Origin of the sequence: Acinetobacter sp. PW68 (genome assembly GCF_020982655.1) — a bacterium.
GTDB classification, from domain to species: Bacteria; Pseudomonadota; Gammaproteobacteria; order Pseudomonadales; family Moraxellaceae; genus Acinetobacter; species Acinetobacter towneri_A.
In genome coordinates this window covers 288,357-403,699 of record NZ_JAHZSX010000001.1, presented here as the reverse complement: position 1 = coordinate 403,699, position 115,343 = coordinate 288,357, and the positions used below count along the sequence as shown (strand labels likewise).

100 protein-coding genes, 4 tRNA genes and 4 pseudogenes (2 of these 108 cut by a window edge) are annotated in these 115,343 nt (G+C 42.1%); 53 read left to right on the top strand and 55 right to left on the bottom strand.

Going from position 1 to position 115,343, the window contains the following annotated elements:
• Positions 1-1,192 carry the 5' portion of a hypothetical protein gene (locus K1T76_RS01825; RefSeq protein WP_230243954.1) on the bottom strand. 77 nt of this gene lie to the left of the window's left edge, so only the first 1,192 of its 1,269 coding nucleotides appear in the window; it begins with the start codon at positions 1,190-1,192; its stop codon lies beyond the left edge, outside the window.
• Positions 1,193-1,312: 120 nt separating this feature from the next.
• Between K1T76_RS01825 and K1T76_RS01820 the strand changes: the two genes are divergently transcribed.
• On the top strand, positions 1,313-2,086 hold the full coding sequence (locus K1T76_RS01820; RefSeq protein WP_230243953.1) for a class I SAM-dependent methyltransferase: 774 nt from the start codon (positions 1,313-1,315) through the stop codon (positions 2,084-2,086).
• A 19-nt stretch (positions 2,087-2,105) separates the two neighbouring features.
• Positions 2,106-2,660, top strand: coding sequence for a hypothetical protein (locus K1T76_RS01815; RefSeq protein ID WP_230243952.1), 555 nt, complete (start codon positions 2,106-2,108; stop codon positions 2,658-2,660).
• Between the two features lie 7 nt (positions 2,661-2,667).
• Here K1T76_RS01815 and K1T76_RS01810 read toward each other — a convergent pair whose 3' ends face one another.
• Both K1T76_RS01810 and K1T76_RS01805 read right to left on the bottom strand, forming a co-directional pair.
• A complete protein-coding gene (locus K1T76_RS01810; protein WP_230243951.1) occupies positions 2,668-3,870 on the bottom strand; it encodes a TIGR03862 family flavoprotein in 1,203 nt (400 codons plus the stop codon).
• Between the two features lie 6 nt (positions 3,871-3,876).
• Positions 3,877-4,563 (bottom strand): tRNA (guanine-N(7)-)-methyltransferase, encoded by a 687-nt coding sequence (locus tag K1T76_RS01805; protein WP_230243950.1) that lies wholly within the window; start codon positions 4,561-4,563, stop codon positions 3,877-3,879.
• Positions 4,564-4,654: 91 nt separating this feature from the next.
• Between K1T76_RS01805 and K1T76_RS01800 the strand changes: the two genes are divergently transcribed.
• A complete protein-coding gene (locus K1T76_RS01800; protein WP_070154419.1) occupies positions 4,655-4,828 on the top strand; it encodes a DNA gyrase inhibitor YacG in 174 nt (57 codons plus the stop codon).
• A gap of 395 nt (positions 4,829-5,223) precedes the next feature.
• Here the strand turns inward: K1T76_RS01800 and K1T76_RS01795 are convergent, their stop codons facing one another.
• From K1T76_RS01795 to K1T76_RS01775, 5 genes are all read right to left on the bottom strand, one after another.
• Positions 5,224-5,868: an MBL fold metallo-hydrolase gene (locus K1T76_RS01795; protein WP_230243949.1), complete on the bottom strand. Its 645-nt coding sequence runs from the start codon at positions 5,866-5,868 to the stop codon at positions 5,224-5,226.
• Between the two features lie 18 nt (positions 5,869-5,886).
• A complete protein-coding gene (gene hemH, locus K1T76_RS01790; RefSeq protein ID WP_230243948.1) occupies positions 5,887-6,900 on the bottom strand; it encodes a ferrochelatase in 1,014 nt (337 codons plus the stop codon).
• A 63-nt stretch (positions 6,901-6,963) separates the two neighbouring features.
• On the bottom strand, positions 6,964-7,992 hold the full coding sequence (locus K1T76_RS01785) for a DUF4062 domain-containing protein (protein WP_230243947.1): 1,029 nt from the start codon (positions 7,990-7,992) through the stop codon (positions 6,964-6,966).
• A gap of 85 nt (positions 7,993-8,077) precedes the next feature.
• Positions 8,078-8,953: a glutamate racemase gene (gene murI / locus K1T76_RS01780; RefSeq protein ID WP_019836042.1), complete on the bottom strand. Its 876-nt coding sequence runs from the start codon at positions 8,951-8,953 to the stop codon at positions 8,078-8,080.
• 46 nt (positions 8,954-8,999) lie between these two features.
• Positions 9,000-9,611 carry a DUF1285 domain-containing protein gene (locus K1T76_RS01775; RefSeq protein WP_230243946.1) on the bottom strand — a complete coding sequence of 204 codons (612 nt, stop codon included), beginning with the start codon at positions 9,609-9,611 and terminating at the stop codon, positions 9,000-9,002.
• A 195-nt stretch (positions 9,612-9,806) separates the two neighbouring features.
• On the opposite strand from K1T76_RS01775, the gene K1T76_RS01770 reads away from it, so the two are divergent.
• Both K1T76_RS01770 and K1T76_RS01765 read left to right on the top strand, forming a co-directional pair.
• Positions 9,807-11,519 (top strand): electron transfer flavoprotein-ubiquinone oxidoreductase, encoded by a 1,713-nt coding sequence (locus K1T76_RS01770; RefSeq protein WP_230243945.1) that lies wholly within the window; start codon positions 9,807-9,809, stop codon positions 11,517-11,519.
• Between the two features lie 148 nt (positions 11,520-11,667).
• A pseudogene (locus tag K1T76_RS01765) lies at positions 11,668-11,834 on the top strand (transposase); the annotation flags it as partial.
• A 121-nt stretch (positions 11,835-11,955) separates the two neighbouring features.
• Here the strand turns inward: K1T76_RS01765 and tusA are convergent.
• Complete coding sequence (gene tusA / locus K1T76_RS01760) at positions 11,956-12,213, bottom strand: sulfurtransferase TusA (protein ID WP_019836046.1); 258 nt, start codon at positions 12,211-12,213, stop codon at positions 11,956-11,958.
• A gap of 198 nt (positions 12,214-12,411) precedes the next feature.
• Here tusA and K1T76_RS01755 point away from each other — a divergent pair, with 198 nt between their 5' ends.
• Positions 12,412-13,251 (top strand): CBS domain-containing protein, encoded by an 840-nt coding sequence (locus K1T76_RS01755; RefSeq protein WP_019836047.1) that lies wholly within the window; start codon positions 12,412-12,414, stop codon positions 13,249-13,251.
• On the top strand, positions 13,248-14,804 hold the full coding sequence (gene lnt / locus K1T76_RS01750; protein ID WP_230243944.1) for an apolipoprotein N-acyltransferase: 1,557 nt from the start codon (positions 13,248-13,250) through the stop codon (positions 14,802-14,804). The genes K1T76_RS01755 and lnt overlap by 4 nt, the downstream gene beginning before the upstream one ends.
• Before the next feature lie 122 nt (positions 14,805-14,926).
• Here lnt and gspG read toward each other — a convergent pair whose 3' ends face one another.
• Both gspG and gspF read right to left on the bottom strand, forming a co-directional pair.
• Positions 14,927-15,361: a type II secretion system major pseudopilin GspG gene (gspG, locus tag K1T76_RS01745; protein WP_019836048.1), complete on the bottom strand. Its 435-nt coding sequence runs from the start codon at positions 15,359-15,361 to the stop codon at positions 14,927-14,929.
• A gap of 76 nt (positions 15,362-15,437) precedes the next feature.
• Positions 15,438-16,643, bottom strand: a complete 1,206-nt coding sequence (gene gspF / locus K1T76_RS01740) for a type II secretion system inner membrane protein GspF (RefSeq protein WP_230243943.1) — start codon at positions 16,641-16,643, stop codon at positions 15,438-15,440.
• Between the two features lie 151 nt (positions 16,644-16,794).
• On the opposite strand from gspF, the gene K1T76_RS01735 reads away from it, so the two are divergent.
• The 7 genes from K1T76_RS01735 (at position 16,795) to K1T76_RS01705 (ending at position 24,410) form a co-directional block, all read left to right on the top strand.
• A complete protein-coding gene (locus K1T76_RS01735) occupies positions 16,795-19,017 on the top strand; it encodes a primosomal protein N' (RefSeq protein ID WP_230243942.1) in 2,223 nt (740 codons plus the stop codon).
• Between the two features lie 72 nt (positions 19,018-19,089).
• Positions 19,090-20,931 (top strand): monovalent cation:proton antiporter-2 (CPA2) family protein, encoded by a 1,842-nt coding sequence (locus K1T76_RS01730; protein ID WP_070154401.1) that lies wholly within the window; start codon positions 19,090-19,092, stop codon positions 20,929-20,931.
• A gap of 50 nt (positions 20,932-20,981) precedes the next feature.
• Positions 20,982-21,857 (top strand): Hsp33 family molecular chaperone HslO, encoded by an 876-nt coding sequence (gene hslO / locus K1T76_RS01725; RefSeq protein ID WP_070154399.1) that lies wholly within the window; start codon positions 20,982-20,984, stop codon positions 21,855-21,857.
• 245 nt (positions 21,858-22,102) lie between these two features.
• A complete protein-coding gene (locus K1T76_RS01720) occupies positions 22,103-22,567 on the top strand; it encodes a DUF2147 domain-containing protein (protein WP_070154397.1) in 465 nt (154 codons plus the stop codon).
• 309 nt (positions 22,568-22,876) lie between these two features.
• A complete protein-coding gene (locus tag K1T76_RS01715; protein WP_230243941.1) occupies positions 22,877-23,338 on the top strand; it encodes a DUF2147 domain-containing protein in 462 nt (153 codons plus the stop codon).
• A 382-nt stretch (positions 23,339-23,720) separates the two neighbouring features.
• Complete coding sequence (locus K1T76_RS01710) at positions 23,721-24,056, top strand: chaperone modulator CbpM (protein ID WP_026437978.1); 336 nt, start codon at positions 23,721-23,723, stop codon at positions 24,054-24,056.
• Positions 24,057-24,146: 90 nt separating this feature from the next.
• A complete protein-coding gene (locus K1T76_RS01705) occupies positions 24,147-24,410 on the top strand; it encodes a YdcH family protein (protein WP_019836056.1) in 264 nt (87 codons plus the stop codon).
• A 290-nt stretch (positions 24,411-24,700) separates the two neighbouring features.
• On the opposite strand, the gene K1T76_RS01700 is transcribed toward K1T76_RS01705, so the two are convergent.
• The 6 genes from K1T76_RS01700 to K1T76_RS01675 all read right to left on the bottom strand — a co-directional run bounded on the left by K1T76_RS01700 (position 24,701) and on the right by K1T76_RS01675 (position 38,953).
• Positions 24,701-25,939: a magnesium transporter CorA family protein gene (locus K1T76_RS01700; RefSeq protein ID WP_230243940.1), complete on the bottom strand. Its 1,239-nt coding sequence runs from the start codon at positions 25,937-25,939 to the stop codon at positions 24,701-24,703.
• Between the two features lie 223 nt (positions 25,940-26,162).
• The gene (gene pnp / locus K1T76_RS01695) at positions 26,163-28,250 is read right to left on the bottom strand and encodes a polyribonucleotide nucleotidyltransferase (protein ID WP_230245605.1); all 2,088 of its coding nucleotides are present in this window, start codon (positions 28,248-28,250) and stop codon (positions 26,163-26,165) included.
• Between the two features lie 259 nt (positions 28,251-28,509).
• Complete coding sequence (rpsO, locus tag K1T76_RS01690) at positions 28,510-28,779, bottom strand: 30S ribosomal protein S15 (protein ID WP_004975922.1); 270 nt, start codon at positions 28,777-28,779, stop codon at positions 28,510-28,512.
• A gap of 817 nt (positions 28,780-29,596) precedes the next feature.
• Positions 29,597-31,381, bottom strand: coding sequence for an exodeoxyribonuclease V subunit alpha (gene recD, locus K1T76_RS01685; protein WP_230243939.1), 1,785 nt, complete (start codon positions 31,379-31,381; stop codon positions 29,597-29,599).
• Between the two features lie 67 nt (positions 31,382-31,448).
• On the bottom strand, positions 31,449-35,216 hold the full coding sequence (locus K1T76_RS01680; protein WP_230243938.1) for a UvrD-helicase domain-containing protein: 3,768 nt from the start codon (positions 35,214-35,216) through the stop codon (positions 31,449-31,451).
• Positions 35,213-38,953 (bottom strand): exodeoxyribonuclease V subunit gamma, encoded by a 3,741-nt coding sequence (locus K1T76_RS01675; RefSeq protein ID WP_230243937.1) that lies wholly within the window; start codon positions 38,951-38,953, stop codon positions 35,213-35,215. Before K1T76_RS01675 ends, K1T76_RS01680 begins: the two co-directional genes overlap by 4 nt.
• Positions 38,954-39,182: 229 nt before the next feature.
• Between K1T76_RS01675 and K1T76_RS01670 the strand changes: the two genes are divergently transcribed.
• Positions 39,183-39,692: a hypothetical protein gene (locus tag K1T76_RS01670; protein WP_019836062.1), complete on the top strand. Its 510-nt coding sequence runs from the start codon at positions 39,183-39,185 to the stop codon at positions 39,690-39,692.
• A gap of 50 nt (positions 39,693-39,742) precedes the next feature.
• Here the strand turns inward: K1T76_RS01670 and pap are convergent, their stop codons facing one another.
• Entirely contained in the window at positions 39,743-41,161 is a 1,419-nt protein-coding gene (gene pap, locus K1T76_RS01665) for a polyphosphate:AMP phosphotransferase (RefSeq protein ID WP_230245604.1), read from the bottom strand.
• A gap of 191 nt (positions 41,162-41,352) precedes the next feature.
• Here pap and K1T76_RS01660 point away from each other — a divergent pair, with 191 nt between their 5' ends.
• The 14 genes from K1T76_RS01660 to K1T76_RS01595 all read left to right on the top strand — a co-directional run bounded on the left by K1T76_RS01660 (position 41,353) and on the right by K1T76_RS01595 (position 56,704).
• Positions 41,353-42,054 (top strand): FFLEELY motif protein, encoded by a 702-nt coding sequence (locus K1T76_RS01660; RefSeq protein ID WP_230243936.1) that lies wholly within the window; start codon positions 41,353-41,355, stop codon positions 42,052-42,054.
• 171 nt (positions 42,055-42,225) lie between these two features.
• Entirely contained in the window at positions 42,226-43,170 is a 945-nt protein-coding gene (gene ubiE, locus K1T76_RS01655) for a bifunctional demethylmenaquinone methyltransferase/2-methoxy-6-polyprenyl-1,4-benzoquinol methylase UbiE (RefSeq protein WP_019836065.1), read from the top strand.
• An 11-nt stretch (positions 43,171-43,181) separates the two neighbouring features.
• Positions 43,182-43,877: a ubiquinone biosynthesis accessory factor UbiJ gene (locus K1T76_RS01650; RefSeq protein ID WP_230243935.1), complete on the top strand. Its 696-nt coding sequence runs from the start codon at positions 43,182-43,184 to the stop codon at positions 43,875-43,877.
• Between the two features lie 13 nt (positions 43,878-43,890).
• The gene (locus K1T76_RS01645) at positions 43,891-45,510 is read left to right on the top strand and encodes an ABC1 kinase family protein (protein WP_019836066.1); all 1,620 of its coding nucleotides are present in this window, start codon (positions 43,891-43,893) and stop codon (positions 45,508-45,510) included.
• Positions 45,511-45,718: 208 nt separating this feature from the next.
• Complete coding sequence (locus K1T76_RS01640) at positions 45,719-46,798, top strand: patatin-like phospholipase family protein (RefSeq protein WP_230243934.1); 1,080 nt, start codon at positions 45,719-45,721, stop codon at positions 46,796-46,798.
• A 125-nt stretch (positions 46,799-46,923) separates the two neighbouring features.
• Positions 46,924-47,706 (top strand): bifunctional phosphoribosyl-AMP cyclohydrolase/phosphoribosyl-ATP diphosphatase HisIE, encoded by a 783-nt coding sequence (gene hisIE / locus K1T76_RS01635; protein WP_230243933.1) that lies wholly within the window; start codon positions 46,924-46,926, stop codon positions 47,704-47,706.
• Positions 47,707-47,732: 26 nt separating this feature from the next.
• Positions 47,733-49,235 (top strand): UvrD-helicase domain-containing protein, encoded by a 1,503-nt coding sequence (locus tag K1T76_RS01630; RefSeq protein ID WP_019836069.1) that lies wholly within the window; start codon positions 47,733-47,735, stop codon positions 49,233-49,235.
• Between the two features lie 362 nt (positions 49,236-49,597).
• The gene (locus tag K1T76_RS01625; RefSeq protein WP_019836070.1) at positions 49,598-49,864 is read left to right on the top strand and encodes a hypothetical protein; all 267 of its coding nucleotides are present in this window, start codon (positions 49,598-49,600) and stop codon (positions 49,862-49,864) included.
• 606 nt (positions 49,865-50,470) lie between these two features.
• Positions 50,471-53,308 carry a monovalent cation/H+ antiporter subunit A gene (locus K1T76_RS01620; RefSeq protein ID WP_230243932.1) on the top strand — a complete coding sequence of 946 codons (2,838 nt, stop codon included), beginning with the start codon at positions 50,471-50,473 and terminating at the stop codon, positions 53,306-53,308.
• A 4-nt stretch (positions 53,309-53,312) separates the two neighbouring features.
• Complete coding sequence (locus K1T76_RS01615; RefSeq protein ID WP_230243931.1) at positions 53,313-53,678, top strand: Na+/H+ antiporter subunit C; 366 nt, start codon at positions 53,313-53,315, stop codon at positions 53,676-53,678.
• Entirely contained in the window at positions 53,678-55,486 is a 1,809-nt protein-coding gene (locus tag K1T76_RS01610) for a monovalent cation/H+ antiporter subunit D (protein WP_180062015.1), read from the top strand. The genes K1T76_RS01615 and K1T76_RS01610 overlap by 1 nt, the downstream gene beginning before the upstream one ends.
• Before the next feature lie 2 nt (positions 55,487-55,488).
• A complete protein-coding gene (locus K1T76_RS01605; RefSeq protein ID WP_180062016.1) occupies positions 55,489-56,022 on the top strand; it encodes a Na+/H+ antiporter subunit E in 534 nt (177 codons plus the stop codon).
• On the top strand, positions 56,019-56,294 hold the full coding sequence (locus K1T76_RS01600; protein ID WP_070154371.1) for a monovalent cation/H+ antiporter subunit F: 276 nt from the start codon (positions 56,019-56,021) through the stop codon (positions 56,292-56,294). The genes K1T76_RS01605 and K1T76_RS01600 overlap by 4 nt, the downstream gene beginning before the upstream one ends.
• A gap of 11 nt (positions 56,295-56,305) precedes the next feature.
• Complete coding sequence (locus K1T76_RS01595; RefSeq protein ID WP_070154369.1) at positions 56,306-56,704, top strand: Na+/H+ antiporter subunit G; 399 nt, start codon at positions 56,306-56,308, stop codon at positions 56,702-56,704.
• 129 nt (positions 56,705-56,833) lie between these two features.
• On the opposite strand, the gene K1T76_RS01590 is transcribed toward K1T76_RS01595, so the two are convergent.
• The 10 genes from K1T76_RS01590 to tpiA all read right to left on the bottom strand — a co-directional run bounded on the left by K1T76_RS01590 (position 56,834) and on the right by tpiA (position 64,062).
• Positions 56,834-57,238 carry a ribosome-binding factor A gene (locus K1T76_RS01590; protein WP_019836077.1) on the bottom strand — a complete coding sequence of 135 codons (405 nt, stop codon included), beginning with the start codon at positions 57,236-57,238 and terminating at the stop codon, positions 56,834-56,836.
• A complete protein-coding gene (gene infB / locus K1T76_RS01585; RefSeq protein WP_019836078.1) occupies positions 57,238-59,964 on the bottom strand; it encodes a translation initiation factor IF-2 in 2,727 nt (908 codons plus the stop codon). Before infB ends, K1T76_RS01590 begins: the two co-directional genes overlap by 1 nt.
• A gap of 10 nt (positions 59,965-59,974) precedes the next feature.
• A complete protein-coding gene (gene nusA, locus K1T76_RS01580) occupies positions 59,975-61,459 on the bottom strand; it encodes a transcription termination factor NusA (RefSeq protein ID WP_019836079.1) in 1,485 nt (494 codons plus the stop codon).
• A gap of 35 nt (positions 61,460-61,494) precedes the next feature.
• Positions 61,495-62,019 (bottom strand): ribosome maturation factor RimP, encoded by a 525-nt coding sequence (gene rimP, locus K1T76_RS01575; RefSeq protein ID WP_019836080.1) that lies wholly within the window; start codon positions 62,017-62,019, stop codon positions 61,495-61,497.
• A gap of 322 nt (positions 62,020-62,341) precedes the next feature.
• A tRNA-Met gene (locus tag K1T76_RS01570) sits at positions 62,342-62,418 on the bottom strand.
• 91 nt (positions 62,419-62,509) lie between these two features.
• Positions 62,510-62,586, bottom strand: a tRNA-Met gene (locus tag K1T76_RS01565).
• 77 nt (positions 62,587-62,663) lie between these two features.
• A tRNA-Met gene (locus K1T76_RS01560) sits at positions 62,664-62,740 on the bottom strand.
• Between the two features lie 49 nt (positions 62,741-62,789).
• Positions 62,790-62,874: transfer RNA gene (locus K1T76_RS01555), tRNA-Leu, on the bottom strand.
• 53 nt (positions 62,875-62,927) lie between these two features.
• The gene (gene secG / locus K1T76_RS01550; protein WP_004975868.1) at positions 62,928-63,257 is read right to left on the bottom strand and encodes a preprotein translocase subunit SecG; all 330 of its coding nucleotides are present in this window, start codon (positions 63,255-63,257) and stop codon (positions 62,928-62,930) included.
• A gap of 13 nt (positions 63,258-63,270) precedes the next feature.
• Positions 63,271-64,062: a triose-phosphate isomerase gene (tpiA, locus tag K1T76_RS01545; protein ID WP_230243930.1), complete on the bottom strand. Its 792-nt coding sequence runs from the start codon at positions 64,060-64,062 to the stop codon at positions 63,271-63,273.
• Between the two features lie 278 nt (positions 64,063-64,340).
• Between tpiA and pilB the strand changes: the two genes are divergently transcribed.
• The 4 genes from pilB to coaE are packed head-to-tail and all read left to right on the top strand — an operon-like array spanning position 64,341 to position 68,779.
• Positions 64,341-66,053 carry a type IV-A pilus assembly ATPase PilB gene (gene pilB, locus K1T76_RS01540; RefSeq protein WP_070154366.1) on the top strand — a complete coding sequence of 571 codons (1,713 nt, stop codon included), beginning with the start codon at positions 64,341-64,343 and terminating at the stop codon, positions 66,051-66,053.
• Between the two features lie 30 nt (positions 66,054-66,083).
• Entirely contained in the window at positions 66,084-67,310 is a 1,227-nt protein-coding gene (locus tag K1T76_RS01535) for a type II secretion system F family protein (protein ID WP_019836082.1), read from the top strand.
• A complete protein-coding gene (locus tag K1T76_RS14905) occupies positions 67,310-68,170 on the top strand; it encodes a prepilin peptidase (RefSeq protein WP_070154364.1) in 861 nt (286 codons plus the stop codon). The genes K1T76_RS01535 and K1T76_RS14905 overlap by 1 nt, the downstream gene beginning before the upstream one ends.
• Before the next feature lie 9 nt (positions 68,171-68,179).
• Positions 68,180-68,779 (top strand): dephospho-CoA kinase, encoded by a 600-nt coding sequence (gene coaE, locus K1T76_RS01520; protein WP_230243929.1) that lies wholly within the window; start codon positions 68,180-68,182, stop codon positions 68,777-68,779.
• Between the two features lie 5 nt (positions 68,780-68,784).
• Here coaE and K1T76_RS01515 read toward each other — a convergent pair whose 3' ends face one another.
• From K1T76_RS01515 to ppnP, 3 genes are all read right to left on the bottom strand, one after another.
• The gene (locus K1T76_RS01515; RefSeq protein ID WP_268259916.1) at positions 68,785-69,705 is read right to left on the bottom strand and encodes a DMT family transporter; all 921 of its coding nucleotides are present in this window, start codon (positions 69,703-69,705) and stop codon (positions 68,785-68,787) included.
• Positions 69,706-69,758: 53 nt separating this feature from the next.
• Entirely contained in the window at positions 69,759-70,508 is a 750-nt protein-coding gene (gene rlmB / locus K1T76_RS01510) for a 23S rRNA (guanosine(2251)-2'-O)-methyltransferase RlmB (RefSeq protein WP_070154361.1), read from the bottom strand.
• Between the two features lie 188 nt (positions 70,509-70,696).
• Positions 70,697-71,020 (bottom strand): pyrimidine/purine nucleoside phosphorylase, encoded by a 324-nt coding sequence (ppnP, locus tag K1T76_RS01505; protein WP_019836086.1) that lies wholly within the window; start codon positions 71,018-71,020, stop codon positions 70,697-70,699.
• A gap of 491 nt (positions 71,021-71,511) precedes the next feature.
• Here ppnP and recN point away from each other — a divergent pair, with 491 nt between their 5' ends.
• Complete coding sequence (recN, locus tag K1T76_RS01500; RefSeq protein ID WP_179989691.1) at positions 71,512-73,173, top strand: DNA repair protein RecN; 1,662 nt, start codon at positions 71,512-71,514, stop codon at positions 73,171-73,173.
• A 61-nt stretch (positions 73,174-73,234) separates the two neighbouring features.
• Here the strand turns inward: recN and K1T76_RS01495 are convergent, their stop codons facing one another.
• The 7 genes from K1T76_RS01495 to K1T76_RS01465 are packed head-to-tail and all read right to left on the bottom strand — an operon-like array spanning position 73,235 to position 77,754.
• Positions 73,235-74,221, bottom strand: a complete 987-nt coding sequence (locus tag K1T76_RS01495; protein WP_230243928.1) for a CsgG/HfaB family protein — start codon at positions 74,219-74,221, stop codon at positions 73,235-73,237.
• A gap of 56 nt (positions 74,222-74,277) precedes the next feature.
• Positions 74,278-74,880 carry a penicillin-binding protein activator LpoB gene (lpoB, locus tag K1T76_RS01490; RefSeq protein ID WP_004975849.1) on the bottom strand — a complete coding sequence of 201 codons (603 nt, stop codon included), beginning with the start codon at positions 74,878-74,880 and terminating at the stop codon, positions 74,278-74,280.
• A 13-nt stretch (positions 74,881-74,893) separates the two neighbouring features.
• Positions 74,894-75,295, bottom strand: a complete 402-nt coding sequence (locus K1T76_RS01485) for a DUF1425 domain-containing protein (protein ID WP_019836090.1) — start codon at positions 75,293-75,295, stop codon at positions 74,894-74,896.
• Positions 75,296-75,311: 16 nt separating this feature from the next.
• The gene (locus K1T76_RS01480) at positions 75,312-76,457 is read right to left on the bottom strand and encodes a hypothetical protein (protein WP_230243927.1); all 1,146 of its coding nucleotides are present in this window, start codon (positions 76,455-76,457) and stop codon (positions 75,312-75,314) included.
• The gene (locus K1T76_RS01475) at positions 76,457-76,996 is read right to left on the bottom strand and encodes an IS630 family transposase (protein WP_141730351.1); all 540 of its coding nucleotides are present in this window, start codon (positions 76,994-76,996) and stop codon (positions 76,457-76,459) included. The genes K1T76_RS01480 and K1T76_RS01475 overlap by 1 nt, the downstream gene beginning before the upstream one ends.
• The gene (locus K1T76_RS01470) at positions 76,951-77,466 is read right to left on the bottom strand and encodes a helix-turn-helix domain-containing protein (RefSeq protein ID WP_442780663.1); all 516 of its coding nucleotides are present in this window, start codon (positions 77,464-77,466) and stop codon (positions 76,951-76,953) included. The genes K1T76_RS01475 and K1T76_RS01470 overlap by 46 nt, the downstream gene beginning before the upstream one ends.
• A 57-nt stretch (positions 77,467-77,523) precedes the next feature.
• Positions 77,524-77,754, bottom strand: a complete 231-nt coding sequence (locus K1T76_RS01465; RefSeq protein WP_230243926.1) for a hypothetical protein — start codon at positions 77,752-77,754, stop codon at positions 77,524-77,526.
• Between the two features lie 619 nt (positions 77,755-78,373).
• Here K1T76_RS01465 and K1T76_RS01460 point away from each other — a divergent pair.
• From K1T76_RS01460 to K1T76_RS01450, 3 genes and pseudogenes are all read left to right on the top strand, one after another.
• A complete protein-coding gene (locus tag K1T76_RS01460; RefSeq protein ID WP_026437983.1) occupies positions 78,374-78,928 on the top strand; it encodes a YqgE/AlgH family protein in 555 nt (184 codons plus the stop codon).
• Positions 78,921-79,364, top strand: a complete 444-nt coding sequence (ruvX, locus tag K1T76_RS01455; RefSeq protein ID WP_230243925.1) for a Holliday junction resolvase RuvX — start codon at positions 78,921-78,923, stop codon at positions 79,362-79,364. Before K1T76_RS01460 ends, ruvX begins: the two co-directional genes overlap by 8 nt.
• 151 nt (positions 79,365-79,515) lie before the next feature.
• Positions 79,516-80,248: pseudogene (locus K1T76_RS01450) on the top strand (IclR family transcriptional regulator).
• Between the two features lie 87 nt (positions 80,249-80,335).
• On the opposite strand, the gene K1T76_RS01445 reads toward K1T76_RS01450, so the two are convergent.
• A complete protein-coding gene (locus K1T76_RS01445) occupies positions 80,336-80,950 on the bottom strand; it encodes an alpha-ketoglutarate-dependent dioxygenase AlkB family protein (protein WP_019836094.1) in 615 nt (204 codons plus the stop codon).
• 129 nt (positions 80,951-81,079) lie between these two features.
• On the opposite strand from K1T76_RS01445, the gene K1T76_RS01440 reads away from it, so the two are divergent.
• Positions 81,080-82,882 (top strand): ABC transporter ATP-binding protein, encoded by a 1,803-nt coding sequence (locus K1T76_RS01440; RefSeq protein WP_070155472.1) that lies wholly within the window; start codon positions 81,080-81,082, stop codon positions 82,880-82,882.
• 58 nt (positions 82,883-82,940) lie between these two features.
• Here K1T76_RS01440 and pgsA read toward each other — a convergent pair whose 3' ends face one another.
• The 3 genes from pgsA to uvrC form a co-directional block, all read right to left on the bottom strand.
• Positions 82,941-83,528, bottom strand: a complete 588-nt coding sequence (gene pgsA / locus K1T76_RS01435; RefSeq protein ID WP_168417596.1) for a CDP-diacylglycerol--glycerol-3-phosphate 3-phosphatidyltransferase — start codon at positions 83,526-83,528, stop codon at positions 82,941-82,943.
• Between the two features lie 105 nt (positions 83,529-83,633).
• On the bottom strand, positions 83,634-84,428 hold the full coding sequence (locus tag K1T76_RS01430) for a thioesterase family protein (RefSeq protein ID WP_019836097.1): 795 nt from the start codon (positions 84,426-84,428) through the stop codon (positions 83,634-83,636).
• Between the two features lie 133 nt (positions 84,429-84,561).
• Positions 84,562-86,361 (bottom strand): excinuclease ABC subunit UvrC, encoded by a 1,800-nt coding sequence (gene uvrC, locus K1T76_RS01425; RefSeq protein ID WP_070155468.1) that lies wholly within the window; start codon positions 86,359-86,361, stop codon positions 84,562-84,564.
• A gap of 316 nt (positions 86,362-86,677) precedes the next feature.
• Here uvrC and K1T76_RS01420 point away from each other — a divergent pair.
• Positions 86,678-87,293 (top strand): annotated as a pseudogene (locus tag K1T76_RS01420) (hypothetical protein).
• 106 nt (positions 87,294-87,399) lie between these two features.
• Here K1T76_RS01420 and K1T76_RS01415 read toward each other — a convergent pair.
• Both K1T76_RS01415 and lpxO read right to left on the bottom strand, forming a co-directional pair.
• Complete coding sequence (locus tag K1T76_RS01415) at positions 87,400-87,816, bottom strand: PH domain-containing protein (RefSeq protein WP_230243924.1); 417 nt, start codon at positions 87,814-87,816, stop codon at positions 87,400-87,402.
• A gap of 113 nt (positions 87,817-87,929) precedes the next feature.
• The gene (gene lpxO / locus K1T76_RS01410; RefSeq protein ID WP_180096076.1) at positions 87,930-88,844 is read right to left on the bottom strand and encodes a lipid A hydroxylase LpxO; all 915 of its coding nucleotides are present in this window, start codon (positions 88,842-88,844) and stop codon (positions 87,930-87,932) included.
• A 484-nt stretch (positions 88,845-89,328) separates the two neighbouring features.
• Here lpxO and fadB point away from each other — a divergent pair, with 484 nt between their 5' ends.
• Together fadB and fadA are read left to right on the top strand one after the other, a co-directional pair.
• Complete coding sequence (gene fadB, locus K1T76_RS01405; RefSeq protein WP_019836102.1) at positions 89,329-91,482, top strand: fatty acid oxidation complex subunit alpha FadB; 2,154 nt, start codon at positions 89,329-89,331, stop codon at positions 91,480-91,482.
• 12 nt (positions 91,483-91,494) lie between these two features.
• The gene (fadA, locus tag K1T76_RS01400) at positions 91,495-92,667 is read left to right on the top strand and encodes an acetyl-CoA C-acyltransferase FadA (RefSeq protein ID WP_004975824.1); all 1,173 of its coding nucleotides are present in this window, start codon (positions 91,495-91,497) and stop codon (positions 92,665-92,667) included.
• 145 nt (positions 92,668-92,812) lie between these two features.
• On the opposite strand, the gene K1T76_RS01395 is transcribed toward fadA, so the two are convergent.
• Positions 92,813-93,085 carry a hypothetical protein gene (locus tag K1T76_RS01395; RefSeq protein WP_070155466.1) on the bottom strand — a complete coding sequence of 91 codons (273 nt, stop codon included), beginning with the start codon at positions 93,083-93,085 and terminating at the stop codon, positions 92,813-92,815.
• Between the two features lie 108 nt (positions 93,086-93,193).
• The gene (locus K1T76_RS01390) at positions 93,194-93,943 is read right to left on the bottom strand and encodes a hypothetical protein (RefSeq protein WP_026437984.1); all 750 of its coding nucleotides are present in this window, start codon (positions 93,941-93,943) and stop codon (positions 93,194-93,196) included.
• 207 nt (positions 93,944-94,150) lie between these two features.
• On the opposite strand from K1T76_RS01390, the pseudogene K1T76_RS01385 reads away from it, so the two are divergent.
• From K1T76_RS01385 to tnpC, 4 genes and pseudogenes are all read left to right on the top strand, one after another.
• Positions 94,151-94,853: pseudogene (locus K1T76_RS01385) on the top strand (DsbA family oxidoreductase).
• 193 nt (positions 94,854-95,046) lie between these two features.
• Positions 95,047-95,430: an IS66-like element accessory protein TnpA gene (gene tnpA / locus K1T76_RS01380; protein ID WP_004691518.1), complete on the top strand. Its 384-nt coding sequence runs from the start codon at positions 95,047-95,049 to the stop codon at positions 95,428-95,430.
• Positions 95,427-95,762: an IS66 family insertion sequence element accessory protein TnpB gene (gene tnpB, locus K1T76_RS01375; protein WP_171489061.1), complete on the top strand. Its 336-nt coding sequence runs from the start codon at positions 95,427-95,429 to the stop codon at positions 95,760-95,762. Before tnpA ends, tnpB begins: the two co-directional genes overlap by 4 nt.
• A gap of 74 nt (positions 95,763-95,836) precedes the next feature.
• The gene (gene tnpC / locus K1T76_RS01370) at positions 95,837-97,483 is read left to right on the top strand and encodes an IS66 family transposase (protein WP_230243708.1); all 1,647 of its coding nucleotides are present in this window, start codon (positions 95,837-95,839) and stop codon (positions 97,481-97,483) included.
• A gap of 33 nt (positions 97,484-97,516) precedes the next feature.
• Here tnpC and K1T76_RS01365 read toward each other — a convergent pair whose 3' ends face one another.
• Positions 97,517-97,717, bottom strand: a complete 201-nt coding sequence (locus K1T76_RS01365) for a dodecin family protein (protein ID WP_026437985.1) — start codon at positions 97,715-97,717, stop codon at positions 97,517-97,519.
• 375 nt (positions 97,718-98,092) lie between these two features.
• Between K1T76_RS01365 and K1T76_RS01360 the strand changes: the two genes are divergently transcribed.
• The 6 genes from K1T76_RS01360 to K1T76_RS01335 all read left to right on the top strand — a co-directional run bounded on the left by K1T76_RS01360 (position 98,093) and on the right by K1T76_RS01335 (position 102,722).
• A complete protein-coding gene (locus K1T76_RS01360) occupies positions 98,093-98,257 on the top strand; it encodes a hypothetical protein (RefSeq protein WP_019836107.1) in 165 nt (54 codons plus the stop codon).
• 325 nt (positions 98,258-98,582) lie between these two features.
• Positions 98,583-98,762 carry a hypothetical protein gene (locus K1T76_RS01355; RefSeq protein ID WP_019836108.1) on the top strand — a complete coding sequence of 60 codons (180 nt, stop codon included), beginning with the start codon at positions 98,583-98,585 and terminating at the stop codon, positions 98,760-98,762.
• Positions 98,763-98,772: 10 nt separating this feature from the next.
• Positions 98,773-99,135 (top strand): hypothetical protein, encoded by a 363-nt coding sequence (locus tag K1T76_RS01350; RefSeq protein ID WP_230243920.1) that lies wholly within the window; start codon positions 98,773-98,775, stop codon positions 99,133-99,135.
• Between the two features lie 50 nt (positions 99,136-99,185).
• Positions 99,186-100,276, top strand: a protein-coding gene (locus K1T76_RS01345; RefSeq protein WP_114318428.1) for an IS4-like element ISAba1 family transposase whose coding sequence is annotated in 2 segments (ribosomal slippage) — positions 99,186-99,726 and positions 99,726-100,276 — 1,092 coding nt in all. Because the reading frame shifts where the segments join, the coding sequence is not laid out codon by codon here.
• A 3-nt stretch (positions 100,277-100,279) separates the two neighbouring features.
• Entirely contained in the window at positions 100,280-101,482 is a 1,203-nt protein-coding gene (locus tag K1T76_RS01340; protein WP_230243919.1) for a hypothetical protein, read from the top strand.
• A 94-nt stretch (positions 101,483-101,576) separates the two neighbouring features.
• Positions 101,577-102,722, top strand: a complete 1,146-nt coding sequence (locus K1T76_RS01335; RefSeq protein WP_230243918.1) for a hypothetical protein — start codon at positions 101,577-101,579, stop codon at positions 102,720-102,722.
• 139 nt (positions 102,723-102,861) lie between these two features.
• Here K1T76_RS01335 and htpG read toward each other — a convergent pair whose 3' ends face one another.
• From htpG to K1T76_RS01310, 5 genes are all read right to left on the bottom strand, one after another.
• Positions 102,862-104,778 carry a molecular chaperone HtpG gene (htpG, locus tag K1T76_RS01330; RefSeq protein WP_230243916.1) on the bottom strand — a complete coding sequence of 639 codons (1,917 nt, stop codon included), beginning with the start codon at positions 104,776-104,778 and terminating at the stop codon, positions 102,862-102,864.
• 95 nt (positions 104,779-104,873) lie between these two features.
• On the bottom strand, positions 104,874-105,218 hold the full coding sequence (locus K1T76_RS01325; protein WP_019836112.1) for a lysozyme inhibitor LprI family protein: 345 nt from the start codon (positions 105,216-105,218) through the stop codon (positions 104,874-104,876).
• Positions 105,219-105,391: 173 nt separating this feature from the next.
• Complete coding sequence (locus K1T76_RS01320) at positions 105,392-105,982, bottom strand: OmpW/AlkL family protein (protein ID WP_230243914.1); 591 nt, start codon at positions 105,980-105,982, stop codon at positions 105,392-105,394.
• 572 nt (positions 105,983-106,554) lie between these two features.
• Entirely contained in the window at positions 106,555-107,931 is a 1,377-nt protein-coding gene (locus tag K1T76_RS01315; protein ID WP_230243912.1) for a Na+/H+ antiporter family protein, read from the bottom strand.
• Between the two features lie 106 nt (positions 107,932-108,037).
• Positions 108,038-108,913: an alpha/beta fold hydrolase gene (locus K1T76_RS01310; protein ID WP_019836115.1), complete on the bottom strand. Its 876-nt coding sequence runs from the start codon at positions 108,911-108,913 to the stop codon at positions 108,038-108,040.
• A 120-nt stretch (positions 108,914-109,033) separates the two neighbouring features.
• Between K1T76_RS01310 and K1T76_RS01305 the strand changes: the two genes are divergently transcribed.
• Both K1T76_RS01305 and K1T76_RS01300 read left to right on the top strand, forming a co-directional pair.
• The gene (locus tag K1T76_RS01305; protein WP_019836116.1) at positions 109,034-109,519 is read left to right on the top strand and encodes a DUF4442 domain-containing protein; all 486 of its coding nucleotides are present in this window, start codon (positions 109,034-109,036) and stop codon (positions 109,517-109,519) included.
• Positions 109,520-109,727: 208 nt separating this feature from the next.
• A complete protein-coding gene (locus K1T76_RS01300) occupies positions 109,728-110,579 on the top strand; it encodes an alpha/beta hydrolase (RefSeq protein WP_026437986.1) in 852 nt (283 codons plus the stop codon).
• Between the two features lie 102 nt (positions 110,580-110,681).
• Here K1T76_RS01300 and K1T76_RS01295 read toward each other — a convergent pair whose 3' ends face one another.
• From K1T76_RS01295 to rpoC, 3 genes are all read right to left on the bottom strand, one after another.
• Positions 110,682-111,038: a hypothetical protein gene (locus K1T76_RS01295; protein WP_019836118.1), complete on the bottom strand. Its 357-nt coding sequence runs from the start codon at positions 111,036-111,038 to the stop codon at positions 110,682-110,684.
• Between the two features lie 111 nt (positions 111,039-111,149).
• A complete protein-coding gene (locus K1T76_RS01290) occupies positions 111,150-111,710 on the bottom strand; it encodes a hypothetical protein (protein WP_019836119.1) in 561 nt (186 codons plus the stop codon).
• A gap of 159 nt (positions 111,711-111,869) precedes the next feature.
• Positions 111,870-115,343: the 3' portion of a DNA-directed RNA polymerase subunit beta' gene (gene rpoC / locus K1T76_RS01285; RefSeq protein WP_230243910.1), read on the bottom strand. The gene runs 726 nt beyond the window's last position; 3,474 of the gene's 4,200 nt are visible here — the last part of the coding sequence; the start codon falls outside the window, past its right edge — the gene reads right to left on this strand; its stop codon occupies positions 111,870-111,872.

Genomic DNA, 115,343 nt, shown 5'->3' with positions numbered 1-115,343 from the left:
TGCTCAAGTTCAAATTTTTATAGCTCAACACAAAATAGTCGCTATATTTTTTTAATATCAAGGGGTGCATGCCTGCAGCCAGTGCATCTTGTTCCTTGCATAGTTTCATCACATGACGATCATTCATACTAATTAAGTAGCGTTCATCGTTCAGATAAATTTGCACCAAACCACTGCCCTTTGCATAAATCGGAATCAGGAATTTATGATTTAAGGCAATTGCATGTGCGGCATAGCTCTCAATTTTTTGGCTGATGATGTTAAACACCAAACCATGACCAAAATGGTCGAGCAAGACATTACGATTTTCATACGGCAACTGAATTTGTAAGCCGAGTTTGTTTAAATCGTGCTGATCGACCTGTTTATTACTCAGTAAGGAGCGAATCAGGTTTTGTTTCAACTTGGCATCAAAGAAGTTACTGTCAAGCTGTAAGTTATTGTATTTTAAAATACGACCTAAAGACCAACGATGATTCGGCAAGACATTTTCAATCACTTTACGATAGTAAAACTTGCTGTTCTTTTTCACCTTGCGAATTTTTTGATAAAAGAACGGCGCATCAAAAGGATGGGTTAAAAAGTCATTCAGTAATTCAGAATTGGCTAAAATCGCAATCGCATCATGCCCTGTAAATGGTAAATGCAAAGTATGTAAATGCGGAATTAAAGGCTGAATTTTTAAATAATGCCCACGATCTTCAGGATAATACTGGTCATAAACCACAATATATTCACGCTGTGCCGATACATCTTGCGCTTGAATGCGCATATTGGCATTTAAGTCTGCCTGATAAAACATGTTATAACGTGGGTCGTGAATATCTTCAGGGTCAATTGAATACTGCGGTACTAGAGCCACAATGCGGTTTAAATCCAGCAAATTGGAGTATTTAATTGCCGCATAGCCGCCCATTGAGCCGCCATAGCCCACGCGAATTTTAAACGGGGCAATCAGGTCTTGAATGGCGACCAACATGGCGCGCATAGATGCTTCAGGAAACCATGATTTTTCCTTAGGCATGACCCCAATCACATTGAAATGAAACTTTTCCAGTGATTTTTCGGCATTAATAGACGTGCCTTTGGCTCGTGTAATTAAATCGCCAAAAGAAAAAATCAGCTCCTGTGATGAGCCTTTCATGAAAATAGCGCGGATATGTCCGTCTTCAAAAATTATGTGTTTATCCATTCCCACACCGACGCCAAGGCGCTGAATTAAACCGTTACTTTAAACCTGATTACACTGTACACAAGTTCAAAAGTGAATATGTTATTTTATAGATGCACAGCAGATTAAAAATCGCAAAATATGACACAATCTCTACATCCTGCCGCACAACAAGGTTTTGCTTTAGGGGCAAACCTATATCAACAAGTTCGTCCCAGTTACCCGCAAGAAGTCGATGTTTTCCTGCAAGATCAGCTCCAAGTTCCACTGAATAGCAATATGGTAGACCTAGGTTCTGGTACAGGAAAATTCCTGCCACATTTGCTCAAACTGACAACTCAGCTTATAGCGGTAGATCCGATTGCCAGCATGTTAGCCAAATTAAAGCAACTTTACCCGCGAGTTGCGACAATTCAGGCACGAAGTGAGCAATTACCGCTCCCCGACCAGTGTGCAGATTTGGTGAGCTGTGCGCAATCTTTTCATTGGTTTGCTAATCTACAAAGTTTAAAGGAAATACACCGAATCTTAAAACCTCAAGGTTATTTGCTGTTAATTTGGAATCAACGTGATATTTCGGTTAATTGGGTTAATGCACTGGCACAGATGATTTTGCCTTTTGAGGGCGATACCCCGCGTTTTCACAACCAAGACTGGCGTCAGGTATTTGCCGATACAGATTTATTCCAACTCACCCACGAGCAGCAATTTCATCACACGCATGTCGGTACAGTCGAACAAGTAGTATCCAAGCGTTTGCTTTCGACCAGTTTCATTGCTGCGATGCCAACCGAACAGCAACAACAACTCAAAACACAATTTGAGCAATTAGTATTAGAATATACGAATAAGTATGCGCAAGATGAAATTGAATTTCCCTATTGCACGCATTTGTATGTCTATCAAAAAAGTTGAATATGACTGGAGCGAATAAATGCAAATAACCTTTAAACACATGATTGCTCCCTTAACAATTTGTTTGGCTTTCGCCCTCAGCGCCTGTGAGCGCAGCAAGATAGAAAATGCAGACAAACTCAGTCCTGAAGATCAAATCATGCAAACTCAGGTCGAGCAAGCCGCGCTTCAGCCCTTTGAGATGACTGCGGATGACCCACATGACATTCAATTGCTGATGGATTATGAACAACGCCATGACCAAATGAGCAATGATTTGGAAGATGAGTTAGCACGCTTGCATGAAAACAAACAACTCGATGCTGCATTTGCTAAAAATCGCCTACAGGACAACATTCAATCTGCCTTAAGCATGCTCAAAGCATTGGATTTAAAAACGCCACAAGGGCGCTATATTCAAGGCTTAATGAGTCAATATTGGGAACAGCAAGCGCAATATCTGGCAACTCAAGACACAACTTCTGCAGCTTATCCTGTCAGTAAAGCACAACGTCAACAAGGTTTAGCAGACTTATTACAGGCGCAGCAACAACTGGAACATTGGCGTGGGCAGTATCCTCAACTTGATGAATAGCGTGATCTTACGGACGCTGCTGTAAATACTGATGCACGCCTTCAGCAGCAGCGCGTCCCGTAGCAAAACAGGCTGTCAGCAAATAACCGCCCGTTGGTGCATCCCAATCCAGCATCTCACCGCAGAGAAAAACGTGAGGATTAGAATTTAATTGCAATTGTGCAGATAAAACCTCACGCTTGACCCCACCCGCACAGCTAATTGCTTCTTCAATAGGACGAAATCCCTTTAAAGGCACCATTAAGTTTTTAATCTGCTGCGCCAATTGCATAGGTTGCTGCCAAAGGGCTTTATCTACCAACTCACGCACGACTGCAGACTTCACAGCATCTAAACCCGCCTTACGCCAAATATTGCTTAAAGACTGTTTTCTGGAAGATTGTAACTTTTGAGAAAGCTGCTCAATACTTAAATCGGGCAATAAATCCAGGTGTAACTGCAGCGGTTGATGTTCCTGCTGCAACTGTCGCAATGCTCGCCCTTGCTTATAAATTAAGCCACTTTCTAAACCATAATGGCTAATCACAATATCGCCCATGCTTGGTACAGCACCTTTCACCCATGCTTTCACACGTTTTAACGGTTGCCCAAATACTGGCTGCATATAATTAGACCAATCACACTCCACACCTGCATTACTGGCTTGAAAAGGCTGAATTTCATTGGTAGATAACCAATGCTGCCATGCACCATCACTACCTAATTTCGACCACGACACTGCCCCACATGCCATCACAATGGCGACAAACGACTGTTGCTCAATGTGCCCTGTACCTAGATTTTGGATTCTAAGTTGATTGTTATTTAAATCACAGACCTGATGCCGATAATGAAACTGTACGCCTGCATCAACTAAGCGTTTTAACCATGCGCGCAGCAAAGGTGCGGCTTTCATTTCTTGTGGAAAAATCCGCCCCGATGAACCTACATAAGACTGAATACCTAAACCCTGCATCCAGTTTTGAATCCAAGCGGCATCCCATTGTTGAATCCACGGCGCCAACCATTCCGCCTGATCATAACGCTGAATAAATTGTGCAATCGGTTCTGCATGTGAAATATTCAGACCCGTTTTACCTGCCATCAAAAACTTACGTGCCGCTGAAGGTTTCTGCTCATAAACATGCACATCATAGTCAAACTGACTCAGCACTTCGGCAGCCATTAGCCCTGCTGGTCCTGCTCCTATAATTGCAATGCGCTGTTTCATGCCTGTTTACTCAGTTGTTACACTTGAGTCTGCGGACGCTTTCGCCTCAACTGAAGTCGGTGTTAAAGTTGGCTGCTGTCCTTGCAAAGGCTGAAAATCATCAAAACGGGTTGTATAAGCGGCAGGTTTGCTGATCTGCAGTTCCTGACAACGCTCGCCACGTGCTAAATATTTGATTTCAAAGTGAGTGCGTGCTGAATCTACTGGAACATCCTGCTGAATAAATGGCAATTTCCACACTTCGATCAGCTGCTGCCGTGCTTCTGCAATATATTCAGGAATATTACTCACCAAAGTAATGCTGCCACCTGCTTTTAAGCGTGACAACAAAAAGTCAAAAAACGGCATATTCAACCAACGCTGGGTGGCATTATGCGGTTCAGGGTTTGGATATAAAATAAAGAATTGCTCTACTTGAGCAGGAAATAAAGCATGCACAATCCATGGAATTGCATCGGCATGTACTATTTGTAAGTTGCGCTGACCTTCAAGTTGATGCTGTTTTTGCATCGCCACAAATTTTTCGCGGGTACGCTCAATCGCAATTAATTTTTTATCAGGATGTTGTCCACTAAATAATAAAGCATGCTTGCCTTTACCCGCACCAATTTCAACACAAACCGATTCATTGGCAACGGCTTGAAAATCACGAGGGGCATGCATACGCTGGGCTTGAAATTGACGAATTGGCATAATCAGATCAAACTTACAAAATTCGGCACAAGTCTACCAAGTCAGGTGCTATTTGCCTAATCCAATCCTGTATTTTTCATAGGAGTTCAGCATGCCTCGTACTTTTCCTTGCCCACGTTGTGGCGAATCTACACAATGGGAAGACAATCCTTTTCGTCCATTTTGTTCCGAGCGTTGCAAGCTCATTGATTTAGGCGCATGGGCAAGTGATGAATATCGTTTACTCACCCAAGATGCTCCACAAGCAGAAAACTCTGAGGAATAGAATTAAACAATCACTCAGCTTAAAGGGTAAAAAGTACACCTAAATTTCAGCTCAAAATCCCGTTGAGAAGTATAAAACTTGCAGGGAACCTTGCCCATTTATTCATAAATTGTTCAAAATTTGTTGCTTAATCATGGCTTAATAAAGACGAATCGCACTCTTTAATCGTGCCGCGTGTTAAACACATACCATTGAATAAAAAAAGCAACAACAAGAATTTTAGGAACACAACCCCATGGAAGCTTGTCTTAAAGGAAGTTTAATGCTGAGGATTTTACTCACATTCTTTGCCGTGCTATTTGCTCTCGAAAGCAGACAGTCTTAGAAAATCGATTGTGCAAATAAAAAAGTCAGTACACAATGACTTTTTCTTAAAGCATAAATACACAATGCTTTTAACCTGCTTGACCTGCTACAAACGGGTTATGCTGTTTTTCAAATCCAATAGTACTGATGGGACCATGCCCAGAAATAAACTGAGTGTCATCTGGCAAACTAAAACATTCGCGCTGAATTGAATCTAGCAATTGTTGATGATTGCCACGTGGAAAATCGGTGCGCCCAATTGAGCCTTTAAATAGCACATCACCTGTCCACAAGATGCCATATTTTGCATTATAAAACATCACATGCCCTGGGGTATGCCCAGGCGCATAACGCACTTCAAAGCTTTCTTGACCCAATTGCAGCACTTCACCACCTTCTAACCACTGTGTAACCGTAACTTGTTCAGGGATAGGAAAACCATAACGTGCAGACACTTCTTGCAGTTGATCTAACCAAAAAGCATCTTCTTTCTGTGGACCAATCACAGGAACATTCCAGTAATGTTGCAATGCGCCAACAGCACCCGCATGGTCTAAATGTCCATGCGTTAGCCATAAGGCTTTTACCGTTAAACCCAAAGCTTCTACCTCGGCTTTTAATTTTTCAGGTTCACCACCCGCATCAATCAAAATCGCTTCTTTGCTTTCTGCATCCCATACAATCGAGCAGTTTTGCTGAAAAGCAGTGACGGGAATAATTTTGACTTGCAACATGGTGGCGAACCTCAAAAATTAATGGCTTAGGTTAAGCTTTACAGCATCAAGATTAGCTTGAAGTAAATGCTTGAGCAAATCCAAATGATCGGCACGGGTATTCAATGCAGGAATGTAGGCATATTCCTTGCCACCCGCTTGCAAAAATAATTCTGCATTTTGAATCGCCAATTCTTCTAGGGTTTCTAGACAATCTGCAGAAAAAGCAGGGCTCATAATTTGCACCGACTTCACGCCCTGCTGTCCCCATTCTTCAAGTAACACATCGGTATAGGGTTTGACCCATTCCTGTTTGCCAAAACGTGACTGGAAGCTAATCGCCCATTGTTCATCATTTAAATTTAAAGCATCGGCAAGCAATTTTGCTGTAATCCGACAACGCTCTGCATACGGATCACCCTTATCCGCATAAGGCTGTGGAATGCCATGAAACGACATCAACAGTTTTTCTGCCACACCATGCTCGGCTTGAAACTCACGCACACTCTGCGCTAAAGCCTGAATGTATAAAGGATGTTGATAATAATCACGAATGATGGATAAGCCCGGCAAATTACGCTGCTGTGGCACCCATTTGGCAACGGCATCATATAAAGGCGCAGTCGATGTTGCTGAATATTGTGGAAATAAAGGGAACAAAATCACATGATCTTGAGGATTTTGACTCAAAGCTGCCAAAGCCTGTTGAATACCCGGATTGCCATAGGTCATTACTGGCACAATATTCAATTCAAACTCAGGATATAGCGGCAATAACTGCTGTTTTAAAGCATCGACCTGTTGTAACAAAATTTCACGCATCGGTGAATCTTGTTGCCAGACCATGGCATAAGCATGCGCAACACGCTTAGGACGAAATGGCAAAATGAATAAATTTAAAATGATTTGCCAAATCGGTTTGGGAATTTCAATCACCCGTTGATCAGATAAAAACTGCTTTAAAAAACGGCGAACTCCCGCTGCAGTCGGTTCATCAGGCGTACCTAAATTGGCTAAAAGAACGGTTATTTTGGGTTTTACTGTAGACAACATCCAGCCCTCGTGTCTGATGATTGAACCCGACTACTTTAACAGTTTTTTTACTCTGTATTGGAGTCAATACGGTGTTTTAAATGAATTCACCCGATCGGTATCGAGCAAATTACTCTCTAAAAGTTTTTGCGCTTTTGCTGTAGTTTGCCACAGCATCCGCTGACGATCATCACGCCCCGCTTGCACAATCCAGTCATTTTGACGCATTTGCATTTTAATCTCATGCAACGCTCGAATATTAATTTGAGCACGTGCAACCGCATGCGCACGCGGCATGATCTGACGTGCATCATCCAAACCTGTTTCATTCAAATATTCATTCATACGTTTAGAAAAATATTCTTCAGGGGTCGGATGAATAAAAGTATTACCTAAAATTGCTAACAACTGCGCCCAACTTAAACTTCGTTCAACTTTGAGCTCTCTAAAGTTACCATCCTGATACGCATGCATACGATAGTCAAAACGATATGATTCATTCATCGACACTTTAGACAGGCTTAGAAACGGGTCTGCTTCACGCTGTCCCACATCAGTTTCTAGCTGACTTAACTTACTTTTTAAACGCTCAATTTCATCATGCAAGGCTTGCGTATTTTGCGGACGTACCCAACCAGGCGTCGGATAACGCTCCAACATTTGCGACATATTAAAGCGGACAGCAAGCTCTAAATCACGTAGAGTGCGGTAGCAAAATACCTGATCGACTTCTTGTTGCAATAATGTACGAAACTCTTTGAATTTTTCACGCAATTCAGGTTTTTCATCATGTAAAGCTGGATCTCGTGAAGCAGGGTCTTCGTGCATAAATACAATGATTGGCTTTTGCTTGGTGAATGCATAAATATACTCTAAATGCATATAACCCACGCCCGACACCGATTGCTCACCGTACTGGCTGCCCAATAGAATCACCACATAGTCACAATCATCGATTTGACGGCGTGCAAGTGCAGTGCTAAGTGGGGTGCGTTTTTCTAACCCCCACGAAAAAAAACCCATTCCTACCAATGTTTGTGCCAAGACCACTCTTTCTGGCTGCATATCTGCCCCAGAAGTCGAGATAAAGACCTGATAACGCTTATCCAGCATTGGTTTCCCCTCTCCTATTGCCATTACAAGTCAGTCACCGTCTACTTGCAATGCCTTTCCCCAATTGTAAAAAATTATCTTAAACTCAGTCCACAGTACTCACATTTGCGATACTCCAAGAAATATTGCCTGGAATAAGATGCTGCAACACGGGTTTTAATTGTTCTGCATTGTTCCCGCTGACATAACACGCGATTTGTAATGTATCTGCCACACTTTGGTCAAATAATAACTCATTTTTAATTAAAATGCGGGAAGTTTGACGTGCAACGGCAATTCCTGAGTCAATTAATGTCAGTTTGTGACCAAAAATGGACTCAATCGCAGGTTTTAAGAAAGGATAATGGGTGCAACCGAGTACCAAATAGTCCGCTCCCTGATCGACCACAGGTTGCAAACTATGCTGTAAGGAACTTAAACACGCCTCGCTCATTTGCGCACCTTGCTCAACAAAAGGCACTAAATCTAGATTGGTGACATTCAAGACACGGACTTGAGCAGGAATCGCAAAACGCTGCATCACATCTTTAATGAGTTGCCCACGAAAAGTGGCAGGTGTCGCAAGTACAGCCACTGTTTTGGTTTGGCTATTTAATACAGCAGGCTTTAAAGCAGGCACTAAACCAATAATAGGAAAATCTTCGCCGTAATGGTCGCGCAGATAATCTAGACTAAAAGCTGAAGCTGTATTACACGCCACGACTGCAACTTTACACCCTTGTCGATATAACCATTCGATTGCAGCTGCAGTGAGTTCCCGAATATTTTGATCATCGCGTGGGCCGTACGGCACGTGTGCTGTATCGGCATAATACACAATGCTTTCATTAGGCAAATATTCTGCAATTTCAATAGCAACCGACAAGCCTCCTATGCCCGAATCAAAAATACCAATTGGCGCACTGGCTTGTGCTTTTGGCATAGCTTGATTTAAGGGAGAAACAGGATGAATGGCTGTCATAGCAAGAGATTCAGCAATACAAAATAGAATGAATAAAGCTTAAACCTCAGCTGCTTAAATGCAAGTGCAAATCACCACTTTTCAACGATAAAATCGTTTCGCCCTGCGCATTTTCACTCAGCTCACCCAATTCCACCAAATGTAAAAAAGCCGCACGCTGAATCAGGGCATTAATACCAAAACGCACATGCACATAAGGACGCAGCTCACCGGCATATTCACGCATAAAAATAGGATGTTCCTCATCAACAATCACAATATCCTGATGCGTAGTGGTGAGTTGAATATAATTTTGCTGTCCGATTTCGACCATGTCGACCTGATTGATGAACAACGGCTCATCTTCCACCTGAATTTCAATTTGTTCCACGGGGGTTTTTAAATAAAACTTGTCCTGCTCTTTCCATAACACACTAGAAAACAGATCAACCAATGCCTGACGTTTGATCAGTTGACCTTCGTGCCACCATTCTCCATTGGCTTTGACCAGCAGATCCATTGTTCCACAATGCTTTGGATGCCATTGCTCCAAAGGAGGGATTGATCTTTTGTGACCTGACTGTCCAGTTTTTATATATTGTGCAATGTGCATTAAGTTTTTATTATCAGCCGTAGCTACATTTTCTGTCGGTTTGATTGAATTGTCATCATGCTTCATGCTGCAGTACCTTACTGACGGAAAAATAATACGATTCAGCCAATTGGCTAAGACTCGGTTTAAAACTATACTAGCTCACAATACTTACCCATACTGTAAAAGACACGATTAAATTTGTGTCTGGCAACTAAAAATACTCATGGCAGCACCGTTGCTTGATGCGGTTGCCACCTTCAATTATATGAGGAGTCCTACATGGAACACATCGAACGTGAATCGATGGAGTTTGACGTAGTCATCGTAGGCGCAGGCCCTGCGGGTCTTTCTGCTGCGATCAAAATTCGTCAACTTGCAATTGAAAACAATTTAAATGATCTGTCCGTTTGTGTGGTCGAAAAAGGCTCTGAAGTTGGTGCGCATATCCTTTCTGGTGCTGTGCTCGAACCGCGTGCGATCAATGAGTTATTCCCTAACTGGAAAGAAGAAGGTGCGCCTTTAAATGTGCCTGTGACTGAAGATAAAACTTTCTTCTTGATGTCACCTGAAAAAGCCCAGCAAGCACCGCATTGGATGGTACCTAAAACCATGCATAACGATGGTAACTACGTGATCTCGCTAGGCAACGTGGTGCGTTGGTTAGGTCAAAAAGCCGAAGAATTAGAAGTTTCTATTTTCCCTGGCTTTGCGGCATCTGAAATTCTGTACCATGCCGATGGTACGGTTAAAGGTATCCAAACCGGTGACATGGGCATTGGTAAAGATGGCGAGCCAACACATAACTTCACACCAGGTTATGAGTTACATGCCAAATACACCATTTTTGCAGAGGGCTGCCGTGGTCATTTAGGTAAGCGTTTAATCCAACAATTCAATTTGGATAAAGATGCCGATCCACAACACTACGGAATTGGTATTAAAGAACTTTGGGAAATTGACCCTGCAAAACACAAACCAGGTTTGGTGATGCATGGTGCAGGCTGGCCATTAAGTGAAACAGGTTCTTCAGGCGGTTGGTGGTTATACCACGCTGAAAACAACCAAGTTACTTTAGGTATGATTGTGGACTTGTCTTATACCAACCCACACATGTATCCATTTATGGAAATGCAGCGTTGGAAAACCCACCCTCTAATTAAACAGTATCTAGAAGGCGGCAAACGTATTTCTTATGGTGCTCGTGCTGTGACCAAAGGTGGCTTTAATTCATTACCAAAACTCACTTTCCCAGGTGGCTCTTTAATTGGTGATGATGCAGGCTTCTTAAACTTTGCCAAAATCAAAGGCTCACATACAGCTATGAAGTCGGGCATGCTTTGCGGTGAAGCGGTATTTGAAGCGATTGCTGCAGGTGTCGCAAAAGGCGGTGACTTGGCGATTGCTCGTGTAACTGAAGGCGAAGATTTCTTTGTGAAAGAGCTAACAGCATACACTGAAAAATTCAACAACAGCTGGCTTAAAGAAGAACTTTATAGCGCACGTAACTTTGGCCCTGCAATGCATAAGTTTGGTCAATGGATGGGCGGTGCGTTTAACTTTATCGACCAGAACGTGTTTAAAGTACCATTTACTTTGCATGATTTGGTACCTGATTTCAGCGCACTCAAAACTGTAGATGCAACCAGCTTTAAACCGAACTATCCAAAACCAGATGGCAAGCTGACTTTTGACCGTTTATCTTCAGTGTTTGTATCGAATACCGTACATGAAGAAAATCAGCCAGCGCATTTAAAGCTAACTGATGCCTCTATCCCAGTGAACGTAAACTTACCGAAATGGGATGAGCCTGCACAGCGCTACTGCCCTGCGGGTGTTTACGAAATCATGGAAAATGATGATGGTTCAAAACGCTTCCAGATTAATGCAGCCAACTGTGTTCACTGTAAGACCTGTGATATCAAAGACCCATCACAAAACATCACTTGGGTAACACCTGAAGGTGGCGGTGGTCCGAATTACCCTAACATGTAATGTTGGGTAATCTTGCGACGCAATGCGTCTCATATCTAAATATGTAATTTCGAATTGTATTTGAAAACAAAAAGCAGTGCCGAGGCACTGCTTTTTTCCCAATAGAATCTATGTATTGTTATATAAATAGGGTCTGTTGATCACCTAAAAAGGCAAACAAAGACGAAATAAAACCTACAACAACGCAGCTCTACAATGTTGCTTAAGGATTTAATACTTCTTAGGTCTGTCTTTACCCATGGTCACAAGATTTGTACAAAGCCTGTTAAACTTTGCGGATTAAATTGGACAGTGCTAGATTACATCATGCTTTGTTAGATCGACTACTTACCTATGTTACGTCTTAAATTTGGCTCAAATCGGGGTGCTTTGCCTTTCAAATCTTTATGCAACTAAGCCATAGTGCTCAAAAAATGCTGAAGCTGATTTTTACCTATTAGCCTTTTTTCACCAAATAATGAAATTCTTTATTGCCCTGCTCATCTAAGCGTTCTTCTTGCAATAACAACTCATGCCCCAAATGCATGCAAAATTTTGGAATATCCCAAGACGTGGAATTGTCAGTTGCAAATACTTCAACCACATCGCCAGACTTAGATTTGCGAATGGCTTGGTGCAACATCATCACTGGTTCAGGACAACGCAAACCGCGGGTATTTAGCTGAATGCTAGGTATGACAGGAAGTTCAGACATGCACAGACTCGGTATTAAAACATCGAGCTAGTTTAGCATAAAGCGCAGCCTTGTTTGATGTATTCCCCATACGCAAAGCAGCACATCTTCGTGACGAAATTGCCAACAAGTTCTACCAAGATTAGCAATAGACAACTTTATTTTCTAAGGTATGATTAAGCTAAGTTTTTTTGATATAAAGAGTCTTTAGGAAAGATCATGCACGAGGAATCAGGCCCATCGTGGGGTATGCGTGGCCTAAGAAAATGGTTAGGCACAGCACCAGAAACCCGCGATGAATTGCTAAAATTAGTACAAGATTCACGTCGTTTTTTAGAACCCGATACGGTGGCAATGCTCGAAGGTGTTCTGGATTTACCTGCCACCAAAATCCGTGAAGTCATGACCCCACGTACCACGATGATTAGCTTACAGGAAGATGATGAGCTACTCGATATTTTGCATGTACTGGTCGAATCGGCACATTCACGTTTTCCTGTGTTCTCATCTGATCAACCCGACAACGTGGTGGGGATTTTATTAGCCAAAGACTTATTGCCTTTACTGACCGAACAAAGCACTAAAGTTGATATACGTGCCTTAATGCGTCAGCCGTTATTTGTGCCTGAAAGTGCTCGTTCAGACCAAGTATTGCGTATGCTCAAAAATACCCAAACCCATATTGCGGTAGTAATTGATGAGTATGGCACCACTTCGGGCTTGGTTACTTTAGAAGATATTTTGGAAGAAATTGTCGGTGAAATTGAAGATGAACACGACAATATTGACGAAGAAGCAGAATACATTATCCCCGATAACGACCCAAAAACTGCAAATACTTGGTTAGTACAAGCACTTACACCAATCGAACATTTTAATAATGTTTTAGATGCAGATTTTTCTGACGATGAAGTAGAAACTGTGGGTGGTTTATTGCTTCAGAAAATTGGTTTGGTGAGTGATTTGCAAGGGCAAGTGATTGTGATTGGCAATTGGGAATTCACCATTCTTGAAGCAGATGCCCGCACTATTCATCTGATTCGAGCCGTACGTCAATGAGGACTTTTTTTTCCAAGCTGTCTAATCCTGCAGAACATCAACAACTACCCTTAATTTATCCATTAATCATTGCTCTATTGGCGGGTTCAGTGTTTAGTTTTGCACTTGCTCCCTATCATTATTGGTGGATTGCCTTACTTTCTCCCGCTTTACTGTATGCGACCTTAAGCAAACGCACCCCGAAACAGGCCTTTTTGATTGGTTGGTCTTATGGGATTGGACTGTGGTTTGTCGGGGTTTTTTGGCTCTACACCTCTATTCATGTCTATGGCGACACCAATGCCTTTCTAAGCGTACTGATGATTGTCATTATGGCGCTGTTAATGGGGTTATTTACTGCCATACAAACTTGGTTGTATCGTCGATTTTTCCCTGAAACACCCCTGACTTTTGCACCGCTCTGGGTGTTGTTTGAATGGGCAAAAACTTGGGTCTTTACAGGTTTTCCGTGGCTGTTTGCAGGTTATGCTTTCACTGAACGCTTTTTGGATAGCTATGCACCACTGTTTGGTATTTTCGGCGTGTCTTTTGCGGTCATTCTACTGGCCTGTGCGTTGGTTGAAGTCCTTAAAAAGCGTATCTTCTGGCTGATTCCATCGGCAATTTTACTCTTGGGTGCATGGGGGGCAGCGCAGATCAGTTTTGTAACTGCAAAATCTGAAAAGCCGCTCTCGGTTTCTCTGATTCAAGGTAACATCCCTCAAGACTTAAAATGGCTCACCGAATACCAAATCAAGACCTTGGAAATTTATACCCGCTTAACCCGAACTGAATGGGGACGCGATATTATTGTCTGGCCTGAATCGTCCATTCCAATGTTCCAGACCGATATTGAACCGTTTTTGGATGCCATGAAAACACAGGCTGAAAAAACAGGCAGTTCGTGGGTGACGGGTATTCCGTATTGGGACTTGCCTGAATCACAAGTGCAGCAACATCCCATGTATTACAACAGCATTATGGCAACGGGAGATGCGGCAGAAGGATTATATAAAAAGCAACGTCTGGTGCCTTTTGGCGAATATATTCCGCTTTCAGGTTTACTCAGCTGGGTATTGCCTGCGATGCAAAATGACCCATCCATGAGTGGCTTCTCACGTGGCGCATCTGAGCAAAAACCACTCGCAATTAAGCAGCATCATTTGGGGGCAGCCATTTGTTATGAAGTGGCTTATCCAAACCTAACCCGTCGCAATGCAAGCAAAAGTGACTTTTTGGTAACAGTCTCCAATGATGCTTGGTTTACGGGTACTGCAGGGCCATTGCAACATTTACAAATGGTACAAATGCGTGCCAAAGAAAATGGACGTTGGTTTATTCGTGCCACCAATACAGGGGTGACCGCATTTATTGACCATCATGGACATATTGTCAAACAAGCGCCAATGGATCAGGAGTTTGTGCTGCGTGGTGATCTGCCTGCCATGCAAGGTCAAACGCTGTATACTCAACTCAGCGATTGGCCTGTGTTGATTTTTTCATTGCTGTTGTTAATTCTAGGGTGGATTTATCGACCACGTCAGGTAGATGTATCGTTTAAATCACGTCGTTAATAGTACTGTTCAATAGTGCTTAGAAATGACCATTCTTAAAAAAACCGAGCGCTTAATGCTCGGTTTTTTTATGGAAACTCACTAAATCAGGATATACAGATTCAGCCCATCTTCCATTTCCATTAAGGCTGATAATAAATATCGGCATCGGTGCCTTCACCACCTTGCTGACCATCTGCACCAAAAGAATACAAGTCAAACGGACGACCTTCTGAACCTGGAATCACATATTGAATGTCATTGTCCCAGCTGTCTTTCGGATAGCCTCCTTTCACATAACCGCCTGGCAACCAGTTTTTAGCCGAAGCAGGCTGATTCACCAAGGCATCTAAACCACCATCTTGCATAGAGGGATATTTTTGATTATCAAGTTTGTATTGATCGAGTGCGCCAGCCACACCTTTTAAGGTAATTACCGTGGTATCGACTTTGGCTTTTTCACCACGTCCCATTACATTCGGTACGATTAAAGCCGCCAACACACCTAAAATTACAATCACCACCATGACTTCAATCAGGGTAAAACCTGACTGTTTGCTCGATTGCTTCTGTTTCATTCCATCTCTCTCATTTATTGATATCAATTCGACATTTATTTTAGATTCTGTTTGAAGAACGATGCTTCAAAACGATTTAAATCATATTGTTCATATTCACAATTGGCAGCATGACCGCAATCACAATCACCAATACAATACTCGCCATCAGTATCAACATCAACGGTTCCAAGAGTGCCAAAAGAGTGGAAATAAGCGTAGTCACTTCACGGTCTTGCATGTCTGAAGCACGTGACAGCATACGGTCTAACTCGCCCGAAGCTTCACCACTTTTGATCATTTGTACCATCATCGGTGGGAAATAACCACTACGCTCCAATTGCGTCGCCAAGTTACCACCTTCGGTGACTTTTTCTGCCGCCAAATTGACCGCATCTCGAATGACCCAGTTGTTACTGACCGCAGCACCAATTTTTAGCGCATCCACCAAAGGCACACCCGACTGAGTCAAAATAGACAAGGTACTGGCAAAACGCGCAGCATTAATCCCACGTGATAATTTTGCAAATAACGGCAACTTTAAGGTTAAACGGTCAAAGGCATAATGCCCTGCGGTGGTGCGTAAAAAACGCGCCAACAACAATACTCCGACCACAGAAACCACCAGTAAAAACGGCCATGCAACACGGATAAAGTCACTGGCTTTCATTAATGCCACGGTGATCCACGGCAAGGCGTCTTTACTTTGATCAAAGGTTTTAACAATATCGGGTACGACATAGGTCATTAAACCCATCACAATCGCAAAAGACATCAGCATTAAAATAATGGGATAAATCATCGCCCCTTGAATTTTTTTCTGCATGGCAAAGCGGTTTTCGGTGTAATCTGCCAATTGTTCCAAAATTAAATCCAAATGCCCCGAACGCTCGCCTGCGGCAATAGTGGCAATATATAATTCTGGAAAACGCCCCGATTGTTGTAAAGCATTGGCCAATGAATAACCTTCCAATACTTTGGAACGCACCGACATTAGTAAATTTTGCACATGGGCTTTTTCACTTTGTTTACCCACAGCACGAACGGCTTCTTCTAAAGGAATCGCAGCAGCCACCAAAACCGATAACTGACGGGTTAGTAAAGCCAAATCATAGGCTGTGATTTTTTTCTTAAACCACTGTTTACCACTGTGTTTATCTTTTTGTTCAACGGCATCAACACTGACAGGAATCCATTCTTTGTCGCGTAATTGCTGACGGATTTGTCGTGCAGAATCACCCTCTAAAACACCTTTTTGCTGCTTCCCTGAAGCGTCAATGGCCGTAAATTGATATGCTGGCATTGTAATGCTCTAATTTTCCAAAATTTCTTGCAACGCGGTTGCGTCTGACCACTAAAATCATTCATATTCTTAGATATAAATTCTGTGCTCACTCTAACACATGCCAAAGTCGAGCACGAAGCCATTTTCACAGGACGATACGACTTTTTCTATGCCAGATTCAACTTTAGACCGACAGCCTGTTTATCGTATTCGAGTGGCTGTGCCCGTGTATCTTTACGACTGCTTCGATTATATGCTCAGTGCAGCTCAATATCAGCAAGCAGAAGTAGGCGCGCGGGTCTTGGTTTCTTTTGGTCGGCAAAACTTGGTCGGGATTATTGTCGAAAAACTAGCACTCGATACTCCAATTGATCCACGTTTTAAACTCAAAGCCATTAGCGAACTGTTAGATGAGCAAGCGATTTTAGACCCTAAAGTTTTAACTTTGTTGACATGGTCGGCACAATATTATCAATTCCCGATTGGTGAGGTGATGCAAAGCGCCTTGCCAAGTTTATTGCGCCAAGCCAAACCCTATAATTTATTGGCACGCACTTGGAAATTATTGGATGCACATGCCGAAGTCAAAATTACACGTTCGGAAAAACAACAACAAGCCTATAAAATTTTAAAGCTGCATCCTTCAGGCACTTCTGAAAATATTTTAAATTTGGCAGGTATTGAAACTGCAACTCTAAAAGCCTTGGCAAATAAAGAAATTTGCGCATGTGTTTTGGAAGCCCAAGATTTTAGCCCGATGCCCGTGACTTTGGCGCAAATGCCTTTAACCCCTAATCCAGATCAGAAAAAAGCAATTGACACTGTACTTAAAGTACGACAGCAATATAAGGCATTTTTGCTAGATGGTTTAACGGGCAGCGGCAAAACTGAAGTGTATTTGCACATCATGTATGAGGTGCTGAAACAGGGCAAACAGGTGTTGGTGTTAGTGCCTGAAATTGGTCTAACGCCACAAACCATTAGCCGTTTCCAGTCACGTTTTCATTGCCACATTGCCCTCTTACATTCAGGTTTAAATGATTCCAAGCGTTTGCAGGCATGGCAAGCCGCTCAAACGGGTAAAGCCTCAATTATTTTAGGTACACGCTCAGCCATTTATACCCCATTGCCAAATTTAGGCTTGATTATTTTGGATGAAGAACACGACCTGTCTTTTAAACAGCAGGAAGGTTTTCGCTACCATGCTCGTGATGTTGCGCTCTATCGTGCCCATCTGGAAAATTGCCCCGTTATTTTAGGTTCGGCGACTCCAAGCGTTGACAGCTATGCCTTAGTCGATCAAGGTAAAATGCAATGTCTGGAGTTAAATCAACGTGCTGGCACGGCACTCATGCCCAAAATCCACTTGATTGATTTAAAAATTGCCAAAAAACAGCACGGTATTAGCCAACAATTGATTGATGAAATCAAAAAACGTCTGGCCAAAAAAGAACAAGTCTTGGTGTTTTTAAACCGACGCGGCTATGCACCTGTGCTGATTTGTGAAAGCTGCGCATGGCAAGCCAAATGCCCGAATTGTGATGCCAACTTTACCTTGCATCATCAACCTTATACGCATTTACATTGCCACCACTGCGGTACAATTCATCGTAAACCTGAGCAATGCCCTGCCTGCAACCATACAGAACTCAAACCAATTGGCATGGGCACTGCAAAAGTCGAAGACAGTTTAAATGAGCTGTTTCCAACTGTAGACGTCATTCGGGTAGATCGGGACTCGACCAGCCGAGTAGGAAGTTGGCAAAAAATTTATGACCGCATCCAACGCAGTGAACCGCTAATTTTATTGGGCACGCAAATGCTGGCCAAAGGGCATCATTTTCCGTATGTGACCTTGGTGGCAATTTTAGATATTGATTCAGGCTTACTTAGTGTGGATATTCGCGCACCTGAACGCACAGCTCAACTGATTGTGCAAGTGGCGGGACGTGCAGGGCGTGGTGAGCATAAAGGTGATGTTTATTTGCAAAGTGTGCGTCCCGATCATCCACTTCTCACGACATTAGTCGAGGGAGATTACCGCAAGTTTGCCAAACAAAGTTTAAAAGAACGCAAAGCTGCACAATTACCGCCTTATCGTTACAGTGCTTTGATTCGTTGTGAATCTAAAAGTCAGGAATTAAACCAGCAATTTTTACAACAACATGCACAATGGCTTAGAGAACATTCAGAACAATTAATTGAAATTTGGGGACCGATTCCTGCGCCAATGGAGCGTAAAGCAGGACGTTTCCATGCACATATGGTGTTGTTGTCTAAAGATCGGGCACGCTTACATTTTTATATCAGGAACTGGTGGCAAAATATGTTGCATGAAAAGCCATCCAGCATGAAACTAAGTTTAGATATAGATCCGCAAGAATTTAGCTAATACTGTAAATTGAAACTTAGCTGTATCAGCACTTATTTCAATAATCCACCGCTTTTAACTTTGGATGACCACATGTCCTTATTGTTACAAATAACCATTTTTCTAGGCGCTTCATTGGTTTTGGTTCCCTTACTAAAACGCTTTGGTATTGCGACCGTATTGGGCTATTTGTTTACAGGCATTTTGCTAGGGCCTAGCGTCTTCAATATTGCCAGCGACCCCGATGATATTCAGGAACTGGCAGAATATGGTGTGGTGTTCCTGATGTTTATTATTGGCTTAGAACTGCGTCCACAACGGCTGTGGGAAATGCGCAAGCCCATTTTTGTTTTGGGTAGTTTACAGGTCGGCATCACGGGTATTCTACTTGCAATCTTGGCTTTTTTTGCCTTACAGCAAGGCATTGCCTCAAGTGTGGTGATCGGTTTTGCACTGGCACTTTCGTCTACGGCCTTTGTGCTACAGATGTTGCAAGAAAAGCAGGAACTCAGCAGTAGTTATGGACAACAATCCTTTTCCATTCTGCTATTTCAAGATATTGCTGCCATTCCATTAATTGCCATTATTCCCATGTTGGCAGGTGCAGAATCGACCCATCATGGCATTGCCTATTTTGCTGCGATCATCGCGACCTTTAGTGGTCTATTCTTATTTAGTCGTTATCTCATGCGTCCATTTTTTCGCTTTGTGGCCAAAAGTGGCGCACATGAACTGATCACGGCTGTCGGGTTGTTCATTGTGCTTGGCGTGGTCAGCATTATGGATGTACTGGGCATTAGCACCACCTTAGGCGCATTTTTAACAGGCGTCTTGTTGGCAGATTCCGAGTTTAGACATGAGTTAGAAGCCAGTATTGCCCCATTCAAAGGCCTATTACTGGGCTTATTTTTTATGACAGTCGGGATGAGTACGGAACTAGCAATCTTAATGAATACCCCTTGGCTGATTGTGGGCGGTGCATTGCTGCTCATGCTCATCAAACTGATTAGCCTCACGGCCATTGCCCGCTATTTCCAATATTCTTGGCGCAATAGTTTATTGTTGGCGACTTGCTTGGCACAAGGCGGTGAGTTTGCCTTTGTGGTCCTCAGTGTCGCACAAAGTGAAAGTGTGCTCAGCCAAGCCATGCTGCAACCCCTGACCTTAATTGTGACTTTATCGATGGTGCTGACCCCAATTTTATATTGGTTGATGAGCAGTCAAATTATCCCCCGCCTAGAACGTGAAAAAACGCCTGAATATGACGAAATTCCCGATACACATCACCCTATGATTATTGCGGGTTTTGGTCGTTTTGGACAAATTATTGCCCGTGTGGCGTACTTGCAGCATCTGCACTTTACTGCCATCGACAGCAATATGGATAAAATTGATTTCGTGCGAAATTACGGCGGTAAAGTCTATTATGGCGACGCGACTCAACCTGAAATTTTACGTGCCGCAGGCATCGAGCATGCCAAAATCTTTATTCTCGCGATTGATGATATTGAAGATTCAATGAATGTGGCACGACATATTCGCCTGAATTATCCAGCTCTAAAATTATTGGTACGCGCCCGTGATCGGCATCATGTGCATTTATTGCGGGATTTGGGCGTCAACTATATTTGGCGTGAAACGTATTTATCCTCTTTAGGCATGGCTTATCAGGCTTTACGTGATTTGGGTATTAATGAAGAAGATGCATATAAAAGTATTGAGCTGTTCCGTGATTATGATGAACAACTCTTGGCACAACAGCAGCACATATATACCGATGAACAAAAAGTGTATGAAACCCATCGTAACGCTTTGGCCGAACTAGAACACCTGTTTGAAAGTGATGCACAAAACCGTGAAATGCCCTTGGGTGTCGATTTAAAACGTGGATTGCATAACGGTCATATAGATGTAACACGTGATGCAGCAAACTGACTTGTGTTTTACAATATTGCCACCATTAAAACAGGGTTATGGAGAATTTTATGTCTGATTTACGCCAACGCTTTTTTATTGAAGATAGCCCTGTTCGTGGTGAAGTAGTTCATCTCGAAGAAACTTTGCAAACCATTTTGAAACAACGTGATTATGTGCCTGCGGTACAAGTGTTGTTGGGAGAAATGCTTTGTGCCACTGCCCTGCTAGCCAGTACCCTAAAAATTAAAGGGCGTATTAGCTTACAAATTCAGGCATCTGGGACATTTAAATGGGCCATGGCGGAATGTAACCACTTGGGTGAAGTTCGTGCGTTGGCAGAGTATGAAGAAGACCCACGCTTTTTACATGCTGAAGACAGCAGCACCGTCCTGAAAAGTTTGGTCAGTCCTGTGTTGTTTATTAATATCGAACCTGAATTTGGTGAGCGTTATCAAGGTATCGTGCCTTTAGACAAAGCCAATTTAGCTGAATGTTTAATGCAGTATTACGATTTATCTGCACAAATTCCAACCCGTATTGTGTTGGCAAGCAATGCCGAACGTGCGGGCGGTTTGCTCATTCAATTGTTACCGCGTAACAGTGAAGAAGAACAACAACGGGTCGATGAAGATTTATGGCCACGCGTGACCATGCTGACAGAAACCTTAAAAGCAGAAGAATTAACTGATTTAGATGTCAATGAAATTTTGTACCGTTTATACAATGAAGAACAAGTCCGTTTGCCTGAGGTGGAAGCCTTGCGTTTTGGTTGCACTTGCTCCAAAGAACGCTGTGCCAATGCATTAATTCAAATTGGTGTTTCTGCGGTAAGGGAAACTTTGGAATACCAGAATCCAATTACTATGGATTGCCAATTCTGCAGCACACAATATAGCTTTAGTGCCGAAGAAGCCTTGGGTTTATTTGGAGAACATCTCAGCTAAATTGCATGATCGAATGCCATGATTAATATGTGATGCAATCCAAAAAACTCAATAAAAATGAGCAGTCCATTTTGCTCATTTTTATTTGCCTGATGGCCATCTTCAAAACCTATTATTTTTTATTTTTCATGTAATTAATTTCATAAAACTTTCATACAATTAAAAAAAATACCGCATCAATAGGGTATCAGTAATCCTATATTTTTTATGCCATTAGGCTGCTTCTTCTGTGGGATATTGACTTTATGAACACCCAATTCTTCTCTCGTTTAGCATTCATCAGCGCGATTTACTGTTCAAGTTTAGCTTATGCCGCCAATGCAGACCCACTTTTAGGCAAGTGGAAAACATTAGACTACCGCACGGATTTTTCATTGTCTGACGTGATCATGAGTCAGGATAAACAAGGCGCGTATGCCGCTACAATTATAGAACTCAGTGCAGTTCCTTGCGCGCCGCGTTTGGAAAATTGCACACTCTGCACGTGTAAAAATAAAGATAAGCCGCTGTTAGGTTTTGTTCCATTAACTCACTCAAAAGCTACGCCAAGAAATACAATTGAATTTTATGAAGGTGATTATTTAGACCCACGTACTGGTAAGCAATATAAAACTCGCGCTCGCTTAAGCAACAGCGGCAAACATTTGACCCTCTCCAATGTAGACCTTGCCACCCATGCCAGACATAAAATGACGTGGGTGAAATATTAAAAGCTCACCTAATCACAAAAATTCAGTCGCGTCACGCATCACCAATACCGTTGGCTAAAAGCACAGATGAAGCAAAAATTTAAGCCAATAGGACTCTTCCTTCCAGAATCACCATCTCAGCTCTGCGTCATTTAGAATATTTTGTAAATGCAAACGCTTGTATTTTAAATTTTCACTAAAACTCTAATTGCATGCTTATTGCACCTTTTTAATGATCAATTTGCGTATTCGGATTTTTCTTGTTATAAAGCACAAAATAGAATTTTTACTCTATTCTTTTTTAATACTTAACATGTCTGGGGAACATTAATGAAAAAAAATTATAAAGGGATTTTAGCAGGGCTAATGTTAGCCGCGCTTTCTGGTCTGAGTTTTGCTGAAAGTGACCCTCTTATTGGTAAATGGAAAACCATTGATGATCGCACAGGTTATTCACGTGCCGATGTCGAAATTCAGAAAAAGCCAGATGGTACTTATGAAGGCATTATCGTGGAAACCCGTAATATTCCAGGTGCTGAAAAAATGGTGATTTGCAGCAATTGCCCAGGTAAGTTAAAGAACACACCTTTTATTGGCTTGCCGTTTATTTGGGGTTTTAAACAAGATCCCAAAAACCCACGTGAATTTATCCAAGGCCATGTTTTAGACCCAATTGGCGGTAAAGTTTATAAAGGTAAAGCACGTTTAAACGCTAACGGTAAGCGTCTAACCTTACGTGGCTATGTAGGTGTTTCGGTGATTGGCCGCAGTGTGACATGGGTAAAATACTAATTCCTTAAACTAAGATTTTGATTTATAGGGTTCTTATTCAAGAACCCTTTTTATTGCTAAATTTTGAAACAATCATTTTTAACACCACATCACCGTTCAATCCAAATAATTGAAATAAAGGATGGCATTGAACAAAAAATAGACTAATATCTATAGAACATCTATACGCATAAGCCAAATCAGCGCATCAATATAACAGACCTGAGCACAGCAAAGGATTGGCTGAATTTCACCAAAGCAATACAAATAACTGATTCTATTACAGCGCATACAGGCTAAATTAAAGAGAAGCGCTTATTGGATATCTACCAATTATTGATGTAAAGCAATCCCTCATTTCATGCGAGCCAACTCGTTTGAATTCGATCAGAAGGAGTATGCCATGACCACTATTTTATATCGTGAAATCACTTCAGACGGACAACACACAGAAATTATTGAAGAATTTAGTCAGTTAGATTTAAAAAAATTTGCCGAAGCTTGCGGGCAAAGCCCTGAATGGGTCTTACAACTTTTAGAATATGACATCCTGCCTTCCCGCCCTGCCGAACGTATCCACCAATTTTTTGGTGAAGATGTCAGTCGTGCACGCCAAGCTTATCGGCTGCAACGTGATTTCGACGCTAGTTTTTCAGCCGTTGCTATGATGCTTGACCTGATTGATGAAGTGCAAAAATTACGCAAACAAGTTAAACATTTAAGTTTTCAACATAGTTAATCCTCACGCTCTAGCTCTGTGCTTCATCACCTTGCTAGAGCGTTTTTCTTTTTATTCCCGTAAATTTATTTGATGAGAATGATCGACACAATGAAAACCAAAGACTGCAACAAGAAGATTAAAAATATGTTTCCTGAGTTTCGTGATTTAATTCAGGGATTACGCGACAGCAATCCACATTTTTCAAAAATTTTTGAAGATCACGAACAGCTAGACCGTGAAATCAGCCAGTTAGAACTTGATCCTGTGCATCAAATTAATGATGACATTGAAGCACTGAAACGCAAAAAATTAAGACTGAAAGATGAAATGTATCATTTGCTGCGTAATGCACAAATTGATCAGTTGGCTTAACACACATACAGATCTGAACTGCAAATCCTCATACAATCAAATACAGGACACAGCAAGAAAAAGCAAAACAAGATGGCGTATTTAAACCCGAAACCCGTGTTCAAAGACCATTCAAAAATCTGCCATCTTGAGCTTAATATCCGCAATCTCGTTCAATCTGTGGATAAGCTTATCAGCCCTATGGATAACTCTTGAGCTCTGTGGACAACTTTTGCGATGAATGACCTTGTGATATCTCTATCGGATACAAAACTTTATCTATTACCATATCTGCAAGTTGAGCTTCTGAATTATTTAAGTTTAGTCAGTTTTTCGACTTCCTTTAAAGTGCCTTTCACGGTTTGCTTAATGGGTTCATAGTCTAAAAACCAAAATAAGCTCATGTGTTGATCGCTATGTTGTTGCGCCAACATATCAATCACACTTTTTTCACCCCGCCCCACCATGTGACGTCGATAGAAATAATACAGCAACAGTAAAGTGGTCATGATCATTACACCCAGCATAATCCAAAAGGCCTGTGCATGTTTTAAACCTGGCATAAACTCAAAGTTCATACCATAAATACCTGTGAACAAAGTCAAAGGTGCAAAAACTGCGGTAATGATGGCTAAAATCCGCATATTTTCATTGGTTTGGTTGGCAATGGCAGAAAAATGCAGATCAATTGCTGTTTGCACTGCAGAACGTAAGCGAATGGTATGCTTTTGAACTCGTTCAATATGACTGGTCAAATCATCCAAACGTACCAAAATAATATCCTGTCGTTCATTACGTTTTTTTCCACGTAAATGTGGGTAGTTATCGACAATTTCATCACGCAGCTCCTGCAAGGCTTCAATTTGCTCTTCACATAAATTTTCAACTTGCTGAAACGCCATATTTTCTTGCAGCAATTGATGCCAACGGGTAAAACGACGATGCCCCTGCAACAACTCTTGTTGCCAATATTCCACACGGCGGGTCAGTGGCATACGAATATCCAAATAATCATCCGCCACCAAATTCAGTAAACGCAAGGTTAAGTCTAACGGTGATGCTGCCAATTTACGTGCTTTATTCTGTTCTTCAATCGGACGTTGTACCGCAGCTTCCACACGTGACAAATAGCTTTCTATGACTTTATTGCCCTGTTCCCGCACCGTAATCAAAATCTGCGGTGTCATAATAAAGCTCATCGGCGTAGTAGCCAGTCCAAAAACCCGTTCATGTTTTTCCCCGACTTGCTGCTCTGTTGCAATACGGTCTTCAGGTGTGATCAGTTTTCGAAAAATCAATAAGTCATAATCATCTAAAGTATCAAACGCACAAGGATGCTCTATATTTAAAATATCGCGTACATGATATTCATTGAGCGATAATTGACTGTGCTGCAAAATCTCTTGTTGCCACTGTTCTGCTCGGTTAAGCACATCATCACGAGTGCAATCAATCCAGATAAATTCAGGTTCAAGCCGTTCGATTGGCTGTTTTTGCACATAAATATTGGTTTTATGATTGGTATGCAGATAAAAATAATAACTTTGCATAGAACAGGCACTCTATTTTCAGTTTTCTTGTACGATTTTTTGAGATTTTAAGATGTACTCATCTTAAGCCTGCATCAGGCTTCTTTTCAAATACATGCTGTAATTTATACCGCTTTCATGTGACCAAGATGGTTTTTGTACGGTGCAACAAAATTTTTAGCATAAAAAACCCGCATTCAGATTGAATACGGGTTTTTGACCATTTCAGATCATCAACACAGCATTACGCTTGTTCGATGTCTTTCATGGTTAATTTGATACGACCACGGTTGTCTACATCGGCAACCTGTACTTTCACTTCCTGACCTTCTTTCAACACGTCTGCAACGTTGGCAATACGCTCATTTGAAATTTGAGAAATGTGAAGTAAACCGTCAGTACCTGGAAGGATATTGACGAACGCACCGAATTCCACAATACGGATCACTTTACCTGTGTAAATTGTACCTGGTTCGATTTCAGCAGTTAAAGCCTGAATTTTTGCAACAGCAGCTTGTGCAGCAGCTTTGGTTTCACCAAATACACGCACTGTACCGTTGTCTTCAATATCAATTGCAGCTTTCGTTTCTTCAGTAATTTGGCGGATAGTTGCACCACCTTTACCAATCACATCACGAATTTTGTCAGGGTTGATGTTGATCACTTGGAAAGTTGGTGCATGCATAGAAATTTCTGGACGCGCACGTGAAATCACTTGGTTCATTGCATTTAAGATATGCATACGACCTGCATAAGCTTGGTTTAATGCAACTTCCATGATTTCTTCAGTGATGCCTTCAATCTTGATGTCCATTTGCAGTGCAGTAATACCGTTGGCAGAACCTGCAACTTTAAAGTCCATGTCGCCAAGGTGGTCTTCATCACCCAAAATGTCAGAAAGTACAGCGAAACGCTCGCCTTCTTTCACTAAGCCCATTGCGATACCCGCAACTGGTGCTTTCAATGGAACACCTGCATCCATCAGTGATAACGATGCACCACAAACAGACGCCATAGAAGATGAACCGTTTGATTCAGTGATGTCCGATACAATACGAATCACATACGGGAAACGATCTGCCGGAGGAAGAACTGCTTGCACACCACGACGTGCCAAACGACCATGACCAATTTCACGACGTTTAGGGCCAGATTCACGACCTGTTTCACCTACAGAGTATGCAGGGAAGTTATAGTGCAACATGAAGTTGTCGGTTTTAGTACCCGATAAAGTGTCGACCATTAAGGCATCACGTGTGTTACCTAAAGTCGTGGTAACTAAAGCTTGAGTTTCACCACGAGTAAACAATGCAGAACCGTGTGCACGCTCTAGAACGCCAACCTGTACATCTAGGGCACGAACGGTTTTGGTGTCACGACCATCAATACGTGGTTTACCAGATAAGATGTTGTCACGTACGGTACGGTATTTAAGATCTTCAAAGAGTTCGTTCAAGTCATCTGCAATGCCCGTTTCGTCATTTTCAGGAACGAATTGCGCAACTGCTTCTGCTTGAAGTGCATCTAATGCCGCATAACGGTCTTGTTTGATGGCAATGGTGTAGGCTTCAGAAATTTTTGCTTCAAACGCTTCTTTTAATTTTGCACGAAGGTCTTCATTTTTCTCTGGAGCAGTCCAAGTCGACTCAGTTGCGCCTGCCGCTGCTGCAAATTCTTTGATCGCTTGAATTGCAATTTGCATTTCGTCATGACCGTAAAGCACTGCGCCTAACATTTGGTCTTCTGAAAGTTCTTTCGCTTCAGACTCAACCATCAATACAGCAGATTCTGTACCCGCAACCACAAGGTCAAGGTCAGATTGCGCCATTTGCTCAAAGTTCGGGTTAAGCACGTATTCGCCGTTGATTAAACCCACACGTGCCGCACCAATTGGGCCACGGAACGGTGTACCTGCAATTGCAAGAGCAGCAGAGGTACCTAACATTGCAGCAATATCAGCTTCCATGGTTTTGTCAGAAGATACAACTGTCGCAGTGACTTGAATTTCGTTGTAGTAACCTTCTGGGAACAATGGACGAATTGGACGGTCAATTAAACGTGAAATTAAAGTTTCTGCTTCAGAAGCACGGCCTTCACGCTTACCATAACCACCAGGGATACGACCTGCAGCATATTGTTTTTCTTGATAGTTAACAGTCAGTGGGAAGAAATCTTGACCCGCTTTTGCTGTTGGTTGAGCAACCACTGCAACCAATACAGTCACGCCACCCATAGTAATCATTACCGTGTTGGCTTGACGCGCTACACGACCAGTTTCCAGTACAACTTGGTGCTGACCAAATTGGAATTCTTTACGAATAATATTAAACATCGACATGTTTTATTTTTCCTAGTTCTTGTGAACAATTATTCTCGTGGAGACCCCTAAGGTTTGGCATTCACAATACAATTTTTAGGTAAATGACAAAGCTTAGAAGCCGACCTCACTCGAATGAAACACGAATTTTAAACACAAAGAAGGAGCGAATCATTCGCCCCTTCCACTGATCTAGCCACGGCTAGATATACTTTAGTTTTCAGTAATACAGCATTCAACATGCAATAGTCCGAAAATAAAAGCTTAAATCGAATTAACGACGTAAACCTAAAGCAGCAATCAATGCGCTGTAACGAGTCACATCTTTGCCTTTAAGGTAGTCAAGTAACTTACGACGTTGGTTAACCATACGGATTAAACCGCGACGGCTATGGTGGTCGTGTTTGTGCTCTTTGAAGTGACCTTGTAAGTCATTGATTTGAGCAGTTAAAAGCGCTACTTGAACTTCTGGTGAACCAGTGTCGTTTTCAGCACGAGCAAATTTAGCAATGATCTCTGCGCGATCTGCGTTTGTTAAAGCCATTCGATTTCTCCGAGATGCTTAATAAAAGATTTGATACCGATCAATTGATTGCTCAATTGACTGCCGTGCATCACTACAGCAAGGGCATCATTTTAAGGCAAAAACGTTCCGATTGCAAAACAGAACGACAAACACGCGCTTTAAATTTTTTAGATGTCTCAAAAAAATATGATTTATGCTAAGGGAATACTCATCATGTTAGATATAAAGTATCCAAGGAAAATAAATATACAATTGTATATCATTGATAATGCGTCACATTTTGCCAACTACTTTTCATCCACTGGAATATTTTGCCCTTAAAATAAAACAGCCCGAGCAGAGCTCGGGCTGTTTTTGCGCTGTAGTTTCTTGTCTTGTTATTCTTATTGTTTTGTTTATTGTAGTTATTTGCGCGTTTTCGCGTCTTTTTCTCTGAACATTCCTGTTCTGGGTTTCACTTCCTTGTGTGGTAGATTTTGCCATAATACAAAAGTCAAAGAAGTCGTATTTCTCGTATCTACTTGTAAGCTTTTTCTTACACCAGCTAAACTTTGTCTGTATTGTACAAGTCAACAAAATCTACAGACATAAAAAAGCCCTGTAGTCTCTCCCAAAACTACAAGGCTTAGCGGCTGTAAGTTTCCTCTTTTCACTCACGTCCTGTAAGTTCGCTGTCGATCGACAATTATCATTATTATTCTGCGATTGTGCTCAAAATCCTTATTGAGCTTTTTGTGTGAAGTCATCTTCTCAAAAAGTTACTGAAATCTCTATGCGCAAATTTCTCGAATCAATGTAAGCTATTTCGTACAAAGCCACCCATTGCTTATTTTTCTTAACAATTTAAAACGTCATCAATTCTGGCTAACAAACCACTGCTACGACGGGTGCGAATAGTCAAAGCTTGCTGCAAAGCTTGTACATCGACCAACAAACTCACCACTTTTTTAGCACGGGTAATGGCAGTGTAGATCAGCTCCTTACTCAGCAAGTTTTTTGCCGAAGCGTCTAACACCACAGCGGTATGAGTAAATTCAGAACCTTGCGATTTATGAATGGTAAGCACAAATGCAGTTTCAATATTCTTAGGCAGGCGAGTTGCAGGCACCCATTTGTTTAAGCTTGGAAAATACACTTCAAACTGGCGCTGATCATGCTGCGCTCGCATAAAACAGATGCCAATATCACCATTCGACAACCCCAGTTGATAATCGTTATAGGTCATCATGACGGGGCGTCCTACATACCAGTCACCATGTTTTGTTTGTTTTAACTGTTGCAACAAGCGTTTTTCAATTTGCACATTCAGTTGTTTCAGACCTAAATGTCCATGACGAATTGCGGTTAAAATACGGTAATCATCAAATACATTCACGACATCTGTAACATACGCTTGAAATGTTGTACTGGATTGTTCTAAGCCCAAGGTATGTGCTTTTAATACCGCCACATAAGCCTCATAACCATACATCAGCTGATCATAATAACCATCCAAATCTGTTGCAGACATTGGACTGCCTTGACTAGGTAGATATTGAAGCTGAACTTCATCGACCTGTATTTGTGCTAAATTGATTTTGCGCAACTCGGTTGCAGCAACTACCTGTTGTTCAAACTCAGCCAAAACCTGTGCAAGGGAATGCTCTTGCTGAATGAATTTGGCCATTGCGCCAATTTTAGCCCCTTCGGTAAAACGGCGTGTAGTGACTAAATTGACACGGTTATTTGCGAGTTCAGGCACTTGCTGTAAATCGGCCAATACCTTACCAACATCGACTGAAGCCAGTTGATTAGCATCACCCAACAGAATTAAACGCGCCTGCGCAGGAATAGCGGCCAATAACATCTGTGACAGGCTTAAATCCAACATCGAAGCTTCATCAACCACAATCACATCATAAGGTAAAGGCTGTTTGGCGTGAAAGCGTGGCTTGCCTGTATTGCCCAAGCCCAATAAACGATGCAAGGTCACAGGTTGTAATTGACGCAAGGCATCGACATTAAACGCTTGTAAAGCTTGACTATTTAAAGCATTTTGCAAGGCTTCCTGCATCCGCTGTGCCGCCTTGCCTGTAGGAGCCGCCATCGCAATTCGAATATTGGGTAAAGCTTGATTGAGCACCGCAATAATATGCGCCAAAGTATAGGTTTTTCCTGTACCTGGCCCGCCTGTAATAATGCTCAAACTTTGAGTTGCCGCAGTTTGTAACGCTTTTTGCTGCTGTGGATCTTGCAATAAATTAAGCTGATCGGTTTGTAATTCAAATGACAAAGGTGCCTGCGCCTGAATCCGTAAAATATCGTTGGCGACCTGATGTTCCAGTTTCCAGTAGCGATACAAATACAAACGCTGCCCGTCAAATACAAATGGCGCAATTTGTGGATCAGGATTTAAAGCGCCGCGCTGCAAGTTCATGTGCAAATGCTGCAATGCCGCCACTTGTTCTGCAGTTGCAGGAATACAGCTATCGCCTTGCTCAATGGCATCGAGTACCTGTTGCATCAAAATTTGTGCTGAAGCATCAAAAGCGACATTGCTAAACGGCTGCTGACACAGGTAATTCATCCACGCCTGCATTGGGGTTTGCTCTGAATTTAAGTGAATATGCTTGTTTTCCACACAGTTATCCTCAAAGTTATCCACAGGATAAGCAATTGTTTTATTAAGTCGATAAGCTAACTTAGCGTTATTTTTTAAGTTCAAAGTAACCCAATATTTGATCTAGTTGCAGAATAAATTCCGCATCTGGCCGCCAATGACAAACCCCTTGCCCTGCTTGCCCCTGCATACCACGCAAATACAAATAACTGGCTCCACCCAAATGTTGCCGAATATCATAATCTTGCAAACGACTGCCCAAATAACGGTGCAACGCCACCAAATACAAGGCCGCTTGTAACCAATAACTCGATTGGGTCATGTTGTGTTCAAGGTTGGTTTTTTCATAATCGCGCTGATCGGCACCCAAATAATTACTCTTATAGTCGGCAATGTGATAACACTGCCCATCAAAATAAACCAAGTCAATTGAGCCTGTCAGATAACGTGCAGTAGCGGCTTCATTTAAATCTTGAATAGGATGACCCACATCTTCAAACAATTGCTGAATCGCTTGAATAAATAAACGCTGATCTGCCAACGCCAAATAGAATGGAAACTCTGATAAATAATGTGCTGTAGATAAAGCCGAGAGCTGGAAAGTATCGTGCAAAGGCGTATTCAACACATCCTTCAGCCACTCGGTCATGTGCGCAAAAATATCTGCTTCCTGCACAGTCGCGCTGCCTTTGGCAGTGTCGAGTTTTGCAATCAAATCTACCAATAACACATCTGAATTAAACTCTTTGTCGTTATGAAAACGGCGTTTGACTTCTTCAAAAATGTCATCATGACTGGCTTGAAAGTCGATATATTCAAAGAGTTTATGTAAAAAACTCCCCGCTTGAGTACCACGCTGAAAATTAGCTTTGATCCATGCAATCGGTTGAGCCACCTGTACGATTTCCTGTTCCGTTTCGACAGGTTCCTGATTGATTTCGTCGGCAGCAGCAGCCTGCTCCTCGCTTGCCAATGCCAAAGTATCGCTACGCATGGCGGCAGGTAAATGTTGTGCCAAGCCACTAAAACTGGTTTTGGTTCGTGGATAAAAGCGACGCTGCGGAAAATCTGCAGCTTCAATCTTAATTTCTTGCACTTGTTCAAGTTGTAATGCTGCCGCTAATTGTGTCAGAGGTGCTTCATCACAGCTCCATGCTGCTGCAATTTCTGCTGAACTTGGCGCTTGTAAACGCCAGACATTTAAACCAGCAGATTTTGGTGCAGCCTCTTTTTTACCTTCTTTTGCAGGCGTAGGCTGTTTTAGCATCGCATAGACCCGGTAACTGGCACGGGTGAGTGCCACATACCAAAGCCGATTCAACTCTGCCAAACGGCGCTCACTGTGCTGCTGCATTGCTGTGGCATCTATGTCTTTATGTTTAATGGCAATGATACGTTGCTCAATACCTTGCTCTTCCTGCGTTGCAAACACCAAAGCAGACTTGTCAGATTTGGGCGGCTGATCTGCCGACATCAAAAAGACCACTTTAAACTCCAAGCCTTTGGACTGGTGAATGGTCATCAATTTCACGCCTGCCGCATTAGAAAGTTTTCGTTCAATTTCCCAATCGCGTTTGGCAGGTGATTCAACTTGCTGTAAATACCAGTAATACAGCATGTAAGCCCCTTGATGGCGTTCACTTTGACGACTCAGCAATTCGGTTAAATGGCGTAAATTCACCACATGCCGTTCATTGTCAAAACTGCGTTTTGCCACCAAATTTTCCCAAATTTTAAATAAGTTCAGGCAGTAATTCCATGCGGTTAAAAAGCCTTTATTGACCCACATTTCACGAATGCAATCGAAGTCATAAATAAACTGACCCAAACCTTGTTGCTCAAGCTCAATCAACTGTTGCAGGTTATAGCCCAACAAACGTGTCAGCAAGGCACGCTTGACCTTGGCTTCATCATAAGGATGTAAAATTGCGGTTAAAATTGCCGCCACATCTTTGGCTAAAAAGCCTGTAAAAACACTGCGCTGACTACTTCTATTAACCTGAATTCCAATCCGTTCAAGCTCGTATTGGGCTTGGTCAAGCTTTTTATGACTGGTCGATAAAATGGCAATATCATCGGCTTGCAAAGCAACTTTGCCTTCAGAATGATCAAAATATAAATCGCCTGCGATACCTTGATTTAATAACTCACGAATTTTTCGTGCAATTTGAATGGACTCATCCTGTTCATGTTCCACTGTTACCCAACGCAGCGGTGCGGGATTGGCCTGTTGCCGATCCATTAAGGCAGGATGAGGACGTGAACCAGCAATAACAGGATCATAAATCACTTTTTCACCAAAAGCGGGTTGGCGTTGAAATAACTCATCCACCACACTGACCAGCTCTTTCACTGAACGATGATTTTGTCTGAGCGAGTAAATGCGACCTTGTTTTTTCAGCACATCATCGCGGGCATTGTTATAGGTCAGCATATCACCACCGCGGAAACCATAAATCGCCTGCTTAGGATCGCCCACCATAATCATACAACCACGCGCATACCACTTCGGATTACGCCAAATTTGTGCCAGCATGTCATCTTGATCTTGGTTGGTATCCTGAAATTCATCCACCAAAATCAGTGGATAACGCGTATGCACAAACTGTGCAAAACGCTGCCCACGTTCTCCCTGCAAAGCTTCAGCTAAACTGCGAATTTGTTGGGCAAAAGTGGTTTCCCCTTTTTGCTGTAAAAGTTGCGGTAAACGCTGTTTGACGTGTTGTACCAAATAGAATTTTAAATTGGTATCCACCAATTCAATTTGACGCTCAAAATTAAGTTTGGCATCCACCACTGCTTTAATTTTACGGATCACAGGATGATCAAAAAAAGCATCTTGCACCTCTTGCGTACATGGTGCTTTCGGATTGTTAAAAATTGATTTCCTGAGCTTACCGTCTTTAGTGAAATAAAGTGCAAAGACCGCATTAAACAACGCAGCAAGATGTGAATTAAAAAAATGTTCTAAAGGATTGTGCTTAATTTTTTCAATCAGTTTTGGCAAAGCATCCGTAAAAATTTGATGTATTACAGCCCCTTGTTCACCTGCCACAACCTTAGAAAAACCAAAAGTATATTCACCATCATAATATTCTTTTAATTCTTCAATTTGTGGGATGGTGATACTGGTTAAATTCTGCAACGCCTCTGCTAAATCTTGTACCTCCAATTGTGCCTGATCTATGCCCTGAATCTCTGCCGATGCAAAATTCAAACTGGTATTGACCAGCCCCTCATAGTCTGCTGCCGATTTCAACCGCCCACATAACAACATATAGTCCACAACATGCTGAGGCTGTGCCTGAATCCATTCACGCAGCACATCATGCAGCAATTGTTCGGTATAAACCGATGCTTGGTCGGTAATATTGGCACGCTCAATTTTGCCACTTTCAAAGGAAAATTCACGCAATAATTTTTGGCTAAAGCTATCCAATGTTCCGACAAATAATTCATCGAGTTGTGCAATCACCAACCTCAAACGTGAACTGGCATAGTCCAGTTTTAAACGATATTCCTGCAAAATATGTTTGAGTAAAGGATCTTGTAGTTGTGCAATTTTCTCTGCAAGGGCGCGTTGATCTAAAGACTGGTTTAAACACTGGTCGATATATTGTTGGGTTTCAAGCAAGCGTGCACGAATACGACTTTTTAGCTCGGCTGCGGCGGCACGGGTAAATGTGGTCGCAATCACTTGATTAGGCAAATAATCTTTCAGGAAAATCCGCACCATTAAACTCGATAAAGTATAGGTTTTGCCTGTACCTGCCGATGCTTCAATCCAATGCAAACCTTTAAATTGCATCTGTTGAATTGGGTCATAACAAATTGGGAATGGGCTCGATGAGTTCACGCAGATTCCCCTTGTTTTTGAAGATTTTTCGCAGACTCATAATTTTCAATGATGGGCTGATACAGTCGATGGCTATATTGCTTAAACGCCTCAATCAACAACGGTTCAGTTTCACTGTCTTGAAAAATAAATGCCCAGTCTGGGTGGTTTTTCTCACTTTCATCAATAAAACCTCCCCAAGCACCGTCATGCCAATGTTTTACGAAGCTTTCCATATTCAAAACCTGATCGGACTGAGCTTCATCCCATTGGATTTCAAATTCTTTTTTATCTTTCATTTTTAAAACTAAAGCCGCAGGCAATAACACAGGATATTGCTGTGCGTGTTTCCAGAACTCAAACCACTGGGCTAAATACTCGTGTGCTTGCTGTGCATTGATATTGGCAAAATGAATCACCGCATCTTTACACACCACAATCCGCTCTAAATCTTGTTGTTCTGTATTCTGATAGACCACCCAGAACAGATATTCCAACCACACTTCGGCATATTTTCTTGGTCTGGCACTCGCTGCCACCACGCTACACCAAAGCTTTGTCGGCTGTTCAGGCACTTGAATACGGATATGCAAATGTGGATTCATTTTCCATAGCTGTTGCGTTGTTGCGGTTGCTTCATCTGCAAATTGCTGCAGTGTGTCACGTAAATATTGCTGTTCTTGCAGTCCCGTTTGAAACGTGGCATTTAAGGTTTTGCCCACAGGCAAGGTATCTTGCAACAAGCTTTCTGCATCTTGCTCGCCATGTTGCAGTAAAAAATCACGCACACTATATTTTTCCAAGCCATTTAAAATCAGCGGCTCGTGGTTCATTGCAGCAGTGTCGGATTGTAAATTTTCGACCCCAATCGCTTTTAAATAGGCACGCGCAGGGAAACACACATCTCGAATCCATTGCATACTGTCTAAGACCACCACATCTTGCGGCAATAATGGATATTCTCCAAACCATGCTTCACGTGGTGTGGTTTCTTGCTGCATTTGTTTAGCCACCCGATACCATTGATCTTTAAAGCGAACTTCACGGCTTTCAGCAAAACGCAGCTGATCGAAAGGTTGCAAACTATGTAAATAATAAAGAGATTTCAATTGCGCAGGAATTTCGACACCATTCAAGTTTAAGCGTGAATCGCTAGCGCCATCAGGATGTTTCACAATCAATGCCAAATGCTGCACAAATTCCTGCACCACCACGGATGGATCACGTACCTCACCATCGCTGACATCAAAACCGTTATAAAATAGCCAAACACTGTCTTGCGCCAACAATAAACTGTCTAAAAATGCCCCCTGATCATCCTCAATCCGTGAACGATCTCCCAGTTGTGGTTTTAATAATTGCATCAAATCAAAAGCCAATTGCTGATCACGACTTGGGAACACGCCATTATCCAAATTCAACATCACAATCAGCTTATATGGCAGTGGACGAATTGCACCAATTTGGCTAAAGGTAATGGCGCCCGATGGGCTGGCTTGTTCGAGTTGGGTTTCGAGCTGGGCTGAAATTTCTTGCAGAATATAATCGAGCGGTAAGCTTAATTGACGCAAATCTTGACCCGATTGTGCATCAAAATAACTGGCTAAGGTCAACATACGATCATGTTTTTGCACCAAACTAAACACCGATGCCAACACATCTACCCCAGCATCCTGAAATTCACTCAAATCTTGCATCAGTTGCTTGAGCCAATATTCCACCGTTTTGGCTTGCCCCAATTCATGCTGAATCAGCCAATCACGGCGCTGTGCAAAATCCTGATAAATTTGAATCAGTTTAAAGATCAACTCAAAATCGCTGCTTTGCACATCAGCATAACTTAAAGTGTGTTGAACCACGCAATGCTCTGGCACTGCAACGCCCAAAGCCAAACGATCTAAAGCAAACTTTAAGCTAAACCGATAATCTTGATCATCTGCACTCAGACTACGTTTTAAATGCTCGGCATCCAAACCACGTTTAAAACCCGCATTGGCCAACAACTCATTCATGCGCTCAATATTATTTAAATTCAAGGCGTAACGCTGTTGTGTCGCAGCCAAACTCAACCAGTCGCCAAACTCTTCAAAGCTAAAACGTCCTTGTACCAACGTGATACGCCCAACCACTGCTCGCCATGCATTATGAATATCTAAAGAGCTGATGCCTGCAATTTGAATAGGCAAATACACACTGTCTTGAGTCAGTTGATGCCCTAAAGTGGCTTGATTTTGCTGTGCTTTTTGTTGTCCTTTCTGATAAAGATCACGCTCACTTGGCGGTGCAGCAAATACGCTGCGAATTAAAGACTCTTGTTCTTTGAGTTTCGGACTCAATACCAAAATATCACTGGCTTGGCGGCTGTCATCTTGTCCAAGCCACGCAATTAAATGATCTTTGAGAACCTCAAGCTGACGTAAACTTGAATGGCACACATGAATCTGCAGTGACTCATCGGCAGGGTCTAAGTCATACGCCTGCGCGGCTGGCTCAACCAAATTCAACACATCCGATTGAATTTTACCCAGTAAATGTTGCGGCTCTTCTTCAGGGAAAAGATCGTACCACTCGCCTTCGTCACCACTCGATAACGCCGCCAACAAAGAAAAGTGATCCCGCGCCTGTTTGCCAAAACGTGTTAGCAAGGGATGATGTGACTCACGCATATCAGCATTAAATTCACCATTATATTTTTTGATATACGCAGCAATATCATCATCACTTACCGCTTTATTTTGACTTTCCATCTCACGAATAAAACGACTTTTGATTCGCGCATCCATGTTTAATTTCCATTTAGGATCGACCATGTCTGCCCAATATTCTTGCGATGGGTTGTAATGCAGAATAAAAATATCCATATACTGTGCCAAACGGCGAATAAACCACAATTGACTTGGCGGCAAGTCTAATAAGGTAAAAATCACCAACTGTTTGGGTAATTTGTTCATACACGGATTTGGATTTTCAGGATCGCCCAAGGCTTGCCAAAATTGCTGGTCAATCTCCTGCATTTTTTCGAAATCCGCATGAAAAATATGCGACCATAACCAACTTTGCCATTGCTCTAATTCTTCGGCTTGCGCTTGAGTAAATGCAGCTATTTCCAATGCCGCTTGTTTTTCTTCTTCACTCGCAAAGTTTTTAGGGGTATAAATTTGCTGCTTTAAATTCAGACGTTTCTGCTGCCCCCAAACCGCCAACCAATTGCTTTGGCATTGGCAGACTCCCTCGCAGCCTTTTTGACAAAAACCACGATAAACCATGTAATTGCTAAATAACCGCGAAACTTTATCTGCCACCCAATACAGCATATTTTGCTTTTTAAGCTGCTTTTCTAAATCTTGTGGCAACTGCTCTGCACTGTCATAAATTCGTTGGATCAAAGAATGTAAAGCATGCTCGGCAGGCAATGGATTTTGTTCATGTTGTATCCACGGTTGCAAGTTATAAAACACACGCCATTGCATCACAATACGTGGAATATTTGCCTGACGAACCCGATCTTTATCATCTAAAACTGCCTGATAAGCCGCCCATTGAAAGGCACGAATACGATGATGAAATTCAGTATTGGCACTAATGCCTTTTTGTTCAGCAATTTTTTCCGTTAGCCATTTCTCTACAGCTAGCGAAGGTACAATAAAATGCTGAGTTTGTAGGACCTGAAGCGGATTTGATGTCGGTTGACGTATGGTTTTCAACATTTCATTGACTAAAACTTCTATACGTTGACTTTGTATGACATGAATCGCCATCAGCTGCCCTTAAATTTATTTTAAAATGAAAGTACGAGAAGGCAGTTGATCTGTCACTCGCCCAAGTACAACAAAAGAATAAAGATTATTGGCTATACACTTACAATGGTATATGCCACTTTACAAGCATACTTTTATTGCCTACTTTTTTCAAAATTGCTTTGAGCAAAGTAGTTTATTTAGCTTTAGCATACAGCATACAATTACTCGCCAATTTAAGGTTGTACCTATGATAAAAAGAGAGACAATTCCAGACAGCATTGATCCAAGCCTAGACTTAGAAAAGATTCGTGCAGAATGCTTAGAACTGGTCAAAAAACGTGCCTATTTTTCAGCAGGCGCAGCAGTCATTCCTGTGCCATTTTTGGACGTCATGATTGATGTGGGCATCTTGTCGCAACTGGTTCCAGAAATTAATGCACGTTTTGGCTTATCTCCTGAGCAAATCAGTGTGTACGATCCTGAAACCCGAAAAGTCCACTGGAGCGAATTACGTAAACGCGGTGTAGAATTTTCAGGTTTAGTCGTAGCGCGCACTGCAGTAAAAAAATCTCTGAATAATGTCGCAGCCAAATACATCACCAAACAAGTCACCAAGTTTATTCCATTGGGTGGTCAAATGGTGGCTGCAGGGTTAGGTTATTTTATTATGAAAAAAATTGCCGAAACGCATGTTGAAGAAAGCTACAAACTGGCAAAAAGCATTCAGCTTAAACAAGCCAAAGTTGTGAATGCTTAATTCTTAAATCAAGCTCACTCAACACACAGACTTTACAGCCTCAAGGCAGATTATTCTGCCTTGAGTTGTTTCAAGATTGTTCTTAAAATTTCCAAACGTGCTGCATTTTTGTCATTACTTGGAATGATATGCCACGGTGCATATTCAGTACTGGTACGTTGCAGCATATCTGCCGCAGCCACCAAATAATCATCCCAGCGGCTACGGTTACGCCAATCTTCATCTGTAATTTTAAAACGCTTATGTAGGGTTTCCTGACGTGCTTTAAAACGCAGCTCTTGCTCATCTTTACTAATGGCTAACCAAAATTTAATCACGACAGTTTGATGGTCATTTAAATCTTGTTCAAAGCGGTTGATTTCGTCATAGGCACGCTGCCATTCCAGTGGACTAATCAAACTTTCTACACGTTCCACCAATACCCGCCCATACCAAGAACGGTCAAAAATATTGATTTTTTCTTCAGGCAGAATTTTCGTCCAAAAACGCCACAAATAAGGACGGCTGATTTCAAAGGCTTCAGGGGCGCTAATGGTATAAATTTCGTATTCACGCGGATCCAGTTTTTTTACAATCCGCTTAATCGCGCCGCCTTTGCCTGCAGCGTCCATCCCTTCAAAAACAAGGCTGACATTACGGTTATCAAAACGCAGTGCATCTGCCACTTTTTTAGTGAGTTTCTTTAACTCTGCTTTATAGTCATCATCACTGACCGATTCAGATACAGGGTTAAGTAAAACTTCAGGAATTTCTGCAGCTTGCCAAGTAATCCCCGAACTGGTTGGATGCACAGGACAATGCTGTAATGCACGTAAAATATGCTGTGCAAATTGCTGATCGCGGATGGTTTCATCTTCGCAATCAATCATAATCCAATCATCGGTAAAGCGTTGGCGCAGCTTCTGTATATTGTCATATTGTTTTTTATTGCGCCAATCCAAACCGTGCAATTTATGCCAATGCACTTCGCTCGGCTCCATATCATCCAGTCGTTTTTGTAATGATTTCCACGATAAATCGAACCAGATTTTGATGACATCCACATGATTATTTTTTAAGTCTTCTTCATAGGCACGCATTTTTTCAACATAATTATCAAACATCGTGTCATCAATTTGTTTGGACACATGCATGGCTGTGCTTAATAAGTCACTATACCAGTTGCCAAACATCAACATGATTTGACCTTCGGCAGGAATAAAACGTGCATAAGGCTGCCAAAATGCCTGTTTGGGATTAAACGGATTGGGAGCATCGGCTTTTACCCTTAAATAACGCGGATCGACCCATTCTCTTAATTGTTTAACCGCCTCACCCTTACCTGCCAACTCAATACCACTTACTAAAATCAGCAAGCTTTTGGCATTTTTTTCACCTTTGGTATTTTTTAAAGCATATTGAGCTTCAATGAGCTTGACTGAAAGTTGTTCTTCTTCCATGAGTTTAAATTCAGTATTTGCTTTTGACATCATCTGCTCTGTTCTTGTGTTATTGCATCAGTATACAAATTTCGACCCATTTTTTTTAAACTTTTGGCATTTTTTTGTAGATTCATCTCACACACTGACCTCTGCCATTAGGAATTCTGTGCAATTTGTCATAGCGAGAAGCCCAAACTCACATTAAGATTTGCCCATTCAACTCAATCATGAGACACCCTATGTCTAAACTTGCTGCTTTAGATAAGCTATTAGAACTGTATTATCAATTTAAATATCATAAAAATCCTGTTTTATTTCAACGCCTACAAGATGTACAAGCATGGCAAAAGCAGCGTATGCAACGCACCCATGCCACACAGTTTACCGAAAAGCACAATGTCTTAATGGCTGAATATTTTTTAAATCGCTTATATGGTGGCCCTGATTTTGACGCTTTGGCAGGTCAAATTGCCCGCCTATTGAAATATGCACATAAAGCTGAAAAATACATTCCTGAAAATGCAATCAAAACAGGGACATCAGGAGTGAGTCTGGCGATTTTAGCGGTGCAGTTAGATGAACAAGTCGCGATACAATTGCTGCAGGACTATCCTGAAAATATGCCTTTAAATGATGAGATGATGCGTCTGACTTATTTAAAGCTTGATCAGGGCGAAGCGCGCTTACAGCAACTTAATATGTTAGATGAATTGGGTAAAAACCTAGATAAATATATGCGCTCTTTTGTGGTCTATACCGCTTTCAAAATGTGTAAAGGCGCAGCGCAAAAATACAGTTTTCAAATTATGTATGAGTTTATGCAAGATGGTTTTTTAGCCATGAAACCATTAAAGTCTGCAGAGAAATTTGTGAAACAATTTACTACTACAGAACGTGAAATTATTGCCAAAGTGCATGCGGGTGATTTGCATCCATTTTAATAATCCAAATGTGTGAAATAACCAACACTTATGCCGCACACTTACGCAATCTTTGGTTTTTTCTGTATATTATTCATAACAATTGCATGATGATTACTGTACAAGTGCTTAGAATCTGTCATCATGCATACACTGCAGCCTTAAGCCTTTTTATCCTGAGGAGTGACTCCAATGTCGAATGAAAATCAAACGCCTACCGCTACTCCCGAGTCGGCACAACCAACAGACAAAGTGAGTCCATTCTTAACCGAAGCTCTACCACAAGGCGCTCCACAAGGTCAGCAACAATCTTTAGAACAAAAATTAACGGACACACCTGTCACAGGTTCAGTGCCAAAATATAATTTGCCGCGCGGCGCCAATACAGGTAATGTCGGTGCAACCACACACTTCGGCTATCAAACCGTTAGCAGTGAAGATAAAGCCCACAAAGTCGCTGAAGTCTTCCATTCGGTTGCAAGCAAATACGACATTATGAATGACTTAATGTCATTTGGTATTCACCGTTTATGGAAGCGTTTTGCAATTAATATGTCAGGCGTACGCCGTGGTCAGCGTGTACTGGATATTGCGGGTGGCACAGGTGACTTAGCTAAAGTGTTTAGCCGTGAAGTTGGCCCTACAGGTCATGTGGTACTGTCAGATATTAACGAATCTATGCTGAATGTTGGGCGTGACCGTCTCATTGATGCAGGCTGTACCAATGTAGATTTCGTACTGGCCAATGCCGAAACTTTAGAACCTTTTGAAGACAACAGCTTTGACTTGCTGACCATTTCATTTGGCTTGCGCAACGTGACCGATAAAGATGCAGCCTTAGCCGCAATGTATCGTGTACTTAAGCCAGGTGGTCGTTTATTGATTTTAGAATTTTCAAAACCTGTCTTTGAGCCATTCTCTAAGCTATACGACCTATATTCATTCACGGCATTACCACTCATGGGTAAAATTGTCGCAAATGACTCAGAAAGCTATAAATACTTGGCTGAATCTATTCGTATGCATCCTGACCAGCGTACCCTCAAAGGCATGATGGAACACGCAGGCTTCCAAAACTGTGATTACCACAATCTTACGGGTGGTATTGTGGCGGTTCACCGCGGCTTTAAACTTTAAGGTTTTATGCTATGTGGTCGATTCTGGCACTCGGTGCAGTTGAACGATTAATTCATCATATGATTGATCTGGATGCCATTACTCGCATTCAGCTCAATGAGTTGAAAGGCAAAATGTTGCGTGTGGTGATTGACTCGCCACAGCTCTCTGTCGATGTGTTTTTTGACGATGGCAAGGTTCGCCTGGAGCCGACGCCAACAGGACACACTGAAAGTGTATCCATCTTTGAACAACGCACATTCGAGCAGCAGTCAAGCATGAATGAAGCAACGGCGACCTTGCATGTAAAAAATGTGGTTGAGCTGATCAAACTGCTATTGGCTGAAGATGTCGGTAATATCCCATTGCAAGGTGATTATCATCTTTTGCAAGATATTCAGCGTATTATGCAGCAGGCTGAACCAGACTTGGCCGCACACTTAAGCCCGTGGATTGGCCCTGCTTTGGCGCATGAAATTGGCAAAATCCAGCTGGCACCGAAACATTTAAAACGTTCTTTAGAAAGTTATTTATTCTTTGCTGAAGATGCGTTAAAAGAAGATACTGGCTTATTTGCTCCACGCTGGCAAATGCATGATTTGCAGCAAGATACCCGAATTTTCAATCAAAATTTAGATCGTGCCGAAGCCAAAATTCGACAGCTACAAGCGCAGCTTGATGCACAGCCAGATACCGCTTCTGACACCTTAAATTCAACTCAATCCTAGGGAATAAGTCTTTATGATTCCGCATGTTTCACGTTTACTCGAACTTTGGCGCATTGCCGCGCACTATAGACTCGATACGTTGTTTCCTGCGGAAGAACTACCAGAAAAAGCACGTCATGCGCTCAGTTTTATTCGCATGCACCCTGCCGCTTGGTCAAGTAAAGAACGTAAAAACCCGCTGAAGCTCAAAGAGGCTTTAGAGGAAATGGGACCATTGGCGATTAAGCTCGGGCAATTGCTGTCTACGCGTCGCGACCTGATTCCACCTGAGGTTTTACAGCAATTGGTGTTGCTACAAGACCGTGTCAAACCATTCGGGTCTGACGTGGCACAAATGCGAATTCAGCAATCGCTCAAGGCAGACATCAACACCCTGTTTGCGCGTTTTGATGAGCAACCCTTAGCAGCAGCCTCTATTGCGCAAGTCCATACCGCTGCCTTGCATGATGGTCGTGAAGTCGTAGTTAAAGTCACCCGACCCGATATTCGCCAGCAAATTCTGCAAGATTTCGAAATTCTGGAATGGCTTGGCGCAGCACTTGAAAAACGTCTAGAAGCAGCACGCGCTCTACATTTATCTGAAATTATTCAGGACTATCGTCAAATTATTCTTAACGAACTCGATTTAACCTTAGAAGCCAACAACACCCGCCGCATGCGTCACTACTTTACGGGCTCAAGCATGATGTACGTGCCTGAAGTCTATTTGGACAGTAAAGATGTGATGGTGGCAGAACGCATTACAGGTGTGCCGATTTCCGACACGGCAACCTTTGATCGTTTGGGAATGGATCGAGCCGATTTGGCAGAAAAAGGTCTCACCATTTTCTTTACCCAAGTGTTCCGTGACAACTTTTTCCATGCCGATATGCACCCTGGCAACGTCTTTGTGGAAACCATCAATCCGAATAATCCACGTTTTATTGCGCTAGATTGTGCGATTATGGGCGAGCTATCTAAGCATGACCAAATGACCGTAGCACGTATGTTGCTGGCGGTGATGAACAGCAACTTTATGCAGCTGATTCAAGTGGTGCACCAAGCAGGTTGGATTCCACCTGGCACGGATCAAGATGCCCTCGCCCGCGAAATGCGTCGCACTGTTGGGCCAATGGTGTCTAAACCGATGCACGAATTGGACTTTGCAGGCATTCTGATTCAGGTCATGGATATTGCACGTCGCTTCCATTTGGAAATTCCACCGCAATTGATGCTGCTCCTGAAAACGTTGGTGCATGTTGAAGGCTTGGGCACAGACTTATATCCTGAACTGGATATCTGGAAACTGGCAAAACCAATTTTAACGGATTGGATTAAAGCCAATATGAATCCAGTCAAAAATGTCAAAGAAATTGGACAGCAAATTCCAGACCTATTATTGGGTGCGCAAGACTTACCAAGTTTAATGATTGACAGTTTAAATGGTTTAAAAAACCAATCGGCTTGGCATTCCAAACAATTGCATGAATTACAAAGCATGCGTCTGCAAATGGAACATCAGCAAAAACGCAGTTGGATTTTTGGCAGCATTATGGCGATTTTCCTATCGATTGCGATTATTGCACCGTGGTATATCTCTATTGTTTTAATCGCGTTGGCAAGTTTTTTGGCGATTTGGCGTATGGCTAAATAAAGCCAAACGTGTTGATAACGTATTAATAAAACAATATAAAATACTAAAATCCTGTTTAAAACAGGATTTTTTTAATCGTGCTGATTCGCCCTGACTCACCAAAAAAACCATAGCATGACTCATCAGTCACCAAGTGATGCCTCTCGCCATTGTTGTAAATATCACCACACCTAAAATTAATGCACATTTGTAGCGTTATAGATTAAGCATGACTCAGATTTTGCATAAACGTGCCCCTGCACTCAGTATTCGCGCAGGATATTTGGCACGCCAACTGATTGAACAAGAAGGCTTACACGCCCAACATGTCGATATTATTCCAGGCGCAGCAGGCGGTCCCAAAGGCATTGGCATTCAGGGCTTAGACCAAGCTATTTTTGGCGAGTTTTTTGCCCAAGCCCCAAAGCGTCGTACCGTGGTCGGTTCTTCCATTGGCAGTTGGCGCTTTGCCAGTATTTTAGCTTGGGGCGCAAAACAAGGTACCGAGCGTCTGTCCGATTTATACACCAACTTGTATTTTCATAAAAAAATGTCGCGTCAAGAAGTCGCCGAGATTTGTCAAAATATGCTGTTTGAACTGATTCAGGGACAGCAACAACAACTGATCAACCACCCTGACTATCACCTGACGGTCATTTCAGTCAAAGCTCAGCATATTTTCCAAAGTGACCAAGCCTTAGCTTTGCTCGCTTCTGTGGCAGGAATTATTGGCAGCAATGCCATTGCACGCAAACATAACCGCTTGTTTATGCAGCGTGTCATCAGCCAACCTGCGCAAGGGCAACAGTTTATGGTTGAGGATGATTTTGTCACCCATTATCAAGCCCTAAATGAACACAATGTCGCACCGTGGCTACTCGCCTCAGCGTCTATTCCAGGGGTAATGTCTGCTATTCGTGACATCCCTGATGCACCAGTGGGTAGTTATCGGGATGGTGGCTTGATTGACTACCACTTAGATTTGCCATACCAGAGTCAGGGCATCGTGCTGTATCCACACTTTACTGACAGCATCACTCCAGGCTGGTTCGATAAAATGTTGAAAAACCGCAAGGCCAATCCTGAAAATCAGGCACGTACACTTTTGCTATCACCTTCGGCAGAATATTTGAGCAGCCTGCCTTTAGGCCGTTTGCCAGATCGTAAAGACTTCACTTTAAAAGGTCTAGATCAAGCGCAGCGAATTCGCTTATGGAAACAGTCCGTAGCGGAAAGCCAACGTTTGGGTGATGAATTCTTGGAAATGGTGGAAAAACAAAACTTCCCGCAGTTTATGCAAACGCTTTGACAGCATAAATCTAGCAAGATAATTTAGGTAAATTGTCCTGAATCACGTACACTATAGGGACGATGCAAAATCGTGCGCTCAGAAATAGCATCCATACAATTTAAATTAATTTTGGTGAACAACTCATGAATAACTTGCAATGGCTCGATGAAGTAAAATTTAACGAACAAGGATTAGTGCCTGCCATTGCACAACATCATCAAACAGGACGTGTGTTGATGGTGGCGTGGATGAACCGTGAAGCATTGGCACTGACTGCCGAAAAAAATCAGGCAGTGTATTTTTCACGTTCGCGAAATAAGTTGTGGCACAAAGGCGAAGAATCTGGACACTTTCAAACCGTGCATGAGATTCGTCTAGACTGCGATGCCGATGTGATTATCCTACAAATTGAACAGCATGGCGGCATTGCCTGCCACACAGGTCGTGAATCTTGTTTCTATCGCAAACTCACAGCCAACGGCTGGGAAATTGTAGATGCACAACTGAAAGACCCAAATCAAATTTACGGTAAACAAGCTGCCAATGCCCACACGCAGGCCATGAGTCAGTCTAAGGCACAAGCTGAACAGGTTGAAGTTTTGGCCTATTTAGGGCAAATGATGAGCGAGCGTAAAACCGCCAATCCTGACTCTTCTTATGTAGCAAAGCTGTACCACAAAGGCTTGAACAAAATTTTGGAAAAAGTCGGTGAAGAAACCGTAGAAGCCATTATCGCAGCCAAAGACTTCAACACCGAAGCCAATGCCAACAATAAAAATGACCTAATTTATGAAGTGGCCGATTTATGGTTCCACAGCATTGTGATGTTGGGTTATTTCGACATTGAGCCGCAAGTGGTACTGAATGAATTGGCACGTCGTCAAGGCTTATCTGGCTTAGTTGAAAAAGCCAACCGCAGCCACTAACGCTTAATTAAAACCAACGCTGATCTGTGTCTGTCATTATCAAGCCCAGCCCGACCTATGAGCAAACCACTGCCATAGACAACGCACGTCTGGGTAAATCCTTTAAAGTGATTGCCTATGCAGGCACAGGTAAAACCACGACCTTACAAATGATCAGTGATGCCATGCCTGAGCGGCGTGGCATGTATTTGGCTTTTAACAAAGCCATTGCCTCTGAAGCACAGAGTAAATTTCACCGTCAGGTCGATTGTCGCACTTTCCACTCGCTTGCTTACCGCAGCGTTCCACGTGGAGTCACCGACAAATTACGTCTGCCACGCTTAAGCCCTAGCTTTATTGCCAAAGAGTACCGTTTAGAGCCAATTACCCTTAGACGGATGATGGGCGGACGTTATGAAAAATATGTGCTGATGCCAAGTCGATTAGCAAGCTTGGTCGCAAATGCAGTCAGTTATTTCTGCTCGACCAGTTCACAATACCCTGCCCCACGGCATTTACAAGCACCTAGTTGGTTGCACCCAGACGACATCGACACTTTACAAAAACATCTTTACCCTGCGGTAGAGCGGCGTTGGCTGGAGTCGATTGACCCCAATCATCAGGCTGGTATTGGGCACGATATTTACCTCAAACTTTGGGCTTTGTCTGAACCGAACATTCCTGCCGATTATGTCCTGTTTGATGAAGCGCAAGATGCTGACCCGCTCATGTTGGGTATTTTACTCAAGCAACGCAATACGCAGGTAATTTATGTGGGCGATGCACACCAGCAAATTTACGCATGGCGTGGTGCAGTCAATGCCATGCAACAACTGCCCTTGCCTGAATCACGCCTGACCACATCTTTCCGTTTTGGTGAAGAAATTGCGCTGACGGCCAATGCCATTTTAGGCGGACTGAATGAAACCGTGCCACTCTTGGGCAATCCAGAATTACATTCCAAAGTGGTCAACAAACCGCATACCAAAATGCGTGATGCGATTTTATGCCGTACCAACGCCCGTGCCATGGAACTGCTACTGGCAGGTTTGGTGCATGGCGATAAAGTCAGTCTGCAAGCCGACCATGTGCGCTTAAACCGTTTTGTGGATGCTGCCGCAATGCTCAAACAAGGCAAACGTGTGACCGATGTTCCTGAATTGGCATGGTTTAACTCTTGGCATGATGTACATGAATATTGTGAAACCCACGATGGCAGCGATATTAAGCCTTTAGTCAAACTGGTGGATGATCATGGTACTGATCCACTCAAACGAGCGTTGGCAAAAATCACCCCAATTGACCAAGCCGACTATATTATTTCGACAGCGCATAAAGCCAAAGGTTTAGAATGGAATCGGGTACAGATTGAAGACGATTATCAATTTAAACTGAACGACAAGGACCATAAAATTAGTGATGAAGAATTAAGACTGCTGTACGTGGCATGCACACGTGCTAAAGTCAGCTTAAATATTCATCATATTTACGATTTGGTACAACAACTGAAAATAAGAATGCCGACATCGTTACGCAAAGCGGTGGGGTAATAGCAGCAGGTGCGCTATGAAAATTGCATCGGTTCATTTCAGACACATCACCTATTTTACAGCCCCAAAACTTTAACTCAATGCTCACGACTTGCCCATTACGCTTATTTTAGCCGATCAAAGCGCTGACAAAACTCGTTGTTAAAGTCTAGTTATCAAGCCACACGCAAATTGAAAGTACCCATCATGTTATATCCGTGTCGCGAGGGAAATGGCATTTTGGTGATTGACTAAATGGATCATCAACTCGATCAGTAGCAAGCAGCACAAATACTGACCCGTCTATATCAAGCTTTTCCTCCGCTTAAAAATTGCGACCACAGGCAACCACAGCGAACTTTTGGAGAATCGGAACGCTTTCTATGTTAAAACTGGGACATCAACCGTTACATCCCATCGCATGGCAAAGTTTACAACCGCAATTTGCAGAAATTTGTGCCGATGTGTTGGAAACCACTCACAGGGCAGAAGAAGTCAGCCTACAAGAACAAAATCAAACGCAATTAGGCACGGCTGAAATTTGGCAACAGATTCAACACCATTTAACTGCCGAACAAAAACAGGAATTGCTACAACGCTTTCAACAATTGGATAGTGTGCCAGCGCCTGATCAATTGCCTGAATCTTAATTGCCGAAGTCTTTCAACGCATACTTGGACAAAAAGCAAGGAAATACTTTATCCCGCCTATATCGGACGGTATATAATGACTTTGCTGAATGAAAAAAAATTGATGTTGTTTTATTCATGTAATAAAATCAGATTAATTTTGAACTTTTATAGTAAAATCCGATTTTGCTGTAGTGTCTAAAGTTGCGCAATACAACTTTTTATATCTTGAATAGTGTCTAATGACCTTTCAAACGCGGTGAGAGCTGTAAAAAAAATGCGGTCGATGTAGATCAACTTCATCCATAGTTCAACTAGGTTGTAAATTGACACATCTCCATATTTTTAACACAGCTTTAACCAAACCCAGCACAACCTAATTCGCTGCATCGTCAGCGAAAGATCAGCATATTTTTGCTGCTTGAGCCGCCTAGCCATGTAAAATTATTTTTGCATGATCTTGTTTTGAGTTTAAGTTGCGACAATACGCTCATCAAAACAATAGACCACGTGTTTACTAACACAACTGATTGGCTTTCAAGATTGAATCTTTTGGATGGTGTGTTGCTGTCCTGTAATCCTTGGAAGATAAGATTCATCCTTTAGGTTTTCGACCTATTCACGACAATGGATATGAGTGTGCTACCGATTATTATATTGTTACCGTTAGTACTGGGCACAACCCTTGTCTCGTGGCTGAAACAATTTTCACGCGGGGTAACGGCTTTAGGGGCGATTGGCGTCAGTCTGAGTAGTCTTATTCTGCTCCTGACTCAAGCAAAAGCAGTCTTTAATGGCAAAACGATCATTCAAACATGGTCTTGGCTGCCACAATTGGGGATTGATTTAAGCTTTCGTCTAGATGCGCTTGGTTTATTATTCTCCTTGCTGATCACAGGAATCGGCACACTCATTTTTATTTATGCCTATTATTATTTAAGTCCGCAAAGCTCGCTCAGTAAACTCTATTTTCTCCTCATGCTGTTTATGGCTGCCATGTTGGGAATCTCGCTCTCCAATAACCTGATTTTGTTGCTGACGTTTTGGGAACTGACCAGTATTTCCTCTTTCTTATTGGTGGGTTATTGGAGCAATTACGAAGCGGCACAACGCGGCTCACGTATGGCACTGACCATTACAGGCATGGGGGGACTCGCCATGCTGGGTGGTTTTGTGTTATTGGCGCAAATTACAGGCACCTATCAAATTGACCAAATTTTAATGATGACTGAACAAATTCAAAGCCATCATTTATTTGTGCCAACCTTATTGCTGATTTTACTGGGTGCATTTACCAAAAGTGCGCAATTTCCATTTCACTTCTGGCTACCCAATGCCATGGCTGCACCCACGCCTGTTTCTGCCTATCTGCATTCCGCAACAATGGTCAAAGCAGGAATTTTCTTGCTAGCACGCTTATTGCCAATTTTTGCAGGCGCCGCGTTATATCACAACATAGTCACCTTTATTGGTTTGTTTACCCTGTGTATGGCGGCATTCTTTGCCATTTTCAAAGAAGATTTAAAAGGCTTATTGGCGTATTCCACCATAAGTCATTTAGGTCTGATCATGTGCTTACTGGGCATTGGTTCACCGTTGGCAGTGGCTGCAGCAATTTTCCACATCATCAACCACGCCACATTTAAAGCGGCACTGTTTATGATTGCGGGAATTATCGACCACGAATCAGGCACACGTGATTTACGTAAACTTAGTGGCTTATGGCAACTGCTACCCTTTACCGCCACCCTCACCATGATTACCGCGGCCTCTATGGCAGGCGTACCCTTAACCAATGGCTTCCTATCCAAAGAAATGTTCTTTAACGAACTGATAGCAAACTTATCTGGCCCTGTACTGTTGGTTTCTGCAATTGTTGCCACACTGGCGGGTATTTTTGCAGTGGTCTATTCAATACGTTTGGTACACGGCGTTTTCTTTGACGGCCCAATTGGTAAAGATGTTCCAAACAAAGAAGCTCACGAACCCCCGTTTGGCATGCGTGCACCCGCAACTTTATTGGCGGTTTTATGTATTTTAGTCGGCTTGATGCCTGCCTTATTGGTCGAGCATATTGTCAATAGCACAACTCGTGCCAGTACCCAACTGTTACAGTTTGAAGGCACACATTTAGCAATTTGGCATGGCTTTAACCTTCCCTTGCTAATGAGTGCAATTGCTTTGCTTGGCGGGATCATCTTCTATTTCTCGCTCGCCAAAGGTGGAAAAATCCGTGAAATTGACCTCGATCCACATTTAGGTCAATTCCAAGGCAAACTGCTGTTTGAATTATTCTTAAAACATTTACTACAAGTTTCTCGCAAAATTAAACGCAAAACCGAAAACGGTTCACTTCAAAGCTATTTGGTGTGGATCATTGTTTTTACAGTTTTCATGGTCGCGCTACCATTATTCAATCAGGGCTTAACAACTGGTACACGTGAACTCACACATGCCCCTATGATTGCCATTGTTTTATGGTTGTTGCTGTTCTCTGCCTGTTGGATGATGCTGTGGTTCCACCATGAGCGCATCAAAGCCGTCTTAATCAGTGGTGCAGTTGGCTTGGTCGTCACCATGGTTTTTGTGGGACTGTCTGCTCCCGACTTGGCGCAAACTCAAATCACGGTTGATGTTGTCACCACTGTTTTATTGCTCATGAGTCTATCCTTGCTCCCACAATTGACCCCGTATGAGTCAAGCCGTTCACGTCGCTGGCGAGATGCCTTCATTGCGATTGGTGGCGGTATCGGTATCGGCTGGATTGCATGGCTGGTGATGACCCGCGACCATAATTCAATTTCATGGTTCTTTAATCAGCAATCCATTCCACTCGGTGGCGGAACCAACGTGGTCAACGTCATTTTGGTGGATTTCCGTGGTTTCGATACCTTTGGTGAAATTACCGTCTTGGGCATTGCCGCGATTGGTACGCTGTGCTTAATGGATGGTATGCGTGCGCACGGCACCATCATGACACAGGGTTTAACCTATCGCTTTAATCCTTCGCCGTTAATGCTACGTATTACGGCCTCATGGATTTTACCGATCGCCCTTGTGGTCAGTCTGTATATTTTCTTGCGTGGTCACAACTTACCGGGTGGTGGCTTTATTGCTGGCTTAATTACCTCAATGGCACTAATCATCCAATACATTGCGCTTGGTCAAGACCAGACCGAGCAAATGCTCAAAGCCAAATCTGGACGTTTATACGAAATCTGGATTGGAGTGGGTTTAAGCATTGCAGGTCTGACAGGACTTGCTGCATGGTTCTGGGGACGTCCTTTCCTCACTAGCGCACATATTTATGTCAATCCTCCAATCATTGGTGAAATGCACCTCGCTTCAGCTGCCTTATTTGATGTGGGCGTGTATGTCACGGTGGTTGGCGCGGTCATGTTGATGATTTCGGTCCTGGGCGACTCCCGTCACTCAGGCATGTCTGGCCCACTTCCAAAGGAGTAATGCAATGATTAGTATTGAGTTTTTAATTGCGTCTGCCATTGGAATATTAGTCGCGACAGGAATCTATTTAATTTTACGTGCCCGTACCTTTCCGGTTGTTTTGGGCTTGGCCATGATTGGTTATGCAGTCAATATTTTCTTATTCAGCATGGGGCGTATTCAACTCAATGCGCCTGCAATTTTGACTGAAGCCACGAAAGTCACTGACCCATTACCACAAGCCTTAGTGTTAACTGCAATTGTGATTGGCTTTGCCACCACTGCATTTATTGTGCAATTGGCGCTGCGTAGCCGTTATGAAACAGGGACAGACCACGTCGATGCCAAAGAAGAACATCCACTGCTTGACCCACGTGAGGATGAGCCATAATGAATGATTTCCTCCAATTTTGGCTACAGCATTCACCGATCTTTAGCATCCTGATTCCAACCTTTACCGCATTTATTTTGGTGCTATTAGGCAATCCGGGCTTTGGTTCACTCTCACATGACTGGCGTCAGCCATGGCGTCGTGGAATTAGTCAGCTCTCTGCTACGCTCGGTTTAGTCACTGCGATCAGCTATTTAATTCAAGTCAGCAGCGGACAAATTATTATATATAATTTGAGCGAATGGGCGGCACCATTTGGCATTATTTTAGTGCTAGATCAACTGTCTGCCCTCATGTTGGTACTGACTTATTCACTTGCTCTGCCATTGCTTTGGTTTTCCAGCAAGAAATGGGATGAGCGTGGTCGCTATTTTCACACCATGGTGCATTTCCTGCTCATGGGACTTTGCGGTGCATTCCTCACAGGTGACTTGTTTAACCTGTTCGTTTTCTTTGAGGTATTACTCCTTGCTTCTTATGTGTTGTTATTGCACGGTCAAGGCAAAGCACGTTTTCAACTCGGGATTCATTACGTCACCATCAACCTATTAGCCTCTGCCCTCTTCCTAATTGGCTTAGGGATGATTTACGGTAGTGTCGGCAGTTTAAACATGACCGATGTGGCGCGTCTAATTCCCCTACTCGATGCTGATGCACATAAAATTGCGGTGGCAGGTGGCTTACTGCTATTTGTGGTGTTTGGTATTAAAGCTGCCATGCTTCCTGTCGGTTTTTGGTTACCTAAAACCTATGCCGTGGCAACAACTCCTGTAGCAGCCTTGTTCACCATCATGACCAAAGTCGGTGTGTATGCTATTTTGCGAGTCAATGGAACCGTATTTGATGATGAGCTGAGCCATAAAATCTTACAAGACTGCTTACTGACGATTGGTTTGATTACTTCCCTGTATGGAGTCATTGGCGCGATTGGTGCTGAGCGCTTACGTCGCTTTGTCGGTTTTATGATGCTGTCTTCAATTGGTACCATCCTCATTGCTATTTCAATGCTGAACACACAGGCATGGTCAGCTGCACTGTATTACTTGATACACAGTACCTTAATTGCAGCGGCTTTCTATTTGCTGTGCGGTTGGATTACTTCTCAACGTGGTGCATTTAAAGATCACTTCAACATTGCCCCACAAATGAAGCAACATAAAGTACTGGCTATCACGTACTTCATGATTGCATTAATGATGGCGGGCTTACCACCATTTAGTGGATTTTTGGGCAAGGTCTTTATTTTGCAAGCCTCTGCCAATATGGCACATCAAGGCTGGATTATTGGCATCATTCTCTTGGTCAGCTTGCTTAGTATTATTGCTTTCACCCGCGTCGGCTTTATTTTATTTTGGCGCGCGACCAAACCTGAAGATGATATACGCACTGAAGCCTATGATGAATATCAGAGATTGCCTGCAATTGCTCCGCCCCGAAATGACCGTGTCATTTATTTACTTTTGACGGGTTTGGTATTGTACGTAGTATTTGCTAATCCAATTCAGCAATATATGCTGAACACTGCACAGCAAATTCAACATAATGCGGCCTATGAAGCTCTGATTCTGAAAAAAGACCGTGCTACAAATGTGATTAGCGTACAACCTTATGATCCATTGTACTTACCAGAAACCAAGTACGGTGGCGAAGCAATCGATGCCAACGCACATTTAATTCCATACGTGATTCATCCAAATACCTTGGAAGGCGAGCATATTTCTGACTATAAACAACGTCAGATTCAACAGCAAAATCGTGAGGAAGCGCAGCAACCTAGCGATACTCAACTCAAACCTGCGGAGCCCTAAACATGCAAAAAACGAGACCGAAAACTTCGTTTTGGGACAACCTGCTGCCACACCCGTTTGTATCTGTATTGGTGGCACTGAGTTGGCTGATGTTGGCGCATAGTGTTTCTGCAGGAAATCTGTTGATGGCACTGGTTTTGGCACTATTAATTCCCAAATTGATCCAGCCCTTTATCACACGTACACCAGACATCAACTGGACTGCAGCCATTCGCTTATTCTTTGTGGTGGTCTGGGATATTATGATTAGTAATATTCGTGTCGCAAAACTGGTGCTTGGCCCAACAGATCGCATGCAGCCAAAATGGTTCCGTGTCCCTCTCGAAACACAGCACGAACAGGTCAACAGTATTCTGGCGATGATCATTACCACCACACCTGGTACTGTCACGGCTGGTATCGACCAAGATCGTGGTGATATTTTGGTACATGCCTTAAACACTACAGATGAAAGTGTAGATATTCAAGACATCAAAAATCGTTATGAAAAACCACTGATTGAAATTTTTGATGCGCAGTCAGGAGAAAAGCAATGATGATTCTGCCTTATGCACTTGGAATCTGCATGGTTGCGATTACACTTTCCATGTTGTTGTGCCTATACCGTCTTATTATTGGCCCTTCAATTGTGGACCGCCTGTTAGCCTTGGATACCTTATTTTTAAATGCAACCTGCTTGGTGGTAGTTTTGGGTATCTTTTGGAGTACCACCTCCTTTTTTGAAGGTGCATTATTGGTGGCGATGCTAGGATTTGTATCTACTGCTGCACTGGCGCGTTATTTCACAAGCGGTCATGTGATTGATTAAGGAGAATGAACATGCAATTATTCATGGAAATTTTAGTGTCATTCTTTTTAATCATTGGCGCCTTTTTCATGTTGGTGGGCGGCATCGGCATGGTTCGCCTGCCCGACTTATTTATGCGACTACATGCCCCTACAAAATCCAGCACTTTAGGACTAGGCAGTTTCTTAATTGCAGCCATTATTTATGCGGCATTTGAAGGACGATTTGGCTTTCCAGAAGTCTTAATCACCCTATTTGCATTTATTACCGCACCTGTTTCTGCCAATTTAATGGCGCAGGCCGCACTTCATTTACGTTTACGTTCGATGAGTGGTAATGTGCCTGAAACCTTAGATCGTCCATTACCGTGGCAACGCCAACGTCGTAATTTACGTCGCTACGAAAAAAAATCTAATGATGATTTGGTGTAGAGCAAAAAAAAGCATCGTATCCCATATGATCTTGCTTACATTGCAAAAGCTCAAACATGATAGATAAACATTCATTGATTCTGATAGACAAAAAAATGCCACCCGAAGGTGGCATTTTTTATTACTGAGTTATTCTTCATCTTGCTTAGGTGCTGCAGGAGGTAAATCTTTTACCGCTTCTGCAATCAAACCAAACATATAGTTACCGTAGGCATTGGTTTTATCGTAGTGAAAACGCAAACGTGGGGTAATACGTGTCTTAATACGACGGCTTAACTCATGGCGCAAGAAGCCCGATGCTTTATTCAACACATCCAAGGTTTCTTTATTTGCCGCTTCGCTTTGCTCATCGCCTAATTCACGTCCCATGACGGTCACGTACACTTCGGCATATCCTAAGTCTGGGCTCACCTTCACCGCAGAGATGGTCACCAGACCACCTAGGCGTGGATCTTTCAGCTCTTGGCGAATCAGTTCTGACAGCTCGCGCTGTACTGTATCCGCCATACGCTTCAGACGTTGACTACCCGCCATTAAAGACTCCGTTTAATCAATTGAACATCGTACACTTCAATCTTATCAAGTGGTTTGATGTCTTTATAGCCTTTCACTGCAAGACCACATTCCATACCTGCGCGAACTTCTTCGACCACTTCTTTATAACGACGAAGTGACTCAAGCTCACCTTGGAATACCACCACATCATCACGCAATACGCGAATTGGTTTGTTACGGTGAAGTACACCTTCAAGTACCATACAACCTGCGGCTGCCCCAAACTTACTCGAGTGGAACACTTCACGCACTTCTGCAACACCCAAAATAGTTTCACGATGTTCAGGTGCAAGCTTACCGCTCATTGCATCTTTCACATCATCAATTAATTGATAGATGATACTGTAGTAACGAATGTCAATGCCATCCGCATCGGCTTTTTGACGCGCAGTATTGTCAGCACGTACGTTAAAGCCCAGTAATACAGCTTCTGAAGATTCTGCAAGCGTAACGTCAGACTCGGTGATTGCACCTACGCCTGAACCAATCACACGTACACGTACTTCATCGGTGGACAACTCGCCCAAGGCAACAATCAAGGCTTCCAAAGTACCACGTACATCTGTCTTCAAGACCACATTGACAAATGGAACATCTTTTTTGCCCATAGATGCCATGATGTTTTCAAGACGCATCGCGCTTTGACGCTCAAGACGTTTTTGACGCTCACGATCCATACGCGCATCGGCAACTTCACGTGCTTTCTTCTCGTCATTTACAACAAGAACTTCATCACCCGCCATTGGCGCTTCAGGTAAACCTAAAATTTCAACTGGAATTGAAGGGCCTGCAGATTTAATACGCTTACCGTTTTCATCAGTCATGGCACGAACGCGGCCATAAGATGAGCCTGCAAGTACCAAGTCACCTACATTCAAAGTACCATTTTGTACCAGAATTGAAGTCACTGCACCACGACCTTTATCTACACGCGCTTCAATCACCACACCTTGCGCTGCACCTTCTTCAGATGCTTTCAATTCCATCATTTCTGCTTGAATTGAAATTAAGTCAAGAAGTTCATCAATACCTTGACCTGAATGCGCTGAAACCATTGCGACAGGTACGTCACCGCCCCATTGTTCAGGTACGATTTGTTTAGTGGTCAATTCATTCAATACGCGGTCTGGATCAGCTGACTCTTTGTCCATTTTGTTAATGGCAACAATGATTGGCGTACCCGCTGCACGCGCATGGTCAATGGCTTCTGCAGTTTGTGGCATCACACCATCATCTGCAGCAACTACCAATACCACGATATCTGTTGCTTTCGCACCACGTGAACGCATTGCGGTAAACGCTGCGTGTCCCGGTGTATCCAAGAAAGTGATAATACCTTTCTCGGTTTGCACGTGGTATGCACCAATGTGCTGGGTAATACCACCCGCTTCGCCTGCAGCCACTTTGGCACGACGAATACGGTCAAGTAACGACGTCTTACCATGGTCAACGTGACCCATGATGGTCACCACTGGTGGACGTGTTGTTTGAACACCACGTGCCTCTTCAGCTGCTTCAAGTAAGTTATCTTCAGCTTGCGTATCCGATACTAAAACTGGGTTATGACCCATTTCTTCAACCACAAGTGCCGCAACTTCTTGCTCAATCGCTTGATTTTGTGTAACTAACTCACCCATTTTCATGAGTGATTTAATCACCTCACGGACTTTAACTGCCATTTTTGCAGCCAAGTCAGCAACCACAATCGTTGCACCAATTTCAACATCATACACTTGTTTTTTAACTGGTTTTTCAAAGCCGTGCTTGTTGGCTTGGCTCGTTTTCAAACCGCGTTTATGTGGATTTTGGCTGAAAGATTGCTCTTCCTGACCACGACGACCACCTTTTTTCGGTGAACGTGTATTAGTGGTACTGGTACCACGCTTAATTTCGCGGTCTTCTTTAGCAAATGAATCTTCATATGCCTGACCCACAAGACCAGCCGCCAATGGAGAATCATCTACAACACGAATAGTCGCGGTGGCATCTTCATTTGAGTATTTAGATGCCATCTGACGCATTTGCTCAAGCGTACGTTGCTGTGCTTCTTCAGCCGCTTTACGACGTGCCGCTTCTTCAGTCGCTTTCAACTGAGCTGCTTGCGCTTCACGCGCTTTCTTTTGCTCAGGTGTTTCAGTGACTTTTACTGCTTGCTTCACAATTGGCTTGTTGGTTGACTTACGTTTCACCACAACCGCAGCTTTCGCAACTTCTTGCTTAGCTGTTTCTTGCTTCGCTGCTGCACGCATTGCATCTAAAGCTTGTTTCGCTTTTACAGCACCTGCTTGAGGCGCATCTGCTTTTGCATTGCTCTTTTCTGTCACGGCACGAGCTTGCTGTTCTGCTTGCGCTTTTTCAGCTGCTTCTGCCTGTGCTTTTGCCAGTGCTTCCGCTTTAATCTGTTCAGGATCAGGCTTTGTAAATGTATGCTTTTTGCGAACTTGTACATTAATCGTTTTCGCTTTGCCCGAAGTACTTGCCACTTTAGCGGTACTGGTGGTTTTACGTTTCAACGTGATTTGTCCTGCTTTACCCTCTTGACCGTGAACCTTTTTTAAATGGTTCACTAGGGTACTTTGTTGTTCCGTGGAAATAATATCGTCAGCATTACGCTGTGGTAAACCTGCGTCACGAACCTGTTCCAGGAGTTTCTCAACTGGACGACCTACACTGAGCGCTAACTCTTTAATCGACTTGTCCGTCATATATTACCTCCTAGTTAAACCATGATTCGCGCGCTTTCATAATCAATTGACCCGCTTTTTCTGTACCTAAACCTTCAATATCTTCGATATCGTCAGTCGCTTGGTCAGCTAAATCATCAACTGTAATGACACCACGAGCGGCAAGCGCATAAGCGATCTCTTGTGTCATGCCTTCCATTGCTAGAAGTTCTTCACTCGGATCTTGGATATTTTCTTGCTGTTGCAATGCATCTGCCAAAGCCACTTCTTTGGCACGACTTTGTAACATTTCAACAAGTTCTTCATCTAAATCAATTTCGTCAAATGTTTCCGCAGGAACATACGCAATTTCTTCTAATGAAGTGAAGCCCATTTCTACCAATGCCATCGCCAAATCTTCAGCAATGTCTAGACGTGAAACAAACAAGTCCAAGTATTGTTGCGCTTCATTTTGCTGACGTGCGTGATACTCTTCTTCAAGCATCATGTTCAGCTTGTAACCTGTGAGTTCAGAGGCTAAACGTACGTTTTGACCTTGTGAACCAATGGCACGCGCTAACTGATCGCTAGTGGCGAAAATAATATCAGCAGTACGTTCTTCTTCATCGATCACAATACCCGATACATCGGCTGGCTCTAAAGCACTGGCGATATATTGTGCAGGATCATCAGACCACACCACAACATCAATACGCTCACCATTTAACTCTTGCTGTACCGCTTGGATACGTGTACCACGCATACCAATACATGCACCTACAGGGTCAATACGGTGGTCGTTGGTTTTTACTGCAATTTTTGCACGCACACCAGGCTGACGCGCTGCCGCTTTAATCTCGATGATTTCTTCAGAAATTTCTGGAATTTCTTTTTTCATCAAAGCAATCAGCATTTCAGGCTTAGCACGTGACAACAACAATTGAGCACCACGACCTTCACGGTTCACACTGTACAAAATTGCATTCACACGCTGCTTAGGACGCAAAATTTCTTTGGCAATCATTTCTTCACGCGCCAAATATGCTTCTGCATTGTCGCCTAAATCAATAATAAAGCCATCTTTGGTTTGCTTTTTCACTTCACCGTAAATCAGCTCGCCTACTTTAGCTTCATAAGCATCTGCAACCAACGCGCGTTCTGCTTCACGAATTTTTTGCACAATCACTTGCTTGGCAATTTGCGCAGCAATACGACCGAAGTCAATTGACTCAACTTCAAGTTCGCGAATATCACCAATTGACCATTGTGCAGGGTCTACATCAGAAATTGCATCTTGGCATGCAGGCATTTCATGATCTTCATCTGCCACCACTTCCCACTGACGGAAAGTTCTGTAGTCACCTGTTTTACGATCAATTTCCACACGTAAGCGTGCTTCTTCTGAGTTTGTGCCTTCATAGAATTTCTTTTTCGTCGCAGCAACAAGAGCCTGTTCAAGCGCCTCAAAAATTGCCTCACGACTTACACCTTTTTCGTTACTAACCGTTTCAACGACGGTAAGAATTTCACGTGCCATAAGTCACCTATTCGTTCAGATTCTTATTAATTTGGTTAATCCTGGTAAATCAGGTTTGCTTTATCAATATTGTGACTGTCAATCTCCAATACCTGCTGTTTTTCCACTTCGACCTGAATGGTTTCATTTTCCAGATCTACAGCAACCAATTTCGCTTGAAATTTACGACGGTTTTCTACAGCACTGATTAAACGTAACGCAATAGTATGCCCAATATACGCAGGCAATTGCTCTAATTGGAAAAATGGACGATCCCAACCAGGTGATGACACTTCAAGTGCATATTCACCTGAAATTGGATCATGCACATCAAGCATTGCACCAACTTGCTGGGTTACACGTACACAATCTTGCACACCAATACCACGACCTTGCTCTAATTCGCCATCTTCATTTAAGACAGGTTCTGCATTTTCATCGACAGCTTTGTCGATATAAATACGTAACAAAGAACGCTTACCTTGTGGAATAAACTCGATTCCCCAAAGATCCACATCACATGCTTGCACTGCTGGCGCAATTAAGTCCTGAAGTGCTTGAGTTTTATTTGATAGCTTCATTTACTCTCGTCATTCTGCTGCGGTTCAATGGTCTTATTTGACCACTACACATTCATACAAACTATAGTAGTAGTGAAACATGACACTTTGACTTTAGGCCGCGCACGGCTTGTATCGACACTACACGATAGCCAATAAAAAAGGGCGTAATCGCCCCTATTCTTGCACAGTAAAACCTATATCCACTGTGCAAAAAGGCCCACCTAGTTGTGAGCCTCTTTAGAAACTTGGCTGTGGGGATTAGACTAAATCTAACCATCTTTGCTAGTTTATTGTGCTGAATTCAATCAACTAAAACTAACGTACCACAGCATTAGAAACTTGGTAGCGGGAGCTGGATTTGAACCAACGACCTTCGGGTTATGAGCCCGACGAGCTACCAGACTGCTCCATCCCGCATCAACGTGCAAAAAATTATATACAAAAATGAATAAGTTTTCAATCAAACTTCTCATATTTGCCTGACTTAAGTTGCACCTTAGTCAGATTTTGGTAGCGGGAGCTGGATTTGAACCAACGACCTTCGGGTTATGAGCCCGACGAGCTACCAGACTGCTCCATCCCGCAACAAAATGTAAATACTTATCTCAACCCAAAAAAATTTAAGTCGCCCACGCTTAATTTACCAAAAGCTTAGGATTGATTGGTAGCGGGAGCTGGATTTGAACCAACGACCTTCGGGTTATGAGCCCGACGAGCTACCAGACTGCTCCATCCCGCATCAACAGATTTGCTGCTTAACACCAACTTATGTTTTCTGGATTATAAGTTGGTGCGGAAGGGGGGACTTGAACCCCCACGCCCGAAAGCACTACCACCTCAAGGTAGCGTGTCTACCAATTCCACCACCACCGCAGCTGTGACGCATTCTAGTCGCATCATGCGAAAAAAGAAAGTGCTAAATAAAATTATTCAGCGCTTTTAGGCGCAGTTGGTGAAGTTTCAGGCGATACTGGCTGTGCAGGGGCAGTCGTTTGCACAGTCTGCAAACTATATGCACCTGTGGTTTGTTTCTTGGCAAACACCGCTAAAGTTAAACTCGTTGCAAAAAACAACGCTGTCAAAATTGCAGTTAAACGCGTTAAAAAGTTGCCTGAGCCTGACGCACCAAATACGGTTGCCGCACCACCGCCACCAAAAGAAGCGCCTGCATCTGCACCTTTACCATGCTGAACCAAAATTAGTCCAATCATTAAAATGGCTAAGATAATATGTACTACCAGCACAAATGTTTGCATGCTGAACTCCTCATTATTTTGTATTTGCAAAGGCTTGCGCAATTTGATGGAACGATGCTGCATTTAAAGATGCACCACCGACCAAAGCACCATTAATGTCTGGGCAGGCTGCTAACTCTACGGCATTTTCTGGTTTTACACTACCACCATATAAAATCGGTAGAGTCACAGCATAAGCGGTGATTTGACTTAAACCTTCACGAATTTTTGCATGCATGGTTTGCGCATCTTCAGGTGATGCTGTCTTGCCTGTGCCAATTGCCCAAATAGGTTCATAGGCAATTACAATCTGTTGCCATTGCTCAGCGTCAACCACGGCAGCAATATCACAAATTTGTTGCAAAACAACTTGCTCTGCCTGACCACTTTCACGTTGTTGCAGACTTTCCCCCACACAATAAATAACAGTCAAACCAGCCTGCAAGGCATTTTTAACTTTTTCATTCAAAATGCTTGGTGTGTCTGCAAATAGTTCACGACGTTCTGAATGCCCAACCAATACATAATCAATTTGACTGTCTTTTAGCAATTCTGCACTGACTTCGCCCGTATATGCACCCAAACCCGCAATACGAGACAGGTCTTGTGCAACGGTATAGACAGGACGTACTGCTTCACTCAAAGCAGCTTGAGTTTGTGTCAAAGCCAAAGTGACAGGTGCAATCCCCAAATGACACTTTTCAGCCTCTACAGGGCTGTCTTGTAATAATTTTTTAAATTCAGAAATAAGTTGCTGAGCATCGGCACGCATCGGATTCATCTTCCAATTGCCAACCACCCAAGGCTTAATCGTCGTAGCCGACATAGAATAACCTGCAAAAACAATTCATTTAATCGCGCACATTCTACACGCAAATCACATTTCTGCTGAGTTTTTTGTGCAAGCTTTGCATCAAACTGCTGCATGAAGTATCTTTTCATGGCAGGACTTACAATTTTTTTAGCAGATTAATGTAACTGGTTCATGCTTTTAGGCGATACTTAGGTGGTGACAGCACTTTCAGATATGGTATTTTTGTGCAACAAAAGTATAATTTTAAAGATACCAATTATAAACAATCTTGATTTTGAGGACGTTGGGGAATGTCAGTACAACAAGCTACACCTAAATTCACAGGTTTTATTCGACGTTTGGTCGAAGACGGGCTCGTTTCTGCTGAGACTATGCAAACCGCCATTATGGCTGCTCACAAAGAAAAAGTAGATATTGTTCCCTATCTAATTCAGAACTTAAATATTTCACCTCTGCTGATTGCTGAAAAAATTTCCAATGAGTTTGGTGAACCTATTTTTGACTTGAGTGTCTATGATTCCGCTTTGATTGTGCGTGAAGGCATCGATGAAAAACTGTTCAGCAAATATTGTCTACTGCCTATTTTTAAGCGTAATCACCTGCTTTACGTTGCGACCAGTAACCCCACCAATATCGAAGCAATGGATGCAATTCGTTTCAACAGTAAAATGAATGTTGAAGCCATTGTAGTTGAACATGACAAATTGGTAAAACTGATTGAACAGAACTTTGCCAACGAATCTAGCTTTGAATTTGAAGATGATGACTTCGATCTCAACTTTGAAGATGGCAATAGCGAACCAGAACAAGCTGCAGAAGATGAACCGCAGGGTGATGAATCCCCAATTGTTAAATACATCAACAAATTACTGATTGATGCAATTCGCATGGGCGCTTCGGACTTACATTTTGAACCGTATGAAAAAACCTATCGAGTGCGTTATCGTGTCGATGGTGTATTACGTCAAATTGCCACACCACCCTTACAGTTAGCCAACCGCTTGGCATCACGTTTAAAAGTGATGTCCCAAATGGATATTTCTGAAAAACGTGTACCGCAAGATGGTCGTATTAAATTAAAACTATCTAAAAACAAGTCCATCGACTTCCGTGTGAACTCGTTGCCAACCTTGTTCGGTGAAAAAATTGTACTGCGTATTCTTGACCCATCTAGTGCGATGCTTGGGATTGACGCTTTGGGTTATGAACCAGAACAAAAAGAATTGTTCATGGAAGCTTTAGAGAAACCGCAAGGCATGTTACTGATTACAGGTCCAACGGGTTCGGGTAAAACGGTATCGCTATATACAGGCTTAAATATCTTAAACAGAGAAGATACCAACATTTCCACCGCCGAAGACCCAGTGGAAATTAACTTAGAAGGTATCAATCAGGTTAACGTTAACAATAAAGTGGGCCTAACCTTCGCAGCCGCTCTGAAATCTTTCTTACGTCAAGACCCTGATATTGTCATGGTGGGTGAGATTCGTGACCTTGAAACTGCAGAAATTGCAATTAAAGCAGCCCAAACAGGTCACATGGTTTTATCTACCCTACACACCAACAGTGCACCAGAAACTTTAACGCGTTTACGCAATATGGGCGTTCCCTCCTTTAACATTGCAACTTCGGTGAACCTCGTCATTGCGCAGCGTTTGGCACGACGCCTATGCCCGCATTGCAAAGCACCTTCTGACATTCCAAGACAAAGTTTATTGGAAATGGGCTTCACTGAAGCCGATTTGAGCAATCCAGAATTTCAGGTCTATCAACCTGTAGGCTGTTCTGAATGCCGTGAAGGTTATAAAGGACGTGTTGGTGTTTATGAAGTGATGAAAGTCACACCAGAAATTTCCAGAATTATTATGGAGGATGGTAATGCCATCCAAATTGCTGATGCGTCAGCAAAATCGGGGTTTAACAATCTGCGTCGTTCGGGGTTACTTAAGGTCATGCAGGGGGTGACTTCATTGCAAGAAGTCAATCGTGTGACCAGTGAATAGTTGTAAAATTTAAAATAAGGATAAATACGCATGGCTGTCAAAAAAGCACAGATGATGCCCACCTTCGTTTATGAAGGGATTGACCGCAAAGGGGCTAAGTTAAAAGGGGAAATTCCAGCGCGTAATATGGCTTTAGCAAAGGTCACATTACGTAAACAAGGGATTACCATCAAGACGATTCGCCAAAAGAAAAAGAATATTCTTGAAGGCTTAATGAAAAAACGGGTGTCGACCTTAGACATCACCATTTTCACGCGTCAGCTTGCCACCATGATGAAAGCAGGTGTGCCTTTGGTGCAAAGCTTTGAGATTGTTGCCGAAGGTCTTGAAAACCCCGCCATGCGTGAAGTGGTTTTAGGCATTAAAGGTGAAGTGGAAGGCGGGAATACCTTTGCTGGCGCATTGCGTAAATATCCTCAATATTTTGACAACCTATTCTGCTCTTTGGTTGAATCTGGTGAACAATCGGGTGCCCTTGAAACCATGCTAGATCGTGTCGCGATCTATAAAGAAAAGAGTGAGTTACTCAAACAAAAAATTAAAAAAGCCATGAAATACCCTGCAACGGTCATTGTGGTAGCCGTGATTGTGACCATTATTTTGATGGTGAAAGTCGTACCCGTATTTGAAGAGTTGTTTAGCTCTTTTGGTGCAGACTTGCCTGCCTTCACTAAAATGGTGGTGAACATGTCACAATGGATGCAGAAATACTGGTTTATTCTGATTATTGTGATTGGGGTCATCATCGCAGGTTTCTTGGAAGCTAAAAAACGCAGTAAAAAATTCCGTGACTTCTTAGACAAAGCGGCACTGAAAGCGCCTATTTTTGGTGACTTGGTTTATAAAGCCATTATTGCACGTTATAGCCGTACTTTAGCCACTACTTTTGCTGCAGGTGTACCCTTAATTGATGCTTTAGAATCCACAGCAGGGGCAACCAATAACGTGGTCTATGAAGAAGCGGTGATGAAAATCCGTGAGGATGTCGCAACAGGTCAGCAGCTACAATTTGCCATGCGTGTCACCAATAAATTTCCCTCTATGGCGGTACAAATGGTGGCCATTGGTGAAGAATCAGGTGCGCTAGATGCCATGCTAGATAAAGTCGCAACCCACTATGAAAACGAAGTCGACAACGCAGTAGATGGTTTAACCTCAATGATGGAGCCGTTGATTATGTCTGTCTTGGGTATTTTAGTGGGTGGTTTAGTTGTCGCCATGTACCTTCCAATCTTCCAAATGGGTTCTGTGGTTTAATGCAAGAATTAATCGCGTACTTTATTCAAAATCCAACTGCGCTCTATATCGCAGTTGGACTTTTTAGTTTATGTATTGGCAGTTTTTTGAATGTGGTAATTTATCGCACCCCAAAAATGATGGAGCAGGAATGGCGTAATGACTGTCAAATGTTGTTACATCCTGAACAAGCCATTATTGATGAAAGTAAAATCACCCTGAGTAAACCTGCATCGACCTGCCCCAAATGTCATCACCCAATTCATTGGTATCAAAATATTCCTGTGCTGAGTTGGTTGGTATTACGCGGTAAATGTGGCAACTGCCAAAACCCGATCAGCATACGTTATCCACTGGTTGAAGTATTAACCGCTGTTTGCGCCTTAGTTGTACTTGCAGTATTTGGCCCAACCGTACAAATGCTGTTTGGTTTGCTGCTCACTTACACTTTGATTGCACTCACCTTCATTGATTTCGATACACAACTCTTGCCAGACCGTTATACCTTGCCTTTGGCTGCACTGGGTTTGGCGGTCAACAGCTATGCCATTTATACTTCGCCGACGTCGGCAATTTGGGGCTATGTAATTGGCTTCCTGTGTCTTTGGGTGGTGTATTACCTGTTTAAAATCGTCACAGGTAAAGAAGGCATGGGCTATGGTGACTTCAAGCTCCTTGCCGCTTTAGGCGCATGGATGGGGCCAATGATGTTGCCGTTGATTGTGCTGCTATCGTCCTTAGTCGGGGCGATTATTGGCATTATTCTGTTAAAAGTGCGTAAAGAAAACCAACCCTTTGCGTTTGGTCCGTATATCGCCATTGCGGGCTGGATTGCCTTTTTATGGGGCGAACAAATCATGAAAGTATATTTGGGACAATAAGGACAGCACATGCGTTTTGTTTTGGGTCTAACAGGAGGAATTGGCAGTGGCAAGTCTGCAGCTAGTGCATGGTTCGAGACCCAAGGCATTGTTGTAGTCGATGCAGATGTTGTTGCACGCGAAGTGGTCGAAAAAGGACAATCTACCTTAAAGCAAATTCAACAACACTTTGGCGATTGGGTTTTACTTGAAAATGGTGAACTAGATCGTCGCGCCCTACGTGAATATATTTTCAAAGAACCAAGTGCACGACAAGCACTTGAAAAAATCACCCACCCTGCAATTCGTGAATCGATTATCCAACAATTAAATGCTGCCAACAGCCCCTACGTGGTTTTGGTTTCACCACTCTTGTTTGAAACCAATCAACATCAATTGACCCAACATACATTATTGATTGATGCCACTGAAGCACTACAAATTCACCGCGCCTCACAACGTGATGGTCAAACAGTTGAACAAATTCATAAAATTATTCAAGCACAAATGCCACGTGCTGAAAAACAACGCCTGGCCAATGATATTGTGCTGAACGATGGGCATTTAGATCATTTGTATAGCAAACTTGAAGTATTGCATCAGCAGTATTTAAAGCGAGCGATGCAGTAAGCAAATTAATCTGACTGTTGTTTTTGCTGTTCAAGTTGAGCTTTTAAGCTGTCAGGTCGGGCCCACCAACGCCAAGGTTGCAAAGCGCCAAACCCCATACCCATCAAACCGCATACAATTGCTAGACTCAACGGCTCACCTAATAATGGAACAGCAAAAATCGCAGCGATAAACGGCGCCAAGGTCACAATACTGCCAGTTTTGAATGCTCCCAAACGCTTAATTGCCTCGACATAGCTAAGGGTTGCGATGATCACCACAAATACCCCATGAAAAATAGTTTGCAGCAATAAATGAATCGGTTCGGGTGTGCTGAGTTGTTTTGGGAAAAACAGTAAATAAATCGGGACATAGACTATCGCCGACCAAATGGCGACACCTGCCATAGCATGCCAAGCAGAGAGCTTCCATTGTCTTAATAAAACCGTAAACACGCCCCACCAAATGGCACTCATGAAAAACAACCCATCCCCAAGCCCAAAAGCAACGCCTGTTTCTTGATACATCAGCGCACTCATACCCCCAATGGCGGTCAGCATAATCACAATACTGATCCAGGTATGGCGATCAAAAGGTATTCGAAATAATACCCAAGCCGCAATGGCGGTACAAACAGGAATACAACCATTTAGAAAAATGGCAGCATGAGCAGCTGGCACATAATGAAAAGCACTATACGCAGTCAGGCAATAGCCTACTCCACCAATCATTGCCAAAATAAAAGGCTCTTTTTTCCATAAAAATTCGGTATCTTTTTTCCAGATAAGAATCGGCATTAAAATACAAAAAGCCAAAGCAAAACGTAAGGCGGTAATATCCCAAGCGCTGATCTGCCATTGTGCATTCAGCCGAGCAGTTAGGGTAAAACCACCCCAAATGCACATGGTAACAAATACCAAAGCATAACCTTGCTTTTGGGGAGACAGACGAATCACAGTGTTGAAGACATCAATAGAATAGCAAATACAAAAATCAGCAATTAAGCCTGACGCTGACGGCAAGCTTCATACAATGTCATGCCTGCTGCAACACTAACATTCAGACTTTGCAGATTTCCTGCCATTGGAATAAATACGGTTTGATCACATTGTGACTGGGTAATTGGGCGTAAACCTGTATCTTCTGCGCCCATCACCACGCATACTGCTGTGCCTGTAAAATCAAATTGCTGAATTGGTAAAGCTTTTTCATCCAGCATTGTCCCTACCACGCGCACATTAAATTCTTGTTTCAAATGTGCCAAAGTACGTGCCAAATTAGTGACTTGGATAAATTTAACTTTTTCAGCGCCACCTGCAGCCACTTTGCGTGCAGTTGGAGTTAAACTTGCTGAACGATCACGCGGCACAATCACGGCAGCAACACCCATGGCTGCAGCAGTACGAATACACGCGCCTAAATTATGTGGGTCAGTGACTTGGTCTAGCGCCAAAAGTAAAGGCTTACTATCGGCCTGCAACAAGGTGTCCAAGTCTTTTTCATTCAGGGTTGGATGGGGGCGCACTGCAGCCACCACCCCTTGATGAAACGGCAAACCTGCCAGTTTTTCCAAGCTGTCACGACTGGCTTTTTGCACACTAATGCCAAATGGTTCGGCAAGTTCTAAAATTTTTTGTAAACGCTGATCATCACGTCCTTTTAAAGTAAAAAGAGTTAAAACTCGCTCTGGCTCAAGCTCCAATAATGACTCCACCGAGTGAACGCCATAATAATATTCAGGTTTTGCCATGAACGACCTCTAATTAATTACACCTATAAACCAGCGAAAACGAAAAATCCTGCAAAGCTGACTTCACAGGATTTCAATCAGATCTAGTTTAACCGATTCAGGTGAAAATTTGTTAATTCAATTCCGACCTTTTGAGTGTTCAAGCAGGAAAAATTGATAACTCAGTTAATACCCTATTGATCGCTTGATTAACCTTCTAAGTGACACACGTAATCAAGCACTTCGTCGGTTTCAATGCTGAAACGGCTATTGCCAGGCACATAGAATGACTGACCAGCGCGGAATAATTCACTTTCTTCGCTATCGGCAATTTTGACACGACATTCACCTGAAATAATTTCCATACGTTCAGGCACATGCGTTTCGAAAATCAAGGCTTGTTCGGTCGGTAAAATTACCCCTAAGGTTTTTTTGGTACCGTCTTCAAATTGCACCGTATGACTGATGCATTGCCCACCAAAATAGACATTCGACTTTTTTACAACAGATACATGATCAAACTGAGCTGACATGTGTATTCTCCAGGTAACGCGTTTTTATATTTTTGACTGATGTAGTTTAATTCTGTCCTCAGAACTAATCAATCTGTGTTTACAGTGGGCTTTGCGTAAACTGAATCATGTTTCGAATACGCAGTATGCAACACGCTAACGGCATAGTCTAAGCCAATGCCAAAGGCATTCAAAGTACTCTGCAGATTCATCCCCACTAAAGTGCTAAATCTGAATGTGAAACAGATCACAAATAGTATGTGTATCATTTAAGTTTCACCCGATCAGGCAGCATCTAAAAACTTCCTAAGCGAATATACTGCAATTTGATGACTATCAAATGAAATGGTCAACGAATCTTGCGTTTTATATAGGATGCTTATCGGGTACATTTTTTGTTGTTTGTGCTGCAATTTAAGCTAGAATTAAACAGACGAAAATAACAGCCTTGTTATGGCATTTCCAAAACTTAACTCTCTTTCACTGACACTTTTCGCAGCTTGGATGCGTTTATGCTGACTCATTTAACACTGATTAACTTTGCCCTTGCCGACCACTTAGCACTGGATATTGAAACAGGTTTTAACGTTCTCACAGGGGAAACAGGTGCTGGTAAATCCTTACTATTAGATGCTCTCTCTGCCTGTTTAGGTGAACGTACCGATACCAATTATGTGCGTTTTGGCTCAGATAAAGCCGATGTGACTGCGAGTTTCAGTTATCAGGACAATAGCCCTGAAGCACAATGGCTAAAAGAACATGAATTAGATGATGAGTCTGGTGAAATCCATTTACGTCGGGTAATTTTTGCCACAGGACGCAGCAAGGCATGGATTAATGGACGCCCAAGCAGTTTGTCAGAGCTGAAAGAAATTGGACGCTTGCTAGTACAGCTATATAGCCAGCACAGCCAACAACAATTGTTGGAACCGCCTTATCCAAAGCACTGGCTTGATCGTTATTATAATTTTTATACCCCTGCCCAAGCAGTACGTGATGCTTATAGTACCTGGCAAAAAAATATCCGACAGCATCAGGCGGCGCTGGATGCACAGGCAACTCGCAAGCAGCGCATCGAAACTTTAAACTTACAGCTCGAAGAACTCGAAGAACTGGTACAAATCGATTATAAGGAGATTGAACAAGAGTTTGATCGCCTAAGCCATCATGAACATATCATGCAGGACTGCAGTTATAGCTTAAATGCCTTAGACGAAGCCGAGCAAAACATCACTCAGGAAATTGCTTCGATTATTCGCCGCTTGGAATCGCATGCGGGACGAAGTGAACAATTATCAGAAATTTATAACTCATTGTTAAATGCGCAAAGTGAATTAGATGATGCGACAGCCAATTTACGTCAGTTTATTGATCGTCAAAGCTTTGACCCTGAACGCATGGAAGAACTGAATCAAAAATTAGAAGTCTTTCATCGTTTAGCGCGTAAATACCGCACACAACCTGAATTATTAAAACAAGAATTTGATACTTGGCAAACTGAGCTCACTGCTTTACATGAACTTGAAGACCCTGAAACTTTGGCAGAACAAGTCGAAGTGGCACATCAGGACTTTTTAGCCAAAGCACAACATTTAGATGACATCCGTCGTGAAGCAGCCGCACCACTTGCCAAACAACTGACCGAGCAAGTCAAACAGTTGGCACTGCCTGAGGCACATTTTGAATTTAAGTTTGAACCTTTAGAGCAGGTTTCTGCGGAGGGGTTAAGTTTTATTCAACTACTGTTTACTGCCAACAAAGGTATTCCTGCTCAGCCATTAGCACGTGTGGCTTCTGGTGGCGAATTATCGCGGATTGCCTTGGTCATGCAAGTCATGAATGCCGAAAAAACTGAAGCTGAAGTTTTGGTTTTTGATGAAATTGATGTCGGGATTAGTGGTGGTACTGCTGAAATTGTGGGGCGTTTGCTCGCAGGTTTGGCGCAACACGTTCAAATTTTATGTATTACCCACCAAGCGCAAGTAGCTGCACAGTCTGATCAGCACCTTTTGGTGAAAAAGCGTCAGACCGACCCTGCTAGCAGTACCATTGTTGAATTAGAAGAAGATGCGCGTATTTTAGAATTAGCGCGTATGACTGGCGGTGTTGAAATTAATGACACCACCCTGCAACACGCAAAACAATTACGCCAATTGAAGTTTCAACAGGCTTAAAAAAATAAATCCCCTGATTTTCAGGGGATTTATTTAGGTTTAAAACAAGCTTTATCATTATTTACCATTTCACAGGTTGGTCACTTGAACCGGGCGTCATTTCATAACCTGGAGAGGTGTCATAAAATTGACTGCTAGAAGATTGCACAGGTTGTAGTTTAAGACCCTGTAAAATTTCAGGATTTAAACTTTGGGCAATCTTATCTGCAGTACTATCATTTAAACTATTATTTAAAAGATTCTGTGTCATCAAGTTCGATAAGGTACGATTAAAAGTCCCTGCCGCAACCACCTTACTGGTATTCGCCTCAATCACTCGCCACGTTAAACGCACCTGCTCTGCACCAGCATTTAATCCATACATTTGTTGACCGCTAGCAACTGACAAATCGTTAATACGCCCCACGAGTAAATAATCAGCACCTACTTTTTGACCAATACGCGCTAACTCATGCGGTGCACCATCCCAATACAGGAAGTCATTTTCAAATTGCATTTCATCTATGTAATGACGATCAACAACACTTAACTGCCCTGACTGTGCTAAATAAGTACCTAAAGTATCTGATAATTCTTGACTAAACTCAGAAGCAGAAGCACCGCTGGCTAAGCGGTTATTTTTTTCTGCCATTTGAAATGGCAAGACCGCAATACGGCGCATGTGTTGATCTTGTACAGTAGATTCAAACTTCACAACATGAGCGCGAACTTTAGCGCGATAATTATTTTTAGCACCAGAAACACTCAAGACCTGAAACTTGGTGACAGAACCCGAACCTTCATTGGCTACACTAAATACAGGTGAAACTTTACCCGTATATGTCCAGCCCTGATTACTTACAGATAAAGAAACTGTTTCTTCATAATTCATTTGTGACGATACCGAAGCACCATTCACCGATTGAACTGCAATCAATAATGCTTCAGAAATAGCTTGGTGTTGTGTTGGACCACTACCCGTTGCCTCTTTAATCACTTCTTTAATCGCAGCAAAAGCAGGACTGCACAATAATCCAGATAATAAGCCTGCAAATAATATTTTTTTCATGTTCTATTCTTCAACAGCAACTGCGCTTATCACAGCGCAGTTGCTTTCAGATTAAATTAAAGACCAAAAGTTGAGCGCTTTGCTGCCTTACGGATTTCTTTTTCGCCTGTCCACTCTACAATGCCAGTTTGTAAGTTCTGCAATTTAAATGTGAACTTGTAATACACATCGCTCTTACCACCTGCATTTTTTACAATACTAGATAGATTGCCATTGAGCATATATTCAGCACCGATATGTCCACCAGTACGCACTGCAGTCGCTTGATTGACCATGCCGCTTTGTTTTTGATAGGCAAGTTGCTGCGCCATCGCATTGACAGATTTCATATCTACAAAACGGAACTTCCCTGAATTAATTAATTTGTTCTGAATCGTATCTGTAATAGATTCTGTATCGATATGTTCTTGTGTCTTGTTATGAATACGATCAAGTACAATGACTGGACGACGAGTTTGCGTCATTTGCACCACAGGTGGGAAGGTCAGCATATCATCCACCATCTTTGCAGCAATCATTTGTAGATCTGTCGATCCAAAATCTTTCGTTAAAGTTTCTACAGCCTGAGCATCACCATAACTCACTGCACTACCCGTTGTTGCACAACCTGTTGCCAAAACAGAAGTTGCTACCACAGCCATGATTAACTTTGCATTCATTGCTCTATCTCACTTATTTCTTTAAATACACAACAACATCTACAGCCGATGGATTTGGTGCTAAAGATTGCACGCCCTTCACCTCTCGACCCGTTAACTGAATTGGTTTCCAAATCGCACCTTCAGGGTTCACTTCTGCCCCATGCGCATCGACCCATACGATTTTGTAGCTAAAATCTTTGTTATTGAAACGGCGGTTTTTAATGGCAATTGATGCCTTTTTTAAGTCGCCTGCCATGGACATTCCCACACGCTCAACAAATACCTCAGTGGTTAAGACTGGGTTATTGGTAATGGTGCGAATACTTACTTCGTTATTTGCATCTGTCTGTGTAGACAAAGCATTAGGGGCTGTACATCCAACCATCGCCGCAGCACTAAGAGCGAGTAATGCGAGTTTTAACTGATTTTTCATAAAGTTCTCTTCAATATTATTGGCGTGGAATACTACTTACACTTGCTGTAATTTTGTCATTCACATGATGTGCATAAACAAATACTGTCTCATTGGCTTTTACATCCAACTTCACAGAGGAGCTTGACAAATTACCTGACGATAACTGTAAGTTGTGTGTCCCTGGTGTTAAGTTCAGACGTGCAATTTGCGTATTACTTGGCAAAGTTGTCCAAGCTCGTAAATCTGCTCGCTCGGTTGCCATATTGAGCACGTTACCTGCCAATTGCCCTAAAACACCAAATTGGTTACCAAGCTCTTTTTGAGCAGCATATTTGGCTGTGGCACGAATCACTTGGGTTGTTAAAGTTCCAACGACTTTTTCTTTTAAGTCTTTGACAGCCAATGCACCAATATCACTAATCACATAACTGTCTTGCAAAACTCGATTATTCAGCTTCACTTTCAGGCTTTTAGGTGCAACATAAGTGCTAGGTTCATAAGTTGCAAAAGCAATGTTGATAATGCCGCCCGGAGTCGGAATATCTAACTTATTTTCAACTTTCTGTGGAACGATACCTTGTTCAATAAATACAATAACAGGCACACTACTATTACTTTGTTTTGCAACCAATTGATCTAAACGCTTTACATCCTTAGCAATCTGCTCATCAGGCTGTAACTCATAAGCTTTTTTGTAATCCACCAAAGCATCGTTATATTCGCCTAAGGTTTCCCACAAGTTAGCAGCCATGTAAAAAGCATAAGCATTTTGATAAGTATTCTTAATCTTGCCCGCAATTGGATCTAAGCCAACAAATGCCTCATCTAAAACATGCAATGCGGCATTTGAAGATGCATTTGCTTTTGTATTTTTCTCTTTTTTCTTTTCAAACTCAGCCTGATGCGCCAGTTCAATTTCACGCTGAATACCCTGTGCAACACGCATTTCTACAGCAGCAGCCTCAAGGTTTTTTAGAAAAATATAATTTTTGGCTTGAGAAATATGTGCCAATACCTGTTCATGAGGTGGCACCAAATAAGGCACCACCGAATCATTACTCACCATAGAAAGTGCTTTAAATCCGACCCGACTCAGACTAATTTTTGCACGACTTTTTTGTTTATCTAGCAATTCAAAAGCCTGCTTATAATGATTCAAACTTTCTTCATAAGCTGTCATTAAAAAGTAAACATGTATTCTTTTCCGAATTGGTTTGATACTCTCTCCACCCATTGCTCTATTTTATCAGCTGTCATGACTTGAAAATCTCGCCAATAATATTTCATCTGCTTCCATACCATCTCGATTCGATTTAACTCAGGGCTATAAGCTGGAATAAAATACAAATTCGTCGAAAAGTTACTTTTAAGTAGCTCTCTGTAATCAGCCATCTTTTTACTTCTATGAATCGAGGCATTATCAACAATAAGAACCAATGGAAGGTTATAAGTCTGTTTTACTTGTTGAGCTATTCCAGTTAAATAGGCATAAAACCAAGTGCTTGTAACTGACTCTTGTAAACAACTTGTCACCAGTTTCCCCGTTGAAAGCAAACACCCCATGACATTAACTCGTTTTAATCTTATTGCATCAACCGCATGAACATCACCTATCTTTGTCCACGCATAGCGGTTATCAGGTGTAGATGAAAACCCTGTTTCATCAACATAACCTAATATAATTTCACCACGTGCCGCTTGCTCTCGTAATTTTTCAATCTGCTGTGTTGCTTGTTCAAATGCAATCGGATCTCTTTTTTCAAGCTATGACGGGTACGCTTGAAGACCATACCTGAATCTCGTAAAAACTTACGAATGGTTTCAACAGACACGGACACTTCGTATTCTTCATGTAGTTTGACTCGGATTTGTTCTGCATTGAGTGGACTTGTATTGACCCAATCTAGGATTTTCGCCTGATAGTCTGAGATCAATGTATTGTACCGACCTGAGCGATGACCTTCTTTAATCGATTCAAACTCATACAATTCCCAACGTCGGCGTTGTAGCCTTATGGTTTCTGGGATGCGTTCTTGTAGAGTGGCAACTTCCGCAACACTTTTACCTTCAGAAAGCCAGAGAATAGTTTGGGCACGTTGTCTTTCACGCCAATGTTTTGCATGCTTTACCAGAAAAATGAGTCGTTCTCGCTGTTCTAAACTAAGTGGTACAGAAACAATTCGAGGCATGTGTGAACATCTGTTAACTAAAAAAACTTTTTCGCATGATTAGTTATTTTTGTCAACTTACTGATGATTGACTTGTAATAAACGTGCCTGCTCCAGTAAATATAGTACGCCGTCTTTTGAATCTACTTTATCTTTAAATTTAGCAGCTAAATCTTCAGATAAATGATTATTCAAATGACTGCGAAACAAATTACCTTCTTCATTATAAGTTCCAAAAATTGCTGCTTGAGAAAAAACTGAAGCTGAAAAAACAGCAGCAAACAAACTTCCCTTTATTAAATAATTCATATTAAACCATCAAAAAAAGCTATAAAAGATGAAAATTTCACCATCTTACAAACAATTATTTTTTGTTTTAATATGTATTTTATGTATATTTATTGAAACATATCAAGCTGTAAAAAACACAAATTTTACATAAAAGCACAAAACTTACAAAAGCAACAAACAAATTTATAGATTTTTTATATAAAAAAATCACTATTAATTAGACAAACTTAATATTTAATAAAAGAGAATATAAATGCAATAAAACCGCCTATTTTGCAATTAAAAAACAGAAAACACATTCGTTAAAATTAAAAGTAGATTAAAAAATATACACAACAAATTTAAACAAACCCTTATCACAAAGATAATAAAGCAATCAATTATTATGTTTCTATATCTTCAACTTTGTAACTAAATAGATAAATTTAATGACATCATTTTTTCTAAATTTTAAATTTATTCTTTTATTTATACTTTGTCTCACTTTTACCAAAGCAAAGTTGTCATCACAGTGGTTTTATGGGATAAGTACAGCTAAGAAATGTATATTTGTATGATTTGGCTGTAACTCGTTTACGTTTCCAAGTAGGTTTACAGTTCTGTTTGCCACCACCTCAGATTAAGGAGAATTGCTTAGGTGACTAAACAATATCTGACGCATCGCTGTCTCATAGCCCCGCCCGATATGAATGATGAGTTTTTTGCAAACACCGTCATCTATTTGGCACGTCATGATGAAGACGGTGCGCAAGGCATTATTCTCAACCGTCCATCGGGTATCCAAATCAAAGAATTGCTCAATGATTTAGATATTGATGCAGATAATGTGCATCCTCACGAAGTTCTACAAGGTGGTCCATTACGACCTGAGGCAGGTTTTGTTTTACACACAGGGCAGCCAACTTGGCATTCATCTATCGCAGTGGGTGAAAATGTCTGTATCACCACCTCTAAAGATATTTTAGATGCGATTGCCCACAATGAAGGCGTTGGACGCTACCAAATTGCCTTGGGCTATGCCAGTTGGGGCAAACAGCAACTGGAACAAGAAATTGCCCGTGGCGATTGGCTCATTTGTGAATCGGACATGGATTTGATTTTCAATTTACCTTATGACGACCGTTGGGATGCCGCATATCGCAAAATGGGCGTAGATCCAACTTGGTTATCTTCAGAGATTGGTCATGCCTGAAACGACTCAAGCCCAAAACATTATGGCATTTGACTTTGGCACCAAAAAAATGGGCATGGCTGTGGGGCAGGCACTGATTGAAAGTGCAACCCCACTCGCCCTTTTCCCCATGAAAGATGGCATTCCGCAATGGGAAAACTTGCTAAAAATTATCAAGCAACATCAGCCGCAATTATTTCTAGTGGGCTTGCCTTTAAATATGGATGATAGTGAGTCGGAACTATCTACCCGTGCGCGTAAGTTTGCTAAACGCTTACGCCATCAAAGCAATATCCATACCCTAATGGTCGATGAACGCCTAACTACACGTGAAGCACGTGATGAGCTTGATCATTATCAAGCTCAAGGCCGTGGCAAAAAGCTCGCTGCCGACAGTCTTGCCGCAGCACTATTGATTGAAAGCTGGTATCGTGACCCTCACGGCGTTCAACCTTAAATCCTGTTTCAAATTGATAACATCGACAAACCTAAAAGAATGGGGAGATTGATCCCTAGTACACTTAATTCCCTCTGTAAAAAGTCGATTGGTCTGGCTATTTTTTGATATAAAGTGACATCATCCTTTTGGGTTGAATGGGTAAATCCGCATAGCACTGTCTAGCTTTGGCAAGATTCTCACAGTCTTAGACTTATATTCAACCGCACGTGCTGTCACTAATGTAGATACGATGAGTGAGTAACTCGGTTTATCTAAACCTACGAGTTACCGCTATTTAAAAGAGTTGGTTTCGGCAGAGTTGTTGCAACACATGAGTGGCACCTCGTGAGATTACACTCTTGGGCCCCCAATTGCGGTATTGGATTTTATCTCTCGTACGACCAATCCATTGGTCACCATCAGCATTCCGTTTATGAAAAAATTGCGGAACATGCTGAATTTTGCTGTTTATTGACCCAGCTTAATCAAGATTCTTGCATTGATGTACATCACGAAATCTTTAAAGATACGCCTTTACTGTCTTATGGTCGCGGCTACCCACGTCCTGTTTATGTCGGCTCATCGCCAAGAATGATTATGGCACACTTGCCTAAAGCTAAAATTTTAGACTATTACCAGCGTTTTTCTGCCGAATTGGGGCAAGTTAATTTTGCAAAAGATGCGGATGATTATTTGAAGCTGATGCACATAATCAAAAAACAAGGCTATTATTTTCTAATAGCGATCTTGATTCAGATATTGCAGGCTTATCTGTACCGATTCATTTTTCATCTAAAGATGCGCCTTATGTCTTGATGCTGTTGGCATCTAAAAACCGTTTTGAATTTATCAATTTGCAAAAGCTGATTGAAATTTTGCAGGATAATGCCCAACAAATTTAAAAACAGGTTGAAATACTATATACCGATTTAAGCCTAGACGTGAACTCAACCTAACGTGGCAAAATTTAAAACTGAGGACGATCTTATTCAGAAAGTGCTATGAAAATAGCGAAAGGTAAGATTAATTCTGGGTTGTATAATTTTATTGGACTTCATTAATGCATGTTTCCAATACTGCTGTGTTTGTCCTCGCATCACAAGCAACTGACCACTCTGCAATAAAAGATCCACTTTATATGCCGTATGTTTATGCTTAAAACTGAATTTACGGGTTGCTCCAAAACTCAATGAAGCAATGACAACGTTTTTTCCTAAATTCGGCTCATCGTCACTATGCCAGCCCAAGCCCTGCGTACCATCTTGATATAAATTGGCCAAACATGAATTAAAGGGATGCCCGACCCATTGTTCAACTTGCTGTTTCAGCCGCCACAAAGCAGGTAGCCAAACATGAGCCTGCTTTAAAGCACCCGAATACCGATATTGATACTGCTCATCGCCATACCATGCGACTTGGCGCTTGGTCCGATAATACTGACCAAAGAGCCGACCTTCATCAGGCTGCCATGCCAAATGTTGCAGAAAATACTGTAAATAACGCGCACTATGCTCCACATTCAGCACCAGACCATAGTCCTGTACAATGCCGTCATAAGGCAGTATGTTGTCACGAGGCTCAGGGCTAAACAACTCTAGATTCATGATGAACCCACTCTACTGTGTAATCTAAAAATTAGGATAAAACTGCTCACAAAATGACTCAGCTTCCGAGTGTGTGAGACCTAACGTTCATCCTTAGACTTAAAATCATTGTGCTGATAATAATAGCTTATGAATTTATGGCATTTGTTTCAAAAATTGCGTCCCTTTGTTCGTCCCTACCGAATGTTGGTGATCGCAACCCTGATTTTAACCTTAATTGGCTCATTTACCGCCCAAGTCAATGCACTCACTTTACAATATGCAGTCGATAGCATTAATGCCTTAATTGAAGCGGGACAAGGACTTGCGGCAGGCTGGCATATTTTAATCACGATTTCAGTCATTTTACTGGGCAAAGAAATCATCAATGCCTTTGTGCAATTTGGACAGAAGTTTTACGGTGAAAAACTACGCATTTTTGTCTCACAAGATTTAGCTCAAGGCATTATTGAAAAGTTTTTACGTTACCGTTTGGCTTTTTTTAATCAAGACAACAACCAAGCAGGCAAATTACAAACACGTATAGACCGAGGGATTGGTTCACTCACCCGTTTAGTGCAAATTTTCTTTATTGATATTTTACCGCTATTTACCAGTGCGATTGTGGCTTTAGGCTTAATGTACTATGCCAATGTATATGTGGGCTTGCTCGCCACGGTTATTGTTCCCATTTATTTTTGGCTGACCTATCTGCAAGCGCAAAAGTTAGGCAGTTGGCGACGTAATTTACGTGATGGACGTGAGAAAAAAAGCCAAGGGATTCTTAGCATTATCAACTCAATCACCGTGATTAAATCATTTAACAGAGAAAGCATCGAAGCAGAAAAACAACTCACCCTGCAGAAAAAACTGACCCACAATCAAATGCAGACCCGCCAAACCAGTTTTTTATTTGATGGTTTAAAAAGCTTTATTGAACAAATTGGAGTGGTGCTGATTATTATTTTAACGGCTTATTTTGTATTAGATGGACAAATGAGCATCGGCATGATCATGTATCACGTGTTACTGTTTGGCAATGTTTCTGCCCCCATTCGCTCATTGCATCGTATTTATGATGAAGTCAATGATGCAATGATCTATTCAGAAAGCTTCTTTCAAATTTTGGAAGCCGAGCATGAAATTGAACCAAGTGGTACGCTTAAACCCATCATTCGAGGGCAGTTTGACCTGCAACAGGTAAACTTTTTTTATCCGAATGGACATCATGCACTCAAAGACATTCAGATGCAGATCCAGCCCAATAAAATTACTGCATTAGTGGGATTATCGGGGGCGGGAAAATCCACGCTGATCAGTTTATTAGATAAATTCTATGAACCGCAAAATGGTACGATTCAACTCGATGGAATAGACATACAACAGATCGATACTCAGTATTTACGTGATCATATCGGCTTAGTTTTGCAAAAAAACCATATTTTCCAAGGCTCTATTTTTGAAAATATTCGTTATGGCAAAACTGATGCTAGCTTAGAAGATGTGATTCGGGCCGCAAAAAAAGCCTCCATTCACGAACAAATTTTGCATTTGCCTGAGGCTTATGACTCAGATGCCCTGATGCTTTCAGGCGGCCAACAACAACGCATTGCCCTTGCACGTATGTTCCTGAAAAATCCACCTATTATTTTTTTAGATGAACCTACCGCTAGTCTAGACGCTATTGCAACCGAACAAATTAAGCAAAGTCTGGATGAAATTAAACAAGGCCGTACCGTGATCATCATTTCACATAGCTTATCGCAAATTATTGATGCCGATTACACCTATGTCATGAAGGAGGGCAGAATTGCAGAACATGGTGAACATGACACGCTTTATCATCAAAATGGGGTTTATAAAGAAATTTTTGATGCGATGGCAAAGAGCTTAAATATTGAAAAAATTGCCAAAACCTTTGAAGATGATACCGAAGAAGAAACTCACAGTTAATAAAAAAGTGCTTCATGATAGAAGCACTTAGGGATGAATCTGTTTTTAACAGTCTACTTTAAGGCTGTTTCAAATACGGCCAAGCGGCTTTTAAGTAAATAAACATCGACCACAAAGTTAAAATTACAGCGGTATAAAGCAGCAAATACGCCAACATTTCTAAAGGCTGCCAGTTCAATAAGAACACTGAAATTGCAATCATTTGGAATGCCGTTTTATATTTCCCCACGGTAGACACGGCCACACTGGTACGTGCGCCCAACTCAGCCATCCATTCACGCAATGCAGATACAGTAATTTCACGGGAAATAATTACAATCGCTGCAAAAGCCATTGAAATAGTAGGTTGCCACTGCACCAACACAATCAATGCCGCAGCCACCATCAGTTTATCTGCTACAGGGTCGAGGAAACGCCCAAATGCAGAAGTCTGATTTAAAGAGCGTGCCAAATAGCCATCAAACCAGTCGGTCACGGCAGCGATCACAAAAATAGAAGTCAGCAAAATATGACGTGTCATACCGCCATCGTAACCATTTACGCCCGTTGCAGGAGGCCAATACGCCACTAACAAAAAAACAGGAATCAAGGCGATTCGAGCCAAAGTTAATATATTTGGAATGTTCAGGATACGACCTGTTGTCATAGACACCGCCAATGTTTCCTCTCTTTACGCTGCATATTCACAAGTTTTTTGAGGATTTGTCATCGTGAATAGGCTTCACTTTATACGAAATGCTAGTAGGTGTCACTAGGCAAACACGGTGATGGTCTGTCGAGCAATCGCAATCAGACGATCTTGCTCATCCCAAAGGTGTGCGTATTCGGTAGCATAACCATCGCTGGCATGATCAGTAAATACTTTATATTTCATCCAGCCATGTAATTGATTTTGCAAAGGATTGATATAGGTCACATGCCATGTCAGAGAACTAGCAGGTGCGAGCTGACTGAACATCGGCAATACCCCAGGTGGCCACATATCAAAAGCTACCATTAAATCGGGAATAGTCATCGCACGATTCGCATGCTTTTTTGGGTTAAAACGCATCCAGCCTGCAAAATCAGGTTTATGGCTGGCACTGAATGGATACTGCCCTTCTACCCAGACCAAATCCATTTGCTGAAAACACTCAGGTGCTAAAGGGTGATGCTGCGTAACTGGTAATTCACTGACAGGGGCAAAATTTGGTGCGGTACGTTCCTGTTGCACCACAATACTAGATTCACGTGCTACGCCAAAACTGGCAATCAAAATGCTTTGTACCGCATCATCCTGCCACAAACGCACCTCAATGCTAGTGACTGATTTACCCTGCCGAAGAATTTCAGCCGTAAGCCGTGCCCGACCTTGTTGTACAGGTCCAACAAAAGTCACGCTGCTACTGAGCAAGCGCTTTTGTGGATCGGCAATACAATGCTGAGCTTTTTGCATCATCAAGCCTGCCACCAAGCCACCATAAATGGTGCGTCCTTGTAACCAACCCTGTGGAATATCGATCCATTCTTGTTCGGCAATGGCCTGATAGGTCTGTAGCAACGACATGGTTTTTCCTTAAACAATGTTGTGGTTGATATTACAGGGTTTTGATCTGATGTGAATGTTCAATGACGGCAGAGTCAATGCACTTTTTTGCTATTTACCTTTGTATAAATTACTGCTTTTTTAGAGTAAACCATCATTCATGCAGCACTTTATAAATCGTACGCGCCATCACTTCACCCAGTCCAGGCACTAAAGTCAGCTCTTTTTCTGAAGCTTTCAGTACACCTTGTATGCCTCCAAAATGGGTGAGTAAATCACGACGCCGTTTTGGCCCCAAGCCTGGAATCACCTCAAGTATCGATGAACCACGTTTTTTATCACGTTTAGCACGGTGCTTGGTAATTGCAAAACGGTGTGCTTCATCACGTACCTGCTGAATCAGATGCAGCGCCTTATGATCTTCAGGCAACTGAATTTTGCTACCATCAGTAAAGTGCAAGGTTTCTAAACCAGGTTTGCGTCCTTCGCCTTTGGACACCCCTATCATAAAGGCATCTAGTCCTAATTCCTGCATCACCTCCATCGCCATATTCAACTGCCCTTTGCCGCCATCAATGAGCAATAAATCGGGCAACATGGCTTTTTTATAGCGACGAGTCAGCGCTTGACGCATGGCGGCATAATCATCTCCTGCCTGAATATTCTGAATGGAAAATTGTCGATAATCACGTTTGCGAATACCACCACTGTCAAATACCACGCAAGACGCCACAGTGTCTTCGCCCATGGTGTGCGAAATATCAAAACATTCAATTCGATCAATGGGGCGTCCAACTACTTGTTCTAACTGATGAAAACGTTCATTTAATTCAAAGTGATTAGCGAGTTTACCTTTAATAGCATGCTGCACATTCATTTGCGCCAATTCTTGCCACTCGGCACGAGTTTCACGCACTTTATGTTTGATGTGAATTCTTTTACCGAAGTGTTGCTGTAAAGCTTGCTCCAATTCTTTGCAATCTGCCACTTCCACATTGACAATCAGTTCCGCTGGAATTTCATCGGCCACCTGAAAGTAAAAGTTGGCAATAAAATCGGACAATAGTTGTCCCAAATCATCGCCCAACATATCTGGAAAATAACTCTTACCGCCCAGCATTTTGCCATTGCGCACGTGCATAATTTGCACACAGGTCACACCTGCCTGATAAGCAATTGCGATAATATCGGCTTCACCTTTGACTTTATAAATGGCTTGCTGTGCCTGTACATCACGCAGCAATGCCATACGGTCACGATAAAAGACTGCTTTTTCAAATTCCAACGCTTCGGCTGCAGCTTCCATTTTGGCAATCAATTGCTGATTCAGTTCTTTGCTATCGCCCTGAAGAAAGCGGATCGAATTATGAACATCTTCTTTATATTCTTCGGGCGAAATCAATCCAACACACGGAGCCGAACAGCGTTTGATCTGATATTGCAAACACGGACGCTGGCGCTGGGCAAAATAACTGTTTTCACACTGCCGCACATTAAACAGCTTTTGTAATACCACCAAAGTATCGCGGGCATTATACGCACTAGGATATGGCCCAAAAAACTTACCAACCTGATGCTTGCCTTTGCCGCGCCCACTGGCAATGCGCGGATAAGGCTGATCTGCCGAAACAAAAATATAAACATAAGACTTATCATCGCGCAGCATAATATTGTACGGTGGGCGATGCAGTTTAATCAGGTTTTGTTCAAGCAATAATGCTTCGGTTTCGGAACGCACCACCAAAGTTTCAATATCATATATACGCGCCACTAAAGCTTGCGTTTTAGGATGCTCGATGGTTTTGACAAAATAACTCGACACACGGTTTTTTAAATTTTTGGCTTTGCCGACATATAATAATTCCCCGTCTTTACCCAACATACGGTAAACCCCTGGCAATTGGGTCATATTTGCCAAAATTTTCTCGATATGCTCACTTGCGTTTGGGTTCACGAGTCATCCTATTGTTGCTGCATTCTTTACATGATGTGCTGTTTTGTCTGATTTTTTCAAGCTTTATCCTGTGGCATATCGCATGATCTATCCACGAAAACGATGAGCTCAGTGAAAAAACAATCCGTCTGCAACACAAGATTTGCTATGCTCAGGCATCTTGTCAGCAGCAGTAAAGTGCAGGATAACGACCGCACTACACGGCATACAGATCATTCAAGCCACAACGTCCCAGCCGATCAGTACACATCAGTATGTATCCGCCAAAGACCGTTTGATTGGCAAGCCGCGCTTTCATTTTGAACCTACACAAGTCATGCAATTGTTACGTCAACGGATTATTGGACAAGATGCAGCGCTGAATGAAATCGAAAAAATGCGGGATGTGGTCAAGGCCGATTTTTCCAGCACAGAGCGACCACTTCGAGTGACTTGAATGCTTGGCCCGACAGGTGTTGGCAAGACCGAAACTATAGACTTTCGCAATAGCATGATTTTTATGAGCTAGATCTAGGCGCTCAGGCCGCACAACAATACTTGAATAAACTCAATCTATTGCCTCAAAAAATACAACAATTGTGTTTAAAACGTATGCCAATCCAACCAATCATTGAAAATTCATGCATTGTAAATTTGATCCTGAATTTATAAATCGGATTGACCGTAGTTTGCATTATTAAGCGGTATCTGCTGATGCCCTGCCGCAATTGGTCGAAATTGAATTGGAAAAGCTAAACCATCGCCTGAAGCATCAACAGCGCAAGTTCAATTCACTGCAGCAGCTAAAGTCTATTTTTATCAGTGACATGATTCATTACGGCGTGCGGCATTTGGGGCACAAAATCCGCACTGAACTTGAGCCCATTTTAGCCTTGTATTTTTTAAGTCATCCTGAAAAATCAGAAATGTTTTTTTATTGCAGTGCAGATTAATTACACCGAAAAATAGAATAAGCCCGCAACTTATGCTGTGTGAATCTCAAGGATGCTGCCCTGCTCATCTTCAAGATTGTGTTCTTTCACTTTAAAAGCCTAGGGATTAGTCGGTAATTTCCATTCCCAAGGCCTGACTAAATTTGGTCTGATCTTTAGGTGAAACCAATACAAATTTTGGCTGTCCCGCTTGAAGATAATCAATTTTCAAACGCTTCAGTGACAAAGCAGGTGACGCGACCGAATTATTGGTTTTAGATATTTTTTGAATACTGTCGCGTGGAATATCCCATTTTAAAAACATACAACGAATCTGCAAGCGTTCTGCATCGACCTGATAGCGCGTATTGAACACAGGCCACCACAACACAAAAATGGTGATGAAATACACTCCTGTGTGCACAGGAAATTCTGGCATCGTGCCTTTGGCGTACATCGTCAGCAATAACTGAATCAATAGACCAGACATACAAATCGCAAAAGCCAAAACCCACCAATCTTTTTTAGAACGAAACGTTTGCATAAAAATTCCCCTATTTGCTTCATTCTATACAAAAAAGTAGCCGGGAATTAAAGCGCGATGCTGAAATTGCTCAAAATATCATAAAAAAACGCCCCGAAAGGCGTTGTGATGCTTTAAAACACATAAGGGCGAATAAAAATTAAGAAGAAAATCCCGAGCATTAAAAACCATTTTAAGAAATAGTACACACGACTATTTTTAGCTTTTAAAGCCTTGGCTTTTAAACGCACTTGATAGACATAGCCAAAGACTTTATTTAAGCCACCCGTCTGATCGCCTGCTTCATTCGGAGAGCTTGCTGCGGTCATCACATTTTTGCCAAACCAGTGATTAAACTTTTGCATCCAGAGTGATTTTAACGGACGCTCGACATCGGCAAAGAAAATAATACGGTTTTGAGAAGTGCCATTTTCAGCATAGTGAATATAGGTTTCATCAAACACCACACTTTCACCATCACGCCATGAATAACGCTCCCCATCGACATCAATAAAACAACGGTCATCATTTGGTGTCATCAATCCCAAGTGGTAACGCAATGAACCTGCATACGGGTCACGATGACGCACTAAACGACTGTCGGGCGCTAGTTCAGTAAACATCGCCGCCTTAATGCTAGGCAAAGTTTTTAATAATGCTGTGGTTTTTGGACATAATTCTGCTGCTGATGGATGCGCGGAGTCATACCATTTTAAGTAAAAACGCTTCCAGCCTGTTTTAAAGAATGAGTTAAAACCCAAATCATCGTAGCTACTTGAAGCTTTAATACCGCCCTGTTCATATAAAGCTTTGGCTTCATCACGAATCATTTCCCAATTGTCATCCAAAACCTTTAAATCTTGAAAGTGCTGGGTGTCGATATAAGGTTGATTCGGCACTTTAGAAAATAAGTACATTAAATAGTTAATCGGTGCAAGAATGGTCGAATGGTCAAAAAACTGACGATAAAAACTATGACGCACCTTGCCGCGCTGTTGAATATACAACGCTGAAGCGATAAAAATCGCCAAAATAATCCACTTCAACATAGAACAAACCAACTACTGAAAACAGCAGAAATTTAAAAAGTCGCATATTCTACTCAATTTCAGCGCATGAGGTCATCGCAGAAAATAGAACACAGCATTGCAAGTCGCTCTCTATACCCACCCTGCTTCACGCTTTAAAACGCCACCAGCCAAACAAAGGATTGACTTTTCTGCCAAAAATAACCCACTGAAGGCTCTACTTTTCAAGCTCTTCCACGTCGTAAAAGTATTACAACACGACTAAAAATAAAATCGAAAACAATCACTTTCATCTTGTTTTAAAAAAAGAATTTTAAAATCGGGTCAAAAAGCAATTCCACGCTGTGAGAAAAATCATGACCCTTGCGTCACGGCTTGATACAACTTGCTATATTTTTTTTAGATATAGTTATCGTAAGATTAGCGAGGCATATATGTGTGCAGAACTATCGCACACGCTTCATAACATCAACTTAGAAGTCCTCCAAAATAAAGGAGATCAGGCATGATCCACGCTGGCAATGCCATTACCGTCCAAATGCTTTCGGACGGAATTGCAGAATTCCGCTTTGACTTACAAGGTGAGTCGGTCAACAAATTTAACCGTGCAACGATTGAAGACTTTAAAGCTGCGATTGAGGCTGTTAAAGCAAACAATGAAGTGAAAGGTTTAATCGTCACTTCTGCGAAATCAACCTTTATCGTGGGTGCAGACATCACCGAATTTGGCGCAAACTTCGCTCAAGGCGAACAAGCCATTGTGGATTGGGCGTTGCCTGTTCACGACATCTTCAATGCTTTTGAAGATTTAGACATTCCTAAAGTTGCTGCAATCAATGGTATGGCATTGGGCGGCGGCTTTGAAATGTGTTTGGTATGTGATTACCGTGTGATGTCAGACCAAGCACAGGTGGGCTTACCAGAAATCAAACTCGGTATTTTCCCAGGCTTTGGTGGCACGGTTCGTTTAAGCCGCGTTATTGGTATCGACAATGCGGTTGAATGGATGGCAATGGCCAACCCTAAACGCCCTGATGCTGCACTCAAAGACGGCGCTGTAGATGCTGTGGTTGCTGCAGATCAATTACAAGCGGCTGCGTTGGACTTGGTTAAGCAAGCCATTGCAGGTCGTTTGGACTGGAAAGCAAAACGCCAAGAAAAATTAGACCCTGTAAAATTGAACCCACTTGAACAAATGATGGCGTTCAACACGGCGAAAGGTGCGGTATTAGCCAAAGCGAATCCTGCACAGTACCCAGCACCAAAACTCATGCTGGATTCTTTACAAGCAGGTGCAAGCTTGCCACGTAATGACGCGCTCAAAGCTGAAGCTGAAGGCTTTGCTAAAGCTGCTGTAACGCCTCAAGCAGGTGCGTTGATTGGTTTGTTTATCAACGACCAAGTGGTGAAAAAGACCTCGAAAAAATATGAAAAAGGTGCACATCCTGTGAACCAAGCGGCTGTACTCGGCGCGGGTATCATGGGCGGTGGTATTGCTTACCAAGCGGCAAGCAAAGGCACACCAATTATCATGAAAGACATCGGCAATCCACAATTAGCATTGGGGATGTCTGAAGCAAACAAATTGCTGACCAAGCAAGTTGAACGTAAAAAAATGACACCTGCCAAAATGGGTGAAACTTTGGCACGTATCCGCCCAACTTTAAGCTATGACGAGTTTAAAGAAGTAGATATCGTGATTGAAGCCGTGACTGAAAATCCAAAAGTCAAAGGCATTGTGTTGGCTGAAACTGAGAAAAATGTTCGTGACAACACGATCATTGCTTCAAATACTTCAACCATTTCAATCACACGTTTGGCTGAAAACCTACAACGTCCAGAAAACTTTGTCGGCATGCACTTCTTTAACCCAGTGCACATGATGCCATTGGTAGAAGTGATTCGTGGTGAAAAAACTTCACCTGAAGCAATTGCGACCACTGTGGTTCTTGCTCAGAAAATGGGTAAAACACCAATCGTAGTGAATGACTGCCCAGGCTTCTTGGTGAACCGCGTATTGTTCCCTTACTTTGGTGCATTCGACTTGTTACTGAAAGATGGTGCAGACTTCCAGCAAGTCGACAAAGTCATGGAAAAATTCGGCTGGCCAATGGGTCCTGCATACTTAATTGACGTTGTCGGTATCGACACGGGCGTTCATGGTGCAGAAGTTATGGCAGAAGGTTTCCCTGACCGCATGAAGCCAGACTTTAAAGGCTCAATCCAAGTCATGTACGAAAACAAACGTCTTGGTCAAAAAAATGACGTAGGTTTCTACAAATATGAATTGGATCGCAAAGGCAAAAAAGCCAAAGTGGTTGATCCAACTGCATACGAGCTTGTAGCATCTGTGGCAACATCTGAAAAACGCGAATTTGATGCACAAGAAATCATTGACCGTATGATGTTGGCGTTCTGTAACGAAACTGTTCGTTGCTTAGAAGACAACATTGTGGCAACACCATCTGAAGCAGATATGGCGATGATTATGGGTGTCGGATTCCCTCCATTCCGTGGTGGTCCATGCCGTTACATCGACCAAACAGGTGTTGCTGAATACGTTGCACTTTGCGACAAATACGCACACTTAGGTAAGGCTTATGAAGCGCCACAAATGTTGCGTGACATGGCTGCTAACAACAAAAAATTCTACGGTTAAGGAGCAACGTGAATGGCTACTTTAAATCCACGTGACGTTGTCATCGTTGATGGCGTACGTTCTGCAATGGGTAAAACCAAAAACGGTATGTTCCGCAATGTACGTGCTGACAGTCTATCGGCTGAATTGGTTCGTGCTTTAGTTGCTCGTAACCAGTTTGATGTCAACGAAGTTGAAGATGTAATCTGGGGCTGTGTGAACCAAACCCTAGAACAAGGCATGAACATTGGTCGTAATATTGCATTACTGGCTGATCTTCCAAAAACAGTAGCGGGTCAAACCGTAAACCGTCTGTGTGGTTCTTCAATGCAAGCAATCCACACGGCTGCAGCACAAATTGCAACCAATCAGGGTGATATTTTCATCATTGGTGGTGTAGAGCACATGGGCCATGTGGGCATGATGCACGGTATCGACATCAACCCTGCTGCATCGAAGCACTATGCCAAAGCATCAAACATGATGGGCTTAACTGCTGAAATGTTGGGTCGCATGAACGGTATTTCGCGTGAAGAGCAAGATGCTTTTGGTGTGGAATCACACCGTCGTGCATGGGCTGCAACACAAGAAGGTCGTTTTAAAAACGAAATCATTGGCATTGAAGGTCATGACGCAAACGGCTTTAAACAGCTATGCGACATCGACGAAGTGATCCGTCCAGATGCCAACCTTGAGGCGTTCCAAGCTTTACGTCCTGTATTTGACCCGAAAGGCGGTACGGTCACTGCGGCAACATCTTCAGCATTGTCTGATGGTGCATCTGCGATGCTGCTTATGTCTGCTGAACGTGCACAAGCATTAGGTTTAAAACCACGTGCGGTGATTCGCTCTATGGCAGTTGCAGGCTGCGATGCAGCAATCATGGGTTATGGCCCAGTACCTGCAACTCAAAAAGCGCTTAAACGTGCTGGCTTGTCAATTGCAGACATTCAAACCTTTGAATTGAACGAAGCGTTTGCTGCACAAGGTTTGTCTGTTCTTAAAGGCTTAGGCATTTATGATCAGCAAGATCGTGTGAACTTGAACGGTGGTGCAATTGCACTTGGTCACCCATTGGGTTGTTCTGGTGCGCGTATCACCACCACATTGCTGAACGTGATGGAACAACAAGACACGCAAATCGGTCTAGCAACCATGTGTATCGGTCTTGGTCAAGGTATCGCGACAATTATTGAGCGTGTGTAAAAAGTCTTCGTAAGAAAAAAATCCTCGCATCATGCGGGGATTTTTTATTTTGTTGTTTTGAACTGTTCTGATTTTTAAATTTTATTCTTTTGCATTTTTATCTTGATATGTAAATGACTGATCAGTTGTGATTTACCTGTATAACTTAAACTAACAACTCTCCCATCAACCATGTCATATAGCGTTCTTTGTCCATAAAGTCTGGGGCGCTGCCTGTATCCAAGCAGTAATATTGCTGATTAAATTCAATCACAATTTGTTCAGTCTGATGCCAATCTTCAACCAAACGAAAGTGCTGATTAAAGAAGTAACGGTTCTTGCCCCAATTATTTAAATTTTCGAGTTTCGGGTAGTTCTTATTTTCCAGAAATTGCAAATACAGTTGTTGAATATCATCAAAGACTTGAATGTTGTTCATATCGGACCTGCCTAGCTGAGCCATTAAATCAACAGCTACAGTTTAGGCAAGAGATTTGAACAACAGATGACATTCTTTTGACAATTTGATGTATGGATTTGCTAGACCTTATAACTTGCTTTCAAGGGCCCGCTGATGCTGCTGACTGATCTCTTGCATTTGCGTATTGAGTTGCACCATCTCTTGATATACGGTATTAAATTCTTTCAAGGCTGCATCTTCATAAAACATAAAGGTATTGTTTTTGAGCTCCCATTTGTTGTTTTTTAAAATTGCAAACAACACATACGCTTTACCCAAATTTTTCTTTTCTAATTCAAATAATGTGTAACCTTGGTCATTATGGCGGCTTTCCAATAAAGATTCTGCTAAATGACGGCGCAAATTATGATTGATTTCAAGATTCTCAATTTGCTCTAGAGCCATCGCTTCATGCTGTTCTAAATGCTCCTGATACAAATCTACCATGGCACGCACTTGCACTAACATGGCTTCGGTATCGGCATAGTCTTGTTTTTTGTCTGCAGCAAGTCGTTGAGGATTTAAAAACTGATCCCAATTCAAGGCTTTTAATTCACGCAAATAACTATTACGCGCTTCGGCACTTTGTACCATGTGACTCAACACAAAACTTGCCATGACCTGATAATCACCCGCTAAGCGTGAGTCGTGCACATTAATCTGAATCGGTTTAGACCAATCCTGTGCCTGTACAAAAATCTGTTCAGCTTTTTCATGAATCACATTTTGATAGGCGTGCAATTGCGCAACTTGTTTTTGCTGACTGTTATATTGATAAAACATCCACCCAAAAATAATACCCGTTACACACCCAATGATTAGCACTATCCGTCGCATGAGTGCCCTCTTATTTTTAATATTTGTTTTATCTTACCGTGAAGCCCATCACATTTGTATAGATTTCATACTTATTTTATTACTAAACTATTGGAATATACCACCTTGTATTTGACCAGATGCTCAAAAATAAGTTTAGCATCGCTGTATGCTTTAAATTTTATGTAACATCCCCATCTTAGTAAAAAACAGAATTTGAGATTATTCATGCGCGTTGATATTTGGTCAGATATTGTTTGTCCGTTTTGCTATATCGGCAAAAAACGTTTGGAAGCTGCTGCTGAAGAGGCAGGTGTGGAATTAGAAGTGCATTGGCACAGCTTTGAACTTGACCCAGATGCACCACCGCGTCAGGAAGTATCTAATTCAGAGCGTTTAGCACAAAAATATGGGCGCAGCCTTGCCGAAGTAGAAGAAATGCAGCGTAATATTGCCGAAATGGCAAAAGCTGAAGGTATTGACTTTCAATGGGAAAATGCCAACTCAGGCAACACCTTTAATGCGCATCGCTTGGTGCATTTGGCACAAAGCAAAGGCTTGGGCAACGAAGCCAAAGAAGCTTTTTTCTATAGCTATATGACTCAAGGTTTAGCAATTGGCGAACGTGAAACACTCGAAGATGTTGCATCACGAATCGGGCTGAATCCTGTAGAAGTGGATGATGTTCTAGATTCTGACGAATATGCCGACTTTGTAAAATTTGACCAAGAAGTCGCACGTGAACAATTAAACGTTACTGGCGTACCGTTCTTTGTGTTTGATCAGCGTATTGCTTTAGCTGGTGCGCAGCCACGTGAAGTCTTTGTGCAAGTACTGCAAAAAGCCCTTGAAACAGCAAAGTGAGCTAGATTTTGAAGATGCAGCAAACTGCGATGCAGAACAATGCGATCTGCCTGAACCCAAAGCATAAGCTTAAAATATAGGTAAGTTGAATAGCGTTCTTACAACTAGAATAGACGCCAAAAAAAATCCCGAAACGGGATTTTTTTTGGACTTTCAAGTGCACAGAGTTTATTCGTAAGCGTCCGCTGAACACACCTTATGAATTCATCCTATAAGCCTTAATTTAGTCCCCACTTAAAAACAAGTGGGGACTAAAATTTATGACTACAAATCACCAGACATCCATCGCATCTCTTGCGAAAAAACGAAGAACATACAGTGCTGAATTTAAACAGCAGATCGTTCAGGCTTGTAAAGCACCGGACGTTTCAATTGCTTCAGTCGCTTTGCAACATGGATTGAATACAAATCTTGTATCCAAATGGATTCGCTTAATTGATGCTAAGCCAGGGAATGATCGCTCACCACTACCGAATAAACCTGCATTTATTGCCTTATCTTGCTCTGCACCATTAGATCCTACTCCTACTGACATGTTAACGGTTCAAATTACTTTACCCCACTCAAAAGCAGAAATTGGCTTGAAATGGCAAGTATCAGAAATATCTGCTTTAGCAGAATTACTCAAGGCACTTGCAACATGATCCGCATTGATGAAATCTGGCTTTCTACCCAACCTCTGGATATGCGAGCAGGGATGGATACGGTCATGGCGCAGATTATGAAAGCCTTTGGCTACATTAAACCGCATTGCGCCTACCTGTTCTGTAATAAACGTGGCCATCGCATGAAAGTGCTGGTACATGATGGACTGGGCATCTGGCTGTGTGCCCGGCGGTTGGAACAGGGCAAATTTCACTGGGCTAAAGTTCACCAGGGTGAAAGCGTAGCCCTCAGCCCGGAACAGTTACAGGCACTGATCCAGGGTTTGCCTTGGCAGCGCATTGGACGACAGCAAGTGGTCACAATGCTCTAAACTAGCTTGGTCCATTCTGCTATTCTCCAAATGTTGTATTTCATTCTTCTCATGACCTCAGGCATACTGCGGTCATGAATACGCTGCCTGATTTAAGCCAACTGACCCATGAACAACTGCTGGAATTTACCAGACAGTTGGCAATGCAGCATCAGTCTCTGGCACAATCAAATCAAGAATTAGAAAAATCAAACCAACAATTAGATACCAAAGTTCAGCATCTTGAAGTATCCAATCAGCAATTAGATGCTCAAGTTCAACATCTTTCCATTCTCAATCAAAAATACGAGCATGAACTTGCGCTGTTTAAAAAGCACAAATTCGGCAGTAAAAACGAACATCTCACTGCAAAACAAATCCACCTGTGGGATGAAGCGGTTGAAGAAGATATTGCCGCGGTTGATCTAGAACTGGAACGGCTGAATGCAGATAAAACCGATGCAGTGACACACAAAGCCAAAACCAATAAACCTAAACGTCGACCACTGCCAGATCATCTACACACCATCCGTATTGAGCATGAACCTGCATCAACCCAATGTGCTTGTGGCTGCCAACTTCGTCGTATCGGCGAAGATGTCAGTGAAAAACTGCATTTCAGACCGGCACAGTTCTATAAGGAACAGCATGTGCGTGGTAAATGGGTCTGTGATCAGTGTGACACCCTGACTCAGCAAGCGATGCCCGCCTATGTGATTGATAAAGGCATTGCTTCACCTGAACTGCTCAGCCATGTTTTGGTATCGAAATATGCCGATCATTTGCCGCTGTACCGTCAACGTCTGATCTATCAGCGGGCGGGAATCGAACTTTCTAGATCAACTTTATCTGACTGGATAGGTCGCTGCGGTGTAGAACTGGAACCTCTGGCCAATGCCTTAAAAGAGGTGGTACTACAACAGCAGGTGCTGCATGCAGATGAAACACCGGTCACCATCATGCGGATGGGTGAGAATGATAAAAAACCGAAGAAAGGTTATGTCTGGGCCTATGCCACTACACAGTACAATCCAGTTCAGGCGGTGATCTATGACTTTCAGGATAGTCGTTCAGGCCAGCATGCTGCAGAGTTCTTGAAAGGCTGGCAGGGCCATCTGGTCTGTGATGATTACAGTGGTTATAAAGCACGCTTTAAATCAGGCCAGGTCATAGAGGTGGGCTGCATGGCCCATGCACGTCGTAAATTCCATGAACTGCATGTGACCGGGAAAAGTCAGGTCGCTGAACAGGCCTTAGTGCTGATTCAGAAACTGTATGCGATAGAAGCAGAACTCAGGAAAAAGACCGATGGTACAGCGGAAGACCGCCGCGAATACCGACAACAGCATAGTCAACCGGTGATGCAACAACTGTATGAATGGCTTAACCAACATCAACTGACTGTGCCATCGAGTTCTCCAACCGCCAAGGCCATCAATTACACTCTGAAGCGTTGGCCAGCTTTAAGCCGCTATCTGGATGATGGCAATCTACCTATAGATAATAATTGGGTGGAAAACCAGATGCGACCTTGGGCGTTGGGACGTAAGAATTGGCTATTTGCAGGTTCGCTGCGCAGCGGTCAGCGAGCAGCCAATATCATGACATTAATCCAGTCAGCAAAGCTGAATGGGCTGGATCCGTATGCCTATTTAAGTGATGTTCTGAAAAGGTTGCCGACACATAAAGTGACCCAAATAGAAGAATTACTGCCACACCGCTGGAAATCCGACCAAAATTAAAAAATAGGTATGGGATTCAGCGGACGCTTACGTTTATTCAACCAAGAAGCTAATTTTTAAATTGACCCGATACTCCGTGATTTGATTGTCTCTAATCACTACTTTTTGTTCGTTAATCCACGCGCCTTGGACATTTTTAACCGTTTCTGTCACTTTCGCGATTCCAGTTTGAATCGCGTCTTCAAAACTTTTTGAACTACTTGAATTAACTTCAACTACTTTTGCAATTGCCATGATTTTCTCACTGTCCTTTATCGTTATTGAAATTCCATCATAGATTAAAAAAACCGCACTTTTAGGTTGTTTAACCAATCGCAGCTAAAACATTACACGATTTCACACTGTCGAAAAATGTCATTAATCTTTCGCATTAAATCTTGTCAAAATTTAAATATTGCAGGCATCTCAACCATATAAGCCTTTTAAAAAAACTAGAGCTAAAGCTCTAATCTATTGTTTTATATTGTTATTTTAAGGATAATTGCCGAAATAATCATTTTGTAAATTTTAAACTTTGTTATGATTCATGTGAATTTTTAATTTCGTTCGATCTCTCTCTACAATGTCTAGTCTTGTGTCTAGACATAAATACTTTGGATGGACATTCCCATGAATATGTTTAAATCTGTTTTGATGGTTTCACTTCTAGCAATTGCTGCAAATGTATCTGCTCAAATTGTACATGTACCTGATTTTCCAACGCAAAAAGTGAATACAGAATCGGCTGCATCTGAAGCTGTTGTGAATGAGCCAACTTCGCAAAAAGCCGCCTAAGTTTCTCGTTGTATCCACTTATTTTGACTATATTCACCTCTCCCATTTCTCTCCCCAAACAGCAGTCTAAATCGGTCTGCTGTTTGTTTTTCTAGTGCTAAGTTTACTTTAAATCCCCCTACTGCTTCTAAAAGCTGCGTCCTCGCCCACTGTCAGTACTTTTGGGCACTGTGATTTAAATTTTTTTGATTATTTTTCATATAAAAAGCGCATTTATTGTCAATAATGTCTAAAAAAGCACAAAAGCTGACAATTTTGAGCATGTATTTTTTTATTAAATCCTTATAATTAAAGTGATTTGTTTTCATTGCTATAGCAGATGCCTATGCAACAACTTCAAGCACTTATACAAAGAAAAATTCCACCTCAAGCGATTGAGGTCAACCATTTAATCGAATTAGCCAAACGCTATCCTCAACCACAATCGGCAGAATATAAATTGATTGAATTGGCGCTGAATATTGTCTTGGCCGATTATTTAGAAAAAGCACAACAACATATTTAAGTATGCATGAATGAATACACTAGAAAAATCACTGTTGATTAAAGAATTACACGACTTAACTGATGCCTTAAAGCTTAAAAGACTCAGTCTTTACGAAACTGCTAAAGCCCAAGCGCGCATTAAAGAAATTTTTATGCTGTGCGATGAACCGATTTTTCAAAAACAGTTGCTCACATTTAAAGCCTTACAAAATCCAATTCAAACTGCTGCAACTTTTGCAGAACAAAGTTTATATGCCCAATCTTTTCGTGGCGTATTTACAGAACCAGAAACACTTGAAGCAGCACTTTATCAACAGCCTGAAACAGGTTGGGCGATTTTGTATCAACCTAGAGCAGGTTGGCAAATTTGGCTCTGTACACGACAAAAATAGATAACTCATTGAAATAATGTCACAATAATTGTTTTCTAACGACGAATACTATGACACATCTCAATGAGTTATATCTTATCTTAAACAAATCTCTAAAATGGAACAAGTCACATTTAAAGTGCTTTGCGCTCATCATGCTTGTGATTATTTTAAAGCAAACATGTAATCTTTCTTCTGCATCTAAAGCCTTGCCCATCAAGTGCTTACCACAATCATTTTATCGACGTATGCAGCGCTTCTTTGCAGGTCAGTATTTTGATTATCGTCAAATTTCTCAGTTGATTTTCAATATGTTTTCATTCGACCAAGTGCAACTGACTTTAGATAGAACCAATTGGAAATGGGGAAAACGAAATATTAATATCCTGATGCTCGCAATCGTTTATCGTGGAATAGCGATACCTATCCTTTGGACATTGCTTAATAAACGTGGAAATTCAGATACGAAAGAGCGTATTGCTTTGATTCAACGCTTTATAGCCATTTTTGGTAAAGACCGTATTGTGAATGTGTTCGCAGACAGAGAGTTTATCGGTGAGCAGTGGTTTACATGGTTAATTGAACAAGACATCAACTTCTGCATTCGTGTTAAAAAAACTTCATTGTCACCAATCATTTAGGAAAGAATCATAAAATTAGTGATTTATTTCGCCATCTTAAAGTTGGTCAAATTGAATGTCGTAAACGACGGATTTTGGTTGGTCGGGTGAAACTATATATAAGTGCACTACAGTTAGAAAATGGAGAGCTTTTACTCGTCGTTTCTCCTCAGTTTAATGCCAATGCTATTCAGGATTATGCATTACGCTGGGAAATTGAAACCTTATTCAGTTGTCTCAAAGGACGCGGGTTTAATCTTGAAAATACGCGCTTGACAGACCCTAGACGAGTGAAAAAATTGATTGCGGTGTTAGCTATAAGCTTCTGTTGGTGTTACTTAACGGGTGAATGGCAACATGATCAAAAAAAAGCGATAAAAATAAAGAAGCATGGACGACTCTCAATGAGTTTATTTCGCTATGGTTTAGACTATGTTCAAATGGCGATTCAGCGTTTAATTGGTTTTGGGAAAAAAGAAGAGTTTAAGGAAATTTTGGCAATTTTAAGAAAGCAGAATCCTGATAGGATAAGGGTTCTGTGAAATTTGTCGTGTACAGAGCAAATTTGGTTAATTCCTGCTACTGAACGCACTGCTCTACTCAGCGAATTCCAAGATTTAGAGCAGGTCTATCGCTGGATGATGCAACAGCAGCAACAATACCACTGCCTTCAAACCGATGCTGAACTGAAGCAAGCTGCTGTTCTAGAAGCAGCACAAACGGCAACGATCGAAGCTGCGAAAACTCAGCAAATTTTTACCACTGCAGAACCGGAAGAAAATAAAGCTGTATCTCCACCAATTCAATTTGAACTTATTACACAGCACATCACTACAGAAGAAGCGACCTCGTCTGATACTCAAGTTTTAGACGTGACTGAATATGAACTCACTATTGAACCGATCACAAATCAAACGATCATTTCCAATCCAACGCTGAACACAACTCAGCCAGACGTGTCAACAATAGATACGGCCCAACCACTACCAGCCATCACACCAAAAACAAGCACCACCCTAGCTTATAATCTATTGTTAAACCAATATAGCTGCCCAATTTCTGCGCTCAATCTTAGCCAAAACGAGTCAGTGCAGTTATACCGAGTCTTTTTGCCTGAAGCACCAGAAGTCACCCAATATGCCGATGTGTTGGTGCATTTGTCTGATCCTGAAGAAGACCAGCAACAGCTGTTGGCGCGTGCGGTATATATAGCAGAACAAACCAATACGCAAGGACACTTTATTAAATATCTGGTGTTGCTTGGCACATTAGATCAAATACAAGCGATTCGTTTGACTCAAAACCTTTGCCAACAGTTTGAACATAAGATTGCAGCAATACGTGAAATTTCTTGGGAAAAATTACAAGAAAATTTATTTGATTTTAATCAGCTTTTTCAATGCTATAGTGTTGCTCAAATCGTGTGGCAGCAAGAGCAATATTTTTCTTTTATTCCAAAACAACATATTCAAACCACCAAATTTATTCAGTTCGAAGAAAATGAAGCGCAGAGTCATACTCCTTTGATTTTACTGAAAGAACGACAAAAAATTCGTGTGATTCATGGTCAAAAGCGTTTACAACTGTCCCGTACAGAACAAGCTGTACCACATATTTTATTAGATCGGCAACAAGGTATGAGTTGGCAAATGATTCAAAAAGTCATTTCTCAATTACAACAACCAATTGATGCTATACAATTGTGGCAAGCACTTCAAATGTATAAAGAAAAAGAGATTTCTGCCTAAAAACTGCCGTTTATATTATGATTTTGTAGCCAAGTCTTGCTTTTATCTTATAGATTTTCAACACTAGCAAAAATGGCTTAAAGATCAGTAAATAATGTCAAGAATAAAGCACACATCGCCTTTTATATTAAGCTGTCTCTTAAGTGGGGTCGCAGGCACCGCTTTTGCACAAGAATCATCTCAAGAAGTGGATCAAGCTTATACTCCACTGCCACCTTATGAATTGCCTGTCGCTCCGCCAAGTGCATCAGATAAAAACAGTTTTTATTACACCATTCCACGTTGGATTGATTCCACACCGACGGTGTTACCCGAACAATCCAATGAACCCATTGTACCTCCCACCGCAGAAACAGAACATTTAACCTGGTTCGATCAACGACAAAAAAATATTCGTAATTGGGCCGATAAAACGGCACTTAAGTTAGACAACTGGTTTGGTGAACCAAGCCCTGAACAGCCTGCCTCAGCTACTTTACGGGTTTTGGTCGATAGCAGTTGGGACAAGCATAATGAATATGAAGTCAAACCTCGTATTCGCGGAAAAATCAAACTGCCTACGCTTGAAAATAAACTCAGTGTCGTTTTTGGTGATGACTCACTGGATAACGAATTGCAAAATAACATCGCTATTACTAACGAAAACCCAGGCAATGCTGCAGACAAAACCTTAGACAGTAAACGTAGCCGTGAAGACAACAGTTCTTTGGCATTACGCTGGTCTAACTTTGCCGATCGTCTGCCTTTTGAAACAGATGTCGATTTAGGGGTGCGTTCTGGCGATGATATATATTTGCGTTTAAAAGCCAGTAAAGACTGGGCTTTAGAAAATGATTTCTCTTTTCATGCCGAACAAATTTACCGTTATGGCATCGACAGTGAAAATTATCTCAGAACCAACTTGGAGCTAACACACGCCCGTCCCAATCAAGCGTTCTTGTCCAATCAATTTAGCTTGACCTATGCCGATGAACAAGAGGATGATTTGGTTTGGGACAACTACACCTTTAGACAACATCAATTCTTTGCAGGTAACCGTTTTAACTACGGCATTTATACAGGCGGTTATTATCACGATGATGACTTACGTTTAAATCGATGGGGGCCATTTGTCTCTTGGCGTCAACCATTTTTACGTGAATGGTTCTTTATTCAGGGCGATGTCAATTATTTAAATGATGATCGCGCGGATCGGAGTCACTATCTCGGTGCTTTAGTGCGTTTAGAAGCGATTTTCTAAAACCGTAGTATCTACAATCAATCCAAATTAAAAAACCAAGTCTTGCGAGCAGGACTTGGTTTTTTGCAAGATGATTTTGCAAAATGACGATGCATTATTTGGACAACGCATCATCAATCACGTTCATGTGAAAACAGACTTACTTTAACAGCAAGCTATTAATACGTTTCACATATTCCGCAGGGTCTTCAGGCAAACCACCTTCAGCAATTACAGCCTGATCAAAAATCACATGCGCTAAATCATCAAATTGATTTGAGTCCTGTAATTTTTTCACCAATGGATGCTCTGGATTAATTTCCAAAATTGGCTTCATATCAGGTACAGCTTGCCCTGCGTCCTTCAACATACGAATCAATTGTGGTGATAGTTCACCTTCACCTGTTACCAAACAAGCAGGGGAATCAACCAAACGTGTCGTTACACGTACTTCTTTGGTTTTACCACTTAAAGATGCTGACAATTGCTCGATCACAGGTTTAAATTGTTCTGCAGCCGCATCTAAAGCTTTTTTCTCTTCGGCATCTTGTAGATCGCCTAAATCAACTGCACCTTTAGACACGTTTTGCATTGGCGTGCCATCAAACTCATGCACAAAGTTCATAGCCCACTCGTCTACGCGTTCTGCCATCAACAACACTTCAATGCCTTTTTTCTTAAATAGCTCCAACTGTGGAGAATGCTTTGCTGCGTTCAGGTTATCTGCAGTAACGTAGTAAATCGCTTTCTGACCTTCTTTCATTCGCGCTTTATAGTCCGCCAATGAGGTACTGATGTCATCATTGCTTGAAGTGGCATAGCGTAATAATTTCAGGATACGCTCACGGTTACCAAAGTCTTCGCCTAAGCCTTCTTTTAAGACTGAACCAAATTCTTGATAGAATTGCTTAAATTTTTCTTGGTCTTTTTCATCTTCAGACTTGGCCAAATTGTCCAACATGGTCAACACACGACGTGTATTGCCTTCGCGGATGGTTTTCACATCACGGCTTTCTTGCAATAACTCACGGCTCACGTTCAACGGCAAATCGGCGCTATCCACCACACCTTGCACAAAGCGCAGATAATTAGGAATCAGGTTGTCTGCCTCATCCATAATAAATACGCGTTTCACATACAATTTAATTCCCGCTTTCGCTTCACGGGTAAAAATGTTATGCGGTGCTTTACTTGGTACATACAACAACTGGGTGTATTCAGTGCTGCCTTCAACGCGGTTATGCGCCCATGCCAATGGTGCGTCAAAATCGTGACTGAGGTTTTTATAAAACTCGATGTACTGTTCTTCGCTAATTTCGTTTTTATTGCGCGTCCACAACGCACTGGCCGAATTAATCGTTTCCCATTCATCAGTTTCCACATACTGACCTGCTTTCGGTGTTTCACCTTCAGCGGCTTCTTCTTGCTGCCATACTTCTTTCTGCATTTGAATTGGCAAACTGATATGATCAGAGTATTTATTGATAATCTGCTTAACTTTGTAGCTTTCTAAATAATCCAGTGCATCTTCACGCAAATGCAAAATAATATCGGTACCTCGTTCTGCTTTGTGAATTTGCTCGACATCAAACTCGCCCGTACCCGCACTGCTCCAACGCACGGCTTCATCTGCAGCCAATCCCGCACGGCGTGATTCCACAGTAATTTTATCGGCCACGATAAAACCTGAATAAAAACCAACACCAAATTGACCAATCAATTGTGCATCAGCTTTTTGATCGCCGGTTAATTTAGACATAAAGTCTTTGGTGCCCGATTTGGCAATCGTACCTAAATGATCAATCGCTTCCTGTTGGCTTAGACCAATGCCGTTATCTGAAATAGTTAAAGTTTTATTTTCTTTATCTAGACGAATACGTACACGTAAATCAGGATCATTTTCATAATATTCAGGATGGTTGATACCCTCAAAACGTAATTTGTCGCAGGCATCTGATGCGTTAGAAATCAGTTCACGCAAGAAGATTTCAGGGTTGGAATAAAGAGAATGGGTCACCAAATGTAATAACTGCGCCACTTCGGCTTGGAAACTGTGTTTTTGGCTTTGCTCGCTCATTCATCACTCCTTAAAATTCATAAACATGGTTATTGTTGGATGTGTTAATGAATTGGAGTGATGTGCTGATTTTTCAAGCCTAAATCTAGAAAAATTTAAAAAGGTGCGCGTTGATAAACCTGATTTAAATGATAATCTAATTTCTGCTGACGCAAATTATACATTTGGGTTAAACAATCGACTGAAGCGCCACAACGATCACGCAATTCTAACCAGCGCAATTGTTCATCACGAATTTGTGAACGCATCCCCATGGCGACCAAACGGCTGACGATACGATAGGTGGTGGCCATTTTCACATCGGCATCATTGACCGCACGATGTTCACAAATGGCATGTTCCGTTTGTGTTTTGGCTTTCTCACAAGAAAAACTTGCCGCATGCCCCGCAACACTTAGCATTAAACCAAGACACACTAACCAACCATATTTGATCGACATGAATGAATTCCTTATTTATTGTTCTTTACTTTATCTTTCAGACTGTAAATGAACATGGCATATGCTCTCAATTTTTTCATTCGCTACATTTGTTATTTTTTGCAATAAAAAAACCCCACCCTAAAGATGGGGTTGCGCTGATTTTTATTATTATAAAGAGCTACGTTTTATGATTAGAATTTGTAGCTATAACCGATGGTGTACACCATTGGGTCGATGTCTAGATCAAATGGATCTAAACCTTCGATTTCAACTTTTGGACTTAGTTGTGCATAACGTGCATCAAAGAATACGCCCCAGTTTTTTGCATCCGCTGGCTGGAAGTTAAAACCGATTTGACCTGCAAAACCAAAGTCTTCTTTTACCTTAACTTTACCTAAATCAGATTTTTCATCCCATGCAACAAATGCAGTACCACCTACACCAATGTATGGTGTAAAACGAGTTGAATTTTTAAAATTATATTTCGCTGTTAACGTTGGTGGTAATTGTTTGATTTTAAGAGCAGAATCACCATTCACTAGCACATCGTGGCTGATTGGCGTAGCCAACAATAATTCTGCAGAGATATTGTCATTAAAGAAATATTCTACAGAGGGTGTAAATGCATATTCATGATCAGCTTCTACATTCACTCCGCCATTTAGAATATCTGTATCTTGTGTTGGAGAAATTACAGAACCACCAACTTTAACTTGCCATTGACCTGCCATAGCAGAAGCAGACATCCCCATTAATGCAATTAGAGCAACTTGCTTTAACATTTCAAAACCACCCTTTAGAATAAAAATCTTAATGCTTAATTAATATTAAACGCGACAACTATTAATATGCAACACGTATTAAACCTAATATTTTAATTATTTTATAAATCATTAATTATTATATAAATTTATTTTAAATAGACCAAATTACTTGGTTTTAAAACCCGAGTTAATTAATAAAGTTTATATTATTATTTCCCGACTATATTACTCAATTTTATTTAAAAAATAAATTAAAAGATTTATTTAGAATACATCTTATATTTATTTAAAAATTAAACAAATTTATTTTAAATTGATTAATTCACTTAGAATTTCTATTTTTAAATCTTATAAAATCAATAAAAATTATTAAAATTAAATAAAGAGAATTAAAATCACCTTCATTCTAATATATGAAGCTGATGACAATGAAAACAGACTATTTTGTTTAGAGATTTAAAATCGTGTATTGAGATGCAATCGGCAGATGTGAGGATGAACTTGAAGTATATTTTTTTGTTGTTTTAACACTGTGCTGCAACGTGCCCAGCCTATTCTGAACACGTGCGCTTACACATTTTGGTGATGATTTACAGCATCATCGCTGCAATCCAACCAAAAATGATCAATGGGATATTAAAGTGAATAAAAGTTGGTACCACACTGTCCTTCATGTGGTCGTGCTGCCCATCCATATTTAAGCCCGAAGTTGGCCCTAAGGTTGAATCCGATGCTGGAGAACCCGCATCTCCTAAGGCTGCTGCTGTGCCAATAATTGCAATGGTCGCTGCGGGACTAAAACCGAACTGCAAACATAAAGGCACATAAATAATTGCTAAAATAGGCACGGTAGAGAAAGACGAGCCAATCCCCAAGGTGATTAACAAACCAATCAGCAACATTAAAAATGCTGCTAAGCCTTTGCTATCACCTATCCACTGTACGGAAGCTTCCACCAATGCAGGTACTTGATTGGTGGCTTCAATCACTGCCGCGAAACCTTGTGCAGCAATCATAATAAAGCCGATGAGTGCCATCATCCGCATACCGGTAATAATCACATCATCCGCTTCTTTCCATTTGAAAATTCCTGCACAGCTTAAAATGGCAACACCCACCAAACCTGCCAGAATCATCGAATCTGAATACAATTGCACTGCTAAGGTTGCAATAATCGCAAACACTGCCATCCACAGCGTAAATTTAGCAATTTGTGGTGCTTGTAAGCTTGACCCTGCTGTATCTGCATTGAGTTCACTCGAAATGCTTTGAGTACGTGCTACCTGCACATCTTGATAGTGTCGTGGCTTGCGATAGCTCACAAACAACGCGATCAATAGACCAATGAACATCCCAAACACAGGAATAAACATGGCAGCAGGAATATCTTCATTTTGAATGGCAAAACCATACGGAGCACCAAAGGTGTTGATATTGTGTGCCAAAATATCATTCAGAAAGATTGCACCAAAACCCACAGGAACAAACATATAGGTGGCAACCAAACCAAAAGTCAGCAAACAAGCCACTGCACGACGGTCTAGGTTTAAATGATTGAAAACACTTAATAAAGGTGGAATCAATACAGGAATAAATGCAATATGTACTGGAATCAAATTTTGTGAGAAGACCGCTGCCAAAGCCACGGTAAAATAAATCAGATATTTAACACGGTTTTGTACCTTAGTATTACTGCTACCTGTTAAGGTGCGAATCAGTTTATACGCCAATAAGTCTGGTAAACCTGAGCGTGCCAAAGCCAAAGCAAATGCACCTAAAATACCGTAAGCCAAGGCAATTTTAGCGCCACCACCTAAGCCATTATTAAACGCATCTAAAGTGCCTTGTAAGCCTAAACCAGCCAGTAAACCACCTGAAACTGCACCAATCACCAAGGCAAAAACTACAGGCACACGAGCCAACGACAATCCGAACATGATTGAAATGGCAGCAAGAATTGCGAACATAAGAGATGAAATTCAAAAAAGAAGCTATTTTATCAGAGATTATGGATGATGGAGTTGACCAAACCTTCAACTCCGACAAATGAATCTAAGTGTGATCAAGCAAAAATCACTGATTTTCATGCTTATAAGCAAAGTCACGGATAGCTGTAGCAACAGCTTGTGGCTGACTAAGAATTGCCCAATGATTGGCAGCCAACTCCACACGTTGAAAATCATCTACCCAGCGTGGCATTTCATCAATCAATTCAGCACCCACAAATTGATCATATTTCAAGACAATGGCTTGCACAGGGCAAATTGCGTAACGCTGCCGCGGCTTCAATAAACGTGGCATGAAATTAGCGCGATATAAATTGACGCCATATCGCCCATCTTTACGGATATTAGGATTGACCGGAATATCTTGATCACGTTCTAAACGCATCACTACCTGACGCCATTGTTCAGGATGAAAGAACTGCCAAACTGTAGGCGCAAGTGCAGGAAGTTGGAAAGCAGCAATATACCAAGATTTACGCATTTGTTTGAAAAATTTAATTTTATTTTCAGAAAACTGCTTACGCATCGAAAACGCTGCATGATCCAAACATGGGCCTGAAATACTACTGTAAGATAAAATTCGTCCTTTTAAATCTGGATCAGTTACAGCTTCCCAAGACTGAATTGAACCCCAGTCATGAGCTGCCAAGTGAAATGCACGCTGCCCCAAAACGGCATGAGCAACAGCCATTAAATCTGCAGCCAATTGAGCCAAGCTATAGGCACGAATGGATTTGGGAATGGAAGATTGTCCCGCACCACGTACATCGTAACTCACCACATAAAAATCTTGTACCAACACGGCAATCACTCGTTCCCAGACTTCTTGGTTATCTGGATAGCCATGCAGCAAAATCAATGCAGGTGCCGTTTTTTCACCCCAAGTTTTGACATAAAGCTGTTGACAATCTGAGGTTTCAACCCATTGCGTTTGTGCTTGCATAAACATCCTGTTATTTTTTGTTGACATGATTGCTATTGAGAATAATAAAATATGCCATTGGCTTGCTCAAATTTCATACTAATATAAGAAAAATCTACTTAAGGCTTTATAAAATTTCCCATGAATCTCATCAAAAAATTGCAGCAACTTCCTATCGTTTCTAAATACTTTTTAAATCGGTACCCACCCTATCGGGGTGCAGGTATTGAAATTGATCAAATCGATTTAGCCAACTACCATGTCCGTGTCAAAATGCCACTTACCCGCAAAAATCAAAATATTGTCGGCGTACATTTTGGCGGCAGCCTCTATTCCATGGTCGATCCATTTTATATGTTAATTCTGATGCATCACTTGGGTTCAACATATATTGTTTGGGATAAAGCGGCAACAATTCATTTCCTCGCCCCAGGACGCAGTACGGTGTATGCAGATATTCGCCTGAGTGCCGCTGAAGTCGAGGAAATCAAACAGATCGCAGAAGACTATGCGCCTCTGACACGTCAATATACGCTCAATATTGTCGACGAATCAGGTGTACGAATTGCAGAAGTGCATAAAACGTTATATATCCGACGTAAAAAGCCCAAAGCCGTAGCAACGTAATTTTTAGCTCACATAAAAACGCAGAATCTAATGATTCTGCGTTGTTGTTAATATTATTTTAATCAAAAGACAAAAAGATCAATGTCACCGACAAACTTCTCTACTCTTTTTGAGCAGGTATGAATCAATTAACGTATTACTGTTGATACATCAGTGGATCATAAAAATTATAAACATTGATAGTATTTAAAATTAAAGGATTATTAAAATGAAAAAAAATCTTGTGCCAATCTTTTCCCTACTTTGTTTCTATTCATCGACATCCCTCCATGCTCTGGAGCCGAATACATTTACCAAAGTGCAGACTTTGAAAAATGTGGCTTTTGGATCTCATCCTCAACAAGTGATGGATGTCTATTTCCCTGCCAAAGTACTCACAGATCAAACACCAGCCCCGCTCATGATGATGGTCCATGGCGGTGCTTGGAAAATAGGTGATAAAAATCATGCTGCTGTGGTCAAAAATAAGCTGAGTTACTGGACCAAGCAAAACTGGATTTTTGTGTCTATCAACTATAGATTAGTTCCGGATGTAACCGTACAGCAGCAAACTCAGGATATCGCCCAAGCGCTTATTTATATTCAAAATCAGGCACCGCATTGGCATGCTGACTCAAAACGCTTGGTGCTGATGGGACATTCTGCGGGCGCACACCTGGTCAGTCTATTAACCGTTCGCCCCCATTGGCTGGCACCCCATCCACAGCCTTGGCGTGCTACAGTTGCTCTAGATAGCGCGGCTTATGATATAGAAAAGATAATGCAAACACGTCATGCACGTTTTTATGATCAAGCCTTTGGTGATCAACCTTCCAACTGGAAAGCCCTTTCTCCGATAGCTCAGCTACATCAAGCTTTACCTGCATTTCTCGCGGTGTGTTCAACCATCCGTGCAGATCAACCCTGTACTCAAGCTCGACAATTTATTCAACAAGCACAGAAATTCGGAACTCAAACCCAGTTATTGCCTGTCCGACTTTCACATGCTGAAATCAACAAGTCATTGGGACAAAATAATGCTTATACTCAAGCAGTCAATCAATTTATCCAAACGCATTAATTTTTCAGCTTGCGCATAAAAAAAGCAGAATCATAAGATTCTGCGTTGGATGTACTGAAATATAAGTACTTCAGTAGGATGGCGTGGCTGTTCGTATTAAGATTAACGCTTTTGCTCGATGGCTGCACCAGCACCACCACCAACAGCACCACCGATTGCAGCGCCTGCATTACCACCTATCACTTCTTTACCTAAAATTGAACCAATCGCACCGCCAATTCCACTATAGGTTGCGTTACGGTTAGAACCATCTTGGGTTTTACTTCCAACTGCCGCACCTGCACCTGCGCCGGCTGCTGCACCAACACTACCACCTACGCTGTTACCCGCTGCGCCACCAACGGCACCGCCTAATGCTGCAGCACCAATACGTTGGTCATTAGAACTCATGCTTTCACAACCCGCCATAAGCATGGTCGATACTGTGGCAATTGCCATTACACTCAATACTTTTTTCATGGTGATCACTCCCCCTCGGTCTATTCGCACTCAGCTTAGTGCATATTGCGGTAACAACTTTGAAAAAACTGTTACCAAGCACAGCAAGATGAAGGTATTTCTGTAAAAGACTTAAGGCTGAATAGATGATTCAGCACCATCTTCTTCCAAAAGCACGACATCTCTTGTGGTTTGTCCATCTTCAGTAAAAACTGCATGAGAAATCGTTTCTTTGGTTTCAGGTGTTTTCACCTGATCTAATTTCAAAGTACGGCGAATAGGTGCTTGTCCTGGCTTATATTCCATGCCTTCCGGATCAATACTTTTAACTTCTGAGAGAATCTGTCCATCTTGTTTTAGGGTTTTATTCAGCTCAATTTTTGAAGTAGGAACAATCACACCGCCCTTTTGAATCACTGGCAAGCTCAACTGTTTCTCTGAAAACTGGCTTTGATCATCATCAAATACCACTTCTTTGGCTACAATATCTTTCCCCTGATTACTGACTTCAAAAATTGTCGATTCCACATGACGCGCAGGTGGCTCACCTGCAACTTTACGAGTCACTTCAGTTTTCAATACAGGCACAACAGCTTTATCTTTGACCACAATACTATTCGGTATTGGTGCCGCAAGAATTGGCAAGATGATCAACATTGCCGACAGACCCAATGCAATACCTGTAAATTTCATGTGTTATCCCCTAGTTTTTCATTATATTTTTAAATTGTTCTGATTCCGCTGTAAGAAATATTCTAGTTTTATCAAAGCAAAATCTGAATTTAAAGTGACACATAAAAAAGACGCCCCGAGAGGCGTCTTTTAGATTCATGTATTCAGTTTGAGTTTGAATTACAAATCGTTAAATTCATCGCTAAATGCTTGGCTTAATGCTTGATCAACATCAGAAAAATCATTTACCAATGCCAATTCAGCAGCTTCAGCCTCTTGACGACGACGCTCTAAGTGGTAAGCAAGACCCGTACCCGCAGGAATCAAACGACCTACAACCACGTTCTCTTTCAAGCCACGTAAATCATCTTCTTTACCTGTTACAGCCGCTTCAGTTAACACTCGAGTTGTTTCTTGGAACGATGCAGCAGAAATGAACGAGTCTGTTGAAAGCGATGCTTTGGTAATACCCATCAATTGACGTTCAAACTTCGCTGGGAACTTGCTTTGTGCAAGTACAGCTTGGTTTTCTTGTACCACTCGGATGTAATCCACTTGCTCGCCTTTGATGAAGCTCGTATCACCACCATCAGTGATCTCAACTTTACGCAACATTTGACGTACGATCACTTCAATGTGCTTGTCGTTGATTTTTACACCTTGCAAACGGTAAACGTCCTGAACTTCGTTCACGATGTAGTTGGTCAGCGCCACTTCGCCTTTCAAGCGTAAGATGTCATGTGGATTCTGTGGACCGTCAGAAACAGTCTCACCACGGTTCACATGTTCGCCTTCGAACACGTTCATGGTACGCCATTTTGGAATCAGTTCTTCATAAATCTCAGAGCCATCATCCGGTGTAATCACTAAACGGTTCTTCCCTTTGGTTTCTTTACCAAAGCTCACGATACCTGAAACTTCTGCAAGAATCGCATGCTCTTTAGGTTTACGTGCTTCAAACAAGTCAGCAACACGTGGTAAACCACCAGTAATATCACGAGTACGTGAAGATTCTTGTGGTACACGACCAATAACGTCACCCACACCAATACTTTCGCCATCACGGACAGAGAGAATCGTGTTTTGCGGCAAGAAGTAGAATTGTTCACCACCATCCACAGTGTCTAATACGACTGCAGGACGTAAGTCTTTACCTGACGCAGGACGCGAAGTCACTGGCAAGATTTCAACTGTAGTCATACCTGTTGCATCATCTGTTTTCGAGGTTGCAGTTACGCCATCAGCAATCTGGCTGAAACGGATTTTACCTGCAACTTCGGTCACAAGTGGATGCGTGTGTGGATCCCAAGTCGCGACAATACCGCCAGCTTCTACCGCTTCACCATCTTTCAGCAAGATTGATGCACCGTATGGTAGTTTATAACGTTCACGCTCACGACCCAGCTCATCGGCAATACCAATTTCACCTGAACGTGAAACAGAAACCAAGTGACCTTTAGCGTGTTGTACAGTTTTTACGTTATGGAAACGTACGGTACCTTTATTACGCACTTGTACGCTGTTCGCTGCTGAAGTTCGGCTTGCTGCACCACCCACGTGGAATGTACGCATGGTTAACTGAGTACCTGGCTCACCAATCGATTGCGCAGCCATAACACCTACAGATTCACCTGGGTTCACCAAGTGACCACGTGCAAGGTCACGACCATAACATTTCGCACACACACCGAAGCTCGATTCACATGACACGACTGAACGTACTTTCACTTCATCAACGCCTTGCTCTTCCAAGAAGTTCGCAAGTTTTTCATCAATCAGTGTATTACGTGGCAGGATTACTTCGTCTGAACCTGCTTTCTTCACATCTTCAGCAGTTACACGACCTAATACACGGCTACCAAGGTTTTCAATGACATCACCACCTTGAATGAATGGTGTCATCACTAAACCACCATACGTACCGCAATCTGGCTCTGTAATCACTAAGTCTTGTGCAACGTCAACCAAACGACGTGTCAAGTAACCTGAGTTCGCTGTTTTCAATGCAGTATCGGCCAAACCTTTACGCGCACCGTGAGTTGAAATGAAGTACTGAAGTACTGTCAAACCTTCACGGAAGTTCGCTTTAATTGGCGTTTCAATGATCGAACCATCTGGTTTCGCCATCAAACCACGCATACCCGCCAACTGACGAATCTGTGCCGCACTACCACGCGCACCAGAATCCGACATCATGTAGATCGAGTTGAATGATTTTTGCTTCTCGTCTTCACCCTGTTTGTTTTTCACAGTGGTAAATGACAAGTTGTCCATCATCGCTTTAGCAACTTGGTCGTTGGTACGTGCCCAAATATCGACCACTTTGTTATAACGCTCACCCGCAGTTACGAAACCTTGCTCGAACTGTTGTTCAATTTCACGAACTTCAGTTTCTGCTTTTTCGATAATTGCTTGTTTTTGTGGTGGAATAACCATGTCTTCCATACCCACAGAAACACCTGAACGTGTCGCTTGACGGAAGCCCAAGTACATCAATTGGTCGGCAAAGATAACTGTATCTTTTAGACCCAATTTACGGTAGCAAGAGTTGATTAACTTAGAGATGTTCTTTTTGTTCATCTCCAGGTTAATTTGCTCAAAGCTTAAACCTTCAGGCACGACTTCCCAAAGCAAGCAACGACCCGGTGTCGTGTCTACAACAATCGTTTGTTGCTCACGCTCACCATTTTCATTGATTACAGTTTGGTATACACGTGCTTTTACGCGAGCGTGCAAATCTACCTGACCTGTTGCAAGTGCACGGTTTACTTCGTGAGTATCCGCAAACACCATGCCTTCACCTTTGGCATTTACCGCATCACGTGTGATGTAATACAAGCCCAAGACCACGTCCTGAGAAGGTACGATGATTGGCTCACCGTTCGCAGGAGACAAGATATTGTTGGTCGACATCATTAACGCACGTGCTTCTAATTGTGCTTCAAGCGTTAATGGAACGTGTACCGCCATTTGGTCACCGTCGAAGTCGGCGTTGAACGCAGCACAAACGAGTGGGTGTAGACGGATGGCTTTACCTTCAATCAGGATCGGTTCAAATGCTTGCAGACCTAAACGGTGAAGCGTTGGCGCACGGTTCAACATCACTGGGTGTTGACGAATGACAGAGGCTAGTACGTCCCAAACTTCTGGAGTTTCGCGCTCAACCATTTTCTTCGCAGCTTTAATAGTGGTTGCTTGACCTGAAGCTTGTAGTTTCGCAAAGATGAATGGCTTGAATAACTCAAGTGCCATTTTCTTCGGAAGACCACATTGGTGCAGACGTAGGTTTGGACCAACGGTAATCACCGAACGACCTGAATAGTCAACACGCTTACCAAGTAAGTTTTGACGGAAACGACCTTGCTTACCTTTGATCATATCTGCCAAAGATTTAAGCGGACGTTTGTTTGAACCTGTGATTGCACGACCACGACGACCGTTATCTAACAAGGCATCAACAGACTCTTGTAACATACGTTTTTCATTACGTACGATAATGTCTGGCGCTGCAAGGTCAAGAAGACGCTTCAAACGGTTGTTACGGTTAATCACACGACGGTAAAGATCGTTCAAGTCAGAAGTCGCAAAACGACCACCTTCAAGTGGAACCAACGGTCGAAGGTCTGGTGGAAGTACAGGCAGTACATTCATCAC

Excerpts from the sequence above, each read along its gene's own strand:
- K1T76_RS01820 (WP_230243953.1), top strand. The coding sequence starts at position 1,313 with ATGACACAATCTCTACATCCTGCCGCACAACAAGGTTTTGCTTTAGGG.
- K1T76_RS01815 (WP_230243952.1), top strand. The coding sequence starts at position 2,106 with ATGCAAATAACCTTTAAACACATGATTGCTCCCTTAACAATTTGTTTG.
- K1T76_RS01810 (WP_230243951.1), bottom strand. The coding sequence starts at position 3,870 with ATGAAACAGCGCATTGCAATTATAGGAGCAGGACCAGCAGGGCTAATG.
- K1T76_RS01805 (WP_230243950.1), bottom strand. The coding sequence starts at position 4,563 with ATGCCAATTCGTCAATTTCAAGCCCAGCGTATGCATGCCCCTCGTGAT.
- K1T76_RS01800 (WP_070154419.1), top strand. The coding sequence starts at position 4,655 with ATGCCTCGTACTTTTCCTTGCCCACGTTGTGGCGAATCTACACAATGG.
- K1T76_RS01795 (WP_230243949.1), bottom strand. The coding sequence starts at position 5,868 with ATGTTGCAAGTCAAAATTATTCCCGTCACTGCTTTTCAGCAAAACTGC.
- hemH (WP_230243948.1), bottom strand. The coding sequence starts at position 6,900 with ATGTTGTCTACAGTAAAACCCAAAATAACCGTTCTTTTAGCCAATTTA.
- K1T76_RS01785 (WP_230243947.1), bottom strand. The coding sequence starts at position 7,992 with ATGCTGGATAAGCGTTATCAGGTCTTTATCTCGACTTCTGGGGCAGAT.
- murI (WP_019836042.1), bottom strand. The coding sequence starts at position 8,953 with ATGACAGCCATTCATCCTGTTTCTCCCTTAAATCAAGCTATGCCAAAA.
- K1T76_RS01775 (WP_230243946.1), bottom strand. The coding sequence starts at position 9,611 with ATGAAGCATGATGACAATTCAATCAAACCGACAGAAAATGTAGCTACG.
- K1T76_RS01770 (WP_230243945.1), top strand. The coding sequence starts at position 9,807 with ATGGAACACATCGAACGTGAATCGATGGAGTTTGACGTAGTCATCGTA.
- tusA (WP_019836046.1), bottom strand. The coding sequence starts at position 12,213 with ATGTCTGAACTTCCTGTCATACCTAGCATTCAGCTAAATACCCGCGGT.
- K1T76_RS01755 (WP_019836047.1), top strand. The coding sequence starts at position 12,412 with ATGCACGAGGAATCAGGCCCATCGTGGGGTATGCGTGGCCTAAGAAAA.
- lnt (WP_230243944.1), top strand. The coding sequence starts at position 13,248 with ATGAGGACTTTTTTTTCCAAGCTGTCTAATCCTGCAGAACATCAACAA.
- gspG (WP_019836048.1), bottom strand. The coding sequence starts at position 15,361 with ATGAAACAGAAGCAATCGAGCAAACAGTCAGGTTTTACCCTGATTGAA.
- gspF (WP_230243943.1), bottom strand. The coding sequence starts at position 16,643 with ATGCCAGCATATCAATTTACGGCCATTGACGCTTCAGGGAAGCAGCAA.
- K1T76_RS01735 (WP_230243942.1), top strand. The coding sequence starts at position 16,795 with ATGCCAGATTCAACTTTAGACCGACAGCCTGTTTATCGTATTCGAGTG.
- K1T76_RS01730 (WP_070154401.1), top strand. The coding sequence starts at position 19,090 with ATGTCCTTATTGTTACAAATAACCATTTTTCTAGGCGCTTCATTGGTT.
- hslO (WP_070154399.1), top strand. The coding sequence starts at position 20,982 with ATGTCTGATTTACGCCAACGCTTTTTTATTGAAGATAGCCCTGTTCGT.
- K1T76_RS01720 (WP_070154397.1), top strand. The coding sequence starts at position 22,103 with ATGAACACCCAATTCTTCTCTCGTTTAGCATTCATCAGCGCGATTTAC.
- K1T76_RS01715 (WP_230243941.1), top strand. The coding sequence starts at position 22,877 with ATGAAAAAAAATTATAAAGGGATTTTAGCAGGGCTAATGTTAGCCGCG.
- K1T76_RS01710 (WP_026437978.1), top strand. The coding sequence starts at position 23,721 with ATGACCACTATTTTATATCGTGAAATCACTTCAGACGGACAACACACA.
- K1T76_RS01705 (WP_019836056.1), top strand. The coding sequence starts at position 24,147 with ATGAAAACCAAAGACTGCAACAAGAAGATTAAAAATATGTTTCCTGAG.
- K1T76_RS01700 (WP_230243940.1), bottom strand. The coding sequence starts at position 25,939 with ATGCAAAGTTATTATTTTTATCTGCATACCAATCATAAAACCAATATT.
- pnp (WP_230245605.1), bottom strand. The coding sequence starts at position 28,250 with ATGTTTAATATTATTCGTAAAGAATTCCAATTTGGTCAGCACCAAGTT.
- rpsO (WP_004975922.1), bottom strand. The coding sequence starts at position 28,779 with ATGGCTTTAACAAACGCAGATCGCGCAGAGATCATTGCTAAATTTGCT.
- K1T76_RS01675 (WP_230243937.1), bottom strand. The coding sequence starts at position 38,953 with ATGGCGATTCATGTCATACAAAGTCAACGTATAGAAGTTTTAGTCAAT.
- K1T76_RS01670 (WP_019836062.1), top strand. The coding sequence starts at position 39,183 with ATGATAAAAAGAGAGACAATTCCAGACAGCATTGATCCAAGCCTAGAC.
- pap (WP_230245604.1), bottom strand. The coding sequence starts at position 41,161 with ATGTCAAAAGCAAATACTGAATTTAAACTCATGGAAGAAGAACAACTT.
- K1T76_RS01660 (WP_230243936.1), top strand. The coding sequence starts at position 41,353 with ATGTCTAAACTTGCTGCTTTAGATAAGCTATTAGAACTGTATTATCAA.
- ubiE (WP_019836065.1), top strand. The coding sequence starts at position 42,226 with ATGTCGAATGAAAATCAAACGCCTACCGCTACTCCCGAGTCGGCACAA.
- K1T76_RS01650 (WP_230243935.1), top strand. The coding sequence starts at position 43,182 with ATGTGGTCGATTCTGGCACTCGGTGCAGTTGAACGATTAATTCATCAT.
- K1T76_RS01645 (WP_019836066.1), top strand. The coding sequence starts at position 43,891 with ATGATTCCGCATGTTTCACGTTTACTCGAACTTTGGCGCATTGCCGCG.
- K1T76_RS01640 (WP_230243934.1), top strand. The coding sequence starts at position 45,719 with ATGACTCAGATTTTGCATAAACGTGCCCCTGCACTCAGTATTCGCGCA.
- hisIE (WP_230243933.1), top strand. The coding sequence starts at position 46,924 with ATGAATAACTTGCAATGGCTCGATGAAGTAAAATTTAACGAACAAGGA.
- K1T76_RS01625 (WP_019836070.1), top strand. The coding sequence starts at position 49,598 with ATGTTAAAACTGGGACATCAACCGTTACATCCCATCGCATGGCAAAGT.
- K1T76_RS01620 (WP_230243932.1), top strand. The coding sequence starts at position 50,471 with ATGGATATGAGTGTGCTACCGATTATTATATTGTTACCGTTAGTACTG.
- K1T76_RS01615 (WP_230243931.1), top strand. The coding sequence starts at position 53,313 with ATGATTAGTATTGAGTTTTTAATTGCGTCTGCCATTGGAATATTAGTC.
- K1T76_RS01610 (WP_180062015.1), top strand. The coding sequence starts at position 53,678 with ATGAATGATTTCCTCCAATTTTGGCTACAGCATTCACCGATCTTTAGC.
- K1T76_RS01605 (WP_180062016.1), top strand. The coding sequence starts at position 55,489 with ATGCAAAAAACGAGACCGAAAACTTCGTTTTGGGACAACCTGCTGCCA.
- K1T76_RS01600 (WP_070154371.1), top strand. The coding sequence starts at position 56,019 with ATGATGATTCTGCCTTATGCACTTGGAATCTGCATGGTTGCGATTACA.
- K1T76_RS01595 (WP_070154369.1), top strand. The coding sequence starts at position 56,306 with ATGCAATTATTCATGGAAATTTTAGTGTCATTCTTTTTAATCATTGGC.
- K1T76_RS01590 (WP_019836077.1), bottom strand. The coding sequence starts at position 57,238 with ATGGCGGGTAGTCAACGTCTGAAGCGTATGGCGGATACAGTACAGCGC.
- infB (WP_019836078.1), bottom strand. The coding sequence starts at position 59,964 with ATGACGGACAAGTCGATTAAAGAGTTAGCGCTCAGTGTAGGTCGTCCA.
- nusA (WP_019836079.1), bottom strand. The coding sequence starts at position 61,459 with ATGGCACGTGAAATTCTTACCGTCGTTGAAACGGTTAGTAACGAAAAA.
- rimP (WP_019836080.1), bottom strand. The coding sequence starts at position 62,019 with ATGAAGCTATCAAATAAAACTCAAGCACTTCAGGACTTAATTGCGCCA.
- secG (WP_004975868.1), bottom strand. The coding sequence starts at position 63,257 with ATGCAAACATTTGTGCTGGTAGTACATATTATCTTAGCCATTTTAATG.
- tpiA (WP_230243930.1), bottom strand. The coding sequence starts at position 64,062 with ATGTCGGCTACGACGATTAAGCCTTGGGTGGTTGGCAATTGGAAGATG.
- pilB (WP_070154366.1), top strand. The coding sequence starts at position 64,341 with ATGTCAGTACAACAAGCTACACCTAAATTCACAGGTTTTATTCGACGT.
- K1T76_RS01535 (WP_019836082.1), top strand. The coding sequence starts at position 66,084 with ATGGCTGTCAAAAAAGCACAGATGATGCCCACCTTCGTTTATGAAGGG.
- K1T76_RS14905 (WP_070154364.1), top strand. The coding sequence starts at position 67,310 with ATGCAAGAATTAATCGCGTACTTTATTCAAAATCCAACTGCGCTCTAT.
- coaE (WP_230243929.1), top strand. The coding sequence starts at position 68,180 with ATGCGTTTTGTTTTGGGTCTAACAGGAGGAATTGGCAGTGGCAAGTCT.
- rlmB (WP_070154361.1), bottom strand. The coding sequence starts at position 70,508 with ATGGCAAAACCTGAATATTATTATGGCGTTCACTCGGTGGAGTCATTA.
- ppnP (WP_019836086.1), bottom strand. The coding sequence starts at position 71,020 with ATGTCAGCTCAGTTTGATCATGTATCTGTTGTAAAAAAGTCGAATGTC.
- recN (WP_179989691.1), top strand. The coding sequence starts at position 71,512 with ATGCTGACTCATTTAACACTGATTAACTTTGCCCTTGCCGACCACTTA.
- K1T76_RS01495 (WP_230243928.1), bottom strand. The coding sequence starts at position 74,221 with ATGAAAAAAATATTATTTGCAGGCTTATTATCTGGATTATTGTGCAGT.
- lpoB (WP_004975849.1), bottom strand. The coding sequence starts at position 74,880 with ATGAATGCAAAGTTAATCATGGCTGTGGTAGCAACTTCTGTTTTGGCA.
- K1T76_RS01485 (WP_019836090.1), bottom strand. The coding sequence starts at position 75,295 with ATGAAAAATCAGTTAAAACTCGCATTACTCGCTCTTAGTGCTGCGGCG.
- K1T76_RS01480 (WP_230243927.1), bottom strand. The coding sequence starts at position 76,457 with ATGACAGCTTATGAAGAAAGTTTGAATCATTATAAGCAGGCTTTTGAA.
- K1T76_RS01470 (WP_442780663.1), bottom strand. The coding sequence starts at position 77,466 with ATGCCTCGAATTGTTTCTGTACCACTTAGTTTAGAACAGCGAGAACGA.
- K1T76_RS01465 (WP_230243926.1), bottom strand. The coding sequence starts at position 77,754 with ATGAATTATTTAATAAAGGGAAGTTTGTTTGCTGCTGTTTTTTCAGCT.
- ruvX (WP_230243925.1), top strand. The coding sequence starts at position 78,921 with ATGCCTGAAACGACTCAAGCCCAAAACATTATGGCATTTGACTTTGGC.
- K1T76_RS01445 (WP_019836094.1), bottom strand. The coding sequence starts at position 80,950 with ATGAATCTAGAGTTGTTTAGCCCTGAGCCTCGTGACAACATACTGCCT.
- K1T76_RS01440 (WP_070155472.1), top strand. The coding sequence starts at position 81,080 with ATGAATTTATGGCATTTGTTTCAAAAATTGCGTCCCTTTGTTCGTCCC.
- pgsA (WP_168417596.1), bottom strand. The coding sequence starts at position 83,528 with ATGACAACAGGTCGTATCCTGAACATTCCAAATATATTAACTTTGGCT.
- K1T76_RS01430 (WP_019836097.1), bottom strand. The coding sequence starts at position 84,428 with ATGTCGTTGCTACAGACCTATCAGGCCATTGCCGAACAAGAATGGATC.
- K1T76_RS01415 (WP_230243924.1), bottom strand. The coding sequence starts at position 87,816 with ATGCAAACGTTTCGTTCTAAAAAAGATTGGTGGGTTTTGGCTTTTGCG.
- lpxO (WP_180096076.1), bottom strand. The coding sequence starts at position 88,844 with ATGTTGAAGTGGATTATTTTGGCGATTTTTATCGCTTCAGCGTTGTAT.
- fadB (WP_019836102.1), top strand. The coding sequence starts at position 89,329 with ATGATCCACGCTGGCAATGCCATTACCGTCCAAATGCTTTCGGACGGA.
- fadA (WP_004975824.1), top strand. The coding sequence starts at position 91,495 with ATGGCTACTTTAAATCCACGTGACGTTGTCATCGTTGATGGCGTACGT.
- K1T76_RS01395 (WP_070155466.1), bottom strand. The coding sequence starts at position 93,085 with ATGAACAACATTCAAGTCTTTGATGATATTCAACAACTGTATTTGCAA.
- K1T76_RS01390 (WP_026437984.1), bottom strand. The coding sequence starts at position 93,943 with ATGCGACGGATAGTGCTAATCATTGGGTGTGTAACGGGTATTATTTTT.
- tnpA (WP_004691518.1), top strand. The coding sequence starts at position 95,047 with ATGACTACAAATCACCAGACATCCATCGCATCTCTTGCGAAAAAACGA.
- tnpB (WP_171489061.1), top strand. The coding sequence starts at position 95,427 with ATGATCCGCATTGATGAAATCTGGCTTTCTACCCAACCTCTGGATATG.
- tnpC (WP_230243708.1), top strand. The coding sequence starts at position 95,837 with ATGAATACGCTGCCTGATTTAAGCCAACTGACCCATGAACAACTGCTG.
- K1T76_RS01365 (WP_026437985.1), bottom strand. The coding sequence starts at position 97,717 with ATGGCAATTGCAAAAGTAGTTGAAGTTAATTCAAGTAGTTCAAAAAGT.
- K1T76_RS01360 (WP_019836107.1), top strand. The coding sequence starts at position 98,093 with ATGAATATGTTTAAATCTGTTTTGATGGTTTCACTTCTAGCAATTGCT.
- K1T76_RS01355 (WP_019836108.1), top strand. The coding sequence starts at position 98,583 with ATGCAACAACTTCAAGCACTTATACAAAGAAAAATTCCACCTCAAGCG.
- K1T76_RS01350 (WP_230243920.1), top strand. The coding sequence starts at position 98,773 with ATGAATACACTAGAAAAATCACTGTTGATTAAAGAATTACACGACTTA.
- K1T76_RS01335 (WP_230243918.1), top strand. The coding sequence starts at position 101,577 with ATGTCAAGAATAAAGCACACATCGCCTTTTATATTAAGCTGTCTCTTA.
- htpG (WP_230243916.1), bottom strand. The coding sequence starts at position 104,778 with ATGAGCGAGCAAAGCCAAAAACACAGTTTCCAAGCCGAAGTGGCGCAG.
- K1T76_RS01325 (WP_019836112.1), bottom strand. The coding sequence starts at position 105,218 with ATGTCGATCAAATATGGTTGGTTAGTGTGTCTTGGTTTAATGCTAAGT.
- K1T76_RS01320 (WP_230243914.1), bottom strand. The coding sequence starts at position 105,982 with ATGTTAAAGCAAGTTGCTCTAATTGCATTAATGGGGATGTCTGCTTCT.
- K1T76_RS01315 (WP_230243912.1), bottom strand. The coding sequence starts at position 107,931 with ATGTTCGCAATTCTTGCTGCCATTTCAATCATGTTCGGATTGTCGTTG.
- K1T76_RS01310 (WP_019836115.1), bottom strand. The coding sequence starts at position 108,913 with ATGCAAGCACAAACGCAATGGGTTGAAACCTCAGATTGTCAACAGCTT.
- K1T76_RS01305 (WP_019836116.1), top strand. The coding sequence starts at position 109,034 with ATGAATCTCATCAAAAAATTGCAGCAACTTCCTATCGTTTCTAAATAC.
- K1T76_RS01300 (WP_026437986.1), top strand. The coding sequence starts at position 109,728 with ATGAAAAAAAATCTTGTGCCAATCTTTTCCCTACTTTGTTTCTATTCA.
- K1T76_RS01295 (WP_019836118.1), bottom strand. The coding sequence starts at position 111,038 with ATGAAAAAAGTATTGAGTGTAATGGCAATTGCCACAGTATCGACCATG.
- K1T76_RS01290 (WP_019836119.1), bottom strand. The coding sequence starts at position 111,710 with ATGAAATTTACAGGTATTGCATTGGGTCTGTCGGCAATGTTGATCATC.